This is a genomic window from Rhodococcus sp. 14-2470-1a (genome assembly GCF_002259425.1).
In the GTDB taxonomy this organism is placed as follows: domain Bacteria; phylum Actinomycetota; class Actinomycetes; order Mycobacteriales; family Mycobacteriaceae; genus Rhodococcoides; species Rhodococcoides fascians_E.
Genome location: NZ_NPFZ01000028.1, coordinates 226186 through 339814 on the forward strand (window position 1 = coordinate 226186; position 113629 = coordinate 339814).

Sequence of the window (113629 nt, forward strand, 5' to 3'; positions counted from 1 at the left end):
GAGCGTCAGGTGTACACCGTCCGCGGCACCGTCCGGCAGGGCAACTCCGGTGGCCCGCTCGTCACCGAGGACGGGCAGGTTCTGGGCTTGGTCTTCGGCGCTGCCGTGGACGACCCAGACACCGGATTCGTGTTGACCGCAGCCGAGATTGCCGACGAACTCGCGCAGAGTATGAACGCCCCGGTGCCGGTGGGTACGGGAGCGTGCATCGTCTGATGCGGCTCCGCCGCATGTGAGTACTTATGCGGGGTCAGCGGACGCCGGACGACTCCAGGAGCTCCTTCAGCTGATCGGTGACCTCACCGGGCGACTCCTGGTGCGCATAGTGACCGGCGCCGAGAACGGTGTGCAGACGCCGCTGCGGTGCCCATCCGACGTCGCCGTGGACGGTGCGGGCCAGGACGTACGGGTCCAGTTCGCCGCGAATCTGCAGCGCGGGGATGTCCAGCGACGTGTCCATCGCCTTCATGAAACGACGGCCGTCGCCGCGGAACTGGCTGCGGAACGCCCACCGCTGATATTCCAGCGCACAGTGCGCGGCACCGGCGATGCGGATCGCGGACCGCAGCTGGGTCACGGCGTCGGTGCATTCCTCGGTGCCCTGCCAGGCAGGGCTGGTCCGCGACCTGAACAGCTGTTCGACGGCCTCGCCGTTCTTCTTCGTCAGGGAACGCTCCGGCACGAGAGGCACTTGATAGCGCAGAAAGAACGGCAGAAGGGCTCGTCGCTGTGCCTTGTCGCGAAGTACCGACCGACGTAGCGCGATGGGGTGCGGCGACCCGACCAGGCCGATCGCGCTCACCATCCTGGGGTGCAACGCGGCCGTGGCCCAGCACACGAGTCCGCCGTCGGCGTGCCCGACGAGTGCAGCCCGCGAATGACCGAGAGCCCTGATGAGGCCGACGACGTCGCCCGCCAGCGTCCATCCGTCGTATCCGCGGGGTGGCTTGTCGCTGTCCCCATATCCGCGTAGGTCGACGGCGACTGCGCGGTAGCCGGCTTCGGTCAGCGACGTGAGCTGGTGACGCCAGGACCACCAGAAGTCGGCGAAGCCGTGCAGCAGCACCACGAGAGGGCCGTCGGCAGGTGAATCAGCTGCCTCGACGACGTGGAAGCGGATGCCGTTGGCATGTACGTCCCGGTGCGTCCAGGGGCCGGCGAAACGCACCGTCGACGGGTCGGGCTGGCTCATGTTCGGTGCGTGCCGCCGCTACTTCTTGTAACCGGGGATGCCGGGAGTGCTCTCGTGCTGGTTCGGCAGCACCGTCGACGCCTGCTTGAGCGAGTCGATGGTCTTCTCGGGCTTGCGCAGCTTCTTGACGCGCAGGTAGCCGAGGAAGCCGAACAGTGCGGCGACGAGCAGCATGAACACGAAGACGATCAGGAACGCGGCCCACCTGGGCAGCCAGATGTCGAGCGTCTCCGCGGCGAAGAAGAAGAAGAAGAACGCACTGAAGATCAGAACCGCGAGCGCGAGCAGGAAGAACAGGCTGCCCTGCAGACCCTTCTTGATCTCACCGGTGACCTCGGCCTTGGCCAGCTCGACCTCGGCGCGCACCAGCGTCGACACCTGCGTCGTCGCGTCCTTGACCAGGTTGCCGATGCTGCCGGTGCCGGGCGCGCGGTAGTCGACGTCCGACAACGGGATGGACGAGATGGTGTTCGGCACCCCGTCCGGGTAGCCGTTCTTGCCGTTGGCAATGGTGCCTTGGCCGCGATTGGTATCGCTCAACTTCTCGACCCCTCCACTTGCTGGTGCATCGTTTGGTTCTTGCGGCCCTAACACTAGTGCCGACCCATGGTCGTACGCGTCGTGGCTGCAGGAACGACGCATCCGCTGAAATTCTCAGGTTGCTGTCAGGTAACTTCCCAGTTGTACATACCCCCATATATCGAGTGCAATCGCAGGAGCGCAGGCAGTGAGTACTTCCCCGGCCGTCCCAGGTGACGGCTCTGTAGCGGCGGCCCCGGAGGTACCACGGTCTCGTATCGTCGTGGCTTCGATGGTCGGAACGTCGATCGAGTTCTTCGACTTCTACATCTACGCGACCGCCGCGGTTCTCGTTTTCCCCAAGCTGTTCTTCCCGGCCGGGAACGACACGACGGCGTTGCTCGCGTCGTTCGCGACGTTCGGGCTCGCGTTCGTCGCGCGTCCCATCGGGTCCATTCTGTTCGGCCATTTCGGTGACCGCATCGGGCGGAAGGCGACCCTCGTCGGCTCGCTGCTGACGATGGGTGTCGCGACGTTCCTGATCGGTCTGCTGCCGACGTACGACTCCGTCGGCATCATCGCGCCTGCTCTGCTGGCCCTCATGCGTTTCGCGCAGGGTGTCGGTCTGGGCGGCGAGTGGAGTGGCGCTGCGCTGCTCGCGACGGAGACGGCGAAGCCGGGCAAGCGCGCCTGGGCTGCGATGTACCCGCAGCTGGGTGCGCCGATCGGATTCTTCTTCGCCAACGGCATCTTCCTGCTGATCGTCATCCTCACCGGGTACGACGCCGCGGTGTCCGGCAGCGACCATGCCTTCCTGACGTGGGGGTGGCGAATCCCGTTCCTGCTGAGCGCGATCATGGTCATCATCGGCCTGTACGTGCGGTTGAAGCTGGAGGAGACCCCGGTGTTCAAGCTCGCCGTCGAGCGCGGACAGAAGGTCAAGACCCCGCTGGCCGAGGTCTTCAAGACGAGCTGGCGTCAGCTGATCATCGGCACGTTCGTGATGCTGGCGACGTACACGCTGTTCTACATCATGACCACGTGGGTCGTCAGCTACGGAACCGGCAAGGTCTCCGACGTGAACGGTCCGAAGATCACCATCGCCTACACCGATTTCCTCGAGCTGCAGCTGATCGCGGTGCTGTTCTTCGCAGCCCTGATTCCGGTGGCAGGCATCCTCGCCGACAAGTACGGCCGTCGACCCACCTTGATCGTCATCACCGCGGCGATCGTCGTGTTCGGTCTGTCGTTCCACTGGTTCGCGGCGCCGGAGAACGCGTCGGCCGGACGCATGCTGGTCTTCATGTGCGTCGGTCTCGGCCTGATGGGTCTCACCTTCGGCCCGATGAGTGCTGTTCTGCCCGAGCTGTTCCCGACGAACGTGCGGTACACCGGTTCGGGAATCTCGTACAACACCAGCTCGATCCTCGGTGCCGCAGTGGCACCGTTCATCGCCACCTGGCTGGTCTCGAGCTACGGCGTGGGATGGGTCGGGGTGTACCTGGCCATCGTTGCTGCACTGACCCTGATCTCGCTGATCGTGATGAAGGAAACCAGGGACCAGCAGCTCGAGAACGTGTAACGCTCGACTGACGAAAATACCCCCGAGATGTGCGGTTCCAGGAGTCCTGGACGCACAACTCGGGGGTATTTTGCAGGAGCGGAGCCTGCGGAGTGACCCATTTGAAAGCGAAAGTGTCAGCGGCCCTTCTTGATTGCCTCGAAGACCTTGGGGTCGACGAGGGTGGAGGTGTCGCCCAGGTCGCGGCCTTCGGCGACGTCGCGCAGGAGGCGTCGCATGATCTTGCCGGAGCGGGTCTTGGGTAGTTCGGGGACGATGGAGATCTCGCGTGGCTTGGCGATCGGTGAGATCTCCTTCGACACCTGTGCTTTGAGCTCGGCGATGAGTTCGTCGCCGGTGTTGTCCACTCCGGCACGCAGGATGACGAACGCGACGATGCCCTGGCCGGTGGTCTCGTCGGCGGCTCCGACGACGGCTGCTTCGGCGACGCCGTGGTGGCTGACGAGTGCCGATTCGACTTCGCTGGTGGAGATGCGGTGGCCGGAGACGTTCATGACGTCGTCGACGCGGCCGAGGACCCACAGGGCGCCGTCGTCGTCGTACTTGGCGCCGTCACCGGCGAAGTACCAGCCTTCTTCGGCGTAGCGGGACCAGTAGGTGTCCTTGTACCGTTCCATGTCGCCCCAGATGCCGCGCAGCATCGACGGCCACGGCTGGTCGAGGACGAGGTATCCGTTGCCGCCGTTGCCCAGTGGCTTGGCGTCGTCGTCGACGATCTTGGCGGAGATGCCCGGTAGTGGGGTCATCGCCGATCCGGGTTTGGTGGAGGTGACGCCGGGGAGCGGGGAGATCATGATGGCCCCGGTCTCGGTCTGCCACCACGTGTCGACGATGGGGGCGGTGCCGCCGCCGACGACGTCGCGGAACCATCGCCATGCTTCGGGGTTGATGGGTTCGCCGACGGATCCGAGCAGGCGGACGCTCGTGAGGTCGTGTGCTTCGGGGATTTCCTTGCCCCACTTCATGAACGTGCGCACGAGGGTGGGGGAGGTGTAGTAGATCGAGACCTTGTACTTCTCGATGACGTTCCAATGCCGGTGCTCGTCGGGGGAGTTGGGGGTTCCCTCGTAGACGACCTGGGTGGCGCGGTTGGAGAGGGGGCCGTAGACGATGTAGGAGTGCCCGGTGACCCAGCCGATGTCGGCGGTGCACCAGTAGACGTCCTTGCCTGCTTTGTGGTCGAAGACGTTGTGGTGGGTGTAGGAGGTCTGCGTCAGGTATCCGCCGGAGGTGTGGATGATGCCCTTGGGCTTACCGGTGGTGCCGGAGGTGTAGAGGATGAACAGTGGGTGTTCGGCCGGGAACGGCTGCGCCTCGTGCTCTGTCGATGCCTGCGCGACGCTCTCGTGCCACCACAGGTCGCGGCCCTCGGTCCAGTCCACCTCGGAGTCGGTGCGCTTGACGACGAGCACATGCTCGATCGAGGCTGCCCCGTCGACGGCGTGGTCGACGGTCTCTTTGATGGGCGCGGGCTTGCCGCGTCGCCACTGGCCGTCGGTGGTGATGACGAGTTTGGCTTCGGCGTCGTCGATGCGTGAGCGCAGTGCGGTGGCGGAGAATCCGGCGAAGACGACGGAGTGTGTGAGGCCGAGGCGTGCGCACGCGAGGATGGAGACGATGGCCTCGGGGATCATCGGCATGTAGATCGCGACGCGGTCGCCGGCGACGAGACCGAGGTCGGTGAGGGTGTTCGCGGCCTGGGAGACCTCGGCGAGCAGATCGGAGTAGGTGACGTCGCGGCTGTCGCCCGGTTCACCTTCCCAGTGGATGGCGACCTGGTCACCGTGGCCGTCGAGGACGTGGCGGTCGACGCAGTTGTAGGCGACGTTGAGTTCGCCGTCGCCGAACCACTTGGCGACGGGTGCATCGGACCAGTCGAGTACCTCGGTGAACGGGGTGTGCCAGTGCAGCCGGCGCGCTTGTTCGGCCCAGAACGCCAGTCGGTCCTTCTCGGCGTCGTCGTAGAGGTCGGCCGTCGCGTTGGCCTGAGCCGCGAACTCGGCCGAAGGCGGGTAGGTCTCCCCGGCGCCGTTCTCAGTGGCTTCAGGGGTACTGGTCGTCATCTCTGATTGCTCGCTTTCGTCGTCCGCGTAAGGCGCTCGATGCCATCACAGGCAGCCCTTGTGAGGGTAGTCACATGTGAGGGCGGTCGCATCGTTGCAGCGGCGTGCAACCCTCTGATCTGCGGTGATCGGTCGGTTTTCCGCGACGGACGGTATTCAGGACTGATCCGTCGGGCCTGCCCGTTCGGAGGGGCTCTCGAGCGGTGGGAAATGACTTGCCGAAAAGTTTCGATCGTGTTTCGTGCTTACTCGAGAGTCAGCAAAAACTGGGGGAGTTCACATGTTCGTTTCAGGATGTGTCTAAAGTCTGCGGTATTGAGATCGTTGCCACCCCGCACTAAAGGATGTGGCCGGCGGTCGCCCCACAGAACCCCGTGGGCGTGACGCCCGTGGGGAGAAGATCACGGCGAACCCGTGATCGACCGAAGAGAGGATTTGTCTTGCGTAGAACACGCATTGCGACAGCTGCGGTAGCGGTTGTCGTATCAGCGGCGCTGGTCACGGCGTGCTCGTCCGGTGACTCGACGAGCAGCGGAGGGTCGGGAGACGGCTCAGCGATCATCAACGCCTGGAGTGGCGAGCCCCAGAACCCGCTTGTTCCTACGAATACCAGCGAGAACACCGGTGGCCGAGTCGTCGACTCGATCTTCGCCGGCCTGGTCTCGTACACGCCCGAGGGTGGTGTGCAGAACGAGGTGGCCGAGTCCATCGACACCACCGACGGTCAGAACTACACCATCACGTTGAAGGACGGATGGACGTTCACCGACGGAACCCCCGTCACCTCCAACTCCTTCGTCGACGCCTGGAACTACGGCGCGCTGTCCACCAACGCGCAGCTGCAGGGATCGTTCTTCGACCCGATTCAGGGCTACGACGAGGTCGCCGCCGAGAACCCGACCGTCCAGACCATGTCCGGACTGAAGGTCGTCGACGACAAGACGTTCACCATCGAGCTCAAGCAGCCCGAGGCAGCATTCCCCGATCGTCTCGGATTCGCCGCGTACTACCCGCTTCCCGAGGTCGCATACGACGACATCGCGGCATTCGGCGAGAACCCCATCGGCAACGGACCGTACAAGTTCGCCTCCGAAGGTGCGTGGCAGCACAACGTCCGCATCGACCTGATCACCAACCCGGACTACGACGGAAACCGTAAGCCCGCCAACGGTGGTGTCAGCTTCATCCTCTACAGCAACCTGGACACCGCCTACACGGATCTGCTGTCGAACAACGTCGACGTCCTCGACAACGTGCCGTCCTCGGCCGTCACCACGTTCGAGACCGATCTGCCCGGCCGCACGGTCAACCAGCCGTCCGCCAGCATCGAGACGTTCACCATCCCGTCGCGTCTCGCACACTTCGGCGGCGAGGAAGGCGTTCTGCGTCGTCAGGCAATCTCCAAGGCGATCAACCGCGATCAGATCACCGAGCAGATCTTCAACAACACGCGTACCCCGGCCAAGGACTACACCAGCCCGGCCATCGAGGGCTGGACGGATTCGCTCGAGAACGAGTCCAACGTGGAGTACGACCCCGAGGCCGCGAAGGCTCTGTGGGCTCAGGCCGACGCCATCGCACCGTGGACCGGCACCTTCGCCATCGCGTACAACTCCGATGGTGGACACCAGGAATGGGTCGACGCTGTCACCAACAGCATCCGCAACACGCTCGGCATCGAGGCGCAGGGTGCTCCGTACCCGACGTTCGCTCAGCTGCGTACCGAGGCCACCAACCGCACCATCCCGACGGCGTTCCGCTCGGGCTGGCAGGGTGACTACCCGCAGCAGTACGGCTTCCTGGCGCAGAACTACCAGACCGGCGGCAGCTCCAACGACGGTGACTACTCCAACCCCGAGTTCGACCGTCTGCTCCGCGAGTCCGCAGGTGAGACGGACAAGGACAAGGCGCAGGAACTGGTCAACCAGGCTCAGTCGATCCTGCTGAACGACCTTCCCGCAGTGCCGAACTGGTACCGCAACGCAGCCAGCGGCTGGTCCGAGAACGTGACCAACGTGAAGATCGGCTGGGACGGTATCCCGATCTACAACGAGATCGAGAAGAACTGATCTTCTCTTCTTCAGCTCCATGAGACCGAGCAGGGCGGTAGGTCTTTCACCTACCGCCCTGCTCGTGTGCTTGCCCCCTCACTACTTTTCGACGCCCCGGCCTTCTCGGTGACGTCCACCTTCCTCCAAAGGAGGTGATCCGATGCTCTGGTACATCGGACGCCGATTACTTCAGATGATCCCCGTTTTCATCGGGGCGACATTCCTGATCTACGCCATGGTCTTCTTGCTTCCAGGAGACCCCATTGCCGCACTCGCAGGTGACAAGGCCATCAGCCCCGCCGTCGCCGATCAGCTGCGGGCTCGCTACAACCTCGACCAGCCGTTCATCGTCCAGTACCTGCTGTACCTGAAGGGCATCTTCACCTTCGACTTCGGAATGTCGTTCTCCGGCCGTCCCGTCAGCGAAGTTCTCGTGCAGGCATTTCCGATCACCGCCAAGCTCGCCGCGATGGCTCTCGTCATCGAGGGTGTCTTCGGTATCGGCTTCGGTCTGATCGCCGGTCTTCGCAAGGGCAAGCTGTTCGACTCGACCGTGCTGATCGTCAGCCTCGTCATCATCGCCGTGCCGATCTTCGTCATCGGCTTCCTGGCGCAGTTCTTCATCGGCATCAAATGGGGCATCGTCCCGCCGACGGTCGGTGGCAACACCAGTTTCAAGAATCTGCTGCTCCCGGCATTCGTGCTCGGTGCCGTGTCCTTCGCGTACGTGGTGCGCCTGACGCGAACCTCGGTCGCGGAGAACCTGAGTGCGGACTTCGTGCGCACGTCGACGGCCAAGGGCCTGTCCCGCAGCCGTGTCGTGAACGTGCACGTCTTGCGTAACTCGCTCATCCCGGTCGTCACGTTCCTCGGCGCGGACCTCGCTGCTCTGATGGGCGGCGCGATCATCACCGAGGGAATCTTCAACATCAACGGCGTCGGCGGCACGATCTACCAGGCGGTCATCCGAGGTGAGGCGCCGACGGTGGTGTCCTTCGTGACCGTCCTGATCGTCGTCTACCTGATCGCGAACCTCGTCGTCGATCTCCTCTACGCAGCGCTCGACCCAAGGATCCGTTATGCCTGAGTCCACATCTTCGAACGACCGCTCCGTGCGGCAAGCGCGATTCGTCGAACAAGACGAGGTCATCGACGTCAGTCAGACCGATGCGGTGAACATCGACGAGGCGCCCGCCAGCATCTGGAAGGACGCGTGGGTGAGCCTGCGCAAGCGTCCGATCTTCATCGTCTCGGCTCTCATCATTCTGGCCGTCATCGTCGTCGCTGCGTTCCCGTCGCTGTTCACCAGCGCCGACCCCAGGTACTGCAACCTGGACTTCAGCATGCAGGGACCGCAGTCCGGCCACATCTTCGGATTCGACCGGCAGGGCTGTGACATCTACGCACGCACCATCTACGGCGCACGCGCGTCGGTGCTGACCGGTGTCGGAGTCACCTTCCTCGTTCTGGTCATCGGCGTGCTGTTCGGTGCGTTCGCCGGCTTCTACGGCGGCTGGGCGGATTCGCTGCTGTCCCGTCTCACAGACATCTTCTTCGGTGTCCCGCTGATCCTCGCTGCCATCGTGCTCATGCAGCTCTTCACCGATCGCACCATCTGGACCGTGATTCTCGTTCTCGCACTGTTCGGTTGGCCGCAGATGGCCCGCATCACGCGTGGCGCCGTGCTGTCGGCGAAGAACAACGACTACGTCATGGCCTCCCGTGCATTGGGAGTCTCCAAGGTGCGCACCCTGATTCGGCACGTCCTCCCGAACTCGATGGCTCCGATCATCGTCATCACGACGATCTCGCTCGGTACCTTCATCGTTGCCGAAGCCACGCTGTCCTTCCTGGGTATCGGGCTTCCCCCGACCGAGGTGTCCTGGGGCGGCGACATCAGTGCCGCGCAGGTCACCCTGCGTCAGGGATCGACGATTCTGTTCTATCCCGCAGCGGCACTGGCAATCACCGTGCTGGGCTTCATCATGATGGGCGACGCGTTGCGCGACGCTCTCGACCCGAAGGCCCGTAAGCGATGAGCGAACGTACGAAAGACGACGCGATGACCACTGATCCAGGCAGAGCAGAGCAGCCTCTGCTCGACATCAAGAACCTCGAGGTGTCCTTCCAGTCGAATTCCGGTCCGGTACCGGCAGTTCGAGGTGTCAGCTTGACGGTCTATCCCGGCCAGACCGTGGCCATCGTCGGCGAATCGGGATCCGGTAAGTCGACGACGGCGCACGCCATCATCAATCTGTTGCCCGGCACCGGCAAGGTGACCGGCGGCGAGATCCTGTTCGACGGCAAGGACCTGGCCACGGCCAAGGAGAAGGACTTCGTCGAGGTACGCGGCAGTCAGATCGGGCTGGTTCCTCAGGACCCGATGTCCAACCTCAACCCGGTGTGGAAGATCGGTTTCCAGATCGAGGAGGCGTTGGCGGCCAACAACATTGCCAAAGGCAAGGCCGCGAAGGCTCGGGCGATCGAACTGCTCGACGAAGCAGGCCTGACGGACTCGGCGAAGCGTGTCAATCAGTATCCGCACGAGTTCTCCGGTGGTATGCGTCAGCGTGCACTCATCGCGATCGGCTTGTCCGCCCGGCCGAAACTGCTCATCGCCGACGAGCCGACGTCCGCGCTCGACGTCACCGTGCAGCGTCAGATTCTCGACCATCTCGAAGGTCTGACGAAGGAACTCGGAACTGCGGTTCTGCTCATCACGCACGATCTCGGTCTTGCTGCCGAGCGCGCCGAGCACCTGGTGGTCATGAGCAAGGGCCGGATCGTCGAATCCGGTCCGGCACTGGAGATTCTGCAGAATCCGCAGCACCCGTACACGAAGAAGCTGGTCGCGGCGGCACCGTCGCTGGCGTCGCAGCGGCTGAAGTCGTCGGCGGTGCGCAAGGAGATCGTCGAGCAAGCCAAGGAGGTTGCCGGGGAGGTCGTCGCCGAGGAGCACGACAGTGCCTTCGAGCCCGCCAAGGACACCGTGCTGGTGGTCGATCATCTGACCAAGCAGTTCAAGCTGCGCGGCGGCAGCCCGTTCAAATCGACGCTCTTCACCGCTGTCAAGGACGTGTCCTTCACTGTCGAACGCGGTACGACGACGGCCATCGTCGGCGAGTCCGGGTCCGGTAAATCGACTGTGGCGCAGATGGTTCTCGGCTTGCTCGAGCCGACCGAAGGAACGGTGAAGTTCGACGGCCGCGACGTCGCCGGGCTGTCCAACAAGGATGCATTCGCGTTCCGGCGCCGGGTCCAGCCGATCTTCCAGAACCCCTACGGCTCACTGGATCCGATGTACTCGATCTTCCGCACCATCGAGGAGCCGCTGCGCACCCACAGCGTCGGCACCAAGAAGGAGCGCGAAGCTCGGGTGCGGGATCTGCTGGACAAGGTGTCGCTGCCGGCCTCGGTCATGCGGCGGTTCCCCAACGAGTTGTCCGGTGGTCAGCGTCAACGTGTGGCCATTGCCCGTGCACTCGCGCTTCAGCCCGAGGTGGTCATCTGCGACGAGGCGGTGTCGGCTCTCGACGTACTCGTCCAGGCTCAGATCCTGTCCCTGTTGAACGATCTGCAGGCAGAACTGGGACTGACGTACCTGTTCATCACGCACGACCTCGCCGTCGTCCGGCAGATCGCCGACGACGTCCTCGTCATGCGCTCGGGTGAAATCGTCGAAGCAGCGAAGACCGACGAGGTCTTCGACAATCCCAAGGAGGAGTACACGCAGCGGCTGCTCGCCGCTATTCCGGGTGGATCCATTCAGCTCGGAGCCTGACCCTCCTGTTCACTCACACCACCGTGCGTTCACCGCCGACGTCCCGGTCGTGAGCGCACGGTGGTGCGGTGCCGGTGAGAAGAGCACGCGGGTACCGTCGTCACTCGTGACCGATCCACTTGCACCGCTGCTCGAGCTACCGGGAATCGTCGACGCCGCCGAGCGCGCGCGTGATGCTCTCGGCGCTGTTCACCGACACAAGGCCAACCGCCGGGGTTGGCCGGCGACCGCGGCGGAGGCCGCTGTCCGCGCCGCTCGGTCGTCGTCCGTGCTCGACGGTGGCACGATGGACTTCCCCCGTGCAGGCGAGGACGGCGATCCCATTCTGGCCGGGTGCTTGCGCGTCGGGTCCGCGCTCGACGGCGACGCGCTGCAGAACATGCTGCCGGTGTGGAAGCGGGCACCGCTGCAAGCACTCGCACGGCTGCACCTGCTCGCTGCGGCCGACCTCGTCGACGACGACGCACTGCTCGGGCGGCCACGCGACGGCGTCGGGAATCGGTTGGATCTTCTCGCCCAGCTCGTCACCGGGGGTACGTCCGCTCCTGCGCCCGTCGTCGCGGCGATAGTGCACGGTGAGCTGCTGACGTTGAAGCCGTTCGGAACCGCCGATGGTGTGGTCGCCCGCGCAGCGTCGAGATTGGTCGCGGCGTCGTCCGGTCTCGATCCGCACAACCTCGGGGTGCCCGAGGTCAGCTGGATGCGACGTTCGCAGGCGTATCGCGACGGCGCCGACGGTTTCGCGTCCGGCTCGGCGACGGGTGTCGGGAGCTGGATCATCTATTGCTGCGGCGCTCTCGAAGCAGGCGCGGCGGAGGCGACGTCGATTGCGGAGGCCGCCGGCTCCGCAGGCCAGTAGAAACCCCAAAAGGGCGGCGTCGTCGACCGAAGTCGACTTCGCCGCCCCTTAGCACGGACTAACCGGTTACCAAGCGTGCAAAGGTGGGCTGTGGCGATTCTGTGATCGCGAGGCCTCGGCGACGATCCGGTGAAGTAGGAGGTCATCCCTGCAACCGGTGCAGGGTTCTTGCTGCTGCTTCCCGAAACTCGCAGGCCCACAGCGCTTCTGCCCTGTCAGCGGCGCGCTCCGCGTGGGTGCCTGATGTCCGTGCTGGGAATCGCGGTCGGGAGAAACGAACCTTCTCTTCCGGTTCGAACTTGGCCTTCCGTTCTTCCGTACGTCATTTGTACCCTGTGGCGCCGCTCACATCAAGGGGTAGAGGTCATCGTTTTCTGCGGAGTAGTCCGTAGGTGATCGCGCCGGCGGCCAGAGCGCTGAAACCTACTGCGGCACTTGCCGCTACGGTTGTTCCAGATGGTTTCTGGATGCGTGATCGTAGAGACACCGGGTTGGAGAACGTCAGAATCGGCCATCCCGCGGCAGCGGCTTCCTTGCGTAGCGCCCGGTCCGGGTTGACTGCTGTCGGGTGTCCGACGGCGCCCAGCATCGGCAGGTCCGTGATGGAGTCCGAATACGCGAAACACTGTGACAGATCGTAGTTTCGGGACTGGGCGAGAGACTCCATCGCCTCCACCTTGCCCTCGCCGTAGCAGTAGAACTCGACGGTCCCGTTGTAGCGGCCGTCCTCGACTTCCATCTTGGTGGCCGTGGAGATGTCCGCGCCGAGTGCCTCGGCGATCGGCCTGACGATCTCCTCGCCGGATGCGGACACGACGACGACATCGTGTCCGCGCAGTTTGTGATCCGCGATGAGATCGGCGGCTTCGGCGAAGACGAGTGGATCGACTATGTCGTGCAACGTCTCTGCAACGATCGAACGGACTTGTTCCACGTCCCAACCCGCGCACATCGCTGCGATATGAGCGCGCATCCGTTCCATCTGATCGTGGTCGGCGCCGGAGAGCAGAAAAAGAAACTGTGCGTAGCTGCTCTTCAGTACGGCGCGTCTGTTTATCAGCCCCTGATCGAAGAACGGTTTGCTGAACGCAAGCGTGCTCGACTTGGCGATAATTGTCTTGTCCAAGTCGAAGAACGCGGCAATTCTTCCGGCAGGACGAGTGGATTCGGCGTCGTCGATACGGGCGCTGGTGGTCACACTGTGAAGGATAGAGGGCCCAGGTGACGGGAGTGGAGCCTGCAGGAACGACCCAGGTGACGGGAGGGGAGCCTGCAGGAACGACCCAGGTGACGGGAGTGGAGCCTGCAGGAACGACCCAGGTGACGGGAGGGGAGTCCGTAGTGGTCGGGTGGGTGTCAGGGCTACTGGTCGGTACCGGATTTCGGCGAATGTTGAACTTGCAAAGGGCACGTGATGCGGGTGTAGTATCGGTGCAGTCCGACTAGCTCGGACGTGTTCAGCCCGACCCCCCGGGGCTGAACCCGACGACCCTCGCCTCCTCCCCCCCTGGCGAGGGTCGTCCTCTGTTCGGGGCAAGAAATCTGGTACGGGTGTCCAGTAATTCATCCACAACCCCCCGATTCATCCACAATCGCGCACCGCCCCCTGGTGGCGAGCCGATTCCGCGTTCAAGCTTCTGGCCATGGACACCGACCGAACCGGGACGAGACGCACTCGACCGTGCTTGCTGCTGACCGATGATGCTGCCCTGCGAGCAGAAGTTCTGCGGGTAGCAGCCGCGGCGGATTGTGTTGTGTTAGATCGGAACTTACCGGTCGGTAAGCCTCCGCTCTCGATGCGACTCGAATGGGAGGACGCCGGTGTCGTCCTGGTAGACGGCAGAGCAGTCCGCCTGTCGCTACCGCGACGAGCGGGAGTTGCCGTCGTCGTCCCCGGTGCTGCGAGCGTCGATCACTGGAAATTGGCCACAGCGCTCGGCGCGTCCGACGTCATGGAACTGCCGAGCGACGACGGCGCGCTCATCGCGTTGCTCAACGCCGAGCCGGGCGAATCCGCGGGAGACGGTGGAGTCATCACGGTGACGGGTGCGACCGGGGGAGCGGGGGCGTCCACCCTTGCTGCGGCGATAGCCCTCACCGCGTCCTCACGAGACATCCGAACGTTGTTGGTGGACGGAGACGAGTACGGCGCCGGAATGGACCTGCTCCTCGGCTGGGAGTCCAGCCCGGGGCTCCGCTGGCCGGGGCTGACAGTCGAGGCCGGTCGTATCTCCGGCGACGCGCTCCGGGGTGCGCTCCCCACCGTCGGACATCTGTCGGTGCTGTCGGCCGGCAGCGTGGCCACCAGAACGCCCGGCGCGGGCCAGGGCGAGGCGTCGACGTCCGCGGTTGTCGACGCCGGACGACGCATCGGCGATCTGGTGGTCTGCGACGCACCGCGCACCATCGGATCCCATTCCGACATCTACCACGACGCGGCGGATCTCGTGGTGCTCGTGGTGACCGCGACGTTGGCGTCGGTGTCCGCCGCAGAGAACGCGTCGGCGTACCTGAGCGCCAGGAACTCCAACGTCGGCATCGTCGTCCGAGGTCCCGCCCCGGGTGGGCTCCGCAGCACCGACATCGCCGACGCGTTGAGCCTTCCGCTGCTCGCGAGCATGCGTCCCGAACCGGGGCTTGCCCGACGCGTCGAACGTGGTGGATTGACCCTCTCGGCGCGATCGCCGCTGCGTCGTGCGGCGTCGGACATTCTGGAGACGTTCGCACGTAAGCCTCAGCAGGGACGGTGGGCGGCATGAGCGCCGTCGTGACGGGGGAACTTCTCGACCGGGTGCGGGGCAGGCTTGCCGGCGCGGGTGAGGAACCGACACCGACGACCGTGGCTGCAGCCATCAGGATCGAGGCCGGCGGGGTGCTCAGCGACACCGATCTGTTGGCTGCACTGCGGACTCTGCAGACGGAATTCACCGGCGCCGGGCCGCTGGAGCCGCTGCTGCGTGACCCGGCTGTCGCGGACGTCCTCGTGACCGCGCCGGACGAGGTGTGGGTGGACCGGGGAGTCGGATTGGAGCGCAGCAGAATCCGTTTCGCCGACGAGACGGCCGTGCGGCGCCTGTGTCAACGGCTCGCGTTGTCGGCGGGCCGACGCCTCGACGATGCTCAACCGTGGGTCGACGGTCAACTGCCCGGGGTCGGTGACGGTTCCTTCGGGGTCCGGCTGCACGCCGTGCTCGCACCGGTTGCGCGCGGCGGCACGTGCCTGTCGTTGCGGGTGCTCCGGCCGGCGACTCAGGGGTTGGGAGCGCTGGCCGAGCGCGGGGCCGTCGATCCGGAGGCGCTAGAGCTGCTGCGCGCTGTCGTGCGGGCCAGGTTGGCTTTCCTGGTGGTCGGGGGTACGGGCGCGGGAAAAACTACGTTGCTCGCCGCGCTTCTCGGTGAGGTCGACGCAACCGAGCGGATCGTGTGTGTCGAGGACGCCGCCGAGCTCGCCCCGTCTCATCCTCATGTCGTGCGGATGGTGGCGCGTGCGCCGAACGTCGAGGGTGTCGGCGAGGTGACCGTGCGCCAGCTCGTGCGTCAGGCACTGCGCATGAGGCCGGATCGTCTGGTGGTGGGTGAGGTACGAGGAGCTGAGGTCGTCGACCTGCTGACGGCGCTCAACACCGGACACGACGGGGGCTCGGGCACCATTCACGCCAATTCTCCCGCCGAGGTACCCGCGAGGTTGGAGGCGCTCGCGGCGCTCGGCGGCATGGGGCGAGATGCGCTGCACAGTCAACTCGGCGCTGCGGTTCAGGTGGTGTTGCACGTGCACAGATCGTCCAACGGCCGCAGGCGATTGAGGGAGATCGCTGTGCTCGTTCCCGACGCGACGGGCCGAGTGGGGGTGCTGCCGGCATGGTCGATCGACGGTACCGCCGGTGGCAGAGCCGACCTGGACGACATGATTCGCCGTCGGATGGACTCGCTGTGACCGCGGTGGGCGTACTGCTCTGCGTAGCTGCGCTTCTGGCCGTTCCCGGTCCGCAGGCTCGCCTTCGATCGCTCCGCACTCCGCCAGTGATTGCCGTGCGGTACCGAGCAGCGATCGTTCCAGTTTCGGCGGTTGTCGGTGCGGTCGCCCTCGTGTGGTTCGCGGGAGTTCATGCACTGTTCGCCGCTGTGATCGTCGGGGCCACAGTGTGGAAGCGTCGACGATCCGCAACCGAGAAGAGGAAGTTCCGTACCGAATCCGCACGTTTGATCGCCGCACTGGACACCGTCATCGGAGAACTCGGAGTCGGATCGCATCCTGCGTCGGCGGCGGCTGTCGCGGCGGCGGAAAGCGCCGGCACCGTGGGGATCGCGTTCGAACGCGCCTCCGGACACGCACGCATGGGTGGGCGTGCGCACGATGGGCTGTCGGTACCGGACGCAGCGATCTCCGGCCCACTGTCCATCGTCGCCTCCGCATGGCGAATCGCCGACGACCACGGTCTCGCCCTGGCCCGGCTGCTCGGCGCGGCTCGCAGAGACATGCAGGCGCGTAATCGGTTCCGCGACCGTACCCAGGCATCGCTGGCAGGTGCCCGCGCCACCGGAACCGTCCTCGCGTGCCTGCCGATCGTGGGCGTCGGCCTCGGTCAGGCCATGGGAGCGTCTCCACTGTCGGTGCTCCTCGGAGGAGGGCTCGGCGGCATTCTCCTCGTGATCGGAACGGCACTCGTCTGCGGCGGACTCCTGTGGACGGATGCCATCACCGACAAGGTATGCCGATGATCGGGATTGCGATGCTCTGTGCCGCAGCTGCTCTGATCACTGCACCGGCGGACAGGAGTGCACTCGGGAGGGTAGTGGGGGAGGGCGGCGTCGCCGAGAAGAGCGCGACCACGACCGTCGTCGATCGGCATGCGGTGGCAACGTGTTTCGACATGATGGCTGCCTGCCTCGCCGGTGGACTGCCGGCAGGGGCCGCGGCTCGCGCGGTGTCGACGATGGCTCCACCCGACGTGTCCACCGCTCTGCGAACCACAGCGGATCTGCTCGGTCTCGGCGCCGACCCGGACGATGCGTGGAAGGCAGTCGGTGCACTGCCCGAGGTGGAAGCGTTGGCGCGCATGGCTCGTCGATCCTCCCGATCGGGTGCGTCGTTCGCCGACGCCGTCGCGGAATTGGCAGACTCCGAGCGCGCGAGCGCCGAGGACGCCGCGGCGGCGGAAGCCGAACGAGCGGGAGTGCTCGTCAGTGGGCCGCTGGGACTGTGTTTCCTGCCCGCCTTCGTCTGTCTCGGCATCGTCCCTGTCGTGATCGGATTGGCGAGCTCGGTGCTCGGAGGTGGTGTCCTGTGACGCCACGACTGGAATTCCGGACCGGGTACGCCGGTCCGGACGTCAATGAGGGGGAAGACCATGAAAGCTGTGATGCAACAGGCCAGGACGCGATTGATTCTCGCCGCGGTGAACGACGACGGGATGTCCACCGCCGAATACGCCATCGGCACCATCGCCGCGGCGGCGTTCGGTGCGATTCTCTACACGGTGGTCACGGGCTCGTCGATCGTCGATGCGTTGACCGGGATCATCGATCGCGCGCTCGCCACTTCGGTGTAGCCGACGACGGATCGGCGACGGTGGAGGCGGCCATCGCGCTCGCTTCCATCGTCGCCGTCGTCATCACCTGCATCGGTGCGATCACCGCCGTGTCGCAGCATGTCCGGTGCGTCGATGCAGCCAGGGAAGCTGCTCGGCTCGTGGCCCGAGGTGACGACGTATCGGGATCGCTGCTACCTGCGAGAGCCACGATGTCGGTGAACACCGAGGACGGGATGGTGACCGTTCGAGTCGAATCGTCCACGCTGCTGCCGGGGCTCACCGTCTCGGCCGATGCGGTGGCGGTCATGGAATCGATACCCGAATGAAAGCCGCTCGATTCCAAACACAGGACAAGGGCAGCGTGACGGTGACCGCGGCGTTCGCGTTGACCGCATTGCTGGTGGTGGTGATAGCCGTCGTGCACGTCGGTTCCGCCGTCGGCGCGCGCCACCGAGCACAGTCGGCTGCGGATCTCGGGGCCCTCGCCGCGGCCGGTGCGCTCGATCGAGGCGTCGTGGACGCGTGTGCCACGGGCCGAGACATCGTCGAGCGCGTCGGCGGATCCGTGTCGGCATGCACCGTCGAGGGGTGGGACGTCGTCGTCGAAGTCACTGTCTCGGTGACGCTGGGACGCTTGGGTATCCGCGATGCAATGGCCTCGGCCCGCGCAGGCCCCTGACCGTCACCCCGCAGGCTCCACTCGTGCCCTAACCGCCTCTGCGCATGATCCCGTCGAGCAGGCTGCCGAATCCGTCGTCGGCGGCGGTGACGCCGTTGTCGCGCCGCTCGTCGGTCCGGGCGACGAACGTGGTTCTGGTGGTGACGACGGGTTCGCCAGCCGAGTCGCAGATTTCGTTCCTGGTGACCATGATGTCGCTGCCACCGGCCTGGCGGAACGATTCCAGGCACAGGTCGCTCCCCAGGACATCGCCGGTTCGAATCGTTCTGTGCAGCAGGATCTGCTGGTCGGAGTGCAGAATGTCCTTCAGCCCGTAACCGATGAGGAGGTTCTCGAACAGTTCCGGCAGCACGGCTGCGCCGATGACGGCGACGAACGTGACGGGCGCGATGATGCCGTCGTGTCCCAATTCGTGGCCGGCTGCATCGTCGACGTGGGCGGGGTGGTCGTCGTGGACCGCGCGGGCGAATTCGCGGATCTTCTCGCGTCCGACTTCGTAGGTGAACGTTGCGAAGTGGTGCGCGCCCACCAGGTCCCGGATGGATCGGGGCTCGGACACCTCGTGATCGATCAGCGACACCGTCGACATGGTCACCTCTCCTCGTCTCCTGAAGAGAAGTCCACCATCCGACGGGAAGTTGTGCAGCTAAGCGGTCGAACTCGCCCACAACTTACAAAAGTTGCGGCGCCGTCGTGTGGCCGATCACGACGGGCGAATTGCGGCCACCACGGCATCCAGGACCGTCACAGCGCCGTCCTTGTCGAGGGGGTCGTTACCGTTTCCGCATTTCGGCGACTGCACGCACGACGGGCACCCGGACGGGCACTCGCACGAGGTGATCGCCTCCTTCGTCGCCTCCAGCCATTCGACGATCGCTCGATGTCCCCGATCCGCGAAGCCGGCACCACCGTCGTATCCGTCGTAGACGAACACCGTCGGAAGTCCGGTGTCCGGGTGGAGCGCGGTGGAGACGCCGCCGATGTCCCATCGGTCGCAGGTCGCGACCAGCGGTAGCAGACCGATGGCAGCGTGTTCCGCCGCGTGCAGGGAGCCAGGGAACCGTTCGGCGCTAATTCCTCTGTCCTCCAGCAACTCCGGGGTGATCGTGTACATCACGGCACGGGTGTCGAGCGTCTGCTCCGGCATGTCGAGCTCGATCGAATCGAGAATCTCGCCCGAGTGCAGCCGACGCAGGTAGCCGACGACCTGGTGCGTGACATTCACCTGAACGAGCGCGACGGTGACCTGACCGTGAGTGCGTCGAGAGTGGATGTCGGTGATGGCGATGTCGGTGGTCTCGCGGGCGGACGTGCTCCAATCGGGCTGCTCGGGATGAACGAGAGCCAGACCGTCCTCCAGGTTCAGATCGTCGACGACGAAGCTCTCACCCTGGTGAATGTGTACTGCACCGGGATGCACTGTTGCCGGTGCTTTTCCGGAGTCGACCGTCCCGAGCATCCGCCCCGATCCGCCGTCGACGATGGCAACCTGGGTGCCGGTTCCACCGCGGATGTTCACCGACGCGTGCGGGGCGTACTGCTGGCCGTCCGGCGTGATGAACCAACCGTGCGGTCGCTTGCGTACCAACCCGTCCGCGGCGAGACCGTCGAGCACTGCCTCGGCTCCGAACTCGGCGGCCTCGTCGACCGTGATGGGTAGTTCGGCTGCGGCGCAGAGCATCTGGGGTGCGAGGAGATACGGGTTCGACGGATCGGTGACGGTCGCCTCGATCGGTTTGTCCAACAGGGCGGCGGGATGGTGAACGAGGTAGGTGTCCAGTGGGTCGTCTCGGGCGACGAGGGCGACGAGCGACCCCTCACCTCGTCGACCGGACCGACCCGCCTGCTGCCAGAACGAGGACACCGTGCCGGGGAACCCGGCCACCACCACGGCGTCGAGTCCGGCGATGTCGACACCCAACTCCAGTGCGTTGGTGGTCGCGACACCGAGCAGGGTGCCGTCGGACAGATCGGATTCGAGCTTTCGTCGGTCCTCGGCGAGGTACCCCGCGCGGTAGGCCGCGACGCGGCCGGGAAGGTCCCGGTCGACGTCTGCCAGGAGGCGTTGCGTGCCGAGCGCGGTCACCTCGGCGCCGCGCCGGGAACGGACGAACGTGAGTGTGCGCGCGCCCTCGACCATCAAGTCCGCCATGATGCGCGACGCCTCCGCGCCCGCGGATCGCCGGACTGGCGCACCGTTCTCGCCGGTGATCTCCTTCATGAGCGGGGGCTCCCACAGCGCGACGGTGCGTGGGCCGTGCGGAGATCCGTCGTCGGTCACCTCTTCGCACGGTGCGCCGACGAGCCTCGACGCGGCCGTGCCTGGATTGGACGTGGTGGCGCTGGCGAGGACGAAGGTCGGGGTCGCGCCGTAGCGGGCGCAGATTCGGCGGAGGCGCCTCAGGATCAAGGCGACGTTGGATCCGAACACGCCACGGTAGTAGTGACATTCGTCGACGACGACGTAGCGGAGATTGCGCAGAAACCTGGCCCAACGCTCGTGTGCGCCGAGGATCCCGATGTGGATCATGTCGGGGTTGGTGAAGAGCCACCGGGCGTTGGCGCGTGCCCACTGACGGATCTCGATCGGTGTGTCCCCGTCGTAGGCGCTGGGAAATACCTCGGCCAGTTCCGGTGCATCAGCGCGCAACTCGTCGGTGACGGCGATGGTGCTGCGTAGTTGATCGGCACCGAGCGCTTTCGTCGGTGCCAGATAGAGCGCGGTGCCTCGTGGATCGCCGAGAAGTGTGGACAGGATGGGCATCTGGTATGCCAGAGACTTCCCGGATGCTGTGCCGGTTGACAGGACAACATGATGACCATTGTGGGCGAGAGTTGCCGCGTGCGCCTGGTGTGTCCACGGACGTGCGATGCCGCGAGAACGGAGGACGGCGGCTACTTCGGGCTTCAACCATGTTGGCCAGTCCGTGAATTGGGCCTCGCGACCCGGTAGCTCCGCGACGTGGGTGAGGGGCTGCTCGCCCGACGGAGTACCCGCCAGCACTCGGTCGAGAAGCACCCTGCCGTAACTGTTCGAATGACCCGTCGGCGTTGGATCTGGTTGGGTCACTACTGCTCTCCATGTTTCGGTTCTGTTGCAGGTGCGTCGCGATGACGTCGCGACCTGCGGGTTTCATGCTATCGGTCGGTCATTCGCACGACGACGGCGCCTCGGCATACGTGCTGGTGAGAGGGGTCGGGCGGCGCAAATCTGCCGGTGAGAAGCGTCAAGATCAACAAAATGTGCGAAAACTGACTTTTTCGACTGTTGGAAACGCGAAAAGCGTGGTTGACTTGAACCGGTCGCAGCTTCTGTGTTCGTTTTCACGCTCGCAGGATCTTATGTTGCGGGCGGTGTGCTTTTGGAGCGTTTCCTGAAGGGGTCTGTGGTTCGGCAACGCCTGTCGGACGCGGGTTCCGCCTGAGGGGGAATTCAGGAAGTACAACGGTCGGAACCGGCCCGGTGGACTGTAAGTGCTGCCCACCGCATCCGGTGTTAGAAAGAGAAGGAAAAGCATGGCACAGGGAACTGTGAAGTGGTTCAACGCCGAAAAAGGCTTTGGATTCATCGCACCAGAAGACGGCTCCGCTGACGTTTTCGTCCACTACTCCGAGATCCAGGGCAGCGGCTTCCGCACCCTCGAGGAGAACCAGCGCGTCGAGTTCGAGGTCGGCCAGGGAACCAAGGGACCCCAGGCAACCGGAGTTCGCGCAGTCTGATCGACACCCCGCTCCCCGCGAGCGGAATCGACACCTCTCATCCCCCTATCGCTTTCGGTGCATGCCGAAGCGAAGGGGGATGAGTTGTATCCACGGCCACTGCCGACACTGTCTCCTCGGGTCGTTCCTGCAGGCTCCACTCCCGCCCTTCGGGTCGTTCCTGCAGGCTCCACTCCCGCCCTTCGGGTCGTTCCTGCAGGCTCCACTCCCGCCCTTCGGGTCGTTCCTGCAGGCTCCACTCCCGCTTTTGTTCTACTGTCCACATTGTGAACCAGTTGTCCTTCTTCTCCGCCGAGTCGCTGCCGCCGTCGGTGACCGACTTGAGTGGACTTCTCGCGTCCACCGGGCAGGTGGTTCTGTCGGCGTCCGGTGCTCGCATCTCGGTCGTCGTCGATTCGTCCTGGCGCGCCGAGGCCATCGCGGACCTGATGGCGGAGTGCGGGCTCGTGTCCGAACTCGGCCGGTCCGAGGAGGACAGGCCGCTGGTGCGGACGGCGTCGGTGCCCGAGTTGTCGGCACTCGCGTCGTTGTGGACGAAGGGCGCGGTCAAGTCGATGCCGCCGGGTTGGGTGCCCGGCGCCCGCGAGCTCCGCGCGTGGGTGCTCGCAGGCGGCCGACCGGAAGCCGAGGGCGAACGGTATGTTCTGGGACTGGATCCGCATGCGCCCGACACGCACGCCCCGTTGGCTCAGTCGCTGATGAGAGCAGGGATAGCTCCCACTCTCATCGGCACCCGAGGCTCCAATCCAGGGCTCCGCATCACCGGGCGCAGGCGAATGCTGAGGCTGGTCGAGAACGTCGGACCTGCGCCGGAAAATCCGGACGCACGTACCAGTTGGCCGACCGCCGAGTAAGAAGATGTGAAGCTGATCTGCGAGTATTTTGACGTCGTATGCCACTCTGTTACCAGGCGGACCGGCACGATTGTCGGTTTCGACAGGTAGAAACTGCTCGCGGAGTGGCTCTACAGGACGCAACGAGGAAGGTTCGGCAGCAAGGTGGCAACACGCAAGAACGGCACGGGGGATACCACCACCGGCGGTGCCCAGCCGCGCCGCCTTGTCATCGTGGAGTCTCCGACCAAGGCCAAGAAGATCGCCCCCTACCTGGGGAGCAACTACGTGGTCGAGGCGTCGGTCGGCCACATCCGTGACCTTCCACGCGGTGCCGCGGACGTCCCCGCGAAGTACAAGGGTGAGCCGTGGGCCCGCCTCGGCGTGGACGTCGACCACGATTTCGAGGCCCTCTACGTCGTCTCGCCGGAGAAGAAGGGCAAGGTCGCCGAGCTCAAGAGCCTGCTCAAGGACGCCGACGAACTCTTCCTCGCCACCGACCCCGACCGCGAGGGTGAGGCCATCGCCTGGCATCTCCTCGAGACCCTGAATCCCAAGATCCCTGTTCGACGCATGGTCTTCCACGAGATCACCAAGCCGGCCATCCTCGCGGCCGCTGCCGATACCCGTGAGCTGGACCAGGATCTGGTCGACGCGCAGGAAACCAGGCGCATCCTCGACCGGCTCTACGGCTACGAAGTGTCGCCGGTGCTGTGGAAGAAGGTCATGCCGAAGCTGTCGGCGGGCCGTGTGCAGTCCGTCGCCACCCGGATCATCGTTCAGCGCGAGCGCGACCGAATGGCGTTCCGGAGCGCCGAGTACTGGGACATCTCGGCCACCCTCGATGCCGGGGCAGAGGCGTCGCCGCGCAGTTTCGGCGCGCGGCTGGTCAACGTCGACGGTTCTCGCGTGGCTGCGGGTCGTGATTTCGGTGCCGACGGAAAGCTGAAGTCCGACGGTGTCACCGTTCTGGACGAACCGCGTGCCCGACGCCTCGCCGAGGCCCTTCAGGGCGTGGACCTCACCGTCGCGTCCGCCGAGGACAAGCCGTACACCCGTAAGCCGTACCCGCCGTTCATGACGTCGACGCTGCAGCAGGAAGCAGGCCGCAAGCTGCGGTTCTCCTCCGAGCGCACCATGCGCGTCGCGCAGCGGTTGTACGAGAACGGCTACATCACCTACATGCGTACCGACTCGACGACGCTGTCGGAGTCGGCTATCTCGGCGGCCAGGTCGCAGGCGACCGAGCTGTACGGTGCGGAGTACGTGCATCCGTCGCCGCGTCAGTACACGCGCAAGGTCAAGAACGCCCAGGAGGCGCACGAGGCAATCAGGCCTGCAGGCGATGTGTTCCAGACGCCTGGCCAGTTGCACTCCGCGCTGCAGACCGACGAGTTCCGGTTGTACGAGCTGATCTGGCAGCGGACCGTCGCTTCTCAGATGGCCGACGTGCGGGGCACGACGCTGACGCTGCGCATCACCGGTACCGCGGGCACCGGCGAACAGTGCACGTTCTCGTCGTCCGGCCGTACCATCACCTTCGCGGGCTTCCTGAAGGCCTACGTGGAGAGCGTCGACGACGAGGCAGGCGGTCAGTCCGACGACGCCGAGTCTCGGCTCCCTGCGCTGAAGGAAGGCGCCGCGGTCACCGCGACCCAGCTCGATCCGGACGGCCACACCACCAACCCACCCGCTCGGTACACCGAGGCGTCGCTCATCAAGACCCTCGAAGAGCTGGGTATCGGCCGGCCGTCGACGTACGCGTCGATCATCAAGACAATCCTCGACCGCGGATACGTCTACAAACGCGGCAGCGCACTCGTGCCGTCGTGGGTGGCGTTCTCGGTGGTCGCGCTGCTGGAGGCTCACTTCGGTCGGCTCGTCGACTTCGATTTCACGGCGGGCATGGAGGACGACCTCGACGCCATCGCCGGTGGTCGTGAACGCCGCGGCGACTGGTTGACGAGCTTCTACTTCGGTGGGGACACAGGGGCCGAGGGCTCCGTCGCGAGGTCCGGTGGCCTGAAGAAGATGGTCGGCACCAACCTCGAGGACATCGACGCTCGCGTCATCAACTCCATCAGGTTGTTCGACGACGATCAGGGCCGCGAGATCCATGTACGCGTCGGGCGCTACGGCCCGTACCTCGAGCGAATGGTGAAGAACGACGACGATCCCGATGGGGATCCGATCTCGCAGCGCGCCAACCTGCCCGACGATCTGCCGCCGGACGAGTTGACCATCGACTTCGCGGAAAAACTGTTCGCGACCCCGCAGGAAGGCCGCAAGCTCGGTGCCGACCCGCTGACGGGTCACGAAATCGTTGCCAAGGAAGGGCGTTTCGGTCCGTACGTCACCGAGATCCTGCCCGAGCCGGAGCCGGAACCGACTCCTCCCGAGCCGGACATCGTGCCGATTCCACAGGACTCGGACGGTGGAGGTGGCACCAAGACCGCAGTGAAGAAAGCTGCGGCGAAGAAGGCTCCGGCCAAGAAGGCGGCGAAGAAGGCCACCGGACCCAAGCCCCGCACCGGTTCTCTGCTGAAGTCGATGGATCTGGCGACCATCACGCTCGAGGACGCCCTCAAGCTTCTGTCGTTGCCTCGAGTCGTCGGCGTCGATCCGGAATCCAAGGAAGAAATCACCGCCCAGAACGGTCGCTACGGCCCGTACCTGAAGAAGGGCACGGACTCTCGGTCGCTGACCGACGAGGAGCAGCTCTTCACCGTCACCTTGGACGAGGCGCTGAAGATCTACTCCGAGCCGAAGCGACGCGGACGGCAAGGTGAAGCGAAGCCACCTCTGCGTGAGCTCGGCACCGACCCGGTCAGCGAGAAGCCGATGGTGATCAAGGACGGCCGCTTCGGTCCCTACGTCACCGACGGCGAGACCAACGCGAGCCTCCGCAAGGACGACGACGTCGCCACCATCACCGACGATCGCGCCTCGGAGCTCTTGGCGGACAGGCGTGCCCGCGGACCGGTGAAGAAGAAGGCCACCAAGAAGGCCGCCACCAAGAAGGCCACCACGAAGGCAACGGCCACCAAGACCGCAGCCAATAAGACCCCGGCGAAGAAAGCCGCAGCCAATAAGACCCCGGCGAAGAAAGCCGCAGCCAAGAAAACTGCTGCCAAGAAAACGCCTGCCAAGAAGACCCCGGCGAAAAAAGCTGCAGCGAAGAAAGCTCCTCCAGCGGACTCCTGATCGCTTCAAACGATGGGGTGCCTGTCGGTCTGCTCGCCTCCATCTGCTCGTATGAACGAACCTTTCGAGCGATGAGGGTGGGCGACGGAACCAACTGCGGCCTCGGTGCGTCCAAGTGGGTGTGGGGAAGAAACTGGTAGTCCTGCTGTGTGTGTTGTTGTCGGTGGTCGCATGTGCTCGGACCTCGCCCGGCAGAGCTGTCGGCCAGGATGCATGGCACGGGCAAGGTCTTGCCGCTGGTGGGTCTACGGGCGGGCAGGCGCCGTCGTCGTCCCCGGCAGCGATCCCGACAGCGACCCCGTCGTCCTTCGATCCGTGTGTCCTCGAGGATCTGCAGCTGAGTATCTATGCGGGCGTGGATCCGGCAACCAAGGAACCGTTGCCGGGGGTGGACGGGTGTAGCTGGACGGGCCAGTCCGGGCGTTTCTCGGTCGGGTACAGCGAAGGCGTCGACCGGACTCGGCTCGCGACCACACCCGGAGTCACCGAGTTGAGCGAGTTCGAGGCGGACGGTCAGATGGTGGACAATTTCGTGTTCGAGGGAAACAGGTGCATCTCGTTGGCCGAGATCGATGGCCGAACAGTGCAGTTCACGCTCGCGGAAACGGACTTCGATTCCTTCTGTATACGGCTGAAGGTCGCGACGACACTGATCCTGGAGGACATCTAGATGCGACGATCGGCAGCGCTGGCCATGCTGACAAGTGCGTTCGTGTTGTCCGTCGGGGCGTGCGGTTCCGGTGTCGGCGGGACGGCCACGGCGTCGGACGAGGTCCTCGATGTATCCGAAACAGAGTACGTGACAACGACTTCCGTCGAATCGTCTCCGGAATTCGACCCCTGCGCCTTGCCGGATGCGCTGCTGCGCGATCTCGATCTGGCGGAGGCTCGACCCACTGCGGTCGGAGAGCTCGGGTGTATCTGGGGAAACGACCGTATCGCGGTGTCGGTTCTGGTGTTCGAGGACACGTCGACGCTACCCGACCCGTACACGAGCCCCTCGACCACCGAGGTTCGTACGCTGACCGACGGCGGGTACACCACCTACGCCTTCCTGCTCGACGGCGACACGTACACCACTCAGACGATGACGGCGTCGGGTGCCGTGATGCTGAGCGCGAATCGACTCGGTGTTTCGTCCGCCGAGGAGGTGCGTGCCGGCTCGATCGACGTTTTCCGCGTCGTGCTGCCGTACCTGCCGCCGCCTGCGTGATGCGCCGGGCGCGAGGCGTTCGTGTCGCACCGAGCGACTAGGCTCGCTGGCATGGCGGGAGTTTTCGATCGGCTGATCGGCCAAGAGGACGTGGAAGCAGAGCTGACCGCCGCGGCCGTCGGCGCTCGTACCGGGGACCCGGGGTCCGCGATGACGCACTCCTGGTTGTTCACCGGCCCTCCCGGGTCCGGTCGATCCATCGCTGCTCTGTGTTTCGCGGCGGCCCTGCAATGCACCACGGAGGGGTCACCGGGCTGCGGTACCTGCCATCCGTGCACCACGACGATGGCCGGCACCCACGGCGATGTCCGACGGATCATCCCGCAGGGCTTGAGCATCAGCGTCAAGGAGATGCGGGAGATCGTGCAGATCGCTGCGCGTCGGCCCAGCACCGGGCGCTGGCAGATCGTCGTCATCGAAGATGCGGATCGGCTCAGCGAGGCGGCCGCCAACGCTTTGCTGAAGGTCGTCGAGGAGCCGCCGGAGCGGACGGTCATGTTGCTGTGTGCGCCGTCGACCGATCCGGAGGACATGTCCGTCACCCTCCGCTCGCGCTGCCGCCATGTGCATCTCGTGACGCCCACGACGCCGGCGATCGCGCAGGTTCTGCAGACCCGCGACAAGCTCGATGCGGAGACGGCCCAGTGGGCGGCGTCGATCAGCGGTGGACACGTGGGCCGCGCACGGCGACTGGCGAAAGACGAGGACGCTCGTGCCAGGCGCAAGCGGGCCCTCGGCCTCGCGTCGGCTGCAGCGCGGCCCAATCAGGCCTATCTCGCGGCCGAGGAGATGGTGAAGGCCGCGGAGACCGAAGCCGCGGAGATCAGTGCCGCCCTCGACGACGTGGAGATGGAAGAGCTGCGCACCGCGCTCGGCGCAGGCGGCACCGGTAAGGGCGCGGCGGGCGCGCTGCGGGGGTCTGCAGGCGTCATCAAGGAGCTCGAGGCGCGGCAGAAATCGCGGCGTACCCGTAATCTTCGAGACGCTTTCGACCGAGCTCTGATCGACCTCGCCGGTTTGTATCGCGATGCGTTGACCCGCTCCTACGGATCCACCGCTGTGCTCAACCATCCGGACATGTCGGAACAGATCGAACGTATGGCCAGGGGTGCGTCGCCGGAGGCTCTGTTGAAGAGTATCGAGGCAATCCTCGAATGCCGTGAAGCCTTGGCGCTCAACTCCAAGCCCAAGTTCGCCGTCTACGCCATGGTCGCGCAATTGGGTGCAGCGCTGCGCTGAGGCGTGAGATCAGGCCCTCCGCCGCGCCCGCGAAGCCCGAAGATTCGCGATGTTCCCGCAGGTCTTGACGTCGTGCCAGACGCCGCTGTTGTTGCGGGAACGGTCGTAGAACGCAGAGCCGCACGGTTCGTTCCTGCAACGCTTGAGTCGCCGCCAGGTGTCCGCGCGTTGAGCCAGCAGAATCTCGGCCCAGATGCGCGACGTCACGTACTCGTGGCCGGTTCCAGACGGTCCCAACTGGACGGTTCCCGACGCGTCGAGGGTGAGGACGGCGTCGGCGGGCGCCGTTTCCGGGGGCGTGCCTGCGATGAGGAGTTCGATCGTCGTCCGCAGTTCGCGTAGTGCCGCGGCGTCGGCATCGCTGAGGTCGTGCCCCATCGCCGCGGATGCCACCGCGCCGTCGGCGAGCAGGTCCGGGAGTCCTTTTGCGTCGATGGCTCGGGTGTTGAGCAGGTTCTGGACGTGAGCGAGGCCGTCGGGGGCGGGGTCGAGGCGGAAGCGCTCCGTCGGCGTCGGCGTCGATGACATAACTCAACAGTATTTGACTATGTCGATCCGGGCAAGTACTACTGACATAGTCAAAAGCATTTCAGATATGTCGAAGGGTGAGTCCGATGGTGGCAATCGAAGGCGCGGTCGTAGTGGTGACCGGTGGGCAGCGTGGGCTGGGCAAATCGATCGTCGACGAGTTCCTGGCGCGCGGCGCGGCGAAGATCTACGCGACGGCCAGGACGCCCAAGCCGACGGATGATCCGCGCGTCGTCGCGAAGCCGCTCGATGTCACCGACCCGGAATCCGTCGCGGAACTGGCTCGGGAGCTGACCGATGTCACCATCGTCGTCAACAATGCAGGCGCCCCGGGATCGGGTCCGTTGCTGGGATCGACACTCGAGGACGTGCGGACCGTGTTCGAGACCAACTTCTTCGGTGCCGTGCGGGTCGCGCAGTCCTTCGCGCCGATTCTCGCGAGCAACGGCGGCGGTGCACTGGTCGACGTGCATTCGGTTCTGTCCTGGGTGGGTGGCGCCGGAGCGTACGGCGCATCGAAGGCCGCACTGTGGTCGGCGACCAACTCCCTTCGGGTCGAACTCGGCCCGCAAGGGACCCTCGTGACGGGAGTGCATCTGGGTTACACCGACACGGACATGATCGCGGACCTGGACGTGCCGAAGAACGATCCGAAGGATGTGGCGAAAGCCGTCGTCGACGGTGTCGCGAACGGGGACACCGAGGTGCTTGCCGACGACGTGACCAGGTACTTCAAGTCCGTTCTCGCCGGCCCGGTCGAGGGTCTCGCCATCCCCGCGGGGTCCTGAGGGGAGGCGATTTCAGTTTCGGGCGGATGCTCCGTTAGACTCACCAACGCCGAAAGGCACGCCGCCTTAGCTCAGTCGGTAGAGCATTTCACTCGTAATGAAAAGGTCAAGAGTTCGATTCTCTTAGGCGGCTCCACAACGTATCCTGATCAGCGGTTATGCGATTCGCATGACCGCTTTTTCAGTCCCGGGTGCGCCCGAATGAAGTGCCGTGGGTCCGTGGAGTACACGGCGGCATCGCTCTGACCAGCATGTATTCGAAACTAACCTTTTTATCCGGACTGTAAAGGTTGCCGGTCGCGGTGGCTCTGACCTGCGCTTTCAGTCTCGATGACACGGGGGTGACACGATCCGTGACGGGACCCGTTGGGTGCGGACGTGTGGGGACTCACGGTGGTCCGATGTGGCGGTGCACCGCTGCCGTGCCGGATCCGTGCGACGTTGTTCGAGAGCGTTCGCCGCCGAGGACGCACCCACTTGTTCTGCCTGTCGATGGAGGACGCCGCCAACGAGTGCGGCGCCCTGGTCACCGCGTTGACTGTCGCTGTCACCGACGCCCTGGTCGATCGGGCCACCGCCACCCCCGCGGAAGGATCGTTGCCGGCGGGGCGGCTGCGGGTGCCGGCGACGTACGCCCTCGACGAAGCTGCGAATGTGGTGCGGTGGCGGCAGTTGCCGAACCGGTGCAGCCACTTCGGTTCCCGCGGAATCACCGTCACCACCATCCTGCAGTCCTGGTCCCAAGGAGAGGAATGCTTCGGTCAGGGCGGGATGAAGAAGCTGTGGGGCGCGTCGACGATCCGCGTGTACGGCGGCGGCGGATCCACCGACGACGGCCGTCGAACGATTCAACCGCACCCTCAACCAGGAATGGGCCTACGCCCACACCTACCTGTCCGACGACGCCCGCGCAGCGACCTACCAGGACTGGATCCACCACTACAATCACCACCGACCCCACACCGGCATCGGTGGCCAGTCACCTATCGACCGCGTCCCCGTTCGCAACGTCCACGGGAATTACACCTAGGTGACCTCAGTGGTCTTCGCCCCCTGCGCGGGGCATGCGGGCGGTGACACCGGAACGCCTTACGTCGAGGCGATCCGACCGGGTCGGTGATGTGGGGATCGCGTTGGCTGCTCGTCGAACCCTGGTTCCGCCGTGTGCGCGCGCCGTGAAGCGTGCGAGCTACACGAGGGTTGCGGCACTACTCAAGAGGTGAGTCTGGCTTCGAATCGATCGACCAGAGAAGTAACACCGGCGACGGGAGTCGCCCACGAATTGGGCACCGGTCGAGAAGTTGCGACGCGACGGGCGGCCGCGACGAAGTGCGTGGTCAATTCCGACTCGACGTCAGATCTCCACCCGATGGACAGTGGCGTCGGAGGGATGCCGGTGACGGGGACGAACGCGAGCCCCGGACGTGCGTAGAAGCGTTGGGTCGAGGCCTGGGAAAACGCGACACCCTTTCTGGAGAGTATGGCCTCGAAACACTCGTCGACGGTCGACACCTCTGCCCCCAGGTGTACGTCGTGGCCATCGCGGGAGCTGGTGGCAAGCCAGAAGTCGCGCCACTCGTCGGTGCTCCGTCGCGCGACGAATGGTTGCCCCGTGAGTTGCCCGACGTTTATCGAGTCATGTTGAGCGAGTGGGGAATCGGAGATGACAACCAGGACTCGCGGTTCGACGAACAGCGTATCCAGGGCCAGCCAGTCCTGCACAGCGACCGGAGGTCTGACGAACGCCACATCCACGGTTCCGTCGCCGAGCCCGACGTACGGGTCGGCGAAGTCGAAGGACTGCATCTCTACTTCGACGCCCGGATGCAGTGCGTGAAACGACGCCAAGATGTCGGGGGTCAGTTCAGCGGCTGCGTTGGCCTGAAAACCGATGACGAGATGCCCGCGCGCGGTGCGGCCGATCTGGCGGGTCAACGATGAGATCCGCTCGGCGTCCGCCAGGAGTTGACGACTGCCCTCGAGAAGTCTCGCGCCGGCCGGCGTCAAGGTGACGTGCCGACTGTCGCGGATGAACAAGGCGGTCCCCAGAGAATGCTCCAGCTTTCGGATCTGCACACTCAAGGACGGTTGCGCAATGTGCAACCGCGCGGCCGCGCGGCCGAAGTGCAACTCCTCCGCGACGGCCACGAAGTAGGACAGAGGTCGCAGTTCGAGTGGAGGGAGCACAAGTCGGATGGTATTGCCCCAGCTCAACAGGCACCAGTAGTTCTTTTCTATCGTTCGGTCGAGTGTTTGGTATTGGACGGTCGCATCACCCTCGATATGTGATCTAGCCCATGACCGGAGGCGCCTACCTTCGGGATCACACCGAAGTGGTCGGTTGCCTCAGCGCTGCCGGGCACTGCGATCGAGGAGATGAAGAAGACAATGACCGCGACCGTCACCCAGACTCCCCAGCGGTGGGCAGATGCATTCGAACAGGCTTCCGACCAGGACGCGGAGATCGCAGCGCACGGGCGTTACTTCACCTGTTCGTACCTCCTGGACATGGAAACCCACACCTTCGTGGTCGAGATGTCCGCTGGTCGAGTCCACTCCATCGCTGTCGACCCTGGCCCGCTGGACCGGCCGTATCAGTTCGCTATCCGAGCCGGAGTCGAGACCTGGCAGGGATTCGGCGTTCCGGTGCCGGCTCCGATGTTCCACGGGATCTGGGCCGCATCGTTCCAGCGGGACATGAAACTCGAGGGCGATGTGCTCACCCTCATGCAGAACTTGCGCTGCGTGACGCGCCAGATCGAGCTTCTCCGCGTCGTCGGTGTGCCGGTCTAGGCGCCGATCGGTACACCTCACACCTACCCTCGCGACAACGAAGGACACGCATCATGAACAAGATTTCACCGGTCACCGGACATTACGTTGACGTCGATGTCGACGGTCTGCTGTACAAGGTTTTCTACCTGGAGAACGGAACAGGCCAACCGCTGGTCTGTCAACACACTGCCGGCTGCCACAACCACCAGTGGCGAGGGTTGCTCGAGGACGAGGAGATCACCAAGAATTACCGCGTCATCGCCTACGACCTTCCCCGGCACGGGAAGTCCGATCCGCCCGAGAACACCGAGTGGTGGACCGAAGAGTACAAACTCTCGGCCGATCACTACGCCAACTTCATCGTTGCGTTGGTGGACGCACTCGAACTGGAAAACCCAATCTTCATGGGCTCCTCCTTCGGCGGAAACATCGCCCTACAGCTCGCGCTCCGTAATCCCGACCGCTTCGCCGGTGTCATCCCCGTCGAAGGGGCCGACTACTCGCCCGGCTTCTACTTGGACTGGTGGCAGCATCCCCACGCCAACGCAGCGCAGGTCTGCGCCAGCGGAACATGGGATTTGATGGCGCCGCAGTCCCCCGAAGCAGATCGGTGGAAAACCTGGTTCTACTACACCCAGGGATCCGAAGCGTTCAAGGGCGACCTGCACTTCTACTCCGTCGACCACGACCTGCGAGACAAGCTCGATCAGATCGACGGAGATCGGTGCCCGGTCGTCATGCTGACCGGGGATTACGACTACCTCACCACACCGGAAGACAGTGCCCGCACAGCCGCGCAGATCAAGAATGCGAAGTTCATCGAGATGAAGGAGATCGGACACTTCCCGATGAGCGAGAATCACGCGGTCTTCCGGACGTACCTCATCGAGGCACTCGAAATTTTGCAGCAGCAGAACGCGTCGTCACCGGCCTCTGCCTGACTCGTCCCACTTCTTCACGCTCGCCGGCCACCGCACAGGGGCCGGCGAGCGGTCGTCGTGCCCAGTCCCACTCGACTATTCACCGGAGGCTATCCATGACCACCTCGCACCATCCGTTCTGGGTTGCCGGTTCCGCGGTGACCACACAAGCGAGCAGCGAGATTCGCAGTCCGTTCGATGGACGCGCGGCAGGCACAGTGTTCGAAGCAGGCGCCGAGCACGTCGAAACCGCGCTCTCTGCGGCCAGCGCCGTCGCGGCCGAATTTGCGGGCACTCCCGTCTACGTCCGGGCGTCGGCCCTCGCGCATGTCTCATCACGTCTGCGCGAACGCGGTGAAGATCGCGCAGCTGATCACCGCAGAATCCGGTAAACCCGTCAAGTGGGCGCGAATAGAGGTCACCCGCGCCGTATCGACATTCCAGTGGGCTGCAGAAGAAGCTCGACGGTGGAGCGGACACCTGCAGCGCCTGGACACCGACGCGGGGTCCACGGGACGCCTGGCTCTGGTACGCCGCGCCCCGAGGGGCCCCATACTCGGGATCGCCCCGTTCAACTTCCCCTTGAATCTGATGGCGCACAAAGTAGCGCCCGCGTTGGCGGTCGGTGCGCCGATCATCGTCAAACCGGCGCCCGCAGCTCCGTTGTCGAGCCTTGTATTGGGAGAGCTGCTCGCCGAAACGGCGCTGCTTCATGGAAGCTGGTCGGTCCTCACCGTCACCAACGACCGAGCCTCCGACATGGTCCGCGACCCCAGGTTGCCGGTGGTGTCGTTCACCGGCTCGGTTCCGGTGGGATGGTCCATCAAAGAGATGGTTCCGCGTAAACATGTGACCCTTGAGTTGGGTGGGAACGCCGCGGTCGTCGTATGCCAGGACTGGGACGACGAGGACAAGCACCGCTATGCCGCAGAACGCATCGCCAGATTCTCGATGTACCAGGCCGGTCAATCCTGCATCTCGGTCCAACGTGTCTACGTGCACGAAGTGCACTACGCATCGATGAGGAAACACATCGTCGAGGCCGTACTCGCGTTGGGTACCGGCGCCCCCACGGAAGACAACACCGATGTCGGCTCTTTGATCGACGAACGTGCCGCTCTACGCGTGGCGCAGTGGATCGACGACGCAGTCGCCGGCGGCGCGAACGTCCTCACCGGCGGGATGCGCAGCGGCACCACCGTCGAGCCCACCGTGATCGAGGATACACCCGCCGGGGCACGGGTACTCGACGACGAGATATTCGGTCCAGTCGTGGTGTTGTGCAGTACATCCTCCGACCGGGAATCGTTCGACCGGGTGAACGTTTCTCGATTCGGTCTTCAGGCCGGGGTGTTCACTGCCGATCTACACACCGATTTCCGGGCATCGCAATTGCTGAACGTAGGGCGAGTGATCATCGGTGATGTCCCGAGTTATCGCGCCGATCAGATGCCTTACGGAGGTGTGAAGGACTCCGGCACCGGCAAGGAGGGGGTGCGTTCGGCGATGGACGACCTCACCGACGAGCGTGTACTCGTCCTGACGGGTATCGACATGCAATAACAGGACCACCAGTTCTCACAGAGGATCTTCTCACCCCCCAATCCGCCACGGGTGGCGCCGAAGCGTCGCCCGTGGCGTACATCCGTCTGCAACCGTTCCCGCTCTCCCAACAGACCGCTTGACGGGCGGCCCTCCCAACAGGGGACTCGGACAACTGGACGCCTTCGGACAGCCCGCCGGAGCGACGCGAAAAACGGGACTTGGCACCACGCCTGAATACGTATACATTCCTTTTTTCAAGTAGTGGCCGAAGTGACCGCTGTCGCAACATAACTCGACGAGCGACCCCCAACCGGTTCATGGCCCACGTCGCCATCCTAGAAGCCGACGAACACGGCGAGGTCGTCACCTGGCTCGAACACGTCACCAACAGCGAATGCGACGCGCGCTGAACCGTCGGTAGTCGATAGTCTGGCATTCACGCCGTCTGACGCACACGAACCACAGGTCGGTGGGCTGGCAGCGGCGCGGGGCGAGCGAGCTCGGCTCGCACCGACGTAGTCGTAACGGGTTGATCGGTGTCTAATTAGCTGCGATGTCGGAGGGGTGCATTGCGAGCGGAGTGACGTCGATGGTCATGTACGGGAACAGTGGCAGGTTCCAGAGGATCTCATGCAGGCGCTCGTTGTCGACGACGTCGAAGATGCTCAGGTTCGAGTACTGGCCGACGCACCGCCAGATGCTCGGCCACTCACCCGCGCGCTGCAGCTCCTGCGAGTACGCCTTCTCCCGCGCGAGAGTGTCCGCGCGTACCCCCGGATCCATGTCCAGGGGTAGCGCGACATCCATACGGACCGCGAAGAGCATCGGCGTCAGCTCGCGGTGCTGCGGTCGAGGACGAAGTCGTAGGTGGCCTGCTGGCCGCCGTCGATGTCCTGCGGGTCCAGCACGAGTTCTGGCTTCACGGCGTCCGCCACGTCGTCGTCGTTGTGGGGGTCGCCGGGAAAGTACAGCTGCGTGGTGATCTGCTGATAACCCGGGGCCCCGACTTTGAGGTGCAGGTGCGCGGGCCGCCACGGGTGCCATCCGGCCGCGGAGATCAGCTTGCCGCAGGCGCCGTCGGTGGGGATCTGGTATGGCGCGGGCTTCATGGTGTGGATGTGGAAGCGGCCGTCGGCATCCGTGGTCACGGTGCCCCGCAGGTTCCACTCGGGGATACCGGGGGCGAACTGCGCGTAGAAGCCGTCGGCGTCGGCATGCCAGATCTCCAACGTCGCACCCGACAGCGGGCTCCCGTCAACCGCGCGGACCTGACCCTCGAACAGCAGCGGCGTCCCCTGCTCGCCCTCTCTCGTGGGAAGCCATGCCTCCGAACCGAGTTCGGGCGCCTCCGGGACGTAGTACGGCCCCTCGATGGTGCCCTTGCTGCCGTCGCGGCTCTCGCTGGCGACCTCCTCCACGACGTGCTCGACCCAGACGTCGAGGAACAGCGGCCGCTTGACGGTGCGTGGCCGCAGCCCGCTACCGGCCGCGATGATCGGAGGCAATAACGTGGAATCCCGCGTCGTTCAGCGCGGTCGCGAAGCGCGCGTAGCGGCTGCCGTGCTCGGCGAGTCCGTGCGCGATCTGTACGACGCCGCGAGCCGGATCGGCGGCCGTTGCCCAGGTGTAGGTGCTGATCTCGATGTCGTCCTGCTTGGATACGAACGACGAAGCGTTGGCCACGGTTACTCCTCGACACGGCGATGGGGACGAAACTCGAACCTATCGGCTACGCCCGCAGTACCGGGTCGAAATGCTCGACGACGGGGAACGCGAAAGCTCCCCGGACATCGTGTCCGGGGAGCCATGCCAGCAGGATCTACTTCGCTGAGACGCGCACGAGCTTCTTGTTCACGAACTCGTCCATGCCCCACGGGCCCAGTTCGCGGCCGACGCCGGAGCGCTTGACTCCGCCGAACGGCAGACCTGGCAGCGTGGTGCCGTGTTCGTTGACGAACGCCATGCCCACTTCGAGCTGCTCGGCCACGTCGCGGGCCTTGTCGAGGTCAGCGCTCCACACCGAGCCGCTGAGACCGTATGCGGAGGAGTTCGCCAATTCGATTGCCTGCTGCGCGCTTTCGACCTTGTAGATCACGCCGGCCGGTCCGAACAGCTCTTCGCTGTAGGCGCGCATGTCCGGGGTGACGTCGGTCAGCAATGTCGGCTGTACGTAGGCACCCGGTCCGTCGATCTTTTTACCGCCGGTCAGCAGCGTTGCGCCCTTGGCGACGGCGTCGTCGATCTGCTCGATCAGCGTGTCGGCGGCGGTCTGCGACGACAGGGGGCCGAGGGTGGTCTTCGCGTCCAGCGGGTCGCCGGTCTGCACGGCTTCGAACGACGCGACGAGCTTGGTGACGAAGTCGTCGTAGACCTCCTCGGCGACCAGGATGCGCTTGGCGGCATTGCAGGCCTGGCCTGCGTTGGACAGCCGCGCCCGGGTAGCGGATTCGACGGTGGCGTCCATGTCGTCGGAGTCGAGCAGGATGAATACGTCCGATCCGCCGAGTTCGAGGACGACCTTCTTGAGGTTGCGTCCGGCCGTCTCGGCGACGGAGGTTCCGGCCCTCTCACTACCGGTGAGCGAGACGCCCTGGACGCGGGAGTCGGCGATCATGTCGGCGATCTGGTCGTTGGTCGCGAAGATGTTGATGTACGCGTCCTGGGGGAGTCCGGCCTGCTGGAAGATCTCTTCCATCAGCAGTGCCGACTGCGGGCAATTGGGTGCATGCTTGAGCAGAATCGTGTTGCCCACCATCAGGTTCGGGCCGGCGAACCGGGCAACCTGGTAGTACGGGAAGTTCCACGGCATGACGCCGACGAGAGCGCCCACCGGCTTACGCTGCAGCACAGTGTCTTCCGCGCCGGGTACGTCGAGCTTCTCGTCCTCGAGAAGCGACGGGCCGTGGTCGGCGTAGTAGCGGTAGATGTTCGACGACAGTTCCACCTCGCCCTGGGATTCGGTGAGGGGCTTGCCCATTTCGAGCGAGATCGTGCGGGCCAGTTCGTCGGAACGCTCGGTGTAGAGATCGGCGACCTTGTGCAGGATGTCGGCGCGATGCTTCGGTGAGGTCTTGCGCCATGTCTGGAAACCGGCGTGTGCATCGGCAAGTGCACGCTCGACGCCGGCACCGTCGAGAGTCTCGAATTCCTTCACAGTTGTGCCGTCGGCAGGATTGACAGTCTTGTAGGTCGTCATACCCCGCTCAACGGTCGGGAGGGTGTCATTGTTCCGATTCGGGAAAATCGGACGCTCCGACGGTGGTCAAGGATGGGGCGGGGCGAAGTTGCGAAACCTTGTGGGCGTCCTACTGGTCGGTAACTTGGAACCCAGCGCTCGGGAAGCCTCTCGATGCCACGACAGTGACACATGTCGGTACGAACGGCCATGAACCGTCGTGAACCGGATCGGACGGTTGTGCTGTTCAGGCGGTGTTTCGCAACCCCAGGCGAACCCGCCTGAACGTCTATCGTCGTTCTCGTAATGAAAAGGTCAAGAGTTCGATTCTCTTAGGCGGCTCGTAAGAGCGAAACCCCTTCCCAGCGTCAGCTGGGGAGGGGTTTCGTCGTGCGGGGCGGGGTCTCATCGAGCGTTGTCGCGCAGGTGCTCGGCGAAGGCGCGGGCGGAGGCGAGGTCGGTGTTGTTCGGTCGCCCGCGTCGGATGCCGCCGACGAGCTTGAACGGCATGAATGTGTCGAATCCGCGGCAGGAGAAACCTCCGACGACGTCGAAGCCTTTGTGTTCGAGCCGTTCGACGAGTGATGCGGAGAAGCGGAGCCAGCGGGATTCGGCGAGGCCGCTGGTGGCGAAGAGGAACGCGGGTTTGCCGTCCTGGGGTGGTAGTGCCTCGATGTAGGCAACCAGGTCGGAGTGGAACGAGCCGTAATAGATGCCTGATCCGAAGCCGACGAGGTCGTGCCCGTCGAGGTCGCGGCCGGCGGGATCGGCCGATTCGGGTGAAATCACCGAGGCGCCGAGGACCCCGGCGATGGCGTCGGCGACCTGTCTGGTGTTTCCGTGGGAGACGGATGCGCAGACAAGGATCGGTTCGCTCATGCCTCCGAGCTTAGCGACGGTCGATCCACAGCCGACCGGCCTCGTTTACTCACAGGCGTGTAATTCGCAAACACAGCCCCTGAGCAGTGAAAACCTGTCGCTGGCGCACGTTCATCCACACGCCATCCACAGATCGGACAGGTTGGTCCTCGAGATTTCCACAGGTTTGTCCACAGCCTGTTAGTGCATATGTTCGAATGGGCGTCGGGGAGGCGTTCTGTCTACTGTTGCTCTCGAGGCGAAAACGACGGAAAGGGACTTCTGTGGCTCGACCGACCATGGCCGATGTGGCGAAAGCTGCCGGGGTGTCACCTGCGCTCGTCTCGATCGTCATGCGGGGAGTGGAGGGGGCTTCGGAGGAGACTCGTGCGCGGATCAAGTCGATCGCCGACGAGATCGGTTACGTCCCGGACCGTCGTGCGCAGAAACTTCGTCAGGCCAGCTCCCGCCTGTTGGGGGTCACGTTCGATCTGCAGCAGCCGTTCCACGGCGATCTCGTCGAGCAGATCTACGGCGTTGCCGAACGCGCCGGGTACGACGTGATGCTCGGTGCAGTCGCGCCCACTCGGGACGAGGCCAGTGCGGTGAAGACGCTCGTGCACGAGCGATGCGAAGCAGCGCTGCTGCTCGGGTCGCGAATGGATGCAACCGAACTCGGTTCGGTCGACCGTGCGGTGCCGGTCGTGACGCTGCTGCGCACCAGCGGCGTCGACGGTATCGGATCGGTGCGCGGTGACGATGTGGCCGGTGTCGGTTCGGCGGTGGAGCATCTGATTTCATTGGGACACAAGCGAATCGCCCACATCGACGGTGGCAGTTCGGCGGGCGCGCAGGACAGGCGCCAAGGCTTCACCGACGCCATGACAAGGCACGGTCTGCCGGCCCCCATCGTCGAGGGTGGTATCACCGAAACCGAAGGCGCACAGGGAATGCGACAGCTGCTCGACTCGCCCGAGCCTCCGACGGCCGTGGTGGCGTTCAACGACAACTCCGCCACCGGAGTTCTGGATCACCTGCTCCGTCGCGGTGTCGACGTACCGGGGGACGTCTCGGTCGTCGGGTACGACGATTCTCGCTTGGCGCGCATTGCCCACATCCAGCTGACGTCGATCTCTCAGGATGTGACCGCGCTCGCCGAGGCGGCGGTGCAGGAAGCGCTCGCGCGCATAGCGGGTGAGACTGCGCGCGATGTGGTGCTGGCGCCGGAGCTCGTCCGGCGAAGGACGACGGCACCCCCGCGGCGAGCCTCCGCCTGATCTGTACTTATCGGACATTCAGGTTGGCTCCGTAGGCTTGTTGAAACTGCAAGCGTTCAGGGGGCCATCTGATGGATCGAGCCGACCACAACCAGCACGTCTTCGACGATGCCCACGTCGCAGCCGTGTACGAGTCCTACGCCGCGCCGACAACTGGATTCCTCGACGGCGGCGAGGCCGCTGCACTCGCGCTCGCCGCACCCCACGTTCGAGGTCGACCGGTGCTCGACATCGGTGTAGGAGGTGGCCGAACGACACCGTTGCTGCGGCTGCTCTCCGATGACTACACGGCAGTGGACTACTCACCCAACATGATCGACGCGTTCCGGCGTAGTTTTCCGCAATTCCCGGCTCACGTCGCCGACGCCCGCGACATGCGTCCGATCGCCGATGGACGCTACGGATTGGTGCTCTTCAGCAACAACGGAATGGACACTGTCGACCACGACGACAGACTGTCGGTGATGCGTGAGTGCCGCCGCGTCGTCGCCGACGACGGCATCGTCGTGGTAGCGACGCTCAACAAGAACGGCCCCGGATTCGGCGAGTCACCGTTCCAGCTCTCGCGCCCCAACCGTCCGATGACGTTCTCGCCGCGCAAGATCGCCGTGTCAGTCGGACGTCGTGTTCTGGATCCGGCTGGTTCGGTACGCAGAGTGGTGAACTGGCGACGGCATCGGCGTCTGACGGTCGACCACGGTTCGTGGGCAGTCGGTCCGCTCGCTGCACACGACTTCGGGCCGGTAATGCACTTCACGTCGTTGACGGACCTGCGCAGTCTCGTCGTCGGCGCAGGGTTCGACATTCTGTCGATACTCGGCGACGACGGCGCCGCGATCCCGCCCGAGGTGACCGAGTCCACGGTGGACAACTTCACCGTCGTGCTGCGCCCTGCTGGTCGCTCGGTTGGGTAGTCGCAGCGATTTCTACCCAGTCTGCTCGAGTGGATCTACTCATGGCCTGACGGGCTGCCATCTCCTACATTGAACGGGCGCGATTGTTCTTTTTGTCCGATTCGATGTGTTCGGGGAGGGTTGTCATGGCAAGGCGGAGAGTTCTCGCGACCAGGTCGGTCGCCGTGGGGGTGGCCGCGGTACTCGCGGTCGGCTGCGCATCGACGACGCAGGGGACGGCACTGTCCGAGGGGATGGGTGCGGTATCGACGGAGAGCAGGTCGATGACCATCGCGCCGCTGTTCACCACCGGAAGCGGCGACGGTGGAGTCGGTGAGGAAATCGTCACGAGGTCGGCGACCACGGACTCGTCGTTTCGCGTCGACTTCTCCGAAGACGAGGTCTCCGGCCTGGGCGACGCCTCGAGGGCGGCGTCGTGGAACGCCGCGATCGTCTCGACGTTGATCATGTCGCAGCCGATGTCCGGTCGCTTCGAGTTCGAGATCAGCGGGCAGATCGACGGTCCCAGCGCGGGCGCGTTGAAGACCGCGGCGCTCATCGCGTTGCAGCGCGACGAACAGATCTCCGACACCGCGACGATGACCGGAACGATCAACGCAACGGGCACCATCGGTCCTGTCGGCGGCATCCCCGAGAAGGTGCAGGCCGCGGGCGCCGCCGGGTACGACCTGGTGCTGATCCCACTCGGGCAACGCAACAGCACCGACCGCAACGGAGACAGTGTCGATGTCGTGCGGATCGGTGACCGAGCCGGAGTGAACGTCGTCGAGGTCGGTGATATCTACGAGGCGTACGGGCTGCTCACCGGCTCCGAGTTGGAGGCACCGAGGCTGGAACCGGACACGCGGCTCGACAACCGGGCGTACGACAAGGTCGACGCGCAGTACACCGCCGCGATTGGCCGGTACGACAATGCGCTGACGATGCTGGACACGCTCGACGTGAACATCCTTCGGACGATGATGAACACCGGGCTCCCGGAGACTGCTGCGAAGGCCGCCGACCGGGCTCGAGATCTGCATCGGCAAGGGTCGATAGCCGGCGCGTTGGTCACCGCGCTAGAAGCTGCGGCCGTCATGGAAGCGTCGTATTCGGTGGGTAACTCGTTGACACCGTTGGTCTCTCAGGGTCCGGCGGGTCTGGGCGCATTTGTTGCGCAGGCTACCAACACCGGTCCGGCGGAAGCCGCGTTCTTCTCGTTTCTCGATTCCATCGCCACGTTCGAACCCAAAACCTTGCCCGACGTCGAAGCAGTGGTCAACGCGTACGCGGGCGCCTTCGACGCGCTGACGATCTTCGACTACGCCGCAAGCGAGATCCAGGCGATCGACGGCCGGATCGACACACAACCCATCGACATCGTCGAGTTCGTCGACTATCTCTCGACCCCATTGATCTTTCTCGAAGCAGCGAAAGCCCAACTGGCAGGTACGAAAGCCGTGTGGGAGGTCGGCCGCGACAATCCTGGCGCCGACATCGACTCGGGCGTCGACCTCGCTCAGGTCGGCGACTTCTTCCGCCGCGGCGCCGACGCCAACCTCGCCGCGTTTCGGACCGGAATGCCCGCCCAGGTGGCGGATCGTACGGGGCGCTCACTGGATTCGGTGATCGGCCAGCTGTCCTACATGGACATCGACGTCGCGGCAGCCGTGCACCAACGGAACGCGCAGCCCGCGATCGAGAAGTATCTCGGAGAGGGAAAGCCCAACGGGCAGTACGCGACCATCGGTTACGGCGTCAGCAATTACGTCCGCAATCAGCAACTGGTCGAGAAGTACTACAACAACGCGATCACCGACGACAACCTCCGCGTCACCGGGTTCATGTACGAGAACGCGCTGTCGAACGCTTTCGACCTCGCCCGCGCGCAGTTGTCCTCCGACATCGCGGCATTGCAGGCCGGCGGTACACAACCGGTCATCACCGTCGGGCAGTTCGAAAGCGCAGGCGTCAGGCGTGCGGGCACCCCGCTGGAGCAGTTCAACGCCCTCGGCGCCTACAACAGCGGGTACGTGACGACGAGGCTCATGACGTACCTGTCCTCACCTGGTAAGTGACGATGACCGGAGTGCGCGACTGATTGGGAAGTAGCGCCAGCGGGCATGCCAGGACGCATGACGAAACTATTGTTCGCTGTGACCGCCGCCGACCACTGGACCCTGAACGACGGAACCGAGCATCCGACGGGCTTCTGGGCCGAGGAACTCGTCGAATCTCACCGCACGTTCGTCGACGCCGGCTGGGATGTCGTCGTCGCGACGCCGGGTGGCAGGGCGCCCGTCGTCGACGAGGGATCGCTTGCGGTCGACGCCAACGGAGGCGACGAGGTGAAGGTCGCCGACCAGAAGAAATACTTGGCCTCGATCGAGTCGATACTGCAGAACCCGGCCTCGCTCGAGGATCAGCGGGCATCGGACTTCGATGCAATCTTCGTGCCGGGAGGCCACGGGCCGATGGAGGACCTCGCGGTGTCGACGAGTTTCGGTGCGCTCGTGACCGATTTCCTGAGCACGGGCAAGATCGTGTCGGCAGTGTGCCACGCACCCGCTGCCCTGCTGCCTGCCACGACGTCGGACGGGGGATGGGTGTTCGACGGCTATCAGCTGACCGGTTTCACCGACGAGGAGGAAACGCAGGCAGGTCTGGCGGCCAAGGCGCCGTGGCTTCTCGAATCCAGGTTGAAGGAGCTCGGCGCACGGTTCGAGAGCTCCGATCCGTGGTCGCCGCACGTCGTCGTCGACCGCACGCTCTACACCGGGCAGAATCCGGCGTCGACGAAACCGTTGGCGGACAGAGTGGTTCAAGCTCTGTCCTGACAGTGTCCGTCAGCTCGACCGGTGAACGTCGCTCGCGGGTGTTGCTGTGACGATGCGATTGCGGCCCTGTCGCTTCGCGTCGTACAGCGCCCGGTCGGCAGCGTCGAAGAGCATCTCGAGACTGTCGGATCCGTGCGCGAGTCCGATGCTGACGGTCACGCCGTGACCGGCGAAGTGCTCTGTCGCACGCTGGAACTGGCCGATGCGAATGGTGTCTGCGATGGCGTAGGCGTCGAGCTCGGAGACGTCGGTGCAGAACACCGCGAATTCTTCTCCGCCGAGCCGCGCGAACAGGTGACGGCGGCCGAGGTGAGACCGGACGTCGTCGGCGAATCGCTCGAGAGCACCGTCGCCCGCGCTGTGCCCGTACGTGTCGTTGAGGGCCTTGAAGTGATCGAGGTCCATCATCAGGACCGTGGCAACACCGTCGGCGGCGTCGCGGGTCAAACGGTGTGCGCGACGGAAGAACTCGTCCCGGCGTAGGGCGCCGGTCAGGTCGTCGTGAGCGACGGCGTGGCGTAACGCGGTGATGGCTGCGCGCCGCTCGTTGGTCACGCAGGCCACGGCGATCGGCGCGATCGCGAGGAACGACAATCCGATGCTGACCGACAGTTCCACCGGCATCGCGCCGAGGTCCGGGACCCCGATGTGTCCGTCGGCGGTGAGGACGAGCATCCACATCGTCGTCGTCCAGATGAACAGCGACGTGACGAAGACCCCCGTCGTCAACGCGGCCACGACGAGGGCGGGCATGGCGAACGTGATCGCGCCCGAGCCTCCGACCGCCCACACGAGGATCAGGCAGAGCACCAACAACGCAGCGGCTGGGGCGACCCGCCGCGCGAGTGCGACGACCTCGCCGCGCCGACGGAATCGACGGAGGTCCGCCCTCGTGGGCGCGGTGAGAACCGCAGGCATGACCGCCATGTAGTTGAGGAACTCTCCGGAGAACCAGCGCGCCCATCCGCTCTGCCACGGAGTCGACTCGATGGCCGAGTTCGCGAATCCGCCCGCGACACCGGCGACGGAGGACGCGACGAGAATGACCGCGGCCACCAACGCAAGCGACTGGACACGCGTCAACCAGGGGCGTTGCTGGCCGATGAGACGGAAGACCAGGAAGCCCGCCGCGACGCCTGCGACGTTGCACAGGTTGAGGACGAGGTTGGAGAACAGTGGACTACCGGTCACCGTGTCGGCGGCAATGTAGCCGAGCGTCGCACTGACCCAGGTGGCGGGCGTTGCGAGGCGCGGTGAGCGAAGCAGTATGCCCAGCAGCAGGGCGTTGGCGGGCCAGAACACGGCCAGCGTGCCCGGAAGGCGAGTTGCGATCCCGAACAGACAGGCGAGAAACACCACTGCGCCGACGAGTGCTGCGCGACGAGTCACGTCGGCAGCGCTGCCGACACGTGAGCTGACGCGCTGCGAATCCATCGAAATGCCCGTTTCTGAACGATTCGTAGGGAAGTTGAATGTTCAGTGTGTCAGAAACGGCGGCGGAACCTCATACCGAGGGGCCTGCCGTCGGGATCGACGAACAGGCGATACGCGACCGCCGCCAGCCGTTGCTGCCACTGCGGAGGCACGTCGATTTCATGGCGGCGAAGTCTGCCCGACGGGCGCGGCGACGCCGACGGTGCCGTGTGCCAGGCGTCGAGACGCGCCGCGCTGCTGCTCACCGCGTCGAAGAACGACGCGGGATCGACGAGGTCTTCGTCGTCGCCCGGCGCGCGGCCCAGGTGCTCGCGGATGAGTTCCAGCCGTAGTTCGCGCGCGAACACCCGTGCTCCGTCGCCGAGACCGGCCGGGTCGACGGGTTCACGAACGTCGCGTTCGTCGTCGACGATCGCGGCCGTCAGCTCGGAGTCGTGAGTCCACGACCGCCGGTTGAAGTTGTCGGAACCGACGGCGGCCCACACGTCGTCGACGATGCACACCTTCGAATGCACGTAGACCGGGATGCCGCGATCGTTCTCGAGGTCGAGGACGAGCACGCGGTCACCACCCGCATCGCGGATCACGTCGAGTGCCGCGGAGTGGCCGAGCAGAGCCGACGGAATGGTGATGGCACTGTCGTCGTCGAGATGTTTCGGGACGACGATGACCAGGCGCAGATCCTGTGAGCGTCGCAAAGCGGCGGCGAACACCCGCGCCACGTCCACCGACCACAGGTACTGATCCTCGACGTAGACCAGTTCGCGGGCGCGCCGCAGAACCTTCGCGTACGCGCGGGCCGCGCTGAACTCACCCTGAGTCGCGAACGGATACGCCGGGCGTCTGCGCGGATACGTGCGGAGAAGTTGGACGCTGCAGGTGCCCGCGGCTGCGGGTGCGTCGTGCTGCTCCGGCAGTTCCGACACCTCACGGGTGACGCCGCGGAGAATGTCGGGGATGGCGTGCCACGGCAGGCGGGACAACGCGGCCGGATCCTCCCACCGTTCACGGAAGACGTGCTCGATGTCGCGGACCGCGGGCCCCTGCACCTGCACCTGCATGTCGTGCCACGCGGGAAGTTCGCCGTACTCGGGCGGGAACGGCCGGCTCACGGGGTCGCCGAAATGATCGGCGTCGTCGCGTCGGGCACGCGCGAGATCGATACCACCGACGAACGCGAGGTCGACCGTGTCGGGATCCTGATACCGGACGACGACGAACTTCTGGTGATGACTTCCCAGCGTCAGGACCCGTTGGTCGAGAATCACCTCGCCGCCTGCCTCCTCGAGACGCAACGCCAACTTCCGGTTCTTGGGACCGGTGAAGCCGAGGGTCTCGATGTGCGAGCGCCACACCATGCCCTTGACGATGCCGCCGCGCTGCGCAACCGACGCGAGCGCGTCCTCGACGGTCGTGTCGTCGGTCAGCAGCTGTTCCGGGTCACCGCGCCAATCGGTGAACAGCACCAGGTCGCCCTCGCCCGCGGCGTCCAGCGCGCTCGCCAGAGCCGCGAAATAGGGTTTGCCGTGCACGAGCGGGGTGACCCGGTTGCCGTCCGTCCAGGCCGCGATGCGGGTGTCGGGGTTGCCGCGCTCCTCGGAGCTGAGGAACCAAGGGTGTTCGGAGTCGAACTTCTGGACCTGCTCGTTCAGTGCGGCACTACTGCGGCCGAGTCGCCGAGCGAGCGCATCGATCGTTCGGCGTAGCCGCTGCGGTATCACGAGGGGAAATACTGTCAGAGCAGTCCGACGGGGCGTGTCACGAGGTCGGGTCGAACTCCGGCTGATCGATGATGCGCAGCCACGAACCGTCCGGTTGACGCTGCACGACCTGGGCGCGGGCGCCTGCATTGTCCCTCGGTGCCGTCGAAGTGAGCGCGATGTCGCCGTACACCAGCGTCGGCAGTCCCTCCTCCAGTTCGAAACGAGGCCCGTGCGCGAGCACCGACGCCCACAGTTCACGTATTGCGGCTCGGCCTGTCGTCGTCTGTCCGGCGGGGTAGGCCATGACGGCGTTGTCGGCGTAGAGCGCCGCGACACCGTCGGCGTCTCCTGCGTTGGATCGCTCGACGAACAGGCGGGTGATGTCTTCCGGTGTCATTGCTTTTTCGGTCGTTGCTTTGTTTGTCATGGTTCCATCGTCATCACACCGGTACGAGAAGTCCAACAGATAGTTGTGATGAAAGCTAGAATTACAGCTTATGGAACTGAGGCAGCTCGAGTACTTCGTCGCCGTCACGGAGGAAGCCAACTTCACCCGTGCGGCCGAGCGGGTGAACATCAGCCAGTCCGGCATCAGTGCCCAGATCAAAGCGCTGGAGAAGGAGGTCGGGGCCGAGCTGATCGACCGCAGCAGCAGGGTGGCGCGGTTGACGGTAGCAGGGACAGCTGCCCTGGTACACGCGCGCCGCGCACTGGAATCATCTGCAGCCCTTCGCCATTCCGTCGACGAGGTGCTCTCCCTCGTGCGCGGGAAGGTCGCTGTCGGAATGGTCACCGCATGCACCGTCACACCGCTGTTCGACGCCTTGGCTGCGTTCCACTCCGCGTACCCGGGCGTGGACATCACGTTGGCGGAGGCAAATTCAGACGAGTTGATCGCGCGCGTCCGGTCGGGCGCGCTCGACGTCGCCCTCGTCGGCACCGCTCACGGTCCGCCCGAGGGGCTCGAATCGCTGGTCATGATCACGGAAGGACTGGCGGCGTGTGTACCGCCAGGGCATCCGTTGGCGTCGGCATCGGCGGTGACACTCGGCGAGGTGTGCGCCCACCGGGTGGTGTGCCTGCCGGTGGGTACCGGAATCAGATCCGTGTTCGACGACGCCTGTGCCGCAGCGGATATCACCGCCGACGTCGCGTTGGCCGCCAGTGCGCCGGGAGCTGTCGCCGACTTGGCGGCCAGAGGTTTGGGCGTTGCCATCCTGAGTCGTTCCATGGCAACGGATTTCGAGGATCGATTGGTCTCGGTACCGATCTCGGACGTGCCTGCCGACGCTGTTCTCGCCCTGACCTGGTCGCCCAGGGCGAGCACGGCGGTGAGAAAGCTCGCCACCTATGTGAGTGGTTGTGTAGGCCAGGGCCTACACAACCACTCACATAGGGGCTAGACGAGTTCGGTGATGTGATCGCGGGTGAAGGCGATGCGCTCGTTCAATCGGCCGGACTCGACCTTGTTCACCCACTCGGCGTCGGCGAGCAGGGCACGGCCGACGGCGACGATGTCGAATTCGCCCCGCTCGAACTGCTCGAACAGCGGCGTCAGGTCGGTCGTTCCCGACGCACCGTCCGGACCCCAGGCGCTGCCGAACTCCTTGTCCAACCCGACCGAGCCGACGGTGATCGTCGGGAGGCCGGTGATTTCCTTGGTCCACCCGGCCAGTCCTCGGGTTGCATCGAGCTCGGGGAACTCGGGAATCCAGTGGCGGCGGGTCGAGGGGTGGAGCACGTCGACCCCGGCGTCGACCAGCGGGGTGAGGATCTTCTCCAGTTCATGCGGGGTCTGCGCGATCCGAGCGTCGTAGTGATCGGCCTTCCACTGCGAGTATCGGTAGACGATCGCGAAGTCGTCACCCACCTCGGCTCGGATCGCCGCCACCACCTCGGCCGGGAAGCGGGTACGAGCTTCGAGGGATCCGCCGAAACGGTCGTCACGCAGATTGGTTGTCTGCCACAGGAACTCGTCGAGAAGGTAACCGTGCGCGCCGTGCAGTTCGACTCCGTCGAACCCGACGCTCTTCGCGTTAGCCGCTGCGTCGACCCAGTACTGGATCAGCTGGTCGAGGTCGCTGCTCGTGAAGGCGCGGCCCAACGGAGAGCCGTCCAGGGCGATGCCCGACGGGCTGACCGTCGTCACCTCGGGGTTGAGGCGCGGCGAGTCTCCGCGCTGCACGCCGAGGTGCCAGAGCTGCGGGATGATCACCGAGCCCTCGGCGTGGACGGCGTCGACGACGCTCTTCCATCCGTCGAGGCTGTCCTCGCCGTAGATGTGGGGAACTCGGGTGTCCGGGCCTGCCGCGGGGTCGGGGATCAGCGTGCCCTCGGTGATGATGAGGCTCGTTCCGCCTGCGGCCCGCCTGCGGTACTACTCGGCGACGTTCTCGCGCGGGACTCCGCCGGGGGAGAACGCGCGGGTCATCGGCGCCATCGCGAAGCGGTTACGCAGTTTCAGGGACTTGGTTTCGAACGGAGTGAATAGCCCCGCGGATGCTGTTTCGGTCACGTCGGAGACGAACCGACCGGGGCGCAGCGGTATTCCACCTCGTCTCGGATGGAGGAATATCGAGGTGATATACCTGGGTGATGAAGGTAACAGGCAAGGTTGCTGTGATCACCGGAGGCGGAGGCGGGATCGGCGGTGCACTTGCCCAGCGGCTCGTCGCGGAAGGCGCGAAGGTCGTCGTGTCCGATCTCGACGCGGCGTCGGCGTCGCGGGTGGTGGAGTCACTGGAACCTGGCTCGGCGGTGTCTCTCGGGGGTGACGCGTCGAAAACCGACGACATCACCGCGTTGATCGCTCTCGCCGAGGACACCTTCGGTCCCGTGGACCTCTACTTCGCCAACGCGGGCATCAGTGGCGCACCGGGCCTCGACGCGACGGAAGCCGAGTGGGATCTGTCCATCGACGTCAATCTGCGCGCGCACATCCGCGCTGCGCAGCTTCTGGTGCCCGGGTGGATCGAGCGCGGCGAGGGCTACTTCGTCAGTACCGCGTCGGCTGCCGGCCTGCTCACACAGATCGGTTCTGCCACGTACGCGACCACCAAGCATGCGGCCGTGGGTTTCTCGGAGTGGCTCAACGTCACCTACGGTGACCGCGGCATTCGCGTCAGCTGCCTGTGCCCCATGGGTGTGAACACCAAGCTGCTGTACGAGGGCAAGGAATCCGGTAATTCACTCGGGGCGGCGGCTACTGCTGCCGTGCTCTCCGCGGGCGACGTGCTCGAGCCGAGTGACGTCGCGGAGGTCGTCCTCGCTGCGATGGATGCCGAGGAGTTCTTGATTCTGCCGCACCGGAACGTGCTGGAGATGTACCGCAACAAGGGTTCCGATTACGACCGGTGGTTGCGCGGCATGCGTCGCTACCAGAAAGCCCTTCTGGGGCAAGACAACTAAAGGAGCGACGTGTCCTTCTTCGAGACCACCGAGCGCGGCCGGAAGTATCAGCAGGATCTGTTGGAGTTCATGGACTCTCACGTCTACCCGGCGGAGTCCGTCTACGACGAGCAGATGCGCGAGCTCGGCGACCCGCACGGGCAACCCCAGATCATCGAGGATCTGAAGAAGGAAGCCCGGTCGCGCGGGTTGTGGAACCTCTTCCACCCCCACCAGGAGTGGGGGCCCGGCCTGACCAATCTCGAGTATGCCCCGCTCGCGGAGATCATGGGCCGGAGCCTGTTGGCGCCCGAAGCGTGCAACTGCAACGCGCCGGACACGGGCAACATGGAAGTGTTCACGCTGTTCGGAACGGACGAGCACAAGGAGAAGTATCTGAAGCCGTTGCTGGACGGCACTATTCGGTCCGCCTTCGCGATGACGGAACCCGACGTCGCCAGTTCCGACGCCACCAACATCGCCATGCGAATGGAACGCGACGGCGACGACTACATCCTGAACGGCCGCAAGTGGTGGACGTCGAATGCGCTGCACAAGAACTGCAAAGTTCTCATCGTCATGGGCAAGACCGAGCCGGATGCCGCCAGCCACCGTCAGCAGTCGATGCTCGTCGTGCCCATCGATGCGCCGGGTGTCACCGTCGTACGGAACCTGCCGGTGTTCGGCTACGTCGACCGCGAAGGTCACGCCGAGGTGCTCTTCGAGGACGTGCGGGTGCCGTCGAAGGACGTGTTGAAGGGGCCGGGTGAGGGTTTCGCGATCAGTCAGGCCCGGTTGGGCCCCGGGCGGATCCATCACGCCATGCGGACCATCGGCGTCGCCGAGCGGGCACTCGAACTGCTGTGCCGCCGTGCGGTATCGAGAGTCACCTTCGGTAAGCCGATCGCGACGCGCGCCAACATCCAGGATTGGATCGCCGAGGCTCGCATCGACATCGAGAAGACGCGACTGTTGACGCTGAAGGCCGCGTACCTGATGGACACCGTCGGCAACAAGGAAGCACGCACCGAGATCGCCGCCATCAAGGTGGCAGCTCCGGAGATGGCGCTGAAGATCATCGACCGGGCCATTCAGGTCCACGGCGGCGGCGGTGTGTCCGACGACTTCCCGCTCGCGATGATGTACGCCCACATCCGGACGCTGCGGCTGGCGGACGGCCCCGACGAGGTGCACAAGATGTCGATCGCGCGGATGGAGTTGAAGAAGTACCTCTAGAGGCTTAGGCGAGGCTGTGCTAACTTCACGCGCATGAAGCGGACCGCGATGCGCATGATCATTGCCTCGGTGGCACTTGTGGGCCTCGTGGCCTGTAGCAGTGACTCGGGGGACAGTAGCTCCGCCGGGTCGAACGACAGGACGGTGACAATCGATCACGTCGTCGGCTCGACGACGATACAGGGAACGCCTGAGCGCATCGTCGCCCTCGGGCAACAGTGGGTGGACGCGCTGGCGGAGTTCGACGTCTCCCCGGTCGGGTACATCTCCGCAGGATCTCAGGGAGACGAGCGGAAGCTGTTCCCCTGGCAGACGGGCCTGACCGAGGATTCCGTGATGCTCGACTCGACGTCGGTCGACACGATGAACGCGACCCCGCCCGTGGAGGAGATCGCGGCACTGCAGCCGGATCTCATTCTGGTGGCGGGGATCGCATCTCCCGAGCCGTACCAGTCGCTCAGTGAGGTCGCGCCCACGGTTTTCCCCGAGAAGAGCACGGTGGACAGCTGGCAGTGGCAGATCGAAACGCTAGGAAAGATTTTCGACCGTGAGGACGACGCGCAGTCGATCATTGCCGAGGGCGAAGGCTTCACCGACGGCATCGCCGCCGAGTACCCAGGCTTGGACGGCAAGACCGCGGTGCTCGCCCAGTACATCGTCGCCACGCAGCAACTCGTGGCCGTCGTCGATCCCGACGACGGTGCCGCGCAGGTCTTCGACAGCATCGGTCTCAGTGTTCCTGCGGACCTCGCAGCCTCGCCGGAGGCGACGAGCGGCCGGTTGGTCTTCAGTCCCGAACGGATCAACGAACTCACTGCCGACCTGGTCGTCATGCTGCCCAACGGTGGAACCGCCGCCGACCTCCAGGCCCTGCCTGGCTTCGATTCGCTGCCCGCGGTAGCGAGCGGCGGCGTCTCGGTGCAGGACTACGCCACGGTGGTCGGATTCAATCTGCCGTCCACGGCGTCGATCGAGTACTCGCTGGACAAGATTCGTCCCCAGCTCGAGGCGGTAGGCGGCTAGCTGGCTCCCCCTTGTGAGTACTTATGTAGGTCAGGACCTACACAAGCCTCACAAGGGGGCGGTACTCACGTGGGTTCTAGAGGTGAATCACCCCTCGCATGTTCTTGCCGTCTCGCAGATCCTGGTACCCCTCGTTCACCTGCTCGAGCGAATACGTGTTGGTGATCAGCTCGTCGAGCTTGAGCTGGCCGGCGTCGTAGAGGCGCAGCAGCCGGACGATGTCGTACTGAGGGTTCGCGGAGCCGAACAGTGTGCCCTTGATGGTCTTCTGGTTCAGCGTCAGATCCGTGCCGGAGACGTGAACGGTCAGCGCCTCGGGGTCGGCGAGACCGGTGATGACGACGGTGCCGCCCTTGCCGATGGCGGCCGTCGCTGCCTGGACCACTTCCTCGTCGACGGTGCCCACGAGAATCAGGGCCTGATCCGCGCCCTGGCCCCAGGTGAGCTCGGTGAGCTTCTCCTGGGCGCTGGCGTAGTCGCCGAAAGCATGTGTCGCACCGAACTTCAACGCCTGGTTCCGCTTGAATTCCAGCGGGTCGACGACGAGGACGTGCTTGGCGCCCGCGTGCACGGCGCCCTGCACCGCGTTGATGCCGAGACCGCCGATGCCGTAGATGATCACCGAATCACCGGCCCTCACACCACCCGCGTACACGGAGGTGCCCCAGCCCGACGGCACGCCGCATCCGACGAGAACCGCTGTCTCCAAGGGCAACCAGTCGTCGATCTTCACGACGGAGTGTTGCGAGATCGTGGCGCGCTCGGCGAACGTTCCCAGCATGCACATCGCGCCGAACTCGGTTCCCTTGCTGTCGCGACGCCGGAATGAGCCGTCGGGCATGCAGCCTTCGAGAATCGTTGCGCCCATGTCGCACAGGTTCTGTCGGCCCGTCGAACAGTAGCGACAGGTACCGCAGTTGGGGATGAACGAACAGACCACGTGATCGCCGGGCTTGACCTTGGTCACGCCGGGCCCCACTTCCTCGATGATGCCGGAGCCTTCGTGCCCACCGACGATCGGGAAGCGCGGTGGGAGGTCGCCGTCGAGCAGATGGAGGTCCGAGTGGCACAGGCCGGCAGCGACGTACTTGATCAGGACTTCGCCCGGCCCGGGTCCGTCCAATTCGAGTTCGAGGATCTCGAACGGCTTGTGTGCTTCGAAAAGTACTGCAGCTTTGGTCTTCACGAAAGATCTCCTAGCGGTAGATGGACTTGAACTGCTGGAAGTTGCCGAGGGCGTCGGGGCCGAGTTCGCGGCCGATGCCGCTGTCCTTGACGCCACCGAACGGTGAACCCGGGTCGACCATGTAGCGGTTGATGCCGATGGTTCCGGTGCGAATCTGCTTGGCGACGCCGTACCCTCGTTCGTCGTCGGAGGTCCAGACGGTGCCGCCGAGCCCGAAGTCGGTGTCGTTGGCGATGCGGATGGCGTCCGCTTCGTCGCCGTACGGGATCACCGACAGCACAGGCCCGAAAATTTCCTCCTGCGCGATGGCGTGATCGTTCTCGACGTCGGCGAACACCGTCGGCGACACGAACCACCCGCGATCGAGATCGGACGGACGGACACCTCCGGTGACCAGCCGGGCACCGTCGCCACTGCCCTTCGCGATGTAGCCCTCGACTCGATCTCGTTGCCGCTCACTGGCCATCGGACCGATCTGTGTCGCCGGATCCAGCGCGTCGCCGACGGCGAGTGATTGTGCGAATGCTTCGAGCACGCCGACCACCTCGTCGTATCGACTGCGTGGCGCGAGCACTCGGGTGCCGAGGAAACACGTCTGACCGTTGTTGAGAAACGTTGCACCGAAGAGGTCTTCGCCGATCTTCGCAAGATCGAGATCGGCGTCGTCGAGAACGATCGCCGCGGACTTTCCGCCCAGTTCCAGGGTGACGGGCCGCAGTAGTCGTCCGCAGGTCTCGGCGATCGACCGGCCGGCGGCAGTGGATCCGGTGAATGCAACCTTGTCGATACCCGGGTGCGATACGAGGTAGGCGCCCACCTCGCGCCCGCCGGGAACGATGTTGACCACCCCGGGCGGAATGCCCGCCGCCATGACGGCTTCGGCGAACGGAACCGAGTCGAGGACGGTTTCCGGTGACGGCTTGATGACGATGGTGCACCCGGCCGCCAGGGCGGGTGCGTGCTTGAATGCCGCGAGAGTCTGCGGGAAGTTCCACGGCGCGATGGCACCGACGACGCCGATGGGTTCCCGACGCACCGTCGTCGTGCCGCCGAGAAGGTGCGGGTGCGATTCCTCGAACGTCGCCGTTCTGGCAAGCCCGGCGTAGTACCTGACGACCGCGACGGGAAAGCCTGCTTCGAGCTGCAGGGCGATCGAAATCGGCATGCCGTTCTGCGCCGAGACCGTGCGGGCTATCTGCTCACCGCGCGCTTCGAGTTCGTCGGCGAGCCGGTCCAGAGCGTCGGCGCGGGCCGACGGCTCCCACTGACTCCAGCCGCTGGGATCCTCGAACGCGCGACGGGCGGCCGCGACGGCTGCGTCGACGTCTGCCTCCTGCGCCTCCGGAACCGAGCCGATGATCTGTTCGGTACTGGCCGACCGTACGTCGATCCTCGCCGACGAACTCGGGGGTGCCCACTCGCCGCCGATGAACAGCGATGCCGCGTGTATTGCCGTATCTGTACTCATGCATAGATCGTGACCCGCATCACGCCGGGTGAGTGTTCAAAAACTGGACGTTCTGGGGCCACCACTCTGGTCATTCCGCAGGCTCCACTCCTGCCCCCTCAGTGGATGCCGAGTTCCTTCATTCGCTTGTACAGCGTGGTGCGGCTGATTCCGAGACTGTCCGCGGTGGCGGCTTTGTTGCCCCCGCATCGAGCGAGTTCGTGCACGATGGCATCTCGCATCGCAGCGTCGAGAGCTGTCAGACGACTCGACGCACCCCGCGCACCGGGCCTGACCAGATCGTGTTCGCTGATGTCGCCGACGGACCTGCGGGCTGCCGCGCTCATCACTTCGTCGCGTAGTTCGCCGATGTTGCCGGGCCAATCGTGATCGATGAGAGCGCGCATGGCGTCCGGGGTGAACCGGGCACGGGAGCCGATTTCCGCGAGCATCCCGCGGACCAGGTCGGGAATTTCGTGACGCCTGGACCTGAGCGGAGCGAGCTCGACGGTGTCCGTGCACAACGACAGCAGTTGGCGGTGCTCCGCCGTCGACGTGTCCCGGATGGAGCTGGACAGTGCGAACCATCCACGCGCCGACTTCAACAGGGCATGCAGTCGGTGCGCGACGGGTGCGTCGGCCAGGTGAATGTTCTTCACCACGACATCCGTACCGGCCGTCACCTGCGTTTCGACGGATGCGAGCCACGCCGCGGGTGTCGTCGTGACGAGATCGGCGGCGTCGAACCATCGTGGCGCGCGGGCGGCAGTCAGCCTGGCCAGTGTCGTCGACTTGCCCGTTCCCGGTTCGCCGACGACACACAGGGGTTGGGACGCGGCCGCTGTCGACGTACGACGCGCGGGCTCGTCGAGCACATCGATCTCGAGGACGACGCCGGTGCCGGACACCGGCCTTTCCCATCGCACGAGTGCCCGGGCTCCGGAGTTCAGGACGACGGAGTCGATGACTCCGCTGCGACGGATCGACTCGTCCGTCAGCGACCGCAGCGCGGCGTGGTCGACAGTGTCGATGACGGCGGCTGCGGACGTGTTCTCGAGCAGAAGTTCGTCACCGATCGCGACGACGGGTGCGCCGCGCCGCCGAGCCGACGCATGTTGGAATGCCTGGAAGAGCCGTTGCTCGCCGCTGCGCGTCTCTTCCAGCAACCGCCCCTGGATGTCCTGCGCGGAATGCGCGAGCATCGGCTGGAGCAGCGGGTTGTCCTCGGATTCGAGGAACGTGATGTCGAGGACGCCCTCGATGCGTTTGGTGATCGGATGGATCAGCGGGTGGCCGTAGCAGCTGAAGCCCTTCATCGACTCCATGTAGTGCTCGCTGCCCCGAACGGCCAGTGGTTTACGGAGTTCGAACGACGTCGAGATCGAGTTGGTGCCCGACGCCTCCTCGGTGAAGGATCGGCCGACGACGGCGCCGACGCCGAACACGACGTCGCGCAGTGTTCGCGTGCCGAAGCGGAGATCGACGAGCCGGGCGTCGCGGTCGGCGAGCAGTACGCAGTAGCCGGAACCGTCGAGCATGCTTTCCATGCGGTCGAGGATCGGGTCGGCGGCTGCGAGGAGACGACTGCGCCGGTCCACGTCACGTAGAGCGGATTGTTCGAGCGAGTGGGCGGGTTCCAGCCCGCTGGAGGCAGAGCGTTGCCACGACAATGCGATCTGCTCACGCACCACACCGTGCTCCTCGTTGTCCCTCGTGACACGAGGCTAGCGCAGAGGCACCGCCCCGCGGGTAGCGTTTTCGGCATGGCTTACAGATACCTCGGCAACAGTGGACTCAAGATCTCGGAGATCACCTACGGAAACTGGCTCACTCACGGTTCGCAGGTCGAGAACGATGTCGCGACGCAGTGCGTGCATGCCGCCCTCGATGCGGGGATCACGACGTTCGACACCGCGGACGTCTACGCGAACGGCGCCGCCGAAACCGTGCTGGGTGAGGCGCTGAAGGGCGTTCGGCGTGAATCGTTGGAGATCTTCACCAAGGTGTACTTCCCGGTCGGGCCGAAGGGGCCCAACGACACCGGACTGTCCCGCAAGCACATCTTCGAGGGCATCGATGCGTCTCTCCGACGGCTGAGCACCGACTACGTCGACCTCTACCAGGCTCATCGTTTCGACTTCGAGACTCCGCTCGAGGAGACCATCGCTGCGTTCGGGGACGTCGTCCGTCAGGGCAAGGCCCTGTACATCGGGGTGTCGGAGTGGACGGCCGATCAGCTGCGCCGGGGTCAGGCGCTGGCCCGCGAGAACGGTTTCTCCATCGTCTCCAACCAGCCGCAGTACTCGGCGTTGTGGCGAGTCATCGAATCCGAGGTCATCCCGACGTCGAAGGAACTGGGCATCTCCCAGATCGTGTGGTCGCCGATCGCTCAGGGTGTTCTCACCGGCAAGTATCTGCCCGGTCAGCCGCTGCCCGAGGGCTCGCGCGCCACCGACGACAAGGGCGGCGACAAGATGATCGAGCGCTACCTCAACGACGAAACACTCACTCGCGTTCAGGAATTGAAGCCGATCGCCGAGTCGCTCGGCATCACGATGGCTCAGCTCGCGGTCGCCTGGGTACTGGCGAACGACAACATCGCCGCCGCCCTGGTCGGTGCGTCACGCCCCGAGCAGATCGCGGAGAACATCAAGGCGTCGGAAGTCACCTTGGACGCGGACGTGCTGAAGAAGATCGACGACGCCCTCGCCGGATCGATCGAGACCGACCCGGCGAAGACGCAGTCACCCGAGGCGCGCCTGGTGTAGAGCGCTCACTAACGGAAGACGTTCAACGCTTCGGCCTCGTCGACCGGACCCTCGACGGTGATGTCCACGTCCGCTGCGGCCACCACTTCGGCGCAGCGCAGCGAGAACCGTGGACCACCGTCGAGGATATTCGAGAACTCCGGTTCCGAGGCCCCGAACACGATGCGCGTGACGCCGGCCCACACCATGGCGGCACTGCACATGGGGCACGGCTCGCCGCTGGCGTACATGGTTGCGCTCTCGGCCGTCGCGGCGGCGCGGATCGCGACCAGCTCGGCGTGGGCGGTGACGTCACCGCCCGACGCGACTTCGTTGCGGCCCTCGGCCAGCACGGTGCCGTCGGCGCCGACGAGCACCGCCCCGAACGGCCGGTTCCCTGCCTCGCCCGCCTCGACGGCGAGTTCGATCGCGCGGCTCAGGTGTGTCCTGCTCATGCCGAAAGGTCCACGGTCGTACCTACTTTCGATTCGTATGCTTTGTCGATCAGTGTGCGCGCCGACACCAGATCCTGCAGTCCGATCCCGACGGAGTCGAACAGCGTCACCTCGTCGACGGACGTTCTTCCCGGCTTCGAGCCTATGACGACATGGCCGAGTTCGACGGTGAGATCAGCCTCGGAGATCGAGCCGTCGGCGACGGCCAGCAGCGCGTCCCCGGATTTGGCGATCGTCGTGGACGTGGCGTCGACGAACAGCGTCGCCCTCCGCATGCCTGTCGAGTCGATTTCGCGGTGGTCTGGTCGTGGCGGAGCGCCGACGGCGTTGACGTGGAGGCCGGGGTGGAACCAGTCGCCGCGGACGATGGGCTCCTTCGACGGTGTCAGTGTGCAGAGGACGTCGGCCCCCGTGGTCACCTCCCGCGCCGACCCTGCCTGTTCGACGGCCACGCCCAGGTCGGAGACGGCCGCGGCGTAGCGTTCGACGGTCGATACCGAGCGTGACCACACGAGGACCTTCTCGATGCCGCGGATACGTGCGATGGCCCGGGTGTGTTCGATCGCGAGTGTGCCTGCCCCGACGAGCCCGAGCACCGTGCTGTTCTCCCGTGACAGGTGAGCGGTGGCGACGGCGCTCACCGCGGCGGTCCGGATTGCCGTGATGGCCCGGCCGTCGAGAATCGCTTCGCATTCTCCGGTGTCCGCCGAGTTGACGACGATGGTGGATCGTTGGGTGGGGAGCCCGCGTGCGGCGTTGAACGGCATGTCGGACAACAGCTTCACCGAGCTGGACCCGAACCCTGCGGCGATCATGGGAATGGCGCTTCCGCTGTGGGGGAGTGGCATGGACACCGGGCCCGGGTTCTGCGCGTCACCGGTAGCGAGCTCGGCGTGGGCGCGTTCGACGGCGTCGTAGATTTCCGTCCGGTCGATCAGTGTGGTGATGTCGGAGTGGCTGAGTATCAGGGTCATCGAGAGAGTCCTATCGTCCCGCGTAGGGGACTGTGAGGTTGGTCGGTGCGCCGCGTCCGCCGACGAATCCGGTGATGGCGACGATGGCGATGACGTAGGGCAACATGACGAGCAGAGCGAAGGGGATGTCGACGCCGAGCGCGGGGAGCGCGAACTGAAGTGCCTGGGCGATGCCGAAGAAGATGCAGGCGTGGACGATACCGAGAATTTTCCAGCGGCCTGCGATGACCGCGACGACGGCAAGGTAGCCGAGCCCGCCGGTCATGTTGTCGCTGAACGAATGTACCTCCGAGAGTGCGAGTTGCGAACCGGCGAGGCCTCCGGTTGCCGCGGCCAGAAGGACGCAGAGGTAGCGGACCTTGCGGACGGGCAGCCCGGTCCACTCTGCAGAGACGGCGTCCTCGCCGACGGCGTCGATCGTGAGGCCGGGTGAGCTGCGTTTGGAGAGGGTGACGGCGAGTGCGACGACGATCGCGATGCACACGTATCCGAGGACGGTTTGGCCGAAGATCGCGGGGCCGATCACGGGGATGTCGCTCAGCAGAGGAATGTCCAGCGATTGGAATCCGGCCACGGACTGACCTTTTCCGTCGGACAGCAGTGTGCGGGAGAAGAACGTCGTCAGTCCGAGAGCAAGTGCGTTGCTCGCGATGCCGATGACGATCTGGTCGGCGCGGAACCGAACGCTCAACGCGGCCTGGGCGACGCCGAACACCGTGGCGGCAACGATGCCTGCGAGCACACCGAGGATCGGTGACCCGGTGTCCGCGGTGGCCAGAATACTGGCGAAGGCGCCGGTGAGCATCATGCCTTCCATGCTGAGGTTCAGCACGCCCGCGCGTTCGCTGATGGATTCACCGCTCGCCGCGACGAGGAGCGGGATGGCGAAACCGACTCCGCTGGAGACGACTTCGGTGACGATTGCTGTACTCATGCCAGGACCGCTTCCTTCGTGCGGGAACGAACTGTGGTCGTCGTCCAGATCGAGGCGCCGGCGATGAGAATGATCAGCACCGACTCGACCACCGACACTGTGGAGGCCGGAACACCGACAGCCAGTTGCAGATTGATGCCGCCCGAGACCAGGAATCCGAGCAGTAACGACACGCACGCGACGGCCGTCATGGAGCCGCGGGCGAGGAGTCCGACGACCAGGCCTGTGAACCCGAAGCCCGAGGAGAATCCCTCGGCGAGAACGAACGGAGCCGTCGCGACGATCAGGCCGCCGGCGACACCGGAGAACGCGCCTGCGACGGTGAGGCTTCCGAAGCGGTACGCCTGCACCGGGATTCCGAGCCGACGCGACGCCGTGGGCGACAACCCCACCGACTGCAGTTTCAGTCCGGTCGCGCTGCGCTTCAACAGCACTCCCACCGCGACGACGGCCACGAGTGCAATGACCAGAGCGATGGTCGCCGGAGATTTGTGCAATCCCAGCAACGCCACCTGCTGCGGCCGTTGGAAGCCCGCGTGCAGTGGCTGTTTCACCTGACCAAGGATCGAGACCCCGGTCAGCAATGCCTCGAGCACGAGCACCTGTACGCGGCCATCGCGGACCGCAACCCGGACCGGGCTGCTGCGTCGGCGTTCTCGCACGTGCACTCCGGTCGCGAGATGAGCCTTCGTCTGGCGGCCACGTGGGCCGACGACGGGATCGACCCGGTAGCGGCGACGAAGGGGCGTCGGCGCGGGCGGACCTCGGTCTGAGTCTCGAGGCGGACGAACCTTCGCGGAATCCGTGGATTTTCTGAAGCGCATGTGTTTCACTTTTGGCTGTGACTCAGGCCACCCCGAGTTCTGCGGACATCGAAAGAGAGTGGACACGGTGAAGAGACTTGCGACGGGGCGTTGGATTCGGAAGCCGGCACTGGCGGCGACGGCGCTTCTGCCCGCCGCGCTGCTCGGTCAGCTGATGGCGGCAACGCCCGCGGCCGCAGCGGGTGACGAGACCTACGACTACGTTGCACTGGGGGATTCGGCAGCTGCCGCTCCGCTGGTCCCCGGCTTCGCCGAGCCCCTCGGGTGCGCGAAGTCGACGAACGACTACCCGTCCGTTCTGGCTCGGGCGCTGCAACCCACCAGCTTTGTCGACGTCAGCTGCTCCGCCGCGAAGACGTCGCATCTCGTGGGCGGCAGTCAGTTCACGGCGCAGGGCCCGATGCCACCTCAGCTCGACGCCGTCGGGCAGGGTACCGATCTGGTCACCGTCACGATCGGCGGGAACGACACCAACCTGGTGCCGGTCGCGCTGTCGTGCGTCAACCTCGCACCTCCGAGCGCCACGTCACCGTTGTGCAAGGACCGGTTCGTCGTGGACGGGGTCGACACTATCGCGGAGAGCACGAAGGCGCAGGTCCCCGCCTGGTCGGAATTGATCGACTCGATCCGAGCGAAAGCGCCCGACGCCCGCATCGTCCTCGTCGGGTACGGCACCTACATCAGGCCGGGCGGCTGCTTCCCCGACCAGCCGATGCACCCGGCCGACGCGGATTATCTACAGGCGAAGGTCGACGACATGAACGACACCCAGCGCACCCTCGCGGCGGAGAAGGGCATCGAATTCTTCGACACCCGCCCTGTCACCGAAGGCCACGATTCCTGCGCGGCGCCGGAGGACCGGTATCTGGAAGGGCTCGTTCCCACCCATCGGGCATTGCCCTTGCATCCGAACGCTCTCGGAGCGGACGCCGTCGGGACAGCGCTGGCCGATTACCTGCGCTGACCACAGCGGCAGGGATGCGAGAATTCGACGTGTGCAGCCCACTCCATCCCGCGCCTACGGCGGACGCTCGGCCGACGACAGACGGGCCGAGCGGCGGAGTCGATTCGTCGACGCGGCCTTCACCGTGTTCTCGACGACCGGGTACGCCCAGAGTTCGGTACCGCAGATCTGCGCGGAGGCGCGGCTGTCCTCCCGGCAGTTCTACGCGGACTTCTCCAGCCGAGAAGCGTTGCTGAGGGAGGCATACGACCAGGTGAACGAGGCGGCGCGGGCCGCGGTGACGGCTGCTGCGGCGGCGTCCGTGTCCGAGCCGTTCCAGGCTCGGGTGCGGGTGTTGGTCCGGGCGTATCTCGAGTCCGTACTGTCCGATCCGCGTCGACCTCGCTTGGCGTTCGTCGAAGTGATCGGCGTCAGTCCGGAGATGGAAGAGCACAGGAAAGTTCAGATCTCCGAGTGGATCGACGTGCTGCAATCGATCTTCCGCAGTGCCGTGGACCGAGGCGAAATCGACGACCGCGACTTCCGGCTGACGTCGACGGCGCTGATCGGGGCGACGAATGCTCTCGTGAATCTGAGCACCACCGCCTCACCCGCGCTGCCCGTCGACGTACTGGTCGACGAGCTCAGTCGCATCGCCGCCGCCTCCACGCTGCCCCCTCCGTCGTGAGGGGAAATGCGCACTGGGGTGCGCATTTCCACTCACGTAGGGAGCGTCAGCGCAAGTGATGCACTTCCTGTAGGCCGTAGACCGGGGTGTCGATGCCCTCGTACCTGGCCTTGATCTGCAGAGCGAGGTACAGCGAATAGTGCCGTGACTGATGCAGGTTGCCGCCGTGGAACCACAGGTTCTCCTGCTGCGTCGGCTTCCACATGTTGCGCTGCTCGCCCTCCCACGGACCCGGATCCTTGGTGGTGTCCGAGCCCAGGCCCCATACCTTGCCGACCTTGTCGGCCGTCGCCTGGTCGATGAGGTCGGCGACCCAGCCGTTCATCGAGCCGTAGCCGGTGGCGTAGACGATCACGTCGGCCGGCAGTTCCGACCCGTCCTCCAGCACAACGCTGTTCTTGCCGATCCGTTCGACCTGTCCGGCAACGAGTTCGATCTTGCCGTCCGCGACGAGCTCCGATGCGCCGACGTCGATGTAGTAGCCCGATCCGCGGCGCAGGTACTTCATGAACAGGCCCGAGCCGTCGTCACCGAAATCGTGCTGGAACCCTGCCTTCTCCAACCGGTCGTAGAAGTCCTTGTCCTTCTCGGCGATCTGTTGGTACACCGGAATCTGGAACTCGTGCATGATCCGGTACGGCAGCGACGCGAACGTCAGATCGGCCTTGCCCGTGGTCATTCCGGATTCCACAGCCCGCTCGGAGTACAGATCACCCAAGGCGATCTCGCACAGTGAATCCGATTTGACGATGTGCGTCGAACTGCGCTGCAGCATCGTCACGTCCACGCCGGTCTCGTACAGCGCTTTGCAGATGTCGTGCGCCGAGTTGTTGGAGCCGACGACGACGACCTTCTTGCCGACGTAGGCGTCGGGACCCGGGTGCTCGCTCGAATGGTGTTGCTCGCCTTCGAAATCCTCCATCCCCGGGAAGTTGGGTACGTTCTTCTTGCCGGACATGCCGGTGGCCATGATCAGCTGCGTGGGGTGCAGGATCACTTCCTCGCCGTCGCGGTCGAGGACCACGGTCCATTTCTTCGCCGCCTCGTCGTACGTCGCGGTCTTGGCTGTGGTGCGGCTCCAGTACGGAACTTCCATGACCTTGGTGTACATCTCGAGCCAGTCGCCGATCTTGTCCTTCGGTGCGAACACCGGCCAGTTCGGCGGGAACGGCAGATACGGGAGATGGTCGTACCAGACCGGGTCGTGCAGACAGAGGCTCTTGTAGCGCCCGCGCCACTGGTCTCCCGGCCGGTTCGCTCGATCGACGACGATGGCAGGGACACCCAGCTGGCGGAACCGGGCGCCGAGAGCGATACCGCCCTGGCCGCCACCGACGATCAGCGCATACGGCTGCACGGTGTAGCCGAGCTCCTTCTCCTCGATCTCCTTCTTCTCCGCCCAGTTCTGGGTGTCGGCGTTGGAACCGTGGACTGCTCCCTTGATGCGGGTGTGCCCTTGACGCTCCTCGTGGCCCTTGAGCTCCTGCATGGTGGTGAGCAAGGTCCACCCTTCGTCGCCTTTCAGGCGGAGGTGCCCCTTGCCGCGGCTGGTGGCGGTCTCGAACTCGATCCACGCCGACGTCACCCCGTCGGCCTCGTCGGGTGTCTCGGTGGTGTGGAACCCGGACGGATCGGTGTCTACCAAACGTTCCGCGAGCATCCCCTCGATTCCGTCTCGGCCCTCGACGGTCTTGAGGTTCCAGGTGAACGTCACCAGGTCGCGCCAGAAGCTGTCGACGGCGAACTTGGCCGCGACACGGCCCGGGTCACGAGCCTTCAGCGCGGCTTCGAAATCCGCGAGCCAGGCGTCGACCCGCTGCTGCGGTGTCTGCGAGAGAACGGGCGGTTCGATGGTCTGGGTCATGGAGACTCCCTTGTCGTTCGTTCGTGTGCTGTGACCCAGCACACTCCTTTCTACGACGAGCGGTCGAGAGTTGCAGTGGGTTGCACGTGACCGGCGTCACCGACGAAGCGCGTGATCGCCGACGCCAATTCCTCCGGCCGGTCCTCGGACACCCACGTACGAGACCCCTCGATCACGGCCAGCGTCGAGTTCGGAAAGTCCCGCGCCAGGCGCTCCGCGTGCTCGAACGGAAAGAACTTGTCATCCGACGCCCACGCCACCAGGACGGGTTGCTCGACGCCGCCGAACCGTCGGGCAGCGTCGAGCGTGTACGTCGTGTCGACGGATCGGAGGAACGTCGCGATGTCGCGCCGGATCGCGGCGTCGAAGATGGGCGTTGCGAAGTGATCGAGGAGCTCGTCACCCAGTCTCGCGTGGCTCAGCCAGCCGAAGCCGATCGGTGAGCGTCCGTACAGCCGGCGCACCCACGGCACCCTGAGTGCGAAGGCGACGAGGTCGAGGGTGATCGGGACCTGCGCCAGCCGGCACAGGTAGCCGAAGAACGGCGGCGGAAAGTTCTCGTAGGCGTCGCACGGTGTGAGGACGACGCGACCGATGCGCTCCGGACGACGCGTGATCACCAGCTGCGTCAGCATTCCGCCGCCGTCGTTTCCGACGAGAGTCACATCGCGCAGATCGAGTCGCTCGATGACGTCGGCGACGACGTCGGCAATACCTGTGGCCGTCATGTCACCCCCGGGACCTACCGGAATCGCGTGACTGCCGAAGGGCCAGTCGGCGGTGATGCACCGGTGGTTCTCGGCGAGCAACGGAACGACCTTCCGCCAGATCGCGGCATTGGCGAACAATCCGTGGACGAACACGATCGGGGATCCGCTCCCTCGCTCGTACACACGGACTCCGTCGACGATTCTCGAATCACCCAAAGCAGAAACGATGCTCATGTTCCAGACCTCTTCCCTGTTGCCGGATGTGGTGCAAGCATGTCCGGCATGCGAGATGCGGCGCTTCCAGAAACGTGCTGTACCGAGCCGACGCTGTGGCTGTGGGCCGGCAAAGCCGTGTACGTCGGGCCGTCTCTGAACATCGACTACCACTCCGGTTCGATCCTGTGCTTCGCGGTCGGGGTGGACGCGCCGTTCACGCTGCGCGACGAGCACGGCGAACAGTGGAGTGTGCGCAGTGCAGCCGTCGCGCCTCGGACGGTCCATCGTTTGGAAGCGCACGGTGAGCGAATGGTGTTCGCCTACAGCGATCCTGGCGTATCCAGATCCGACCGTATCCTGGATGCGGCGAGTACCCGTACCGGCGGATTCGGCCTTCGACTTCCCTCCGAATCAGCACTGTTGGAACTCGCGGCCGCGGGCTCGCCCGACCCGCGGGCACTCGTCGAGACGCTGTGCGGCCCCGAGCCGCGGCAAGTCGACGAGCGCATCCGTGCGGCCGTACGCATCGTCCGCGAGAAACCGGGCGCCGTTGTCGCAGCAGCCGACCTCGCCGCTGCCGTCAACCTGTCTACGTCCCGATTTCTGCATCTGTTCTCCGCCGAAGCGGGTACGAGCTTCCGGCGGTACCGCCTGTGGGCTCGGATGCTGCACGTCGGCGAAGCCGTGGCGCGAGGAAGCGATCTCACGACCGCATCGGTCGAAGCCGGATTCTCGTCACCCTCCCACTTCAGCGATTCCTTCCACTCGATGTTCGGCCTGTCGGCCGCAGCGCTTCTGGCCATGGGAACGCGCATCGAGATCCTGGACAGCGAACCCGCACCCTGACACTCGAATCGTGCTGATCGAAAGGGTTTCCCGCAGGCCCGAGTCCTCCTAGTCTTGCGAGACAACGACGTCGGACAGAAAGTGACTCACTGCTGTGCCAGTATCGAGAACCGTTCCTGTGGGAGTGCGTCTGCGCGACGTACCCTCCGGCGGGGTAGCAGAACTCGCGCGGGCTGCATCCGCTCTCGACGCGTCGGGCACCGGGTTCGTGGTCCTCGGCACGCAGGTGGGCGGACTCGATCCCAGCACGGTCGCAAGCTTTCTCGCACGACGCACGTCCGGACTGGGGCTGGTCGTCGAGGCCGCACCGCAACGCGACCACCCGTACAACATCGCCCGCCGTGTCGCGTCACTCGATCATCTGACCCGGGGGCGTGCGGGCTGGTGGGTGTTGTCCGACGACGATTCCACCGAACTCGGACTGGGGGTGCGTAGTTCGTGGGTCGCTGCACCACGGTCGACGCGGAATCCGGACGCCGTGACGGCGGTACGAGCACTGTGGCGGACGTGGCCGGCGGCCGCGGTCGTCGGTGATGTCGAGTCCAACATCTTCACTCGTGCCGAGGACATTCGGTACGCCGACCACCGGGGGGTCTTCGCCACGGCCGGTCCGCTCACCGTGCCGACCACCCCGCAGGGGGAGCCGGTGATCTTCGGACCGGGCACGTCGGACATCGCCGTCGAGGGAGACACCGCCTTCGCCTCGGTGTCCGTGGACGCGATCGGCAGTGCACTCGACGCCGGCGCATCGGGCGTCGTCGTCGACGTGCACGACCTCGATGCTTGGTTGCACGACGTCCTCCCCGGTCTGATCCAGGACGGCGTCGTACGTCCCCGGCGATCGACGACGACGCTGCGTGGCTATCTGAACACCGGACTACCCGCGGAACCGGACCTGTCCGCGAACAGGCCCGTCTACACCTGACGACAGGGAGCAGTGACACATGTCAGCGGAACACGTCGTTCTCAACGTGAACGTCCTCGATATCGGCATTCACCTCGCCGCGTGGCAGAATTCCGGGTTGGCGCCCACGGCGTTCGTCGACCCGGACTACTTCGCGGACATGGCGCGTCTGGCAGAGCACGGAACGCTCGACGCCTTGTTCCTCGCCGACGGCCCTGCGCTACGAGAAGACCCACGGCTCAAGCCGTCCCGTGCGCTGGAACCGTCCGCGATTCTGGCTCTGGTCGCCGCGGAAACCGAGTACCTGGGCGTCATCGGAACCCTGTCGACCACGTTCAACGATCCCGTCGAACTGGCACACAGGTTGTTGTCGCTCGACCACCTCAGCAACGGACGAGCCGCGTGGAACGTCGTGACCACGTATTCACCACAGGCCGGCCACAACTTCGGCCTGAACGACTATCCCGAAAGGAGTGTGCGGTACCGCCGCGCCGCCGAGTTCGTCGACGTCGTACTCCAGTTGTGGAGTGCGGCAGGCACTGCTGTGCCCGTCGCGCATCACGGCGAGTTCTTCGACGTCGAGGGTCTTCTTCCGCTCGGGGCGTCGCCGCAGCGGCATCCGTTGATCGTGCAGGCAGGTGGATCTCCACAAGGCCGCGCACTGGCCGCACGTTCGGCGAACGCGGTGTTCAGTGCCGAGTTGACGCTCGATGCAGGACGCCACCACTACCGTCAGGTCAAGGACGACGCGCGTGGGCAGGGGCGTGGTCCGGACGACGTCGCCATTCTTCCCGGCCTGATCACGGTGTTGGGCAAGACCCGCGAGGAAGCGGTTCGCCGCTTCGAGCACCTCGAAAGCTATCTGCCCGAGTACTATTCGCTCGATCGCTTGTCCACCGTGTTGGGCTACGACCTGCGCGGTCACGACCTGGATGCTGCGGTGCCCGACGAAGCGTTGGCCGACGTCGACCCGGACAACTTCACCGCCTCGTTGGGATTTCGCGAGTCCATCGTGCGTTCGATCCAGGAAAGCGGTGCCACCGTCCGCGACGCAGTTCGCGAGTTCAGCGGTGGAGGTCACCGCATCGCCGTCGGTTCCGCCGAGGACGTGGCCGACACCATCGAGACCTGGTTCCGCGCAGGCGCCGCAGACGGTTTCAACCTGATGCCCGACGTGTTTCCCTCCGGTCTGGAGGATTTCGTCGAACATGTCGTGCCGATTCTGCGCGATCGGGGCCTGTTCCGGCGGGAGTACGCCGAAACGACACTACGAGAGCGGTTCTCGTCGGTGAACAGCCTCGATCGCGCAGTCGGCTAGAAGAAGCCGGCTTCGGGGAGTTCCGCGTCGTTGACGACGATGTCGCCCAGGACCCGAGCTTTGTACGACGTCGGGTTGTGCGAGAACAGTGTGCGCAGATTTCTCCAGTGCACGTCGAGCGCGCGACCCTGCCGTGTGGCCGATGCGCCGCCGACCTCGAACAGTCGACCCGCAGCCGACAGTGCAAGCTCTTCGACGGCTACTTTCGTCTTGGCGGCAGCGATGGATGCCCGCTCCTCCAGCGTTCGGTCGACGCCGGTGGTCCGAGCAGCGTCGGCGGCGAGATCCTGTGCCGACGCTGCGGCGGCGACCGCCGATTCGACGACGAACGCAGCCGAACTCAACCTGCCGACGACCTCCAGCAACTGTGGATCGTGCCGGGGCGACTCGGCGGCCGCGTAGGTGAACGTGCGCTTCCTGCTCCGCAACAGCTCGGCGGCGTCGTCGGTCACCGACCGGAGAATACCCGCGGCAATGGCGTGCAGGAACAGTTGGACGAGCGCCTGGCGAGGTCTGCGCTCGATGGGTTCGTTCCGGAACGGCAACGTGTCACCTTCGGCCACGGCCACGGCCGAGAACACAGTGGTACCGCTGCCGGTGTGACGCTGACCGATGCCGTCCCAGTCGTCACGGTGTTCCACACCGGGGCCGTACGACTCGACGATCGCCGAGAGCACGTCACCGTCCGGCGTGTTGGCCGAGACCCTGATGAAGTCCGAGTAGATCGAGCCGGTGCTGTAGAACTTCACACCGTCGACGACGTAGCCGCCGTCGGCGGGTGTGAGAGTGGTGTCGAAGGTCCCTCCGCCGACGTTGTGTGAGCTCAGCTCGGAGTTGGCTCCGCCGAACAGCTTTCCGTCGACCACGTGCGGTAGCCATTTCAATTTCGTCTCGGACGACGGAACGCGCAGAATGTCTTCCACGAAGGCGAAATGGACACGCAGGATGTGCGGCACGTCCGGGTCGGCTTCGGCCAGGTCGATCACGAGATCGAACAGCTGGGCCAGGGAGTACCCAGCTCCGCCGAGCTGGGTCGGTACCCGCACCGCACCGAGCCGATGCTCCTTGACCAGTTCGATCGCAGTGGTCGGAGGTTCGTGTCCGCCGTCGGATCGGCGTCGCCGGGCGTCCTCGGCGATGGCGGACACCAGCTGCCGCAATTCGTCCGAGCCGTGTGCCGGTGGGGTGCGCCGGAGTGTGGAAGTCATGGTCGAGGTCCTCTCTGTCGTGATGTGGCGTGGCTGGTGGTCACTGTTCGATCCAGGTGTCGTAGAAGAACGGCGGTGAGTTGGCCGCATTGCGGAATCCCCGAACTTCGGGTGCCACGCCGAAGATCTGAGTGTCGGCCAGTAGCGGAATCGTGTACGCGTTGTCGATGATCCGGTTCTGGGCCTCGCGCAGAATCGTTTCTCGCACCAGTGGATCGGTCGCGGTGATGTGGTCTCGAAGCAAACCGTCGAGCACGGGGTCCTTGCCCTGTAGTTGAAAGAGGTCGCCTCGATCACTGTCGTAGTTGACCGACAAGCGCACGGGGTCGGGTGCGGGCCAGCCGTTGCGTCGCAGGCTCAACTCGGGGGCCGTCGTCGCCTTCGGGTAGTTGGCGAAGTCGGTCTGTTTGATCGTCAACGAGATTCCGATTCTGCGGAGCTGCCGCTGGACGAACTCGTACAGCGGTTTCGACGTGTGGTCGTACACATCGACGTAGACGCTCAGATCGAGCGGCCGACCGTCGCGGGTACGGATTCCGTCGGCGTTCCGGTCGGTGAATCCTGCGTCGTCGAGGAGCCGGTTGGACTCGTCCGGATCGAAGCGCACCTCGTCGGATCGATCGGTCCACCCCTGCACACCTTCGGTGGTCACGTTGGTGGCCACCTTCCAGTTGTCGGTGTAGAGCGTGTCGATGATCTCGTGACGATCGATCCCGTACATCAACGCTTTGCGCACGCGGATGTCGTCGACGAACTCTGCGGTCTGACGCACGTCGAGGACATTGGCCAGCCCCGGGTTGCGGAGTCCGAGAACGGTGAAGCCGCGATCGGACAACACCTTCTCGTCCGGTGGCTGCGTGTACCGCAAGGCGTGAGCCTGACCGGACAGCAAGGCTCCGACGCGGACGCTGTCCTCGCGCACCGGGACGATCGTCAGCGAATCCAGGTACGCCTCACCCTGATGGTCGGCAGTCGGGGGTGCCCAGTCGTATCCGCGGCGCTTCACGAGCCTGATCTCCTTGGCTGGAATCTCCGATTCCGCGACGAAGGGGCCGCTGCCGATCAAGTTCGTCACCACGGACTGCTGCTCGTTGGTCGCGTCGATCGTCGCGTCGGCGACCAGCCCTGCGGTGTTCATCGACAACGTCGGAACGAACGGTGCATCGGGTCTCGCCAACGTGACGACGACCGTGCGCGCAGCGTTGTCGGCGTCGGCGGACAGTACTTCCGGGAAGATCGAGTTCCGTGGAATACCCTTGTCTGGATCGCCATTCGCGAACCACAGGAGGTTTCGGGCTACGGACGCGGCGTCCAGTGCCTGACCGTTGCTGTAGCTGACGCCGTCGCGGATCACGAAGGTGTAGACGGTCCGGGTCGGATCGACACTCCACGATTCGGCAATCCAGGGAACGAACTCGAACGTCTTCGGGTCCTGGTACACCAGGCGGTCGAGCATCTGGTCCTTCACCGCGGAGTTCTGCCAGTAACTGACCTGAACCTGCATCGACGCGGTGACCTCTGCGTCCAGGTAGACGAAGTCGCCGCCGCGCGTTCCGGTGCCCGCGGTCGGTCCGGCCGAGGCGTCGGAGCAGGCGGTGGCGGCGAAGAGCGATGCTGCGCCGAGGCCGAACGTGCGCAGCGCAGTCCTTCGGGAGATCGGGCTGGACATGACATCCTTTTCGGGAGAAACGTTCACGCGCGTACGTGCGCGCGACCGGGAATGGACTCGATCAAGCGCTGGGTGTACTCCTCGCGCGGGTCGCGGAACAGATCGGCTGTGTTCCCCGACTCGACGTTTCGTCCGTGCTCGAGGACGGTCACGGTGTCCGATACCTGGCGCACGAGGGACAAGTCGTGCGAGATGAACACGTAGGTCAGTGACAGATCACGCTGCAGTTCCACCAGTAGGTCCACGATCCGTGCCTGGACGCTGACATCGAGGGCCGACGTGGGCTCGTCGAGTACGAGGATGTCCGGTGCCAGAACCAGCGACCGAGCCAGCACCACACGCTGACGCTGTCCGCCGGAGAGATCGAACGGTCTACGCTCGAGAATGTCTCGCGGTAGGGCGACCTTGTCGAGCACATCGTGGACCCGATCTCGCCGCTCGGCTCGCGACCGAACGCCCGCGATCGACAGCGGCTCTGCGACGATGTTCTCGACGGAGTAACGAGGATCCATCGCCGCCAACGCATTCTGGTGGACCAGCTGCAGTCGTCGGGCGTTGCCGCGGCGTGCTCGCCGCGAGGTGTCGAGCGGCGAGCCGTGCACGAGCACCTCACCGGAGTCCTGACGCTCGAGCCCGCTGACGATGCGCGCGGCTGTGGTCTTCCCGCTTCCGGACTCACCGACGACCGCATGGGTGGTGCCCCGAGCAACGGTGAAGGACACACCGTCCAACGCGGTGGATCGTTCGGTACGAGAGCCGTTGACGGCGAACGTCTTCACGAGGTCTCGCACTTCCAGTGCGGTCTCGACGCGTGCAGCCGGGCGCGAGGCGTACTTGTCCAGCGACAGCGCCGGCGCGTCGGCGATCAACCGACGCGTGTAATCGTCGGACGGTGACGCGAGAACCTCGGCGGCGCGGCCCTGCTCGCGGACGATTCCGTGGTTCAGAACCAGGACGTCGTCGGCATGATCTCGCGCGAGAGCCAGATCGTGGGTGATGAACAGGACGCCGAGACCCAGATCGCGGCGAAGATCGTCGAGCAGGTCGAGGATGCGCGCCTGTACCGTCACGTCGAGAGCCGACGTGGGCTCGTCGGCCACCAGGATCGACGGCCTGGCCGCGATCGCAATGGCGATCAGGACCCGCTGCAGTTGCCCGCCGGACAGTTGATGAGGGTAGGCGCCTGCCCGCTCGGCGGGGTTGCGGATGCCGACTCGATCGAGCAGGGCCACGGTCTCGTCGACGACGCGGCGGCGCTGGACGATCCGATGCAGCAGAAGTGTTTCCGCGATCTGATGGCCCACCTTCTTCAGCGGATCGAGGGAGCCCAGCGGGTCCTGAGGCACGAATCCGATGGTCGAGCCTCGTAGCCTGCGCCAACTGGACTGGGTGTACCGGGTGACGTCGGTACCTGCGATCCGCACCGACCCCGACGTGATCCGCCCCTCTCCTGCAAGCATGCCGATGGCCGCGCGGGCGATGGTCGTCTTGCCCGAGCCCGATTGTCCGACGACAGCGAGCGTCTCACCGTTCCGGAGTTCGAAATCGACGTCGGTGACCACTGGATCTGCGCCGTAGGAAATGGTCAGGCCTTCGACGGATACAGCGGTGGCGGTGCGAGCAGTTACCGGGCTGTCGACAAGTGTCACTATCCCACTCTCTTTCGGACGATGTGGCTGACTCGGCTGATGCTCAGAACCGTGATCACGATGGCGGCGCCCGGCGCGACGATGAGCCACGGCGCGGTGTGGATGTAGTTACGCGCCTCGGAGATCATCAGTCCCCATTCGGCGGTCGGGGGATTGGCGCCGTATCCGAGGAAGCTGAGTGCCGCGATGGACAGGATCGCGGTCCCGAACTGCAGTGCGGCCAGGGCGAGCACCGAAGAGTAGGCGTTGGGCAGTATGTGTCGTACCAGTAGGCGGCCACTACCTGCACCGAGGTGTTCGCTCGCTTCGACGAACGGAAGGTTGCGCACCGTCAGAACTTCCGAACGCATGAGTCTGAAGAAGACGACGATCGACGACACCCCTACTGCGATGGCAGCGTTGACGGTACCGAACCCCAGAGAGACGATGATCGTGATCGACAGCAGCAGAGTCGGAATGGACAGCAGCACGTCGGCGATTCGGCTGGAGATCGCGTCGACCACCCGGCCGAAGTACGCGGAGACGAGTCCCAGCGCGGTTCCGAGGACGAGTCCGATGACCACGGCGATGACCGAACCCAGCATTGTCACGGCGGTTCCGTGAATCAGCCGACTGAGCTGGTCGCGGCCGAGGTAGTCGGTCCCCAACCAGTGGACGGCACCCGGTCCTTGCAATGCGGCGTCGGGAAACTCCTGAAGGGGATCGAACGGGGCGATGACCGACGGTGCGACGACGAAGGCAGCGACGACGAGCAGGGCGGCGACCGCCGCCACGTCGCCCGGTGTCCACCCGCGCAGTCGGGAGCGCACCGTGATGGGGCTCGCGAGGGTGGGAAGTGCGAGAGTCATGCCGGCACAGCCTCCTTGGTCGGTGCGGCGGAAATACGTGGATCGATCACGGGATAGACCAGGTCGACCACGAGGTTGGTGATGACGAAGACTGCCGACACCGCGATGACGATGGCTTGGATGACCGGGAGATCTTGATTGCGTACCGCGTCTTCGACCAGATAACCGATTCCGGTCCGCGAGAAGATCGTCTCGGTGATCACCGAACCCGCCAGCAGCTCACCGACGGTGATCGCGGCGATGGTGAGAGTGGGAATCGATCCGTTCTTGGCGATGTGGCCGAACACGATGCGGTCCTCGCGCAGGCCTTTGGAGCGCAGAATGTCCACGTACGGCTGACGCGCCGCTGTGGACAGTCCCTGGACGAGCACCTGGGCAATCGGCGCGGACACCGGAATCGCCAACGCAACCGCGGGCAGCCACAGCGACTTCACCCCTTCGTCGGAGACAGCGGAGACGAGCCCGAGCTGGAACGAAAAGACCTGCAGAAGAACGAGTCCGACGATGAACGACGGCACCGACAGGAAGATCGGCGGAACGGCCCGGGCCGTCTCACGCACCGTGGACGACGGTGCGAAGACCGCCGTGAAGGCGATCACGACGGCCAGCGCGGCCGCGACGAGGAAGGCGAGTGCGGCCAGCGAGGCTGTTTGTGGAATCGCGGTGCCCAGCAGAGAGGACACCGATTTACCGCTGGTCAACGAGTATCCGAGGTCACCGTGTGCGAGCCGCTGGACCGAGATCCAGAACTGTTCGAGTGCCGACTTGTCGAGGTTGTAGTACGCGGTGAGAACCTCGGCGTCCTTCGCGGAGATGGGGTTCTCCGGACTGTGTATCCGACTCTCGATCGGGTTGCCGGGCAGGACGTTCAACACGAAGAACACGAACGTGTAGGTCAGTGCAACGACTATGAACGCCTGAGCAATTCGGTGCAGCACGTAGCGTGCGCGTAATGACATCGAAGGAGTACCTGTCGTAGAAGACGATTGCGAGTATTCAACAAGACCGAGGTTGCCGATGTCGACGGATCGGATCGCCGTGATCTTTTCTCGCTGTCACCGACTCGGCCGCAGCGAATGCAACGCTCTGCAACCCTGTCCCCTGTGGCTGGGGTCACATAGACATGACTGCATCGTTCAACGCTAGGAGAAACACGATGCGCGCAGCTGTCTACTACGGTCCGAACAAGGTCGAGATCGCCGACGTACCCGAGCCGTCGCCCGGGGAAGGCGAGGTCAAGGTGAAGGTCGGCTACAACGGAATCTGCGGCACCGATCTGCACGAGTACTACGCAGGACCGATCTTCGTTCCCACCGAGCCGCATCCGTTGACGAACCAGCAGCTGCCGCTCGTCCTGGGGCACGAATTCTCCGGCACGGTCACCGAGATCGGTACAGGCGTGACGGGAATCGAGGTCGGGGACCGCGTCGCCATCGAGCCGCTGTACCGCTGCGGACACTGCGGACCGTGTCGCGCCGGGAACTACAACATCTGCCAGCAGATCGGCTTCCACGGACTCATGTCCGACGGTGGCATGGCCGAATACACCGTCGTGCCGACGAACATGATTCATCACCTGCCGGAGAACGTGTCCCTCGAACTGGGCGCACTCGTCGAACCGATGTCCGTGGCCTTCCACGCTGCGACACTCGGCGATCCCGATCCGGACGACACCGCAATGGTGTTCGGCGCAGGCCCCATCGGGATCGGGCTGTGGTTCGCGCTCCGCGGTAAAGGCCTCGAGAACGTCTTCGTCGTCGAACCGTCACCGACGCGCCGCGCCTCGATCGAAGCGCTCGGTGCCAGAACCCTCGATCCGACGTCGCTCGACGTGCCGGAGTTCGTCGCCGACTTCACGGACGGCCGCGGCGCCGACGCCATCTACGACGCGGCGGGCGTTCAACCTGCCGTCGAGACGGCACTCGGCTGCATCGGAGCTCGCAAACCACTCGTCAGCGTCGCGATCTACGAAAAGCCTTTGACCACACCGCTGCAGAAGCTCGTCATGAACGAATCCCGCATCCAGGGATCGCTCTGCTACACCTCGGCGGACTACGACGCCGTCATCGAGCTCATGGCCCAGGGCAAGTACGACACGACGGGATGGGTGGACAAGATCGCGCTCGAATCGGTCATCGACGACGGATTCGAAGCTCTCCACGCAGGCACCAAGATGAAGGTTCTGGTGGATCCTGCAGTGGGACGCGGCAGCGAGGGTCAGGCATGAGCGTCGCACTCGTCACCGGAGCCGGCCAGGGCATAGGCCGCGGTATCGCACTGCGGCTCGCGGCCGACGGCCACGATGTCGCGCTCGTCGATCTGGGCTCGGACAAGATCGAGCAGGTCGCCCGCGAGATTCGGGAAATCGGCACCGACGCAACTACGTTCGTGGCCGACGTCAGTGATCGCGATCAGGTCTTCGCAGCCGTCGACCATGCGCACGAGGCCCTCGGCAGCTTCGATGTCATGATCAACAATGCCGGCATCGCACAGGTCGCCCCGCTCGACGACGTCCGTCCCGAGGACACGAAGAAGATCTGGGCCGTCAACGTCGACGGTGTGTTGTGGGTAATTCAAGCTGCGGCAACCAAATTCAGGTCACTGAGCCAGAAGGGCAAGATCGTCAACGCCTCGTCCATCGCGGGTCATGACACGGGAGTGGAGCCCGCGGAACGACCCGGGTGCACTTTGCCATGCTCGGTGTCTACAGTGCGACGAAGTTTGCCGTTCGTGCCCTCACCCAAGCCGCGGCCAAGGAGTACGCCGTGCACGGCATCACCGTCAACGCGTACTGCCCGGGTGTCGTCGGAACGGACATGTGGGTGACCATCGACAAGCGTTTCGCCGAGCTGACCGGTGCTGCCGAGGGCGAGACGTACGACAAGTTCGTCGGTGGTATCGCGCTCGGTCGAGCCCAGACGCCCGAGGACGTCGCAGCCTTCGTGTCCTACCTGTCGGGTCCTGATTCGGACTACATGACTGGTCAGGCGGGGTTGATCGACGGCGGCCTCGTGTTCCGCTGACCCGGCTTTGCATGTTCTGAGTGATCTGGAGCACAATTGTCGGTGATGACGCAGACGACAGGACCGGAACCTGCGCTGGCGGCCGGAGAGGACCCGCGCCGCTACGCGCAGATTCTGACTGCCGTGTACGACGCGACGATGGCGGGCGGCAAATCCCCCGCACGTCCCCGCGACGTGATCGGTGATTCGTGGCGACGCCTGCAGACCCTCGGTATCGACCCCGAGCAACGCAGCGTGGCCTCACCGCAGATCGACGTGTCCGATCTGGAGCTGAGCCGTCGGGAATCGGGCTTGTTCGACATCCTCGACGACCTGGGTCGCGGACTCGAATCCGTCGTGCAGGACGGCGACAACATCCTCGTCGTCGCCGATCGACACGGACGGGTCCTGTGGCGGAGTGGGTCGACGTCGGTGCTCGACCGCGCCGACGGCCTCGGGTTCGTCGAGGGTGCCAGCTGGGCCGAGGATTCGGTCGGAACCAACGCGATCGGCACCGCGTTGGTGTCGCGGCGGGCGGTACAGATCTTCTCCGCGGAACATTATGTGCGCAGCCACCATCCGTGGACCTGCGCGGGTGCACCGATCAAGGACCCGCGTACCGGACATGTCATCGGGGCCGTGGACGTCAGCGGGCCCGCCAACACCGTCCACCCGACGACCCTCGCGTTGGTCGACGCCATCGCTCGACTAGCGGAATCTCAACTGCGCGAACATCATCGGCAGAACCTCGACCGTCTCCGGTCGGTCGCAGCGCCGATGCTCGCACGTCTGCAAGCGCCCGCACTCGCCGTCGACGCCAACGGATGGGTCGCTGCCGTCGAGTCCGTGGCGCTGCGCAACCGAGTACTGCTGCCCGAGGACGTCGTCGCCGGGCGGTTCTGGCTGCCGACCCTCGGGGTGTGCGACTTCGAGCCGCTTCCCGGCGGGTGGCTCGTCCGCCCGACCGGAGACGAGGCGTCGGAAACCGGTAGAACGACTGTGTCCCTGGATCTTCGGCACCACCAGCACGTGCGGGTGCAGATACGAAGCGAGGTGGGGGAGTGGACGCACGAACCCACTCCCCGGCACGCCGAGATCCTGTATCTCCTCGCGTCGAGCAGGGAAGGCCGAAGTGCAGCTCAGCTGGCCGCGGACCTGTTCGGCGACGACGGCCGAGCCATCACCGTCCGCGCCGAGATGTCCCGGCTGCGCAAGCACATGTCGGGAATCGTGCAGACGCAGCCCTACCGGTTCGACGAGACCGCCGTCGTGGACGTGCTGCTGCCGGAAGACCCGAGCCGACTCCTCCCGCACTCGACGGCGCCTGCCGTGGTGCGGATGCGTCGCTCCTGAATCCATCCGTTCACGGCCGTAAGCTGGCCGAATGGGTTATCGGATCGTATCGGAGACGCTGCGGTTCCTCGCAGTCTCCGACCCCGGCAGGCTCCGGCTACGGGCAGCCGCGACGACGACGATCACCGTCGTCCTCGCGATGGCGATTCTGATTCCCGGGTCTCATCTCGTCGGCCAGCCGTTGACGGTCGCGCTGCTGGGCGCTGTCGTCGCCATGCAGTCCTCGGCGGCGGTGAAGGACAAGGACCAACGCAGCCGAGTGATCACGACACTCCTACTGGTGTTTCCGGCGATCCTCGCAGTGTCGCTGTCGGCGGTGCTCTCCCAGTTCGGCAAGGTCGCCGACGTCGGGTTCATCGTCGTGCTGTTCGCCGCAGTGTGGGTGCGGCGGTACGGCCCGCGCGGCACTGCGCTCGGCATGGTCGCGTTCATCTGCTATTTCTTCGCACTGTTCCTACGCGCTCAACCGAGCCAGATTCCTGTCCTCGCGGTGTCCATCGTTCTCGGCGCCGGGATCTCGCTCGCCGTGCGCACTCTCGTCCTTCCCGAGCGGCCGGGGCTGGAACTGCGGCGTCTGGTGCGAGCACTGCGAGCCGCGTCGATCGACGTCCTCGAGGTCGCGTCGAACAGAGTCGATCGCGATCTGGACCTGCTCCGCAAGCGTCTGGACCGGCTCGGCAGTACAGCGCTGATGATCGACGACTGGCTCGACCGCAACGATGCCTCGCAGCTGCTGAGCGTCACCAACGAGGACCTCTCGCTCCGCATCTTCGACGCGCAGATAGCCACCGAACAACTCGTGAGCGCGCTGTGGGCCCTCGACCCGATCCCATCGGGGGTCACCCCGCAGGCTGCGCTCCCGCCCAATTCTTGGCCCTCGTCGCTCGTCCAGGCCACCACCGCCCTCTCGTCGTGTCTGCAGAACAACCCGTCCGACGACCAACTCCGTGCGGCCAGGCGCCTCGCTGCAGCAGCCGCGGACAAAGCGGATCCGTCCACCCAGGCGGGCATCGCCACGACGGTCGCGATGCGAGCAGTGCAGGCCCACATCGCCATTCACCACATCACCAGCAATGCGCTGCACACCGAATCCGCACCCAAGGAAAAGCCGGAGAAGGACGACGACACCGATTCGGGACTGAACCCCAGCACCAAAGCGGCGATCCAAGTTGCCGTCGCGACCAGTGCGGCGACCGTACTCGGCGAAATCATCTCACCGGACCGCTGGTACTGGGCGGTCCTGACGGCATTCCTCGTCTTCACCGGGGCGTCGACTCGCGGTGAGATCCTCTCCCGCGCCGGACACCGCGTCGTCGGTACCGTCGGAGGTGTGCTGGCCGGAGTTCTGCTGTCCGCGTTGGTCGGTCGCAATCAACCGCTGCAACTGCTCCTGCTGGTCGTCTGCATCTTCTTCGCGTTCTACCTCGTGACGGTGGCGTACGCGTTGCTGTCGTTCTTCGTCACCGTCATGCTCGCGATGCTGTACGGACTGCTCGGCACCTTCAGCATCGAAGTGCTCGAACTACGAATCTACGAAACCGCGGCAGGAGGACTCGTCGGGATAGCGTCGGCGTACTTCGTCTTCTCCACCGGCACCAGATCGACGATGGTCGAGAAAGTCGACGACTACCTCGAACAGATGACGGCCATCATCGACACCGGCATCGACGCCGTCATCACGCCCGGCCGCCCGACGGACCTCGTCGTCGACATGCGCAAACTCGACAACGCGTTGAAAGACCTCGTCGCGGCCGGAAAACCCCTCGAGATGGGGCCCACGACACGCACACGCAAAGGCGTCAAACGGCTGCTGCGCATCATGACCGTCAGCAACCGATCCAGCCACGCACTGGCCCGCGCCGGTGTCGGCGCCTCTCACGCCGAACCTGACACCGGTCCGTCACAGGAGACCGCCGACGCACTACGCCGGGCAGCCGAGGTAACCAAAGCCACCATCGCCGACGTCGGGCGTGCACTCGCAGGCGAACACGTCGACCCACCGGAGAAGTTGACGGAGACCTCGGCCCCCGACGTCATGCTGAAGTCCACCACGACCCCCGGTCCCGTCCGCAGCGCCGTCAGGTCACTGAGCACCCTCAACCGCACCATGGGTGAGGCGCTGACACGCGTCTGACACCGTCCGTGCATACTGCGATGCGAAGCACGAAGCTGACCTGACGCAGGGGGAAGCCGGTCCGAATCCGGCGCTGACCCGCAACGGTAGGCCGCCCTCGCCAGAGGGCAGCGAGCCCGATTACCCGGCGTCGAGGTTGTGCGACAACCCATTCGTCGTGGTCTACGAATCGGAAAGTCCAGCGCGTGGCGTTCCATGCTGCGCACCGGGCCGAACATTTCGTGGCTCTGAGCTCCAAGAGGTACTCATGTCACGCTCCATCGCCTTCGGCGCCATCGCCGCCGCAACCATTGTCGCCCTTACTGGCTGTTCCCGCGGTGACACCGCACAGGACGCTCGGCAGGCGGACTCGTTCGACGACCCGGTCTCCATCACCAACTGCGACAGCACCCAGCAGTTCGACTCTCCACCTCAGCGCATCGTGTCCATGAACGACCACGTCACCGAGGTGCTCATCGAGATGGGCGTTGCGGACCGCATCGTCGGCATGGGCTATCGAAACGCAACGCCTGCGACCGAGTTCGCCGAGGATTTCGCACAGATCCCCGGCCTCGCCGACGAGTACCCGACGAAGGAACAGATCCTCGATCTGGACCCGGACTTCGTCGTCGGCGGCATGCGGAGTGCATTCAACGACAAGGAAGGGCGTTCGAGAGAGTCGTTCACCGAGGCGGGCATCCCGACCTTCCTGTTCTCCGAGTACTGCGGATCCGGATTCCCGGACATCGGCATGCTCGAGAACGACTACAGCCAGCTCGGTGGCGTCCTCGGCGTTCCGGAGGAGGCTCAGGCCGTCACCGACGGCGTCCTCGACGGTTTGGCGGCCATCGGTGCCGAACTCGGCGACGCGGAGCCGACGCCGACCTTCTTCTACGACTCCGGTGAGGACGTCCCGACGACCATCGGTGGTGTGGGCGTCGGACAGTTGATCGCCGATCGGTCCGGCGCATCGAACATTTTCCCCGAGGGTGAGCGCCCCTACCTGGACACGACGTGGGAGATCGTCGGAGAGCGCGCCCCTCAGGCCATCGTCGTCCTCGATTACGGTGACACGTCGGCGCAGGGAAAGATCGATTTCCTGAAGAGCCAGCCGATCATGGCGACCACTCCGGCTGTGCAGCAGGACAACTTCATCGTCGTACCGCTCGACGACTTCTTCGAAAGCCCGCGACTGGTCACGAGCGTGGACACCATCGCCCGTGCATTGCATCCCGACCGGTTCACCTCCTGATGGTCACCGTTGCCGACACCGACAGGCCCAGGGCCACGGCGAAAGCGGAGGTGTCCACTCGGTCGAGAATCGGGTTCGGTGCGTTGATCGCAGTTCTGACGGGCGCCTTGCTGATGGTGATCGCCACTGCGGTGTCGTTCGGGTCCGTACAGATTCCCGTCGGCGACGTCTGGGCGATCGTCGTGCACCGGTTGATGCCGGGCGCATTCGACTCGTGGTGGTCCGAGGCGAGGGCGGTGATCGTCGTCGACTCGCGGTTGCCGAGATCGCTGACGGCGGCCGTCGTCGGCGCGTCGTTGGCGATTGCGGGTGGTGTGGCGCAGGCAGTCACGCGCAACCCGTTGGCCGATCCCTATCTGCTCGGAGTGTCGTCAGGTGCCGGATTCGGCGTGGTGCTCGTGATGGCGATGGGAATCGGGGCCGGGGCCCTCGGGGTGTTCACGGTCCCGACCGCCGCGTTCGTCGGGGCCATGATTCCGCTGTTTCTGGCTCTGATGATCGGCGGGCGATACCCACAATCGACAGCCATCGTTCTCGTCGGCGTGGCACTGGGCAGTATCTTCTCCGCTCTGATCACCTTCACACTCCTGGTCTTCGCCGACGAACACACGCTCAGTGGCGTGATGCACTGGCTAGCCGGTGGATTCGGAGACGCGCGGTGGTCCACGTTGACACTGCCCGCACTCGCGCTGCTGATCATCGGCACTGGACTGCTGCTGAGTGCACCCCGGATGGATCTGTTGAAAACCGGTGACGACGGTGCCGCTGCCCTCGGTCTGAACGTCCGACGCTTCCGCGTCGTGCAACTCCTGGCGATCTCCATGCTGGCCGGCGCAGCGGTATCCGTCGGCGGCGGAATCGGATTCGTCGGTCTGCTGGTGCCACACCTCGCCGGATACATCGTCGGGACGCGAGCGATCAGACTTCTGCCGGTCGCCGCGCTGCTGGGCGCGATCGCATTGGTCGGCGCCGACACGCTGGCGCGGTCGGTTTCACGGAGCACAGAGGTGCCCGTCGGGGTCGTCACCGCGCTCGTCGGCGCACCGATCTTCGTCTTCATGCTCTACCGCCAGTACGGAAGGGCGGCTCGATGACACTCGTGGCCAATGCCGTCACCGCCCGACTCGGATCACGGGAGGTGTTGCACGGAATCGATTTTCGAGTTCGACCGGGTGAAGTTCTCGGACTCGTCGGACCCAACGGGTCCGGGAAGACGACGGCGCTCCGGTGCTGCTATCGCGCGCTGACGCCGACCGCCGGGACCGTTCTAGTCGACGGCGTCGACGCGCATGCGATGAAGCGCTCGGAACTTGCGCGCACCGTGGGCGTCGGCACCCAGGAGCCGGAAGCGTCGGTGGGACTGACAGTTCGGCAGTCGGTTGCGCTGGGCCGTGTCCCACACCGGGGCTGGTTCGACCGTCCGACGGGATCCGACGCGGACATCGTCGAACAATGCCTGGACCGGGTCGACTTGACCGGGCTCGCGGAGCGCGATGTCGGGGCACTGTCCGGCGGCGAACGTCAGCGTGTCGCCATAGCTCGGGCACTCGCACAGCAACCTCGCATACTGCTGCTCGACGAGCCCACGAATCATCTGGACCTGCGCCACCAACTCGTCGTCATGAACGCAGTCCGTGATCTCGCCGCGGAGGGCCTGGCCGTCGTCGTCACCGTGCACGATCTACGGCTGGCCGTCGAATACTGCACCTCGCTCGCCGTGCTCGACAACGGATCCGTGGTGGCGACGGGGCCGACGGCCGAGGTTCTGACCGATAATCTCCTCTCGGACATCTTCGGAATCCGAGCCATCGTCTCTGCGGTCCCACGCCTCTCCATCGACATCATCGGCCTCGCATGAGCGTCTACACCGAAGCTGCGGAGAGGGTTCCCGGACTCGCGGAGTACCTGCACGGCCCGTTCGATCTGCCGGCGTCGGCGATGACCGATGCGGACTGGTTGCGGGAGCGGATTGCCGACACAGGCAGGCGCTGGAACTGCACCGACGACCGGATCAACGGGACGCTGTGGTGGTACTCCGCCAGCTCGACGATTGCCTTGCTGGCGGTGTCGACGGCGATGGTGACGGGAACGGCGGCCGATCCGTCGCTCGAGCATTCTCGGTGTTTTCTGCGCGGCGACGGTTACCTCGGCGGGGTGCGGAGCGATCGCACGGTGACGCCGGAGCAGTTGCCCGGTGCCCTTGCCGGCACGTTTCGCGCGGTCGTCGACGCTCTCGCGGCGGCGTCGGGAGCGACGACCAACGCGCTCTGGGCGATCACGTCGGACTCGATAGCCAACCGGTGCCTCGACGTCGGCACGGCCCTCGGAGACCGAGAACGAGGCAGCGCGTTCGCCCAGGAACTCGTGGCCGCGATGTCCTCGCCGCTACCCGCTCCCCGGTTCGTCGACGTGGGAGGCCGACGCTTCACACGCCGCAGCTCGTGTTGCCTGTTGTACCTGACGTCAGCGTCGGACAAGTGCACCAGCTGCCCACGCCGGACACCGTCGGATCGGCTACGAGGGCTCCGCGCCGCCGCGCAATACTAGGAAGCGTAGTAGTCGTCTAAGGTGTCCCCATGACTTTCCGCCCCGACGCTCGTGCGCGTATGCGCGGCGCGTTCGTCGGGGCTGCCTCCGGTGCGCTGAGCATCGCAGCACACGGCGTGGGCGGCGGAGTCATGGTGCCGAGCGAATCGGCCCTCGTACTGCTCGTGGTCGTCAGTGCGGCCCTCGGCGTCCTGACCGCAGCCCTCGGGGACCGCGTCCCGACGACGGTCGTGCTCGTACTCGGTCAAGTCGTCGGACACACGGTGCTGACGGCGGCGAGTGGGCATCACCACGGCTCGTCGCTCAGTCCGACGATGCTGGCGGCGCACGCATGCGCGACGGTGGTGTGCGCCCTGCTCATTCGTGGTGCCGTGCTCGGGCACAGTCGAGCGTTGGCCGTGTTGCGCCGGATCCTTCCCGTGTTGTGTCTGGTTCTGCCCGTGCAGGATCGGGCTCGCACCGAGAGCACCGAATACCGGCCGAACGTCGTACTCCGACTGTTGGTGTCGTCGGGAACAGGAACTCGCGGGCCTCCCTGCCCTGCTTGATCTTTCGTTCCCTCACACCCGGTGATCCCTCGCGCGTGAAGCGCCGTCGATCACCGGGGTCTTGCGACACCCGACAGAACTGGAACACCTATGTCCACAACCGGCACAGTCGTGCCCGACATCGGGCCGGACCGACCCGATCGATCACCGCCACGTCCCTCTCTGGTCATGCGCCTGCACTTCTACGCAGGCATCTTCGTCGGACCGTTCATCCTGATCGCCGCGCTCACCGGTGGTCTCTACGCACTCGCGCCGACGGCCGAGAACATCCTGTACTCCGACCTGCTGACCACCGACTCGGCTGGGCCCACCGCCTCGGTGGCCGAGCAGGTCACGGCCGCGACCCAGGTCAGGCCCGACCTGACCCTCGACGCCGTACGCCCGGCAACAGAACCCGGCACCACCACCAGGGTCATGTTCACCGATCCCTCACTCGGCAAGTCCGAACGGCGAGCAGTCTTCGTCGACCCGGTCACCGCGGAATCCGTCGGCGAATCGGTGGTGTACGGCAGCAGCAACGCACTGCCGGCCCGCACCTGGATCAGCGGATTCCACCGGCATCTTCACCTCGGCGAACCCGGCCGCATCTACAGTGAACTCGCCGCATCCTGGATGTGGGTCGTCGCCCTCGGCGGCGTCGTGCTCTGGGTGCGACGGTATCGACGCGGCGGACGACTCCTCACCGTCGACCGATCGTCGAAAGGTCGAGCCAGGAACCGCAATTGGCACGGAAGTGTCGGTATCTGGATAGCCATCGGTCTCGTTTTTCTGTCCGCAACGGGACTGACCTGGTCCAAGTACGCCGGTGAGAACATCACCGAACTGAGGTCCTCCTTGAACTGGGCCACGCCGGGAGTGAGTTCGTCGATCAGCGGTGACGCGCCGGCACCGCCCGGCGACCACGCAGGCCACGACATGTCGGCCATGGCACCGGAGGCCGACGTGGTGTCCGCTGGAATCGGCCGCCTCGACGCCGTCATCGGAACGGCTCGGGCGGCGGGGCTCGCCGGCGCAGTGGAAGTCACCATCCCTGGTACGGCCGACACAGCCTTCGTCGTCGCGCAGACGCGTGGGCCGTGGGTGTTCTCCACGAGTTCCCTTGCCATCGACGGAAATACCAACTCGATCGTCGATACCAACTGGTTCTCGGAGTGGCCGCCGGCCGCGAAGCTGGCCGCCTGGGGCATTGCGCTGCACATGGGCATTCTGTTCGGGATCGCCAACCAGATCGCGCTGGCACTGCTGGCCGTGGCCTTGGTGACGGTGATCGTCCGCGGATACCTCATGTGGTGGCAACGTCGTCCTTCGGCATCCGCCCCGCCCGCAGGCGGGCTGCACCGGTTGCCGGTCCGGCAGCTCGTCCCGCTCGCTGCGATCACTGCCGTGATCGGCTGGTTCGTACCACTTCTCGGCATCAGCATCCTCGTCTTCCTTCTCGTCGATGCCCTTCTCGGGCTTCGGCGCCGCGCATCGACATCGGAGTCGCCATGAAAAAACTTCTCGTAGCCCTCGCATCGTTCGCCCTGCTCGCCGGATGTAGCTCGGAAACTCCTGCAACGGAGTCGAATTCGGTCACCATCCGCGAGGCCTGGATCAAATCTGCCGACACGGGAATGACCTCCGCGTTCGCGGAGATCCAGAACACCGGAGACACCCAGGTCCGGGTGGTCTCCGCGCAGTCACCCGCCTCGTCGATGATGGAACTGCACGAGGTGGTCGCCAGTGCCGACGGAACGATGGTGATGAAGCCCAAGGAAGGTGGATTCGCCGTCGGCGCACAGGAAACCAAGGTGCTCCAGGCGGGCGGGGACCACATCATGTTGATGGATGTGACGTCGCCGTTGACTCCTGGAGCAGACACCGACATCACGCTGACGTTCGAGGACGGATCGTCGTCCACGTTCACTGCGCAGGTCCGCGAGTTCGCGGGCGCGCAGGAAAACTACGGTGGCTGACGCAGCACCACGCCGCAGTCCCGGAATCAGCAGGCGACGCCTTCTCGGTGGAGGCGTCGCCGCGCTGGGAGCTGCGGGTGTGGCGTACGGATACACAAGGGAGCCGGAGGAATTCGTCTTCGGTCGACAGGTCGTTCCGTTTCACGGGAAACATCAGGCCGGTGTCTCGACTCCGCCGCAGGCGCACGGGACGTTCGTTGCACTCGACCTCGCAGGCGGTGCAGGACGCGAACACGTGGTGTCGGTGTTGAAACTGTGGACGACGGACGCCGACAGGCTCACCCAGGGCATGCCTGCCCTGGCCGACACCGAACCGGAACTCGCGGCCGACCCGGCCAATCTGACGGTCACCGTCGGGCTCGGACCGGGCGCGTTCGCGGCGGCGAGAGTGGCGTCACCCGTCCGGCAGTTGCCTCCGTTCGGCATCGATCGACTCGAGGATCGGTGGAACGGCGGAGACCTTCTGCTTCAAGTGTGCGCCGACGACCCGTCCGCAGTGAGCCATGCGGTGCGGGTGTTGACCAAGAACGTCAGGTCGATGGCGTCGATTCGCTGGGTCCAACGAGGGTTTCGGTCCTCCCGCGGAGCCAGGACCGAAGGTACGACCATGCGGAACCTGATGGGTCAGGTCGACGGCACCGTGAACCCGGATCCGGCAACGGATTTCGACTCCCTGGTGTGGAACGGCGACGGCAGTACGTCGATGATCGTGCGCCGTATCTCCGTCGAACTCGACACCTGGGACGAGTTGGACCGCGGCGGAAGAGAATTCGCGGTCGGTCGAAAGCTGGACACGGGAGCGCCGATGACCGGCGAACGCGAGCACGACGAGGCGGATTTCGATGCCACCGATCGGTTCGGCATCCCGGTGATCTCGCCTGCGTCGCACATTGCACGTGCCCGGCACACGCACGACGGGGAGCGGTTCTTCCGGCGTGCGTACAACTACGACGACGCACCCGAGGGAGGTTCGACGAGCAATTCGGGGTTGATCTTCGCAACGTATCAGCGCGACATCGACACGCAGTTTCTTCCCGTGCAGCAGCGGTTGGACGAGCACGATGCGCTGAACGAGTGGACGACGCCCATCGGTTCGGCGGTGTTCCTCGTTCCCGCAGGAACCTCGGAAGGGGGATATCTCGGGGAGGCGCTGGTCTAGCCGCCTACGGAACCCACCAGTTTCCCTGCCCACGGACAAGGGTGAAGCCACCGGGAATGTCGGTCCAGGCCGAGACGTCACCGGAGCCGGTGCGGATCGGCCCGGACGGCAGGGGACCGGGGAACGCTACCCCGCCCTGCTGCGTGGTGTGGTTGAACCAGTTGATGGCGCAGTTGCACCAGTTGTTCAGCGAGAAGTCGGTGAGGCCGGGAAAGTACGGGTCGACGCGAACGAAGATCGGCTGGTTGACGATCGCCTGATCCAATCGCCACTCGATGACCGCAGCCGGATCGAAGCCGATGGTCGGGCTGATGGCGCCTGCAGGGACGAACTGGACCGGCCTGGCTTGCGCGGACGCGGTGCCGAACAAGGTAGTCGCGAGGAAGATCATCACGGTCGCGAACAGCAGGGTTGCCGACGATGCAACGCTGGTGCGGGCATGTCGTGTCGTCATGGACAAGCCTGGCCTTTCGGTCGATAGATGAACGGCGGTGATGTTACCCGAGCTCACGAGATGCCATACGGTTGAAACTGTGAGACTGAAGCTCGGCGTAGCGATCGTGGCCCTGACCGTCGCAGGATGCACTTCCCAGCCCGCCCAGGAGACGGCTGCGCCGCCGGTGAAGAACCAGGTCACCGTGGCCGATCGTGCGTACACGCCAGCCGACATCACCGTCTCGGTGGGGGAGACCGTCACCTGGGTGTTCGACGACGGTGGGATGGCTCACGATGTCGTCGCCGACGATCGGTCCTTCCGCAGCCCCCTCGCCAAGGAAGGCTCGTTCTCACATACGTTCACCGAACCGGGCACCTTCACCTACCACTGCACTCCTCACCCGGACATGATCGGCAGCGTCGTCGTCGTGGCGTAGACAAATGTCTTTGTAAACCTGTGGTTCACACCGTAACCTCACCGGTGTAAACCAAAAGTTGTCAGTATTCGACCCCGGTGACAAGCCGACCGACATCGGCGACGAGCGGTCCCGTCGCACCCACGCGCTCGTGCATCTCGGGCAGGCCATCGAGAACGAAGCCCGCGTCGTCGCCGAGGCTGCCGCGGCGACGGAGAAAGCTGCGTCCACTGCAATGTGGCTCGGTGCCAGCCTGGCCGACCTCGCCGCAGTCACCGGCAAGACCCGTCAGGCGGCCAGGAAAAGGTGGCCGGCTCTGGGCGTCGTGCATCGCCGACGCCTGTGGCTCGCCAACCATGTCGACGATATTCGCTGGGCGGTGCGGGTGCTGTTGGACAACGAAGCCGACATCACCGTCCCGGACACGTCGATCTTCGCCGAGATAACAGACCTCGACGCATCCGTCGGACGCAACTTCGACGAGTCGGCAGTTCACGAGGAGGCCGGTCCGGCGGATCGATGGTTCGCCCTGGACCGCCTGGTCGACGTCGTCCTGCGCCGGATCGTCGACGACGCCGTCACGTCCGGCGGTCAGGCCGAGTTCGCGGTGTTCGGAGCGCGCGGGGTGGTCGGCTACTACGACCACGCAGTGGACAAGCCCGAGACCGACTCGGGACTCACTTAGTCTGGATGCATGACCGAGACAGGGGCGCGACGTCGACGACGCTTCGCTGCTCCGGCGGCGGTTGCGGGACTGACGGTTGCGGCGGGAGCTGTGCTGTTCGTGCGTGATCCGAGGTCGTCGACGTACCTACCGTGTCCGTTTCATGCGCTGACCGGCGTGTGGTGTCCCGGGTGTGGTGCGACGAGGGCGTTCGGAGACCTGGTGCACGGCGACGTCGCGTCGGCCGTGTCGACCAACGTGCTCGCCGTGACACTGCTCGTGTTCGGAGTGCTCCTGTGGGCGACGTGGGTTCGCGGCCGGGCCGTTCACGCGCCGCCGAGGTGGGTAGTGCTGCTCTCGGTGATCGTCGTAGTTCTGTTCACCGTGGTCAGGAATCTGCCGTTCGGTAGCGCCCTGGCGCCTTGAGGAAAGAGGAAGCAGATGTGGCTCGAAGCGTTTTCCGTGGTCGTTCTCGTCGGAGCTCTGGTGGTGCTGATCCCGACGGCTCGGCGTGTGTTCAAGAAGGGTGACGACGAATGACCGACTCGTTGAAAGCGCGAGTGCGCGCGAAACTGCTCGATCAACTCACAGGTGACGGCGCCACCGACGCGGAGGTGGCCGAGGGCGACGACCCACGGTTCACAGCGATCCGCGACGACCTCGCTGCTCTGGACGACGCAGCAGACGACGACCCCATCGTCGACGTCCTCGCCACGAGGTACTGGGTGCCCTAGCTCGACGCCGAACGCGGCTCATCTAGTATCTATGTTGTGTCTAAGGAACCCACTGCCGCTGAGCACGCCTATGTGACGGTCAAGGAAATGATCGTCACCGGTGAGCTGCCCGGTGGGGAACTGGTCAGCGAAGGCGACATCGCCGGCCGAATGAACATCAGCCGCACTCCCGTCCGTGAGGCATTTCTGCGCCTACAGGTCGAAGGGTGGATGCGGCTCTACCCCAAGCGCGGCGCACTCGTCGTACCCATCGCTGCCAACGAGGCGGAACACGTCGTGTCCGCGCGGTGGCTCGTGGAGACCGGCAGCGTCCGAGTCGTCGCCGCGTCGCCGCACGTGCGCGAGCGGCTTCTGCCTCGGCTACGCGCGAACCTCGCCGAGCAACGGGAGATCGCCGCGACGGGTACGCGAGCCGACTTCAGCGCCGCGGACGCGGACTTCCACCGCCTGATCGTCCGAGCCGGTGCCAACCCGCTGCTCGACGCCTTCTACGACGGACTCCGCGAGCGCCAGCGGCGGATGACGACGCATTCGCTCGCCCGTGATCCCGATCAGATCTCCCGCATCGTCGACGACCACAGCCGCCTCGCGGACTTGATCGAGGCCGCCGACGTCGACGGTTTCGGCGAGGCCGTCGACACCCACATGAGACGCACACACGGATTGGACGAAGGAGGCGCGACATGACCGAGAATTCAGTGAAGGGGTCCGAAGCAACGACTCCGACGCGGACGACCGATACCAGGACGGGACGGTGGATTCTCGTAGCCGCCGGGATGTTCGCCGTCGCGTGGGGCGGAAACGAGTTCACCCCGCTACTGGTGATGTACCGGCTCGAACACGGATTCTCGGCGATCACCGTCGACACGTTCCTGTTCGCGTACGTCATCGGCATCGTTCCTGCGTTGCTCGTCTGCGGTCCGTTGTCGGATCGGCTCGGCAGGCGTCCGATCATGTTGCCGGCGACGGCCGTCGCCGCGGCGGGATCGATCCTCATCGCCATGGGTGCGGACACCGCCGCGATACTCTTCTTCGGCCGCGTGCTCAGTGGTGTGGCACTCGGTATCGGCATGGCTGTCGGCGGCAGTTGGATCAAGGAACTGTCCGCTCGGGCAGGTTCCTCGGCGGGCGCGAGGCGCGCTGCCATGAGCCTCACCGCTGGATTTGCGCTCGGCGCAGGCGTGGCGGGCGTTCTCGCGCAATGGGGTCCGTGGCCCACGCATCTCGCGTACCTGGTGCATGTCGGGATCTGCGTCGTCACCGGCCTCGGCATGATCTCGGTTCCCGAGACGCGGCCCGCAGTGCCACCCGCCGATCGGCGTCGACTCGTCGACGACCTGAAGATCCCGTCCGCCGGGCACAAGCGGTTCCTGCTGGTCGTGGTTCCGCTCGCGCCGTGGGTGTTCGGTGCGGCCAGCGTCGCCTACGCCGTTCTGCCGTCGCTGATGGCAGACCACAGCGGAGGTCATCCGATTGCGTTGTCCGCGTTGATGTCCGTGATCGCACTCGGATCCGGATTCGCGATTCAGGCGGTCGGGCGCAGAATCGACACGCCCGACGCTGCTCGCGGCGCACTCGTCGCACTGACGATTCTGGTGGTCGGCATGGTGCTGGCCGCGTGGGCTGCCTCGGTGCTGACCATCGTCGCGGCGTTGATCGCGGCAGCTGTCCTCGGTTGCGGTTACGGCATGGCCCTGGTCTCCGGGCTGCAGGAGGTGCAGCGCATCGCCGGACCCGACGACCTGGCCGGGCTCACTGCCGTCTTCTACTCGCTGACCTACCTGGGCTTCGCTGTTCCCGCGATCCTGTCGGCGCTGACCGAAGCGTGGCCGGGGGTGGTGACCTATCCGGCGATCTTCACCGCCGGTGCCGTCATCGCTGCAGTCTGCTGGGCGTTCGTTCGTACCCGTTCGACCCACCACCTCCCGGCCGAGGCGTCTAAGATCAGCTGACTATGTCGGCCTCCCCGCTCGTGACCACGCGGCGGGTCCCACTCCTCGTTCCCGTCACCGGGTTGTCGGTGTGGGATTGGCGCGAGAGTTACGCCGTGTTCCTCGCCTTCGTGATCCCGATCCTGCTGCTCTCCACCGTGCCAGTGTTGTTGCCGTTCTTCGCCATCGGGCTGATCGTCGTCGGTCTGGGGCTGCGTGTGCGCCGTATCGTCCGGTGGTGGACCCTGTTGAGATTCGCGGACCCGGTCGTCGTCGATGCCGTCGAGCAAACCGTGGCGTCGCGTGGCACCGTGCGTCTCGCTCATGCGACGGGGTGGCGTGTGCACCGCGGGTGGTTCACCGGCGAGATCCACGACAACACGATCACGTACACCGTGGGCGGAGCGCCGCGCACCCTCGTGGTGCGGGGCCTCCCGTACACCTCGGGGGTCGTACTCGCACACCCGACGCGACCTGATGCACTGTGCGTCAGCGCCTTTCCGTTCGATCTCCGGTTGAGCGACGACAGTCGGTGGTCGGTGTCGGTACCACCGTCGTCGTGGCTCGGTGCGGCGGCGACGGCCGTGCTGTACTCCGCGCTGGTGTTCGTCGTGTGGTGGACCCTGTAATTGCCGTGGTTCGAGAACTACGGCAGAGCGGGCAGCTGTTCCTGCCCCAGCCAGGCGTCCCACAGCGACCGCGGGGCTCCGAAGCGCGACGCCAGATCCGTGAAATCGGCGGTACTGACGGTCGAATAGCGGTACTTCGACGTCCATTCCTGGATCAGTTCGAAGAACTTGTCGTCGCCGATGGTGGTGCGCAGCGCATGCAACGTCAACGCGCCGCGCTTGTACACGCGGTCGTCGAACATCTTCGCGGGCCCCGGATCTCCCAGAATCAGATCCCGCGGAAGCCCTCGCTGCATGGTGTGTACGCGTCGGGCCTTCTCCGCTGCGGACGAGCCTCCCGAGTTCTCCGCCCAGATCCACTCGGAGTAACAGGCGAACCCCTCGTGCAGCCAGATGTCCTTCCACTTGCCGAGAGTGAGGCTGTTGCCGAACCACTGATGGGCGAGCTCATGCGCCACGAGCCGCTCGAAATACCGTGTGCCGGAACAGTGATTGGCGCCGAAGATGGACAGTCCCTGCGCTTCGATGGGGATCTCGAGGTCGTCGTCGGTGACCACCACGGTGTACGCGGCGAACGGGTACGGACCGTACAGGCGGGTGAAGGTCTCCATCATCTGCGGTTGACGGCCGAAGTCGTGCTCGAAATTGGGCCTGAGCCGGTGCGGCAGCACGGCTTTCATGCGGACGGGAGACTCGGTGATGGTGTGCTGGCTGTACGGGCCGATCTGGATGGTCGCGAGGTAGGTGGCCATCGGCTCGGGCTGTTCGTACACCCACGTGGTGCGGCTGGCACGAGTCTGCTTGCGAACCAGTGTCCCGTTGGCGATGGCGTAGTAAGGCGAATCGGTCGTGATGGTGATCCCGTAACTGGCCTTCGACACGGGGTGGTCGTCGCACGGAAACCACGACGCCGCGCCGTTCGGCTGACTCGCGACGATGGAACCCTCGGTGAGCTCGTCCCAGCCCACTTCGCCCCAGAACCCGTCGATGGGCTTCGGGGTTCCGCTGTACTGAATGTTCACCACCAGCGCCGCCCCCGACGCAACCGGCTTGGCGGGGGTGATCTTGAGCTTGCCTCGGTGCTGGCTGAACTTCACCGACCGTGAACCGTTGACGGTCACCTTGGACACGCGCAGTGCCGGGCCGAGATCGAACGCGAACTTCGAGACGGTGTCGGTGGTGACCGCCGTGATCTTCGCCTTACCGGCGAGCCGGTTGCTCTCGACCTTGTACTCGAGGTCCAACTCGTACCGCGACACCCGGTAGCCGCGATTGCCGTTCTGTGGCAGGTAGTCGTCGATCGGTGGGTCTGCGCCGTCGATGTCGAACGTCGGCGTCACCAACTTGGAGCCACCGAATTTCATAGGCCGGCCCCGGAGTGGAGCCCGCCGGAACGATTGTCGTGGGGGGAGTGGAGCCCGCCGGAACGACTGTCGTGGGGGGCCGCGGTCACGATGCGTGCGAAGGGGTCGCCCTTGGCCCAGGGAGCGATGGGGTTGCCCTGCCAACGGGTGTGATGGGGAACCGTGTCTCCGCGCATGACCAATGATGCAGGACCGACCGTCGCGCCGTCACCGATACCGGCGGCAGGCAACGCGACGCAGTGCGGTCCCAAGGTTGCTCCTCGTCCCAGAGTGACGCTGTCCATGGACATGATCCGATCATGGAACAGGTGTGTCTGCACAACGCACCCTCGGTTCACGGTCGCGCCGTCGGCGAGAGTCACGAGATCAGCCTCCGGAAGCCAGTACGTCTCACACCACACTCCGCGTCCGATGTCGGCGCCGAGCCAGCGCAACCACATGTTCAGCACAGCAGTACCCTCGGCGGCCCGTGCGAACCACGGTGCCGCGACGGTCTCGACGAACGTGTCGGCCACCTCGTTGCGCCACACGAACGAACTCCACAACGGATGCTCGACCTTGTCGATGCGGCCGACCCACACCCATTTGGCGGCGGCGGACACTCCGGCCGCGACAGCTCCGGCGAGCAGCAGGACGAGGCCGCTGAGCAGCGCGGCCAGCCAGAAGCCCACGGCGTCGGCGATGGCGGTCAGCCCGAACAGAACGCCGAGCCCGATTCCGAACGTGACCATCACCGGGATCAGGCGGCACGTCTCGACGAGTGATCGCGCGATCTTCAGCTTCACCGGCGGATCGAACGTGCGCGACGAGTCGGCCCGGCCCGCTGCCCGGCGCAACCTCACCGGCGGGCTGCCGAGCCACGAGGATCCGGATTTCGCCTTGTCCGGCGTCGCCGACAGGACCGCGACGAGGCCGTTCTTCGGCACGGTGCGGCCCGGCCCGGTCATCCCGGAGTTGCCGAGGAACGCACGCTTGCCGACCTTCGCGTCACCCAGGTGCATCCACCCGCCACCGAGCTCGTAGCTCGCGACCATCGTGTCGTCGGCCAGGAATGCGCCGTCGGCGACGGTCGTGAACTTGGGAATCATCAGCACGGTCGATGCCTCGACGTCCTTGCCGATCTTCGCGCCCAGCAACCGCAGCCAGTGGGGCGTGAGCAGCGACGCGTACAGCGGGAACAGGAACGTGCGGGCCGAGTCCATCAGGCGTTCGGTCGCCCACACCTGCCAACCGATGCGGCTCCGTACCGGGTGATATCCCTCGGTGAGGCCGATGCCGAGCAGGCGGACCGCCACCAGAGTGATCAGCGCGAACACACCGAGCGAGACGAGCGTGGCGACCGGAAGCATGATCGCCGCGCGCCCGACGGCACCCAGCAGGGTCGTCGCGGTGTGCAGCCACCACCCCATCAGTACGAGCGACACACCGAGGGAGAAGATCGCCATCCCGGACAGCATCAGCGACGCGACACCGTAGGCGAGGACCCAGCGCGTGGCCCGCGGGGGAGTCTCCTCCGGCCACGGATGCTCGGCCTTGCCGACCTTCTGCGCGGGCGATCCGGCCCACAGCTGCCCCGCCTTGACCCGGCCGACGACGGCCGAGCCCGCACTCACCACGGCGTTCTTGCCGACGGTCGTGCCCGGCAGGAGTGTGGACCGGGCCCCGACGGTAGCACCCGCACCGATCTTGATGCCGCCGATGTAGACGATGTCGCCGTCGATCCAGTGGCCGCTGAGATCCACTTCCGGTTCGACCGAACAACCGTCGCCCAGCTCGAGCATCCCGGTCACCGGGGGAAGGGTGTGCAGGTCGACGCCCTTGCCGATCTTCGCGCCGAGCGCGCGGGCGTAGTAGACCATCCACGGAGCACCGGACAGGTTGGACGCGCCACTGGCGTCGGTCAGCCTCGTCGCGGTCCACAGACGAATGTGTGCGCTACCGCCGCGTCGATACGCGCCGGGCTTCAGACCGGCCAGCAGGACGCGCGAACCGACGACCGAGATCGCCATGCGGCCGACCGGAGTGATGAACGCGACGAACGCGACCAGAATCCACCACCAGGACACCGTCGGCGCCCACGGAACCTCGGCGAACCAGCTCATCACGTTGAACAGGATCCCCAGCCACGTGATCCACTGCAGACCCGTCAACGTCGTCAGCGGGACCGTGGCCGCGATCTGCGTCCACTGGGCCGACCTGGACGTCGGCTCGACTTCACGCGGAACCACTTCGACGGGCGGCTTCAACTCGTCGAGATAGCGTGCGAGCGACCCGAGACGAGGGTGGTCGTAGAGCTGCGCGACGGTGATCTCCGGGAATCGCTCGCGCAGTGCCGTCACCAGCTGAGCCGCGGACAGGGATCCGCCGCCGTTCTGGAAGAAGTCCGCGTTCTCGTCGGAGACCTGCGCGCCGAGGATGTTGGTCCACAGCTCGGCGACCCATCCTGCGGTGCCGGCGAGATCGGAGCCCTCACCCATGCCGGGCAACGGCCACGGCAGGGCGTTGCGGTCCACCTTGCCCGACGTCCTCGTCGGCATTTCCTCGACGAGCGCGAGCCGCGGAACGAGTGCCGACGGCAACTGTTCGGCCAGAATCCGGCGAGCAGCTTCCAGGTCGAAGTGAGGATCGGTGCTGGCCAGATAGCCGACGAGCACCGAGTTGCCTGCGCCGGTCTTGCGCACGGCAGCGGCCGCACCGCCGACACCGGGAAGCGCCTGCAGTGCGTTGTCGATCTCACCGAGCTCGATGCGTCGGCCGCCCAACTTGATCTGATCGTCGGCGCGGCCCTGGAACAGCAGGCCTTCGAGCTCGAGCTTCACCAGGTCGCCGCTGCGGTAGGCGCGGTCCCATCCGAGCGTCGGCATCGGCGCGTACTTCTCGGCGTCCTTGGCCGGGTCGAGATAGCGGGCGAGGCCGACGCCGCCGATCACCAGCTCACCGACTTCGCCGACGGCAACAGGGTGGCCCGACCCGTCGACGACGGCCAGATCCCACCCGTCGAGCGGGAGGCCGATCCGAACGGGTCCCTTGCCGTCCATGATCGACGCGCAGGCGACGACGGTGGCCTCGGTGGGTCCGTAGGTGTTCCACACCTCGCGGCCGTCGACGGCGAGGCGCTCGGCCAGTTCCGGCGGGCACGCTTCTCCGCCGAAGATCAGCAGCCGGACGGCTTCCAACGCGACGGCAGGCCACAGGGCAGCGAGCGTCGGGACGGTCGAGACGACGGAGATGTCGCGGGACACCAGCCACGGCCCGAGATCGAATCCACTGCGCACCAGGGACCGGGGAGCGGGCACCAGGCATGCACCGTGCCGCCACGCCAGCCACATCTCTTCGCACGAGGCGTCGAAAGCCACCGACAAGCCGGCGAGGACACGGTCGCCCGGTCCCAGCGGATCGTCCTGCATGAACATCCGAGCTTCGGCGTCGACGAACGCCGCCGCGTTGCGATGACTGACCGCAACACCCTTCGGGGTGCCGGTGGAGCCGGAGGTGAAGATGACCCACGCGTCGTCGTCGGGAGTCGGGGTCGTCAGAGCATCAGGGGCGGGGGTGTCCTGCTTCTCGGCCGTACCGGCGGCGATACCGCCTGCCGTGACGACGGCGGTCACCTTGGCCTCGCCGAAGACGAGCTCGGCCCGCTCGTCGGGGTCGTCGGCGTCGACCGGCACGTAGGCGGCGCCTGCGTTCAGGATCGACAGAATCGCTACGTACAGGGAGAAGGAACCGGACGGCATCCGGATGCCGACGCGATCGCCGCGCCGGACGCCGGCCCTGGCCAGCCACTGAGCGCCTTCGTCGATGTCCTCGAGCAGTTCGCGGTAGCTGACGGAGACGGTGCCGTCGTCGATGGCCGGTGCGTCGGGAAACTGCGACGTCGTGGACCTCAGGATGTCGATGAGCGTGCGTTCCTGCGGAGCACGCTCACCGCGCAGGAACTCGGGCGGAACCCCGTTGCGGGTGTCGGCCGTTTCCGATGGTGATTGCACAGACAACCGGGTGTCCTTCTTCTCGTGTGGTACCGAAATTCGAACGAACGTCGCGCGTCGTTATCTCATGTTCGGTTGTCCAGAAGGTGAACAGTCTCGGCTGTCCCCTTCCGACACAAGTCGTAGCTCGGCATTGCGCGGATTCTACTAGGAAGTGACCCGTTCGCCCCTGTCGAAGGGTTTCCTACCTGGGAGGTTGACAATCCCTCGCCGCGTTTGCCATCCTCTTTTCAGGTCATGAGTACCAGCATCGAGCCCCGGCTTGCTGGTCGGCAACCCTCCTCCGCGGTGGGGTGCTCCGGGTGACGACCTGGCTGGCGCCGGAAAACCGGTGCAGCAAGCGCGGACTCGATTTCCGACAGGTACGTCGGGTCCCTTGATCGACAAGGGGTTATTTGTCATGACTGCTGTTCTGAACAACTCGTGTGCGTCTTTCGCGGCCGTCAGCGGAGCTGACCTTCAGGTCCCGTTGGTCGACGGAACGAGTTGCACATACGCCAATTTCGACTACGCGGCCAGCGCGCCTGCGCTCGCCGAGGTCACCGCACGGATCGCCGAGTTGCTTCCGTACTACTCGAGCGTGCACCGCGGAGCCGGGTACGCATCCCGTGTGTGCACGGCCGCGTACGAGAAGGCCCGGGTGACGGTGTCCGATTTCGTGGGCGCACAACCGGATTCGGTCGTCGTCTTCACCAGGAACACCACGGATTCGCTGAACCTGCTCGCGGGATGTGTACCGGGTGACACCGTGGTGCTGGACATCGAGCACCACGCGAACCTGTTGCCGTGGAGGGATCGTCGCGTTGTGGTCGCCGCCGACTCGATCGCCGAGACGCTGACGCGCATCGAGGTCGAGCTGGAGACGAAACCCGCTGCGCTGCTGGCGATCACCGGCGCGTCGAACGTCACCGGAGAGGTGCTGCCGATCCGCGAACTGGCCGAGCTCGCGCACTCGCACGGTGCGCGCATCCTCGTCGACGGCGCGCAGTTGGTGCCGCATCGCCGCATCGACATCGGTGATCTGGGTGTCGACTACCTCGCGTTCTCCGGCCACAAGCTGTACGCGCCGCACGGTGCAGGCGTCCTCGTCGGCAAGCGGGACTGGCTCGACGCGGCCGAGCCGTACCTCGCCGGAGGCGGCGCCGTGCGCTCGGTCTCGATCGATCGGACCGAATGGGCGCCGGTGCCCGCACGGCACGAGGCCGGAACTCCGAACGTCCTGGGAGTCGTCGCACTGGCCACGGCATGCGAGGCGCTGGCTCGGCACGAGTCGGCAGGATCGATCTCGCACGAGCGCGAACTGTCCGACCGTCTGCGCGACGGTCTGTCGTCGATCGACGGCGTCGGCCTTCTGACGGTCTGGAACGACGCACCGGACACTGTGGGCATTGTCACATTCACGGTCGACGGGTACGGCCCGGGCGAGATCGCCGCGTACCTGTCGGCAGAGCACGGAATCGGTGTGCGCGACGGCAAGTTCTGCGCGCATCCACTGCTGTCCAGGCTCGGCCACGCAGGCGGGGCCGTACGCGCCAGCCTGGGGCTCGGCAGTTCCGGAGGCGACGTCGACAGGCTGATCGACGTGGTCCGGACCCTCGCAACCGACGGACCGTCCTGGACGTACGAGGAGGACGGCGGATGGTGGAATCCGGTGCCGGATCCCCGCCCGTTCCCCGATCTGGCCGACGGTGCCGCAGGCGTGGGATCCCCATGCGCCACACAAACGGTTAGCATCGCTTCATGACAGCAATTGCTCTGTCGCAGAGCGGACTCTGGTCGGATCGCTACGTCGATCTGTGCCGTACCGCCTCGGGGTCGTGTAGGCGTTCGGGCTAGGCCTCAGCCGTCATATCCCTGCTTGCACCAGAAGGACTTCACCTTCATGTCGAACAGTTCAGCCGTACGCGTAGCACTCGTCCACCCGTCGCAGTGGACCGAAATCACCGACGCAGCCCCCACCGAGACGATCGTGCGGATCGAAGCCGCCGACCTTCGTGAAGGGCAGCAGGCACGAGCTCGTGCCCGCGCCGAGGCCGTCGAGGCGGGCAAAGACGCGGACAGCGTCGCCGTGTTCCTCGACATCGAAATCCACATCGCCGACGACGCGAGGACGGCTCGCCGCGAGTTCGCGGCCCTCGACGCGCCTACGGTGCCCGGGTCGATTCGCTACGTCGGCACACCCTCCGGACTGGCCGGCCTGATCGCCGATGTCAAGGCCGCCGACGTCGCCGACGGTGTGACCCTCCTGCCCGTCGGGCCCACGTCCCGGAATCTGGACCGCGTCGCCGACGGCGTCGTGCCGTGGCTGGAGGACCGCGGCGTGGTGTTCGCAGCGGATGCAGTTCTCGAAGGTGCAGGCGTCGCTCGTCGCAGCCGAGTGCTGGCGTCCTGATCCAGGTCACCCTCGCGGTCGGGTCACGCGTTCAGGTGACGTCGACCGCGAGTCCTGCGGTGATGCGCAGTAGTTCCGCGCTGGTGGTCCGGAAGACAGTGTTCGGATGCCCCGCCGCCGCCCACAGTTCTTTGTGTTCGGCCAGCGACTCGTCCACGTAGGTGGGCAGGTTGGTGGGGTGCCCGACGGGCGCGATGCCGCCGATCGGCTGCCCGGTCGCGTGCTTGACGAGGTCGAGCGGGGCACGCGTCAACGTTCCGTCGAGGCGGGCGCCTGTCGCCTCCAGGTTCACCTGATGCGCACCCGACACGAGCAGAAGAACCGGATCGTCGTCGAGCAGGAAGACCAGCGATTTCACGATCGCGCCGACGGCGACACCCAACGATTCAGCGGCGGCCTCGGCCGTCGGTGTCGGCTCGGGCGAGGTGACGACGACGCCGTGGTGTCCGCGCGAGATCAGAATGTCCGCGACGTGGGCTGCGTTCGGGTGAAGTAGCCGGGGCATCTTCCAATGGTATTGCCACTCGGCCCGTTCGCAGTTACTCGTTGCGCAGTTCGCCGAACAGCCTGAGCCTCGCCATGCCGCCGTCGGGGAAGATGTCCATGCGCACCTCGGACACCGGCTCGGAGTGATCGAGCAGGAAGCGATGCCTGGTGTCCGGCTGCAGACGAGTGCGCGGCAGCAGTTCGATCCATTCACCGTTTCCGAGTTTGCCCGTCAACGACGCAGCACCGGGAGCGTTTCCGAGGAAGCACGACGTGTCGAGCTCGGCCAGATGGATCGTGCCCGTTCCGGCGAGAGTGACCTGGACCCAGTCGTTGGCGTCGTTGCGGCGGCGTGATGTCTCCCATCCTTCGCCCATCGAGCGAGGCGGTCCGGGGAACAACAGATTGTTGGGTGAGCTGTAGAACATGTTGGAGCACGCCGAGACGTACCCGCCGTTCTCGAGCGCCGCAAGATCGAACGGGCCTGCGGCGATGAAGCGCGGATCCGGCTTTCCTCGGCCCAGCACTCGCAACCGCGCGACACCGCCGTCCGGGTAGATGCTGAGCTTGACGTGGGTCCAGCGCTCCTCCGAGGCCACCTTGAAACGGTTCTCGGAGTCGCCCTCGACGGCGCTCTTCGGGACGATGGTCTCCCACGTGGTGTCCTCGTACAGTTCCTTCGCCGACGGGAAGCCTTCGACGGACGCCGCTTCGACGGAAATCTCCGGCGGGTAATTGCCGGTGAACCAGGCGGTGTCGACGACGACTGCGTCGACGACACCCGGCGCTCCGAGCCGCACGATGGCCTCGTCGTAACCCGATTCGCGACGCCGCCGCGTCTCCCAGCCGTCGTAGATCTGCCCTTTGTGACCGAAGGTGGCGGTCTGGTAATCGGCCTTCCCCGGCTTGACCAGATTCTCCTTCTCCGCGAACGTTTCGTCGTTCGCCCACACGACTGCGCCACCGAGAGTGCGTACCGCGAGATCTGGCAAGGGGAGGGGGAAGGTGGTTGTCATGGTGGTCAGGATACTGGGAGTGCGTCCGGTTGCTCGGTGCGTGCGGCCTTCGTGAAGGCGAACAGCAGGGCGATCCCCACCGCCGAATACGCCGCGAGGGCCAGTGCAGGCTGACCGAGGCCCGTCCCGGAGAAGTACACGATGCTGCGCACACCCTCGGTGCCGATTCCCGGCGTGATCCACCGCCCGACGGCGGCGTAGAACTCGGGGAGTACGTAGGGTCCGAACGCGCCTCCGGCACTCGGGTTTCCGAGGATCACGAACACGATGATGGCGATCGGTACCGCCGCCACTCCGATGGCTGCGCGCAGCCCGAGCGTGAACATCGACGTCGCGAACACCACTCCGGTGCCGAGGAGCCACAGCGGGAACCAGTGACCGGCGAACGTGCCGAGCAGGTGGGTGACGATCAGCGCTCCCAGCGCACCGGACAGCACGGAGTACGCGGCGAAGATTCCGAGTTGGGCAGCGGCGTCGCGGCGGGACTTCGGGGCGCCGACGAGCAGGCCGATCGCGGCGGCCAGCAGGTATCCGCCGACGACCCAGCCGACGGACAGATAGAACCCGGACAGTCCGCGGTTGTCGTGGATCCCGACGGGGATGTCGTCACGGACGACGAACTGGCGGCCCTGTGAGGCCTCGACCTCGGTGAAGATCGACTCGAGGGCAGCGGAGATGGAGCTTCCCGCGGCGCTCGCCGTGATGACCGTGTCCGTGCCCGAGGCGCTGACGACATAGGCGCCCAGCACCTCGCGGTCGCGGATCAACGACCTGGCATCTTCGGTGCTGGCGACCGCGCGCGCGTCGAGCGGTGTGCCGTCGATGGCATTGAGCTTGTCCGCGGTGTCGGTGTCGATTCCTGCGGGCAGACCTTGCTCGGCCACCACCGCGATGGGTATTTCCCGCGGGGTGGGCTGATGGAACGCGGCAACATAGCTCGCGATGAAGCCGAGTTGGAGCAGTAGTACCCCGAACGCGATCCAGACGACCTTGCGCATGCGATCTCCTCCGACATGATTGTGAATACCTCAGGTATTGAATACTCTAGGTATCGTGAACCGACAGGGTCAAGCAACGTGGGCGCCGACACAACGTCCCGGCCGCGAAAACGTGCGCGAACGACTGCTCGACGCCGCCGCCGACGAATTCACCGAGAACGGCTACGCCGCAGCCAAACTGCAGGACATCGCCCGCCGAGCCGGATTCACCAAGGGCGCCGTCTACTCCAACTTCGAATCCAAACAGGCACTCTTCGCGGAGTTGCTGTCCAAGAAGTCGATGGACCTCGCCACCCGCGTCATCGACACCGTCTCCGGCCTCGGCCCGGGCGACGCCGCAGGCAGAAGCGGCGACGCCATCGCCTCCTGGGTCGTCGACGAACCGCGCTGGCCACTGCTCGTCACCGAATACGGGATCCAAGCCGGCCGAGACCCCAGCCTCGCCGACGGATATCGACACGAACGCCGCCGACTCCGCGACGAACTCGAACGACTGATCGCCGAACGAGCCGACGACTGGGGCGTCGGCACCGGAATCGACGCACGCCGCGTCGCAACATCACTGCTCGCCCTGATCTCCGGCCTCGCCGTCGAACACTCCGTCGACCCTGAAGAGATCGACCACGACGCCATCGGCGACGCCATCTCCGCCCTCTTCACCGGCGCAATCGCACGCGCCGCTCTCGAACGTTGAACCCGGGCATCCCGAAATCTCGCAGGCTCCACTCCTGATTGGAGCCGACAGGGATGGGTAACTACGACTCATGACTGCTCAAAATCCTGAACCCGACGACACTGCAGGCCTCGAGGCCGGCGGCGGCGTCACGCCGGGCGATACCCCTCCCGCCGAGACGGGAGTGAGCGGACCGCAACACGAGCCCCCGCAGCGCAGCCTGGCCATGCCCGTTGTTGTTCTCGGTGTGATCGGACTGATCGTCGTGATCGTCGTGCTTGCCTTCGTCGGCCGGACGCTGGATCTGTTCTAGCGCCGATAGAGCTTCAACCCAGGAGTCGAATCAACGATTCGACCAATTCGCCTCTCCAGCACAGCCATTCGTGACCGCCGTCGAACTCGGAGTATCGAACGTCGATGCCCCGAGTTCGCAGCATGTCCGCAATGCGCTCGTTGTTCGCCGGCATGTGCCCTTCGTGAATCCCCACCGTCATGTCCACGCGGAACGGCGAAACCGCCTGATCGGCAATCATGTCCGCGATGCGCCCACCCAGTGGGCCCTGCACGTCGCCGTGCGGCATCTGCGGCCACCAGAAGGAGCCCGACTGGCTCGCCACCAGCGCGAACCGGTCCGGCCGGGTCAGTGCGGCGAACATTCCTGCCAGGCCGCCGTAGCTCTGCCCGGCGACAACAGTCCGCGTCGGATCGTCGGTGAACGGTGTGATGTCGGCCACCAGCGGCAGCAGCTCGTCGGTGATCGCTCGCCAGAAATCGGCGTTGCAGGGGAGTTCCCTACCCCGTGTGTCGTTGTCGATCGTGTGAACGAACACCAGGACAGCCGCGGGGAACTCGCCCGCCTCGGTGGCCAGGTCCAGAACCGGCGCGAGCGGATTGTCCTCCACCCAGCGCTCGCCGTCGAGAACGATCACCAGGGGGCGTCGTGCATCGACGTCGCCCGGGGTCCGGTGCACCCAGACGCGTCGGCTGTTGCCGAGAACAGTGCTGTCCCAGACAAGTTCGTGCGGATCCTCGCCGGTCTTGTCCACCTGGTGCCACCAGCGTTGGACGGGCGCGTCCGGCATCTCGGCCAATGACGCCCGGTCCGTGCCCGACGCCGAGGACCGTCGTGGATTGAACTCGTCGGCCACCGCATGATCGAGAAGCCCGAGGAACCTCGATCGGACCCCCGCTACCGTGTCGGCTATCCCGGGCGGATCCACCTGCGCAACCAACTCCGCCGATGCGGGCACGAACCGGTAACTGCCGCGCCACGTCGATGCGACCTCGGTGGACCAGAACCAGATGCCTGTGTCGTCCAGTCGACGCATCGTCGTCAACTGCGCACTGTGATGGTCGGTCAACGAGCTCGCGTCGAAATACACGCGCGCCGGATCCGCGCCGCTGGAATGCCTGTACAGAAAGCTGACCTGCACGCGACCGTCGGCCACGGCCGCGATTCGCGGAGTTCCCGCGCGCGAGACGCGTTTCCAGAACTCGGGCTCGGATCCGGCCTCCGCGAGCTGGGAGCGCACTGTCGTTTCCACATCAACTACCATCAGGCAAGCCTAACCTCAGATCGAAAGGTTCATTCCTCGTGCCCACCAGCCGTACCTTCACCCGCGCCGCGGCGGTACTGATCGCGTCGACGGTCGCCCTCGTCGGTTGCAGTTCGTCCGCCGACGACGCGGCCGAGAACTCCGAGACAACAGCAGTAGCGTCCTCCGACGGATCCTGGCCCCGAACGGTCGAGACCGAACAGGGGCCGGTGGAGATTCCGGCGCAGCCGGAGAGAATTCTGTCCACGGCGGTCACCCTCACCGGCACTCTGCTGGCGATCGATGCTCCCGTGGTCGCGAGCGGGGCGACATCGCCGAACACCGACGTCGCCGACGGCCAGGGATTCTTCACGCAGTGGGGTGACATCGCGGCCGAACGCGCCGTGGAACCGCTTCCCGCGACGGACATCGACGTCGAGCAGGTGATCGGTCAGAACCCGGACCTGATCGTCGTCTCCAAGACCGGTGCGGACTCGGCGATCGACCTGTACGACCAGTTGAGTGCAGTCGCGCCGACCATCGTCGTGGACTACGGCAACAACTCGTGGCAGGACGTCACCGAACTTCTCGGCGAAGCGACCGGCCACGAGGCGCAAGCGCAGGAGAAGATCGCGACGTTCGAGGATCTGGTGGCGTCTGCGAAGGCGGAGATGGCCTTGCCGCCGCAGCCGACCACGGCGTTGGTCTACAACGGCGCCGAGGGGTCCAACGTGTGGACGGAAGAATCCGCGCAGGGAAGTCTGTTGACCGAGCTGGGATTCACTCTCGCCGACATCCCCTCGGCCGCACTGGGTGACACGTCGATGGGTGCGCGCAAGGACATCGTCCAGATCTCGCCCGAGAACTACTCGCTCGCCTTGGCCGGGCAGACAGTCGTTCTCGTGACGGCCGACGACACCGACGTGGCCGAGTACCGAGCCGACCCCCTGCTCGCACAGACTCCTGCCGTGCAGCAACAGCACGTCTACGCCGTCGGACTGGACACGTTCCGGCTCGACTATTACAGCGCAACCAACTTCGTCGAGCGCCTGCAGGAAGAACTGTCCTGACGAGTGGCCGCCGTGCTGATCGTCCGAACGTCAGTACGGCGGCCAACCGTCCTCGGGGCCGAGTACGCGCTCGATGCGCGTGCGGTTGATTTTCGCCAGCTCGTCCCGCATGACCTTGCGTTCGGTCTCGTCGGAATTGTCGAGGCGATGCCCCAGGTCGACGAGCACGGCGCGGGGGTCGAGACGGAAGGAATCGTCACCGAGCATCGTCGAGCACACGATGTAGCCGTAACCGAACCTTTCGATGTACATGCGGCACGCGTCGATGAACACACTCTGCGTCGCCGGATCCATCCCAGCGCACGTACGTCCGACAGGCCGGAGCGTCGACGCCAGGTAGTCCACGTCTGCGTCGGACAGCTCCGCAAGTTCTGCATCCGCCCGCGCGAACAACTCGGAGTACGACCCGTACGGCCGCGCGTCGGCGACTCGTGATGCCCACGTGTGCGAACAGCTGCACTCGTACAGCGCGTGCACCGCTTTGCGACGCGGCAGATCGTTGAACGTCTCGAGCCCGAGTCCCTGGTGCATCATCATGAAGAAATCATGAGCCGCCGAGGATGCGAACTCCAGGCCTGAGCAGGGTCTTAGCCCAGGCGTAACGCGGCGTAACACGGTGCTGCACTTCCAGCCCTCCCGACCCGAGCCCCTGCGCCGTTCGGAACGGTGCGGGGTCGTCGGTGTCGTTTCGTTCGTGGGGTGTGGGTCAGCATGTGCAGGGCGAGTGGAGGACGAGCAAACTGCTGTTGCTGCGACCTACGCCGACAGCCGAGGTGGGCTGCCCCAGGCTTGTTACTCTCGGGTTCATGACGGAACGGAACTGGAACGCATTCTCGGTCGAGATTTCCGACCATATCGCGTCGGTGACGCTGCTCGGGCCGGGTAAGGGCAACGCGATGGGCCCCGATTTCTGGAGCGAGTGCCCGCGGTTGTTCGCCGAGCTGGACGCCGACGACGAGGTGCGCGCGGTTCTGCTCACCGGATCCGGCAAGAACTTCACGTACGGCCTCGATCTGGCTGCCATGGGCGGGGAGTTCGCGCCGCTGATGGCGGACAAGGCGCTCGCGGGTCCGCGCACCACCTTCCACGACACCATCAAGCGCATGCAGCTGGCCTCGAACGCCGTCGCCGACTGCCGCAAGCCCGTCGTCGCGGCGGTGCACGGCTGGTGCATCGGCGGTGGCCTCGACCTGATCAGCGCCGCCGACATTCGCTACGCCAGTGCCGATGCCAAGTTCAGTGTTCGTGAGGTGAAGGTCGCGATCGTCGCGGACATGGGTTCGCTTGCACGTCTACCCGCGATCATCGGCGACGGACATCTGCGTGAGCTCGCGCTCACCGGCAAGGACATCGACGCCGCTCGTGCGGAGAAGATCGGTCTCGTGAACGACGTCTTCGAGGATCAGGACGCGTTGCTCGCAGGCGCTCGGGCGACCGCGGCGGAGATCGCCGCCAACCCTCCGCTCGTCGTACACGGGATCAAGACGGTCCTCGACCATTCGCGGTCCGCCGCCGTCGACGACAGTCTCCGCTACGTTGCGGCCTGGAACGCAGCGTTCCTGGCGTCGAACGACCTCACCGAGGCCATCACCTCCGTGTTCGAGAAACGGCCGGCGAACTTCAGTGGCAGCTGACATGAGCGGTACCGCCGACATCGACACCGCCGAGGAGCTGGGCACTCAGCTCGTCCGACTGCAGCGCATTCGCGAGCGCAAGTTGGCTCAGATGTCCGTCGAGTCCGGTGGCGTGGAAGGCGCAGCGTTCGTCTGCCTCTTCCGGCTGCTGCGCGACGGGCCGATGCGATCGAGTGAGCTTGCGACTCTGGTGAACTCGGACCCGTCGACCGTGAGTCGGCAGGTTGCGCAGCTGGTGGAGCACGGCCACGTACAGCGAGTGCGTGACGAGAAGGACGGCCGTGCGTACGTTCTCGCGGTCACCGAGACCGGCCGCAGCGTCGCCGACCGGATGCACCGCAAGCGCACCGACAGCCTCGGGCTGGTACTGGCCGATTGGACTCAGGAGGATCGAGTTGCGCTCGTCGACCTGCTGGACCGGTTCCTGACCGACTACGAGCGAGTCAGGCCCGACGCGCCCTCCGGCCGCGACTGAACGAGTCGATCGCTCGGAGACATCGAATCCCGGGCACGCTGACCACAAGGGAGGACGCGGTGCTGGACGGCACACGACGGTGGTTCCCGCGTACCTTCCGTCCGCACTCAGGCTCCGCCCCGGCGGATCGACTCGAGCGCAGGGTCGGTCTCGGTATCGCGGTTCTCGTTCCCGTGTTCGCCGTCATCGGCGCCGTGGTGATGCTCTCGGACGAAGGCCCGTCGTCGGATCTCCGGCGCATTCTGTGTGGTGCCGTGCTGCTCTCGACTCTCCCGGTCGGGGGGTGGTGGTGGGTGCACGGCCGCGAAGTCGTGCGCATGCCGGGATGGTTCGTCCTCTACGCCGACGTGGGCGTGGCCACCGTTCTGTTCACGTTCGCCGAGCGTGGGCTAGCGCTGTACGCGACCGTGTTGTTCGCCGTGATCGGCATCTACATCGCGTACTTCTCGTCCACCACGGTTCTACGGCTGCATTCTCTCTTCGTCAGCGCGGTGATCGTGGTCCTGGCCGTCGGCACCTACATCGAGGGAGTGCACGACGCCGCGTCCGTCGTGGCCCAGGCGCTCGTCGCCCTGGTCGTGGTCAACTCCGTGATCGTGTTCCGAGCCGTCATCAAAGCTCAGTTGGAACTCGCGGTCACCGACTCGCTCACCGGGTTGCTGAATCGACGCGGATTCGAAGTTCGGATCGAACGACTGCTCACCGAGTCCGGCGACGGGGACGACGTCGCAGTGTTCGTCGTCGATCTCGATCGGTTCAAGTCCGTCAACGACAGTCGCGGCCACGCAGCGGGAGACCGGGTGCTGAGGTCGACGGCGCACCGTCTCGAAGCCGTCGTGCCCGACGAGTCCTGCGTCGCCCGCACCGGTGGTGAAGAGTTCACGGCTGCGGTACGAGTGACCAGGTCGCAGGCGCCCGAAGTCGCGGGCATGATCCTCGAATCTCTGCACGAGCCCGCCGACGAAGTGTCGATCACGGGAAGCGTCGGAGCCGCCGTCGTGTCCGTCGATCGGTGGAAGAGCCTGCAGCCACAGGATGCGTCGGCGATGATCCATTCAGCCCTGCTGAAGGCCGACGCCGCCATGTACGAGGCGAAACGGTCGGGCGGCAATCAGGTGCGTGTGTTCGACAAGTGAACAGCCCATATCAAGCAAACAGCCCATATCAAGCAAACAGCCCACGTCCCGCGGGCCCCTGTCGAGGCATGCGGAACGTGGGCCGAGCCGTCAGCGCAGTGCGCTCTTCGGGTCGTTCCAGAGCTGATCGGTGAAATCTTCGAGTGCGACGAGCACCAGGTTGTCCTCCGCACGCCGAAGGATCGACTTGCTGGCCCGGACCTGAACAACGTCACCGGTCTTGTCGGTCATGCGCCACAGTGAGTCGGCGCGGGTGGCGACGGTCGTCAGGAACATGTCCGCGACGTTGACGCCCTCGGGCGCCTGGTCGGGGAAGATGTCGTGCAGGTGGAAGTCCGCGGGCTCGGACCGGTCGGTGCCGAAGAGCTCGTCGAACGCCTCGTTGGCGAACACGATCGCGCCACTGGGGTCGACGGCCAGAATCGGCACCGGGATCCGGTCGAGAACGACCGTGACGGGAAGATCGGGAAACTGTGCCGGATCGGAAATGGCTCTCGATTCCGAATTACGACGCTCGCCTGTCGTGTTGCTGTCGGTCATGTTTCTCCCCACCTGATGCTTTCCCTGGTTTACGTTGCTCGAAGTTCTCTCTTCACCCCACGATGGCCGAGCATCGTGTGTCAGTGCTCCGGATTGTCCGCCAAACGTTTGAACGATGCAGCGATTTCCGCTTCTGCCTCGGCGCGCCCCACCCAGTCGGCTGCGGTGACGTGCTTGTTCGGCTCGAGGTCCTTGTAGTGAACGAAGAAGTGCTTGATGGCGTCCAGCTCGAACGTCGACACGTCGGACAGGTCCTGGATGTGATCCCAGCGCTTGTCGCCTGCGGGAACGCACAGCACCTTGTCGTCGCCGCCCGCCTCGTCGACCATCTTGAACATCGCAACCGGGCGTGCCTCGACGATGACGCCGGGGAACACCGATTCCGGGAGCAGAACGAACGCGTCCAACGGATCGCCGTCCTCGCCGAGGGTGCCTTCGATGAAGCCGTAGTCGGCCGGGTATGCCATCGCCGTGTAGAGGTAGCGGTCAAGCCGAACGCGACCCGACTTGTGGTCGACCTCGTACTTGTTGCGCTGACCCTTGGGGATCTCGATGGTGACGTCGAACGACACGTGCACGCCCTCGCTCTTCTTCTACGTTGGGTGCGCCCGAAGTGACGCACGATGGTGGCGGCGCAAGCGTACCGGACAGGGCGATAGTGTTGAGGGACTGTCGCCGAGCCGTTGTGAGCAGAAATGCGTCCTGGGGGACACATTTCTGCTCACATGGCGAGATTGAACTGACGGAGGAATGGTGGCGGGGTTGACCAAGCGTTCTCTCGGCCCGACGGCGGGGCGCAAGCGCCGACGGACCAGAGTCCTGCTCGTGCTGGGCGTGATCGTGGCCCTGGCCGCGGGCGGAACCGCGGTCGCCGCGATCGTTCCCGGCATCTCGGGCGACGAGTCGCAGGCCGCGTCCGCACCCGAACCGGATCCGATCCAGCTCGATCCGGCGTTCACCCCGGTCTCCGATGCTGCAGTCGCGCCCACCGCAGCAGGCGTGGCGGCCGCCCTGGCGCCGGTCGTCGGAGTGGACGCACTCGGCGCGTTCACCGGAGTCGTCGCCGACGCGGTCAGCGGCGATGTTCTGTGGTCCTCCGGCGGCGACACCCCCATGACTCCTGCGTCCACGACGAAGGTGCTGACCGCGGCCGCGGCGATGCTGTCCATGCCGTCGAACCACCGAGTGACCACGCGGGTGGTCAAGGGGCAGAACGACGGCGAGATCGTGATCGTCGCCGCGGGCGACCCGACCATCACCGCCCAGCCGAAGGGAAGCCCCGGCTTCTATCCGGGAGCGGCACGGATCGACGATCTCGTGGAGCAGATCCAGCGTTCGGGTGTGCCCGTCGACCGCATCGTCGTCGACACCTCGATCTACTCCGGCCCGACGATGGCGCAGGGATGGTTCGATCCGGACGTTGCCGCCGGTTACATCACGCCCATCGAACCGATCATGATCGACGGAGGCAGGTCGGTACCGCTCGAGGACGAGTCGCCCCGCAGTGCCCAGCCTGCCCTCGACGCCGGACGCGCGCTTGCCCGTGGGCTCGGGATCGACCAGGCGCGCGTCACGATCGGAACGGCGCAGGACGGAGCCGACCAGGTTGCCAGTGTGCAGTCGGCGCCACTGCGTGAGCGACTCGGTCAGATGATGGGCCGGTCCGACAACGTCCTCGCCGAAGCCATCGGACGCGAGATCGCGATCGAGACGAACACGTCGGCGTCGTTCACCGGGGCGGTGGACTCGATCGGGCAGGCGCTGTTCTCGGCAGGCTACGACCTCACCGGAATGACACTGCACGACGCGTCCGGCCTGTCCGTCGACGACCGCATACCCGCCCGAATCCTCGATCAGATCCTGACGTCCGCCGCCGGTACCGAGCGCGAAGAGCTTCGCCCGATGCTCGACTACCTGCCGGTCGCCGGTTCCACCGGAACCCTGTCCGACCGGTACGCGAGCGACGACCGCATCGGAGCCGGATGGGTCAGGGCGAAAACTGGCACACTGTCAGCAGCAAGCGCTCTCGCCGGATACGTCGTCGACGTCGACGGAAGGGCACTCACGTTCGCTCTGATGTCCAACGACCGACCGCCGGAGATTTCACGGCCGGCACTGGACGCAGTGGCGTCGACACTCAGGATGTGTGGTTGCCGGTGACCCGCTCGAACACGGATTCACAGCGCGAGGACGACACCCAGGCTCCCGGCGGGATCGGGGCGTCCGTCGACTGGGCGTTGGCGTCGAAGACCGGCGCCAAACTCGCCCCGAAGCCTCCGTCGACGTCCCGGTACACCGCCGATGCCATCGTCGCCGAACTCGCCGAGGCGTCCGTTCGTGCCGAGGGTCCGGTTCGTGACACCACCGGTCTGGCCGACGGCCTTGCGGTGCCGCAGGCGCAGATCGTCGACCGCGCGGGCTGGATCGAGGCCGCCGCCGCGTCGATGAAGCACCTGACCGGGGAGGCGGACACCGAACCGTCCGGCCTGCTCGGTGGCAAGCCCGCGGGATTGCAGGCGGGGGCGATGCTCGCGTTTCTGTCGAGTGCCATTCTGGGACAGTATGATCCGTTCACGGGTGAGAACGGAACACTGCTTCTCGTCGCGCCCAACATCATTGCCGTCGAACGCGCACTTCGAGTGTCGCCCAGTGACTTTCGCCTGTGGGTCTGCCTCCACGAAGTGACTCACCGCGTGCAGTTCTCGTCGGCGCCGTGGCTGGGCGAGTACATGCGCAGCAACGTGGCCCTGCTCTCCGACGGCGTCGACGAGCCGGTGAGCGAAGTCGCGTCCCGGCTCACCGCTGCGCTCAAGAACCGCAAGGGATCGGACAAGGCCGAGGACGCCGGAATCGTCGGGCTGCTCCGCGCGACGCAGCCGGCGCAGACGCGCGACGCGATCGATCGTCTACTGGTGCTCGGCACCCTCCTCGAAGGCCACGCCGACCACGTCATGGACGCAGTCGGGCCCGCGGTCGTCCCGTCCGTCGCCCAGATCCGCAGTGCGTTCGACGGTCGTCGGAGACGAAAGCAGAACCCTCTCCAGCGAGTTGTCCGGGCGCTGCTCGGCGTGGACGCGAAGATGGCGCAGTACGTGCGCGGCAAGGCCTTCGTCGACCACGTCGTCGGCGCAGTCGGGATGGAGCGGTTCAACACGATCTGGACCGACGGTGACACGTTGCCGCTGCTCCCCGAGATCGAGGACCCGGACCGGTGGATCGCGCGCGTCCTCGGCTGAGTCGGTCCGACCAGGCGCAGCCGGTGCTGCTTCCCGAGGAACCGGCGATTCTGGGCGTCCGGCATGCCGTCC

109 protein-coding genes, 1 tRNA gene, 4 pseudogenes and 2 riboswitches (2 of these 116 running past the window's edge) are annotated in these 113629 nt (G+C 65.4%); of the genes and pseudogenes, 73 read left to right on the top strand and 41 right to left on the bottom strand.

Annotated features, from left to right (window positions below):
• Positions 1-216, top strand: partial view of an acid resistance serine protease MarP gene (gene marP / locus CH292_RS16775; RefSeq protein WP_094627869.1) — the 3' portion only. It extends 975 nt beyond the left edge of the window; only the last 216 of its 1191 coding nucleotides appear in the window; the start codon falls outside the window, past its left edge; the stop codon is at positions 214-216.
• Positions 217-250: 34 nt separating this feature from the next.
• On the opposite strand, the gene CH292_RS16780 is transcribed toward marP, so the two are convergent.
• Both CH292_RS16780 and CH292_RS16785 read right to left on the bottom strand, forming a co-directional pair.
• Positions 251-1192, bottom strand: coding sequence for an alpha/beta fold hydrolase (locus CH292_RS16780; protein ID WP_020110980.1), 942 nt, complete (start codon positions 1190-1192; stop codon positions 251-253).
• Between the two features lie 18 nt (positions 1193-1210).
• Positions 1211-1732: a phage holin family protein gene (locus tag CH292_RS16785; protein WP_019662955.1), complete on the bottom strand. Its 522-nt coding sequence runs from the start codon at positions 1730-1732 to the stop codon at positions 1211-1213.
• A gap of 187 nt (positions 1733-1919) precedes the next feature.
• On the opposite strand from CH292_RS16785, the gene CH292_RS16790 reads away from it, so the two are divergent.
• A complete protein-coding gene (locus CH292_RS16790) occupies positions 1920-3293 on the top strand; it encodes an MFS transporter (RefSeq protein WP_026347401.1) in 1374 nt (457 codons plus the stop codon).
• Between the two features lie 116 nt (positions 3294-3409).
• Here CH292_RS16790 and acs read toward each other — a convergent pair whose 3' ends face one another.
• The gene (gene acs, locus CH292_RS16795; RefSeq protein ID WP_020110979.1) at positions 3410-5356 is read right to left on the bottom strand and encodes an acetate--CoA ligase; all 1947 of its coding nucleotides are present in this window, start codon (positions 5354-5356) and stop codon (positions 3410-3412) included.
• A 440-nt stretch (positions 5357-5796) separates the two neighbouring features.
• Here acs and CH292_RS16800 point away from each other — a divergent pair, with 440 nt between their 5' ends.
• The 5 genes from CH292_RS16800 (at position 5797) to CH292_RS16820 (ending at position 12047) form a co-directional block, all read left to right on the top strand.
• Positions 5797-7425: an ABC transporter substrate-binding protein gene (locus CH292_RS16800; RefSeq protein WP_019662958.1), complete on the top strand. Its 1629-nt coding sequence runs from the start codon at positions 5797-5799 to the stop codon at positions 7423-7425.
• 142 nt (positions 7426-7567) lie between these two features.
• Positions 7568-8494: an ABC transporter permease gene (locus CH292_RS16805; protein WP_019662959.1), complete on the top strand. Its 927-nt coding sequence runs from the start codon at positions 7568-7570 to the stop codon at positions 8492-8494.
• A complete protein-coding gene (locus tag CH292_RS16810; RefSeq protein ID WP_019662960.1) occupies positions 8487-9446 on the top strand; it encodes an ABC transporter permease in 960 nt (319 codons plus the stop codon). The genes CH292_RS16805 and CH292_RS16810 overlap by 8 nt, the downstream gene beginning before the upstream one ends.
• Entirely contained in the window at positions 9443-11188 is a 1746-nt protein-coding gene (locus CH292_RS16815) for an ABC transporter ATP-binding protein (RefSeq protein ID WP_094655277.1), read from the top strand. Before CH292_RS16810 ends, CH292_RS16815 begins: the two co-directional genes overlap by 4 nt.
• 106 nt (positions 11189-11294) lie before the next feature.
• The gene (locus tag CH292_RS16820) at positions 11295-12047 is read left to right on the top strand and encodes a hypothetical protein (RefSeq protein ID WP_026347403.1); all 753 of its coding nucleotides are present in this window, start codon (positions 11295-11297) and stop codon (positions 12045-12047) included.
• A 364-nt stretch (positions 12048-12411) separates the two neighbouring features.
• On the opposite strand, the gene CH292_RS16825 is transcribed toward CH292_RS16820, so the two are convergent.
• Positions 12412-13245 carry an HAD-IB family hydrolase gene (locus tag CH292_RS16825; protein ID WP_094627864.1) on the bottom strand — a complete coding sequence of 278 codons (834 nt, stop codon included), beginning with the start codon at positions 13243-13245 and terminating at the stop codon, positions 12412-12414.
• Between the two features lie 445 nt (positions 13246-13690).
• Between CH292_RS16825 and ssd the strand changes: the two genes are divergently transcribed.
• Genes ssd through CH292_RS16860 form a run of 7 tightly spaced genes read left to right on the top strand, consistent with a single transcriptional unit; the run spans position 13691 to position 18257 of the window.
• Positions 13691-14806 carry a septum site-determining protein Ssd gene (gene ssd / locus CH292_RS16830; RefSeq protein WP_094655278.1) on the top strand — a complete coding sequence of 372 codons (1116 nt, stop codon included), beginning with the start codon at positions 13691-13693 and terminating at the stop codon, positions 14804-14806.
• Complete coding sequence (locus tag CH292_RS16835; RefSeq protein WP_179277988.1) at positions 14803-15981, top strand: TadA family conjugal transfer-associated ATPase; 1179 nt, start codon at positions 14803-14805, stop codon at positions 15979-15981. Before ssd ends, CH292_RS16835 begins: the two co-directional genes overlap by 4 nt.
• Positions 15978-16766 carry a type II secretion system F family protein gene (locus CH292_RS16840; protein ID WP_094655280.1) on the top strand — a complete coding sequence of 263 codons (789 nt, stop codon included), beginning with the start codon at positions 15978-15980 and terminating at the stop codon, positions 16764-16766. Before CH292_RS16835 ends, CH292_RS16840 begins: the two co-directional genes overlap by 4 nt.
• Positions 16757-17335: a type II secretion system F family protein gene (locus CH292_RS16845; RefSeq protein ID WP_094655281.1), complete on the top strand. Its 579-nt coding sequence runs from the start codon at positions 16757-16759 to the stop codon at positions 17333-17335. Before CH292_RS16840 ends, CH292_RS16845 begins: the two co-directional genes overlap by 10 nt.
• A 60-nt stretch (positions 17336-17395) precedes the next feature.
• Entirely contained in the window at positions 17396-17596 is a 201-nt protein-coding gene (locus CH292_RS16850; protein WP_019662968.1) for a DUF4244 domain-containing protein, read from the top strand.
• Between the two features lie 20 nt (positions 17597-17616).
• Positions 17617-17904, top strand: coding sequence for a TadE family type IV pilus minor pilin (locus CH292_RS16855; RefSeq protein WP_019662969.1), 288 nt, complete (start codon positions 17617-17619; stop codon positions 17902-17904).
• Positions 17901-18257, top strand: coding sequence for an Rv3654c family TadE-like protein (locus tag CH292_RS16860; RefSeq protein WP_019662970.1), 357 nt, complete (start codon positions 17901-17903; stop codon positions 18255-18257). Before CH292_RS16855 ends, CH292_RS16860 begins: the two co-directional genes overlap by 4 nt.
• A 28-nt stretch (positions 18258-18285) precedes the next feature.
• On the opposite strand, the gene CH292_RS16865 is transcribed toward CH292_RS16860, so the two are convergent.
• Both CH292_RS16865 and CH292_RS16870 read right to left on the bottom strand, forming a co-directional pair.
• On the bottom strand, positions 18286-18846 hold the full coding sequence (locus tag CH292_RS16865) for a MaoC family dehydratase N-terminal domain-containing protein (RefSeq protein ID WP_033190227.1): 561 nt from the start codon (positions 18844-18846) through the stop codon (positions 18286-18288).
• Positions 18847-18960: 114 nt separating this feature from the next.
• The gene (locus tag CH292_RS16870) at positions 18961-21276 is read right to left on the bottom strand and encodes a DEAD/DEAH box helicase (RefSeq protein ID WP_019662972.1); all 2316 of its coding nucleotides are present in this window, start codon (positions 21274-21276) and stop codon (positions 18961-18963) included.
• 497 nt (positions 21277-21773) lie between these two features.
• Between CH292_RS16870 and CH292_RS16875 the strand changes: the two genes are divergently transcribed.
• The 6 genes from CH292_RS16875 (at position 21774) to CH292_RS16900 (ending at position 28466) form a co-directional block, all read left to right on the top strand.
• Complete coding sequence (locus CH292_RS16875; protein ID WP_005248460.1) at positions 21774-21977, top strand: cold-shock protein; 204 nt, start codon at positions 21774-21776, stop codon at positions 21975-21977.
• Between the two features lie 266 nt (positions 21978-22243).
• The gene (locus CH292_RS16880) at positions 22244-22831 is read left to right on the top strand and encodes a hypothetical protein (protein WP_019662973.1); all 588 of its coding nucleotides are present in this window, start codon (positions 22244-22246) and stop codon (positions 22829-22831) included.
• 144 nt (positions 22832-22975) lie between these two features.
• The gene (topA, locus tag CH292_RS16885; RefSeq protein WP_094655282.1) at positions 22976-26014 is read left to right on the top strand and encodes a type I DNA topoisomerase; all 3039 of its coding nucleotides are present in this window, start codon (positions 22976-22978) and stop codon (positions 26012-26014) included.
• A 115-nt stretch (positions 26015-26129) separates the two neighbouring features.
• Positions 26130-26684 carry a hypothetical protein gene (locus tag CH292_RS16890; RefSeq protein ID WP_256978174.1) on the top strand — a complete coding sequence of 185 codons (555 nt, stop codon included), beginning with the start codon at positions 26130-26132 and terminating at the stop codon, positions 26682-26684.
• A complete protein-coding gene (locus tag CH292_RS16895) occupies positions 26685-27227 on the top strand; it encodes a DUF3558 domain-containing protein (RefSeq protein ID WP_094627859.1) in 543 nt (180 codons plus the stop codon).
• Positions 27228-27278: 51 nt separating this feature from the next.
• Positions 27279-28466 (top strand): DNA polymerase III subunit delta', encoded by a 1188-nt coding sequence (locus CH292_RS16900; protein WP_033190109.1) that lies wholly within the window; start codon positions 27279-27281, stop codon positions 28464-28466.
• 9 nt (positions 28467-28475) lie between these two features.
• On the opposite strand, the gene CH292_RS16905 is transcribed toward CH292_RS16900, so the two are convergent.
• On the bottom strand, positions 28476-28994 hold the full coding sequence (locus CH292_RS16905; protein ID WP_019662978.1) for a CGNR zinc finger domain-containing protein: 519 nt from the start codon (positions 28992-28994) through the stop codon (positions 28476-28478).
• Positions 28995-29080: 86 nt separating this feature from the next.
• Between CH292_RS16905 and CH292_RS16910 the strand changes: the two genes are divergently transcribed.
• The 4 genes and pseudogenes from CH292_RS16910 to CH292_RS16925 all read left to right on the top strand — a co-directional run.
• Complete coding sequence (locus CH292_RS16910) at positions 29081-29782, top strand: SDR family oxidoreductase (protein WP_094655283.1); 702 nt, start codon at positions 29081-29083, stop codon at positions 29780-29782.
• A gap of 60 nt (positions 29783-29842) precedes the next feature.
• Positions 29843-29918 (top strand) — tRNA-Thr (locus CH292_RS16915).
• Between the two features lie 356 nt (positions 29919-30274).
• A pseudogene (locus CH292_RS16920) lies at positions 30275-30601 on the top strand (TraM recognition domain-containing protein); the annotation flags it as partial.
• 19 nt (positions 30602-30620) lie between these two features.
• Positions 30621-30812: pseudogene (locus CH292_RS16925) on the top strand (integrase core domain-containing protein); the annotation flags it as partial.
• Between the two features lie 182 nt (positions 30813-30994).
• Here the strand turns inward: CH292_RS16925 and CH292_RS16930 are convergent.
• Positions 30995-31969: a LysR substrate-binding domain-containing protein gene (locus CH292_RS16930; RefSeq protein ID WP_094655284.1), complete on the bottom strand. Its 975-nt coding sequence runs from the start codon at positions 31967-31969 to the stop codon at positions 30995-30997.
• Positions 31970-32158: 189 nt separating this feature from the next.
• Between CH292_RS16930 and CH292_RS16935 the strand changes: the two genes are divergently transcribed.
• From CH292_RS16935 to CH292_RS16945, 4 genes are all read left to right on the top strand, one after another.
• A complete protein-coding gene (locus CH292_RS16935) occupies positions 32159-32575 on the top strand; it encodes a hypothetical protein (protein WP_256978177.1) in 417 nt (138 codons plus the stop codon).
• A gap of 53 nt (positions 32576-32628) precedes the next feature.
• Positions 32629-33498: an alpha/beta fold hydrolase gene (locus CH292_RS16940; RefSeq protein WP_094655286.1), complete on the top strand. Its 870-nt coding sequence runs from the start codon at positions 32629-32631 to the stop codon at positions 33496-33498.
• 95 nt (positions 33499-33593) lie between these two features.
• The gene (locus CH292_RS29390; RefSeq protein WP_256978179.1) at positions 33594-33869 is read left to right on the top strand and encodes an aldehyde dehydrogenase family protein; all 276 of its coding nucleotides are present in this window, start codon (positions 33594-33596) and stop codon (positions 33867-33869) included.
• On the top strand, positions 33805-35040 hold the full coding sequence (locus CH292_RS16945) for an aldehyde dehydrogenase family protein (RefSeq protein WP_256978181.1): 1236 nt from the start codon (positions 33805-33807) through the stop codon (positions 35038-35040). Before CH292_RS29390 ends, CH292_RS16945 begins: the two co-directional genes overlap by 65 nt.
• Positions 35041-35562: 522 nt before the next feature.
• Here the strand turns inward: CH292_RS16945 and catC are convergent.
• From catC to CH292_RS16975, 5 genes are all read right to left on the bottom strand, one after another.
• A complete protein-coding gene (catC, locus tag CH292_RS16955) occupies positions 35563-35847 on the bottom strand; it encodes a muconolactone Delta-isomerase (RefSeq protein ID WP_094655287.1) in 285 nt (94 codons plus the stop codon).
• Positions 35848-35852: 5 nt separating this feature from the next.
• Positions 35853-36527: a SpaA isopeptide-forming pilin-related protein gene (locus tag CH292_RS16960; protein ID WP_094655288.1), complete on the bottom strand. Its 675-nt coding sequence runs from the start codon at positions 36525-36527 to the stop codon at positions 35853-35855.
• Positions 36502-36705: an alpha/beta hydrolase gene (locus CH292_RS16965; RefSeq protein WP_249277314.1), complete on the bottom strand. Its 204-nt coding sequence runs from the start codon at positions 36703-36705 to the stop codon at positions 36502-36504. The genes CH292_RS16960 and CH292_RS16965 overlap by 26 nt, the downstream gene beginning before the upstream one ends.
• Before the next feature lie 136 nt (positions 36706-36841).
• Positions 36842-38218, bottom strand: coding sequence for an NAD-dependent succinate-semialdehyde dehydrogenase (locus CH292_RS16970; protein ID WP_068103716.1), 1377 nt, complete (start codon positions 38216-38218; stop codon positions 36842-36844).
• A gap of 384 nt (positions 38219-38602) precedes the next feature.
• Positions 38603-39076, bottom strand: coding sequence for a flavodoxin family protein (locus CH292_RS16975; RefSeq protein WP_094655289.1), 474 nt, complete (start codon positions 39074-39076; stop codon positions 38603-38605).
• Between the two features lie 278 nt (positions 39077-39354).
• On the opposite strand from CH292_RS16975, the gene CH292_RS16980 reads away from it, so the two are divergent.
• The 4 genes from CH292_RS16980 to CH292_RS16995 all read left to right on the top strand — a co-directional run bounded on the left by CH292_RS16980 (position 39355) and on the right by CH292_RS16995 (position 44062).
• Positions 39355-40332: a LacI family DNA-binding transcriptional regulator gene (locus tag CH292_RS16980; protein ID WP_094655290.1), complete on the top strand. Its 978-nt coding sequence runs from the start codon at positions 39355-39357 to the stop codon at positions 40330-40332.
• A gap of 71 nt (positions 40333-40403) precedes the next feature.
• On the top strand, positions 40404-41246 hold the full coding sequence (locus CH292_RS16985; RefSeq protein WP_019662982.1) for a class I SAM-dependent methyltransferase: 843 nt from the start codon (positions 40404-40406) through the stop codon (positions 41244-41246).
• Between the two features lie 125 nt (positions 41247-41371).
• On the top strand, positions 41372-43303 hold the full coding sequence (locus CH292_RS16990; RefSeq protein ID WP_249277315.1) for a S16 family serine protease: 1932 nt from the start codon (positions 41372-41374) through the stop codon (positions 43301-43303).
• A 57-nt stretch (positions 43304-43360) separates the two neighbouring features.
• Positions 43361-44062 (top strand): type 1 glutamine amidotransferase domain-containing protein, encoded by a 702-nt coding sequence (locus CH292_RS16995; protein WP_094655344.1) that lies wholly within the window; start codon positions 43361-43363, stop codon positions 44060-44062.
• 9 nt (positions 44063-44071) lie between these two features.
• On the opposite strand, the gene CH292_RS17000 is transcribed toward CH292_RS16995, so the two are convergent.
• The 3 genes from CH292_RS17000 to CH292_RS17010 are packed head-to-tail and all read right to left on the bottom strand — an operon-like array spanning position 44072 to position 47596.
• Positions 44072-45496 carry a GGDEF domain-containing protein gene (locus tag CH292_RS17000; RefSeq protein WP_094627856.1) on the bottom strand — a complete coding sequence of 475 codons (1425 nt, stop codon included), beginning with the start codon at positions 45494-45496 and terminating at the stop codon, positions 44072-44074.
• Between the two features lie 50 nt (positions 45497-45546).
• Positions 45547-47217: a phospholipase D-like domain-containing protein gene (locus tag CH292_RS17005; protein ID WP_094627855.1), complete on the bottom strand. Its 1671-nt coding sequence runs from the start codon at positions 47215-47217 to the stop codon at positions 45547-45549.
• Between the two features lie 37 nt (positions 47218-47254).
• On the bottom strand, positions 47255-47596 hold the full coding sequence (locus CH292_RS17010; protein ID WP_019662987.1) for a nuclear transport factor 2 family protein: 342 nt from the start codon (positions 47594-47596) through the stop codon (positions 47255-47257).
• A gap of 100 nt (positions 47597-47696) precedes the next feature.
• On the opposite strand from CH292_RS17010, the gene CH292_RS17015 reads away from it, so the two are divergent.
• Positions 47697-48602, top strand: a complete 906-nt coding sequence (locus CH292_RS17015) for a LysR family transcriptional regulator (protein ID WP_094627854.1) — start codon at positions 47697-47699, stop codon at positions 48600-48602.
• On the opposite strand, the pseudogene CH292_RS17020 reads toward CH292_RS17015, so the two are convergent.
• Positions 48599-49714, bottom strand: a pseudogene (locus CH292_RS17020) (NADH:flavin oxidoreductase). The gene CH292_RS17015 and the pseudogene CH292_RS17020 overlap by 4 nt on opposite strands.
• An 80-nt stretch (positions 49715-49794) precedes the next feature.
• Between CH292_RS17020 and CH292_RS17025 the strand changes: the two are divergent.
• From CH292_RS17025 to CH292_RS17035, 3 genes are all read left to right on the top strand, one after another.
• Entirely contained in the window at positions 49795-50607 is an 813-nt protein-coding gene (locus tag CH292_RS17025; protein ID WP_019662990.1) for an SDR family oxidoreductase, read from the top strand.
• A 9-nt stretch (positions 50608-50616) separates the two neighbouring features.
• Positions 50617-51822, top strand: coding sequence for an acyl-CoA dehydrogenase family protein (locus CH292_RS17030; RefSeq protein ID WP_019662991.1), 1206 nt, complete (start codon positions 50617-50619; stop codon positions 51820-51822).
• 144 nt (positions 51823-51966) lie between these two features.
• Positions 51967-52845, top strand: a complete 879-nt coding sequence (locus CH292_RS17035) for an ABC transporter substrate-binding protein (RefSeq protein ID WP_094655291.1) — start codon at positions 51967-51969, stop codon at positions 52843-52845.
• Positions 52846-52921: 76 nt separating this feature from the next.
• Here CH292_RS17035 and CH292_RS17040 read toward each other — a convergent pair whose 3' ends face one another.
• The 3 genes from CH292_RS17040 to CH292_RS17050 all read right to left on the bottom strand — a co-directional run bounded on the left by CH292_RS17040 (position 52922) and on the right by CH292_RS17050 (position 57166).
• Entirely contained in the window at positions 52922-54031 is a 1110-nt protein-coding gene (locus CH292_RS17040) for an NDMA-dependent alcohol dehydrogenase (RefSeq protein ID WP_019662993.1), read from the bottom strand.
• A gap of 10 nt (positions 54032-54041) precedes the next feature.
• Positions 54042-55499, bottom strand: coding sequence for an aldehyde dehydrogenase (locus tag CH292_RS17045; RefSeq protein WP_094655292.1), 1458 nt, complete (start codon positions 55497-55499; stop codon positions 54042-54044).
• Positions 55500-55597: 98 nt separating this feature from the next.
• Positions 55598-57166 (bottom strand): sigma-54-dependent Fis family transcriptional regulator, encoded by a 1569-nt coding sequence (locus CH292_RS17050; RefSeq protein ID WP_230621051.1) that lies wholly within the window; start codon positions 57164-57166, stop codon positions 55598-55600.
• A gap of 75 nt (positions 57167-57241) precedes the next feature.
• Between CH292_RS17050 and CH292_RS17055 the strand changes: the two genes are divergently transcribed.
• A complete protein-coding gene (locus tag CH292_RS17055) occupies positions 57242-58246 on the top strand; it encodes an aldo/keto reductase family protein (protein ID WP_094627850.1) in 1005 nt (334 codons plus the stop codon).
• 8 nt (positions 58247-58254) lie between these two features.
• On the opposite strand, the gene CH292_RS17060 is transcribed toward CH292_RS17055, so the two are convergent.
• The 4 genes from CH292_RS17060 to CH292_RS29395 are packed head-to-tail and all read right to left on the bottom strand — an operon-like array spanning position 58255 to position 61142.
• Complete coding sequence (locus CH292_RS17060; RefSeq protein WP_094655293.1) at positions 58255-58680, bottom strand: nucleoside deaminase; 426 nt, start codon at positions 58678-58680, stop codon at positions 58255-58257.
• Positions 58677-59654: an ornithine cyclodeaminase family protein gene (locus tag CH292_RS17065; RefSeq protein WP_094655294.1), complete on the bottom strand. Its 978-nt coding sequence runs from the start codon at positions 59652-59654 to the stop codon at positions 58677-58679. The genes CH292_RS17060 and CH292_RS17065 overlap by 4 nt, the downstream gene beginning before the upstream one ends.
• 10 nt (positions 59655-59664) lie before the next feature.
• Positions 59665-60588 carry an ABC transporter permease gene (locus tag CH292_RS17070; protein ID WP_094627847.1) on the bottom strand — a complete coding sequence of 308 codons (924 nt, stop codon included), beginning with the start codon at positions 60586-60588 and terminating at the stop codon, positions 59665-59667.
• Positions 60585-61142: an ABC transporter permease gene (locus CH292_RS29395; RefSeq protein ID WP_306437484.1), complete on the bottom strand. Its 558-nt coding sequence runs from the start codon at positions 61140-61142 to the stop codon at positions 60585-60587. Before CH292_RS29395 ends, CH292_RS17070 begins: the two co-directional genes overlap by 4 nt.
• On the opposite strand from CH292_RS29395, the gene CH292_RS29400 reads away from it, so the two are divergent.
• The 3 genes from CH292_RS29400 (at position 61125) to CH292_RS17085 (ending at position 63043) form a co-directional block, all read left to right on the top strand.
• Positions 61125-61361, top strand: coding sequence for a hypothetical protein (locus CH292_RS29400; protein ID WP_306437485.1), 237 nt, complete (start codon positions 61125-61127; stop codon positions 61359-61361). The genes CH292_RS29395 and CH292_RS29400 overlap by 18 nt on opposite strands.
• 118 nt (positions 61362-61479) lie before the next feature.
• On the top strand, positions 61480-62376 hold the full coding sequence (locus CH292_RS17080; RefSeq protein ID WP_256978185.1) for an SGNH/GDSL hydrolase family protein: 897 nt from the start codon (positions 61480-61482) through the stop codon (positions 62374-62376).
• 31 nt (positions 62377-62407) lie between these two features.
• A complete protein-coding gene (locus tag CH292_RS17085) occupies positions 62408-63043 on the top strand; it encodes a TetR/AcrR family transcriptional regulator (protein ID WP_094655296.1) in 636 nt (211 codons plus the stop codon).
• A gap of 46 nt (positions 63044-63089) precedes the next feature.
• Here the strand turns inward: CH292_RS17085 and CH292_RS17090 are convergent, their stop codons facing one another.
• Positions 63090-64907: an NAD(P)-binding domain-containing protein gene (locus tag CH292_RS17090; protein ID WP_094655346.1), complete on the bottom strand. Its 1818-nt coding sequence runs from the start codon at positions 64905-64907 to the stop codon at positions 63090-63092.
• 50 nt (positions 64908-64957) lie between these two features.
• On the bottom strand, positions 64958-65851 hold the full coding sequence (locus CH292_RS17095; RefSeq protein WP_179277989.1) for an alpha/beta fold hydrolase: 894 nt from the start codon (positions 65849-65851) through the stop codon (positions 64958-64960).
• 39 nt (positions 65852-65890) lie between these two features.
• Between CH292_RS17095 and CH292_RS17100 the strand changes: the two genes are divergently transcribed.
• The 3 genes from CH292_RS17100 to CH292_RS17110 all read left to right on the top strand — a co-directional run bounded on the left by CH292_RS17100 (position 65891) and on the right by CH292_RS17110 (position 68901).
• Positions 65891-66679, top strand: coding sequence for a helix-turn-helix domain-containing protein (locus CH292_RS17100; protein WP_256978188.1), 789 nt, complete (start codon positions 65891-65893; stop codon positions 66677-66679).
• A gap of 94 nt (positions 66680-66773) precedes the next feature.
• Positions 66774-67604 (top strand): LLM class flavin-dependent oxidoreductase, encoded by an 831-nt coding sequence (locus CH292_RS17105; RefSeq protein ID WP_249277318.1) that lies wholly within the window; start codon positions 66774-66776, stop codon positions 67602-67604.
• A 19-nt stretch (positions 67605-67623) separates the two neighbouring features.
• A complete protein-coding gene (locus tag CH292_RS17110; protein ID WP_019663005.1) occupies positions 67624-68901 on the top strand; it encodes an LLM class flavin-dependent oxidoreductase in 1278 nt (425 codons plus the stop codon).
• Here CH292_RS17110 and CH292_RS17115 read toward each other — a convergent pair.
• Genes CH292_RS17115 through CH292_RS17135 form a run of 5 tightly spaced genes read right to left on the bottom strand, consistent with a single transcriptional unit; the run spans position 68898 to position 75234 of the window.
• The gene (locus tag CH292_RS17115; protein ID WP_037164221.1) at positions 68898-70109 is read right to left on the bottom strand and encodes an acyl-CoA dehydrogenase family protein; all 1212 of its coding nucleotides are present in this window, start codon (positions 70107-70109) and stop codon (positions 68898-68900) included. The genes CH292_RS17110 and CH292_RS17115 overlap by 4 nt on opposite strands.
• Positions 70110-70149: 40 nt before the next feature.
• Positions 70150-71778: an ABC transporter substrate-binding protein gene (locus tag CH292_RS17120; protein WP_256978190.1), complete on the bottom strand. Its 1629-nt coding sequence runs from the start codon at positions 71776-71778 to the stop codon at positions 70150-70152.
• 23 nt (positions 71779-71801) lie between these two features.
• Positions 71802-73427, bottom strand: a complete 1626-nt coding sequence (locus tag CH292_RS17125) for an ABC transporter ATP-binding protein (RefSeq protein ID WP_019663008.1) — start codon at positions 73425-73427, stop codon at positions 71802-71804.
• Positions 73427-74275, bottom strand: a complete 849-nt coding sequence (locus CH292_RS17130; RefSeq protein ID WP_019663009.1) for an ABC transporter permease — start codon at positions 74273-74275, stop codon at positions 73427-73429. The genes CH292_RS17125 and CH292_RS17130 overlap by 1 nt, the downstream gene beginning before the upstream one ends.
• Positions 74272-75234, bottom strand: a complete 963-nt coding sequence (locus tag CH292_RS17135) for an ABC transporter permease (protein WP_026347411.1) — start codon at positions 75232-75234, stop codon at positions 74272-74274. Before CH292_RS17135 ends, CH292_RS17130 begins: the two co-directional genes overlap by 4 nt.
• Positions 75235-75431: 197 nt before the next feature.
• Between CH292_RS17135 and CH292_RS17140 the strand changes: the two genes are divergently transcribed.
• The 12 genes and pseudogenes from CH292_RS17140 (at position 75432) to CH292_RS17195 (ending at position 88204) form a co-directional block, all read left to right on the top strand.
• Entirely contained in the window at positions 75432-76502 is a 1071-nt protein-coding gene (locus tag CH292_RS17140; RefSeq protein WP_037108603.1) for a 2,3-butanediol dehydrogenase, read from the top strand.
• A pseudogene (locus tag CH292_RS17145) lies at positions 76499-77298 on the top strand (acetoin reductase). The gene CH292_RS17140 and the pseudogene CH292_RS17145 overlap by 4 nt, the downstream one beginning before the upstream one ends.
• A 45-nt stretch (positions 77299-77343) precedes the next feature.
• Positions 77344-78630 carry a GAF domain-containing protein gene (locus CH292_RS17150; RefSeq protein WP_019663013.1) on the top strand — a complete coding sequence of 429 codons (1287 nt, stop codon included), beginning with the start codon at positions 77344-77346 and terminating at the stop codon, positions 78628-78630.
• A gap of 31 nt (positions 78631-78661) precedes the next feature.
• The gene (locus CH292_RS17155; RefSeq protein WP_094655301.1) at positions 78662-80764 is read left to right on the top strand and encodes an FUSC family protein; all 2103 of its coding nucleotides are present in this window, start codon (positions 78662-78664) and stop codon (positions 80762-80764) included.
• A gap of 16 nt (positions 80765-80780) precedes the next feature.
• A riboswitch (cobalamin riboswitch) is annotated at positions 80781-80911 on the top strand.
• A 100-nt stretch (positions 80912-81011) separates the two neighbouring features.
• Positions 81012-81995: an ABC transporter substrate-binding protein gene (locus CH292_RS17160; RefSeq protein WP_094627835.1), complete on the top strand. Its 984-nt coding sequence runs from the start codon at positions 81012-81014 to the stop codon at positions 81993-81995.
• Positions 81995-83089, top strand: coding sequence for an iron ABC transporter permease (locus CH292_RS17165; protein ID WP_019663016.1), 1095 nt, complete (start codon positions 81995-81997; stop codon positions 83087-83089). The genes CH292_RS17160 and CH292_RS17165 overlap by 1 nt, the downstream gene beginning before the upstream one ends.
• Positions 83086-83853, top strand: a complete 768-nt coding sequence (locus CH292_RS17170) for an ABC transporter ATP-binding protein (protein WP_094655302.1) — start codon at positions 83086-83088, stop codon at positions 83851-83853. Before CH292_RS17165 ends, CH292_RS17170 begins: the two co-directional genes overlap by 4 nt.
• Entirely contained in the window at positions 83850-84542 is a 693-nt protein-coding gene (locus tag CH292_RS17175; RefSeq protein ID WP_020110939.1) for a (2Fe-2S)-binding protein, read from the top strand. The genes CH292_RS17170 and CH292_RS17175 overlap by 4 nt, the downstream gene beginning before the upstream one ends.
• A gap of 59 nt (positions 84543-84601) precedes the next feature.
• The gene (locus CH292_RS17180; protein ID WP_019663019.1) at positions 84602-85090 is read left to right on the top strand and encodes a hypothetical protein; all 489 of its coding nucleotides are present in this window, start codon (positions 84602-84604) and stop codon (positions 85088-85090) included.
• Between the two features lie 90 nt (positions 85091-85180).
• Positions 85181-86581, top strand: a complete 1401-nt coding sequence (locus CH292_RS17185; RefSeq protein WP_256978191.1) for a PepSY domain-containing protein — start codon at positions 85181-85183, stop codon at positions 86579-86581.
• Complete coding sequence (locus CH292_RS17190; protein WP_019663021.1) at positions 86578-87045, top strand: copper chaperone PCu(A)C; 468 nt, start codon at positions 86578-86580, stop codon at positions 87043-87045. The genes CH292_RS17185 and CH292_RS17190 overlap by 4 nt, the downstream gene beginning before the upstream one ends.
• Positions 87038-88204, top strand: coding sequence for a Dyp-type peroxidase (locus CH292_RS17195; protein WP_094655304.1), 1167 nt, complete (start codon positions 87038-87040; stop codon positions 88202-88204). The genes CH292_RS17190 and CH292_RS17195 overlap by 8 nt, the downstream gene beginning before the upstream one ends.
• 4 nt (positions 88205-88208) lie before the next feature.
• Here CH292_RS17195 and CH292_RS17200 read toward each other — a convergent pair whose 3' ends face one another.
• Entirely contained in the window at positions 88209-88658 is a 450-nt protein-coding gene (locus tag CH292_RS17200) for a hypothetical protein (protein ID WP_020110936.1), read from the bottom strand.
• 79 nt (positions 88659-88737) lie between these two features.
• Between CH292_RS17200 and CH292_RS17205 the strand changes: the two genes are divergently transcribed.
• From CH292_RS17205 to CH292_RS17235, 7 genes are all read left to right on the top strand, one after another.
• Complete coding sequence (locus CH292_RS17205; RefSeq protein ID WP_019663024.1) at positions 88738-89076, top strand: plastocyanin/azurin family copper-binding protein; 339 nt, start codon at positions 88738-88740, stop codon at positions 89074-89076.
• 58 nt (positions 89077-89134) lie between these two features.
• Positions 89135-89740, top strand: a complete 606-nt coding sequence (locus CH292_RS17210) for a hypothetical protein (RefSeq protein ID WP_094655305.1) — start codon at positions 89135-89137, stop codon at positions 89738-89740.
• Positions 89741-89749: 9 nt separating this feature from the next.
• Positions 89750-90145, top strand: a complete 396-nt coding sequence (locus tag CH292_RS17215) for a DUF2752 domain-containing protein (RefSeq protein ID WP_019663026.1) — start codon at positions 89750-89752, stop codon at positions 90143-90145.
• A 110-nt stretch (positions 90146-90255) separates the two neighbouring features.
• Entirely contained in the window at positions 90256-90453 is a 198-nt protein-coding gene (locus CH292_RS17220) for a hypothetical protein (protein ID WP_094655306.1), read from the top strand.
• A 36-nt stretch (positions 90454-90489) separates the two neighbouring features.
• Positions 90490-91140 carry a GntR family transcriptional regulator gene (locus CH292_RS17225; protein ID WP_019663029.1) on the top strand — a complete coding sequence of 217 codons (651 nt, stop codon included), beginning with the start codon at positions 90490-90492 and terminating at the stop codon, positions 91138-91140.
• Complete coding sequence (locus tag CH292_RS17230; RefSeq protein WP_019663030.1) at positions 91137-92405, top strand: MFS transporter; 1269 nt, start codon at positions 91137-91139, stop codon at positions 92403-92405. Before CH292_RS17225 ends, CH292_RS17230 begins: the two co-directional genes overlap by 4 nt.
• 2 nt (positions 92406-92407) lie before the next feature.
• The gene (locus CH292_RS17235) at positions 92408-93013 is read left to right on the top strand and encodes a hypothetical protein (protein WP_094655307.1); all 606 of its coding nucleotides are present in this window, start codon (positions 92408-92410) and stop codon (positions 93011-93013) included.
• Between the two features lie 17 nt (positions 93014-93030).
• On the opposite strand, the gene CH292_RS17240 is transcribed toward CH292_RS17235, so the two are convergent.
• Together CH292_RS17240 and CH292_RS17245 are read right to left on the bottom strand one after the other, a co-directional pair.
• Complete coding sequence (locus CH292_RS17240; RefSeq protein ID WP_037143347.1) at positions 93031-94377, bottom strand: M1 family metallopeptidase; 1347 nt, start codon at positions 94375-94377, stop codon at positions 93031-93033.
• Positions 94374-98372 (bottom strand): Pls/PosA family non-ribosomal peptide synthetase, encoded by a 3999-nt coding sequence (locus CH292_RS17245; protein ID WP_094655308.1) that lies wholly within the window; start codon positions 98370-98372, stop codon positions 94374-94376. Before CH292_RS17245 ends, CH292_RS17240 begins: the two co-directional genes overlap by 4 nt.
• A 227-nt stretch (positions 98373-98599) precedes the next feature.
• Positions 98600-98715: riboswitch (SAM riboswitch) on the top strand.
• A gap of 51 nt (positions 98716-98766) precedes the next feature.
• Here CH292_RS17245 and CH292_RS17250 point away from each other — a divergent pair.
• The gene (locus CH292_RS17250) at positions 98767-100110 is read left to right on the top strand and encodes an aminotransferase class V-fold PLP-dependent enzyme (RefSeq protein WP_094655309.1); all 1344 of its coding nucleotides are present in this window, start codon (positions 98767-98769) and stop codon (positions 100108-100110) included.
• A gap of 138 nt (positions 100111-100248) precedes the next feature.
• Positions 100249-100758 (top strand): hypothetical protein, encoded by a 510-nt coding sequence (locus CH292_RS17255; protein WP_230594324.1) that lies wholly within the window; start codon positions 100249-100251, stop codon positions 100756-100758.
• A 31-nt stretch (positions 100759-100789) separates the two neighbouring features.
• On the opposite strand, the gene CH292_RS17260 is transcribed toward CH292_RS17255, so the two are convergent.
• The 3 genes from CH292_RS17260 to CH292_RS17270 are packed head-to-tail and all read right to left on the bottom strand — an operon-like array spanning position 100790 to position 103258.
• Positions 100790-101263 (bottom strand): YbaK/EbsC family protein, encoded by a 474-nt coding sequence (locus tag CH292_RS17260; RefSeq protein WP_019663036.1) that lies wholly within the window; start codon positions 101261-101263, stop codon positions 100790-100792.
• 34 nt (positions 101264-101297) lie between these two features.
• Positions 101298-102260 carry an allantoicase gene (gene alc, locus CH292_RS17265; RefSeq protein WP_033190138.1) on the bottom strand — a complete coding sequence of 321 codons (963 nt, stop codon included), beginning with the start codon at positions 102258-102260 and terminating at the stop codon, positions 101298-101300.
• A gap of 5 nt (positions 102261-102265) precedes the next feature.
• On the bottom strand, positions 102266-103258 hold the full coding sequence (locus tag CH292_RS17270; protein WP_019663038.1) for a hypothetical protein: 993 nt from the start codon (positions 103256-103258) through the stop codon (positions 102266-102268).
• Between the two features lie 112 nt (positions 103259-103370).
• On the opposite strand from CH292_RS17270, the gene CH292_RS17275 reads away from it, so the two are divergent.
• Both CH292_RS17275 and CH292_RS17280 read left to right on the top strand, forming a co-directional pair.
• A complete protein-coding gene (locus CH292_RS17275; RefSeq protein WP_019663039.1) occupies positions 103371-103952 on the top strand; it encodes a TetR/AcrR family transcriptional regulator in 582 nt (193 codons plus the stop codon).
• A gap of 70 nt (positions 103953-104022) precedes the next feature.
• Positions 104023-104244 (top strand): DUF6480 family protein, encoded by a 222-nt coding sequence (locus tag CH292_RS17280; protein ID WP_019663040.1) that lies wholly within the window; start codon positions 104023-104025, stop codon positions 104242-104244.
• Between the two features lie 13 nt (positions 104245-104257).
• Here the strand turns inward: CH292_RS17280 and fes are convergent, their stop codons facing one another.
• Complete coding sequence (gene fes, locus CH292_RS17285; RefSeq protein ID WP_256978197.1) at positions 104258-105487, bottom strand: enterochelin esterase; 1230 nt, start codon at positions 105485-105487, stop codon at positions 104258-104260.
• A gap of 38 nt (positions 105488-105525) precedes the next feature.
• Here fes and fepB point away from each other — a divergent pair, with 38 nt between their 5' ends.
• Positions 105526-106536 (top strand): Fe2+-enterobactin ABC transporter substrate-binding protein, encoded by a 1011-nt coding sequence (fepB, locus tag CH292_RS17290; protein WP_094655311.1) that lies wholly within the window; start codon positions 105526-105528, stop codon positions 106534-106536.
• A gap of 30 nt (positions 106537-106566) precedes the next feature.
• Here fepB and CH292_RS17295 read toward each other — a convergent pair whose 3' ends face one another.
• Positions 106567-107073, bottom strand: a complete 507-nt coding sequence (locus CH292_RS17295; RefSeq protein ID WP_019663043.1) for a 2-oxo-4-hydroxy-4-carboxy-5-ureidoimidazoline decarboxylase — start codon at positions 107071-107073, stop codon at positions 106567-106569.
• Positions 107074-107342: 269 nt separating this feature from the next.
• Here CH292_RS17295 and CH292_RS17300 point away from each other — a divergent pair, with 269 nt between their 5' ends.
• From CH292_RS17300 to CH292_RS17310, 3 genes are read left to right on the top strand one after another with little or no spacing between them, the layout of a single operon-like run.
• Positions 107343-108170 (top strand): crotonase/enoyl-CoA hydratase family protein, encoded by an 828-nt coding sequence (locus CH292_RS17300; RefSeq protein WP_019663044.1) that lies wholly within the window; start codon positions 107343-107345, stop codon positions 108168-108170.
• A gap of 1 nt (position 108171) precedes the next feature.
• Positions 108172-108645, top strand: coding sequence for a MarR family winged helix-turn-helix transcriptional regulator (locus CH292_RS17305; RefSeq protein ID WP_230594322.1), 474 nt, complete (start codon positions 108172-108174; stop codon positions 108643-108645).
• 59 nt (positions 108646-108704) lie between these two features.
• Positions 108705-109781 (top strand): diguanylate cyclase, encoded by a 1077-nt coding sequence (locus CH292_RS17310; protein ID WP_094627825.1) that lies wholly within the window; start codon positions 108705-108707, stop codon positions 109779-109781.
• Positions 109782-109871: 90 nt separating this feature from the next.
• Here the strand turns inward: CH292_RS17310 and CH292_RS17315 are convergent, their stop codons facing one another.
• On the bottom strand, positions 109872-110321 hold the full coding sequence (locus tag CH292_RS17315) for a PAS domain-containing protein (RefSeq protein ID WP_019663047.1): 450 nt from the start codon (positions 110319-110321) through the stop codon (positions 109872-109874).
• Between the two features lie 80 nt (positions 110322-110401).
• Positions 110402-110893, bottom strand: a complete 492-nt coding sequence (locus tag CH292_RS17320) for an inorganic diphosphatase (protein ID WP_026347416.1) — start codon at positions 110891-110893, stop codon at positions 110402-110404.
• A 178-nt stretch (positions 110894-111071) separates the two neighbouring features.
• Here CH292_RS17320 and dacB point away from each other — a divergent pair, with 178 nt between their 5' ends.
• The 3 genes in view from dacB to tilS are tightly spaced (at most 53 nt apart) and all read left to right on the top strand, a layout consistent with a single transcriptional unit that may run on beyond the window.
• Entirely contained in the window at positions 111072-112481 is a 1410-nt protein-coding gene (dacB, locus tag CH292_RS17325; protein ID WP_020110923.1) for a D-alanyl-D-alanine carboxypeptidase/D-alanyl-D-alanine-endopeptidase, read from the top strand.
• Positions 112482-112534: 53 nt separating this feature from the next.
• Positions 112535-113557 carry a zinc-dependent metalloprotease gene (locus tag CH292_RS17330; RefSeq protein WP_249277332.1) on the top strand — a complete coding sequence of 341 codons (1023 nt, stop codon included), beginning with the start codon at positions 112535-112537 and terminating at the stop codon, positions 113555-113557.
• Positions 113533-113629: the 5' portion of a tRNA lysidine(34) synthetase TilS gene (gene tilS, locus CH292_RS17335; RefSeq protein ID WP_037183068.1), read on the top strand. It continues 917 nt past the right edge of the window; only the first 97 of its 1014 coding nucleotides appear in the window; the start codon lies at positions 113533-113535; the stop codon falls past the right edge of the window. The genes CH292_RS17330 and tilS overlap by 25 nt, the downstream gene beginning before the upstream one ends.

Bases quoted from the DNA above. Each gene is read 5' to 3' on its own strand.
- CH292_RS16780 (WP_020110980.1), bottom strand. From the start codon at position 1,192: ATGAGCCAGCCCGACCCGTCGACGGTGCGTTTCGCCGGCCCCTGGACG.
- acs (WP_020110979.1), bottom strand. From the start codon at position 5,356: ATGACGACCAGTACCCCTGAAGCCACTGAGAACGGCGCCGGGGAGACC.
- CH292_RS16805 (WP_019662959.1), top strand. From the start codon at position 7,568: ATGCTCTGGTACATCGGACGCCGATTACTTCAGATGATCCCCGTTTTC.
- CH292_RS16810 (WP_019662960.1), top strand. From the start codon at position 8,487: ATGCCTGAGTCCACATCTTCGAACGACCGCTCCGTGCGGCAAGCGCGA.
- CH292_RS16815 (WP_094655277.1), top strand. From the start codon at position 9,443: ATGAGCGAACGTACGAAAGACGACGCGATGACCACTGATCCAGGCAGA.
- ssd (WP_094655278.1), top strand. From the start codon at position 13,691: ATGGACACCGACCGAACCGGGACGAGACGCACTCGACCGTGCTTGCTG.
- CH292_RS16835 (WP_179277988.1), top strand. From the start codon at position 14,803: ATGAGCGCCGTCGTGACGGGGGAACTTCTCGACCGGGTGCGGGGCAGG.
- CH292_RS16845 (WP_094655281.1), top strand. From the start codon at position 16,757: ATGCCGATGATCGGGATTGCGATGCTCTGTGCCGCAGCTGCTCTGATC.
- CH292_RS16850 (WP_019662968.1), top strand. From the start codon at position 17,396: ATGAAAGCTGTGATGCAACAGGCCAGGACGCGATTGATTCTCGCCGCG.
- CH292_RS16860 (WP_019662970.1), top strand. From the start codon at position 17,901: ATGAAAGCCGCTCGATTCCAAACACAGGACAAGGGCAGCGTGACGGTG.
- CH292_RS16865 (WP_033190227.1), bottom strand. From the start codon at position 18,846: ATGTCGACGGTGTCGCTGATCGATCACGAGGTGTCCGAGCCCCGATCC.
- CH292_RS16875 (WP_005248460.1), top strand. From the start codon at position 21,774: ATGGCACAGGGAACTGTGAAGTGGTTCAACGCCGAAAAAGGCTTTGGA.
- CH292_RS16895 (WP_094627859.1), top strand. From the start codon at position 26,685: ATGCGACGATCGGCAGCGCTGGCCATGCTGACAAGTGCGTTCGTGTTG.
- CH292_RS16900 (WP_033190109.1), top strand. From the start codon at position 27,279: ATGGCGGGAGTTTTCGATCGGCTGATCGGCCAAGAGGACGTGGAAGCA.
- CH292_RS16905 (WP_019662978.1), bottom strand. From the start codon at position 28,994: ATGTCATCGACGCCGACGCCGACGGAGCGCTTCCGCCTCGACCCCGCC.
- CH292_RS16910 (WP_094655283.1), top strand. From the start codon at position 29,081: ATGGTGGCAATCGAAGGCGCGGTCGTAGTGGTGACCGGTGGGCAGCGT.
- CH292_RS16935 (WP_256978177.1), top strand. From the start codon at position 32,159: ATGAAGAAGACAATGACCGCGACCGTCACCCAGACTCCCCAGCGGTGG.
- CH292_RS16940 (WP_094655286.1), top strand. From the start codon at position 32,629: ATGAACAAGATTTCACCGGTCACCGGACATTACGTTGACGTCGATGTC.
- CH292_RS29390 (WP_256978179.1), top strand. From the start codon at position 33,594: ATGACCACCTCGCACCATCCGTTCTGGGTTGCCGGTTCCGCGGTGACC.
- CH292_RS16945 (WP_256978181.1), top strand. From the start codon at position 33,805: ATGTCTCATCACGTCTGCGCGAACGCGGTGAAGATCGCGCAGCTGATC.
- catC (WP_094655287.1), bottom strand. From the start codon at position 35,847: ATGCTCTTCGCGGTCCGTATGGATGTCGCGCTACCCCTGGACATGGAT.
- CH292_RS16970 (WP_068103716.1), bottom strand. From the start codon at position 38,218: ATGACGACCTACAAGACTGTCAATCCTGCCGACGGCACAACTGTGAAG.
- CH292_RS16975 (WP_094655289.1), bottom strand. From the start codon at position 39,076: ATGAGCGAACCGATCCTTGTCTGCGCATCCGTCTCCCACGGAAACACC.
- CH292_RS16980 (WP_094655290.1), top strand. From the start codon at position 39,355: ATGGCCGATGTGGCGAAAGCTGCCGGGGTGTCACCTGCGCTCGTCTCG.
- CH292_RS16985 (WP_019662982.1), top strand. From the start codon at position 40,404: ATGGATCGAGCCGACCACAACCAGCACGTCTTCGACGATGCCCACGTC.
- CH292_RS16990 (WP_249277315.1), top strand. From the start codon at position 41,372: ATGGCAAGGCGGAGAGTTCTCGCGACCAGGTCGGTCGCCGTGGGGGTG.
- CH292_RS16995 (WP_094655344.1), top strand. From the start codon at position 43,361: ATGACGAAACTATTGTTCGCTGTGACCGCCGCCGACCACTGGACCCTG.
- CH292_RS17000 (WP_094627856.1), bottom strand. From the start codon at position 45,496: ATGGATTCGCAGCGCGTCAGCTCACGTGTCGGCAGCGCTGCCGACGTG.
- CH292_RS17010 (WP_019662987.1), bottom strand. From the start codon at position 47,596: ATGACACCGGAAGACATCACCCGCCTGTTCGTCGAGCGATCCAACGCA.
- CH292_RS17015 (WP_094627854.1), top strand. From the start codon at position 47,697: ATGGAACTGAGGCAGCTCGAGTACTTCGTCGCCGTCACGGAGGAAGCC.
- CH292_RS17025 (WP_019662990.1), top strand. From the start codon at position 49,795: ATGAAGGTAACAGGCAAGGTTGCTGTGATCACCGGAGGCGGAGGCGGG.
- CH292_RS17045 (WP_094655292.1), bottom strand. From the start codon at position 55,499: ATGAGTACAGATACGGCAATACACGCGGCATCGCTGTTCATCGGCGGC.
- CH292_RS17055 (WP_094627850.1), top strand. From the start codon at position 57,242: ATGGCTTACAGATACCTCGGCAACAGTGGACTCAAGATCTCGGAGATC.
- CH292_RS17060 (WP_094655293.1), bottom strand. From the start codon at position 58,680: ATGAGCAGGACACACCTGAGCCGCGCGATCGAACTCGCCGTCGAGGCG.
- CH292_RS17065 (WP_094655294.1), bottom strand. From the start codon at position 59,654: ATGACCCTGATACTCAGCCACTCCGACATCACCACACTGATCGACCGG.
- CH292_RS17070 (WP_094627847.1), bottom strand. From the start codon at position 60,588: ATGAGTACAGCAATCGTCACCGAAGTCGTCTCCAGCGGAGTCGGTTTC.
- CH292_RS17090 (WP_094655346.1), bottom strand. From the start codon at position 64,907: ATGACCCAGACCATCGAACCGCCCGTTCTCTCGCAGACACCGCAGCAG.
- CH292_RS17095 (WP_179277989.1), bottom strand. From the start codon at position 65,851: ATGAGCATCGTTTCTGCTTTGGGTGATTCGAGAATCGTCGACGGAGTC.
- CH292_RS17100 (WP_256978188.1), top strand. From the start codon at position 65,891: ATGTCCGGCATGCGAGATGCGGCGCTTCCAGAAACGTGCTGTACCGAG.
- CH292_RS17110 (WP_019663005.1), top strand. From the start codon at position 67,624: ATGTCAGCGGAACACGTCGTTCTCAACGTGAACGTCCTCGATATCGGC.
- CH292_RS17115 (WP_037164221.1), bottom strand. From the start codon at position 70,109: ATGACTTCCACACTCCGGCGCACCCCACCGGCACACGGCTCGGACGAA.
- CH292_RS17120 (WP_256978190.1), bottom strand. From the start codon at position 71,778: ATGTCCAGCCCGATCTCCCGAAGGACTGCGCTGCGCACGTTCGGCCTC.
- CH292_RS17130 (WP_019663009.1), bottom strand. From the start codon at position 74,275: ATGACTCTCGCACTTCCCACCCTCGCGAGCCCCATCACGGTGCGCTCC.
- CH292_RS17135 (WP_026347411.1), bottom strand. From the start codon at position 75,234: ATGTCATTACGCGCACGCTACGTGCTGCACCGAATTGCTCAGGCGTTC.
- CH292_RS17140 (WP_037108603.1), top strand. From the start codon at position 75,432: ATGCGCGCAGCTGTCTACTACGGTCCGAACAAGGTCGAGATCGCCGAC.
- CH292_RS17150 (WP_019663013.1), top strand. From the start codon at position 77,344: ATGACGCAGACGACAGGACCGGAACCTGCGCTGGCGGCCGGAGAGGAC.
- CH292_RS17155 (WP_094655301.1), top strand. From the start codon at position 78,662: ATGGGTTATCGGATCGTATCGGAGACGCTGCGGTTCCTCGCAGTCTCC.
- CH292_RS17160 (WP_094627835.1), top strand. From the start codon at position 81,012: ATGTCACGCTCCATCGCCTTCGGCGCCATCGCCGCCGCAACCATTGTC.
- CH292_RS17165 (WP_019663016.1), top strand. From the start codon at position 81,995: ATGGTCACCGTTGCCGACACCGACAGGCCCAGGGCCACGGCGAAAGCG.
- CH292_RS17170 (WP_094655302.1), top strand. From the start codon at position 83,086: ATGACACTCGTGGCCAATGCCGTCACCGCCCGACTCGGATCACGGGAG.
- CH292_RS17175 (WP_020110939.1), top strand. From the start codon at position 83,850: ATGAGCGTCTACACCGAAGCTGCGGAGAGGGTTCCCGGACTCGCGGAG.
- CH292_RS17180 (WP_019663019.1), top strand. From the start codon at position 84,602: ATGCGCGGCGCGTTCGTCGGGGCTGCCTCCGGTGCGCTGAGCATCGCA.
- CH292_RS17185 (WP_256978191.1), top strand. From the start codon at position 85,181: ATGTCCACAACCGGCACAGTCGTGCCCGACATCGGGCCGGACCGACCC.
- CH292_RS17190 (WP_019663021.1), top strand. From the start codon at position 86,578: ATGAAAAAACTTCTCGTAGCCCTCGCATCGTTCGCCCTGCTCGCCGGA.
- CH292_RS17200 (WP_020110936.1), bottom strand. From the start codon at position 88,658: ATGACGACACGACATGCCCGCACCAGCGTTGCATCGTCGGCAACCCTG.
- CH292_RS17215 (WP_019663026.1), top strand. From the start codon at position 89,750: ATGACCGAGACAGGGGCGCGACGTCGACGACGCTTCGCTGCTCCGGCG.
- CH292_RS17220 (WP_094655306.1), top strand. From the start codon at position 90,256: ATGACCGACTCGTTGAAAGCGCGAGTGCGCGCGAAACTGCTCGATCAA.
- CH292_RS17230 (WP_019663030.1), top strand. From the start codon at position 91,137: ATGACCGAGAATTCAGTGAAGGGGTCCGAAGCAACGACTCCGACGCGG.
- CH292_RS17235 (WP_094655307.1), top strand. From the start codon at position 92,408: ATGTCGGCCTCCCCGCTCGTGACCACGCGGCGGGTCCCACTCCTCGTT.
- CH292_RS17240 (WP_037143347.1), bottom strand. From the start codon at position 94,377: ATGAAATTCGGTGGCTCCAAGTTGGTGACGCCGACGTTCGACATCGAC.
- CH292_RS17250 (WP_094655309.1), top strand. From the start codon at position 98,767: ATGACTGCTGTTCTGAACAACTCGTGTGCGTCTTTCGCGGCCGTCAGC.
- CH292_RS17255 (WP_230594324.1), top strand. From the start codon at position 100,249: ATGTCGAACAGTTCAGCCGTACGCGTAGCACTCGTCCACCCGTCGCAG.
- CH292_RS17260 (WP_019663036.1), bottom strand. From the start codon at position 101,263: ATGCCCCGGCTACTTCACCCGAACGCAGCCCACGTCGCGGACATTCTG.
- alc (WP_033190138.1), bottom strand. From the start codon at position 102,260: ATGACAACCACCTTCCCCCTCCCCTTGCCAGATCTCGCGGTACGCACT.
- CH292_RS17270 (WP_019663038.1), bottom strand. From the start codon at position 103,258: ATGCGCAAGGTCGTCTGGATCGCGTTCGGGGTACTACTGCTCCAACTC.
- CH292_RS17280 (WP_019663040.1), top strand. From the start codon at position 104,023: ATGACTGCTCAAAATCCTGAACCCGACGACACTGCAGGCCTCGAGGCC.
- fes (WP_256978197.1), bottom strand. From the start codon at position 105,487: ATGGTAGTTGATGTGGAAACGACAGTGCGCTCCCAGCTCGCGGAGGCC.
- CH292_RS17295 (WP_019663043.1), bottom strand. From the start codon at position 107,073: ATGATGATGCACCAGGGACTCGGGCTCGAGACGTTCAACGATCTGCCG.
- CH292_RS17300 (WP_019663044.1), top strand. From the start codon at position 107,343: ATGACGGAACGGAACTGGAACGCATTCTCGGTCGAGATTTCCGACCAT.
- CH292_RS17305 (WP_230594322.1), top strand. From the start codon at position 108,172: ATGAGCGGTACCGCCGACATCGACACCGCCGAGGAGCTGGGCACTCAG.
- CH292_RS17315 (WP_019663047.1), bottom strand. From the start codon at position 110,321: ATGACCGACAGCAACACGACAGGCGAGCGTCGTAATTCGGAATCGAGA.
- dacB (WP_020110923.1), top strand. From the start codon at position 111,072: ATGGTGGCGGGGTTGACCAAGCGTTCTCTCGGCCCGACGGCGGGGCGC.